This window comes from Pantoea sp. CCBC3-3-1 (assembly GCF_007981265.1).
Classification (GTDB): Bacteria; Pseudomonadota; Gammaproteobacteria; order Enterobacterales; family Enterobacteriaceae; genus Erwinia.
This window is the reverse complement of record NZ_CP034363.1, coordinates 4416540-4528465: the sequence shown is the minus strand read 5'-3', so window position 1 is coordinate 4528465 and position 111926 is coordinate 4416540. Positions and strand designations below refer to the sequence as shown.

General features: G+C 51.7%; 122 protein-coding genes, 2 tRNA genes and 3 rRNA genes (2 of these 127 cut by a window edge). 83 read left to right on the top strand and 44 right to left on the bottom strand.

From position 1 onward, the window contains the following. The 42 genes from EHV07_RS21275 to EHV07_RS21070 all read left to right on the top strand — a co-directional run. Positions 1-334, top strand: the final stretch of a protein-coding gene (locus EHV07_RS21275; protein WP_147200093.1) for a transcriptional regulator. It extends 389 nt beyond the left edge of the window; the window shows 334 of its 723 coding nt (coding positions 390-723); its start codon lies beyond the left edge, outside the window; the stop codon is at positions 332-334. Next, a complete protein-coding gene (gene tusD, locus EHV07_RS21270) occupies positions 334-708 on the top strand; it encodes a sulfurtransferase complex subunit TusD (RefSeq protein WP_147200092.1) in 375 nt (124 codons plus the stop codon). Before EHV07_RS21275 ends, tusD begins: the two co-directional genes overlap by 1 nt. Beyond that, positions 708-1067, top strand: a complete 360-nt coding sequence (tusC, locus tag EHV07_RS21265; protein WP_147200091.1) for a sulfurtransferase complex subunit TusC — start codon at positions 708-710, stop codon at positions 1065-1067. Before tusD ends, tusC begins: the two co-directional genes overlap by 1 nt. A 7-nt stretch (positions 1068-1074) precedes the next feature. Continuing rightward, positions 1075-1362, top strand: a complete 288-nt coding sequence (tusB, locus tag EHV07_RS21260) for a sulfurtransferase complex subunit TusB (protein WP_147200090.1) — start codon at positions 1075-1077, stop codon at positions 1360-1362. 124 nt (positions 1363-1486) lie between these two features. Continuing rightward, on the top strand, positions 1487-1861 hold the full coding sequence (rpsL, locus tag EHV07_RS21255) for a 30S ribosomal protein S12 (protein ID WP_075182598.1): 375 nt from the start codon (positions 1487-1489) through the stop codon (positions 1859-1861). Between the two features lie 96 nt (positions 1862-1957). Continuing rightward, positions 1958-2428: a 30S ribosomal protein S7 gene (gene rpsG / locus EHV07_RS21250; protein ID WP_125289829.1), complete on the top strand. Its 471-nt coding sequence runs from the start codon at positions 1958-1960 to the stop codon at positions 2426-2428. Between the two features lie 93 nt (positions 2429-2521). Continuing rightward, positions 2522-4636 carry an elongation factor G gene (gene fusA / locus EHV07_RS21245; protein ID WP_147200089.1) on the top strand — a complete coding sequence of 705 codons (2115 nt, stop codon included), beginning with the start codon at positions 2522-2524 and terminating at the stop codon, positions 4634-4636. Between the two features lie 70 nt (positions 4637-4706). Continuing rightward, a complete protein-coding gene (gene tuf / locus EHV07_RS21240; RefSeq protein WP_147200088.1) occupies positions 4707-5891 on the top strand; it encodes an elongation factor Tu in 1185 nt (394 codons plus the stop codon). Positions 5892-6053: 162 nt separating this feature from the next. Beyond that, positions 6054-6248 (top strand): bacterioferritin-associated ferredoxin, encoded by a 195-nt coding sequence (bfd, locus tag EHV07_RS21235; protein WP_147200087.1) that lies wholly within the window; start codon positions 6054-6056, stop codon positions 6246-6248. A gap of 84 nt (positions 6249-6332) precedes the next feature. Then, positions 6333-6815: a bacterioferritin gene (gene bfr, locus EHV07_RS21230; RefSeq protein ID WP_147200086.1), complete on the top strand. Its 483-nt coding sequence runs from the start codon at positions 6333-6335 to the stop codon at positions 6813-6815. A 326-nt stretch (positions 6816-7141) separates the two neighbouring features. Further along, the gene (gene rpsJ / locus EHV07_RS21225) at positions 7142-7453 is read left to right on the top strand and encodes a 30S ribosomal protein S10 (protein WP_001181005.1); all 312 of its coding nucleotides are present in this window, start codon (positions 7142-7144) and stop codon (positions 7451-7453) included. Between the two features lie 32 nt (positions 7454-7485). Then, positions 7486-8115, top strand: a complete 630-nt coding sequence (rplC, locus tag EHV07_RS21220) for a 50S ribosomal protein L3 (RefSeq protein WP_147200085.1) — start codon at positions 7486-7488, stop codon at positions 8113-8115. Positions 8116-8125: 10 nt separating this feature from the next. Then, complete coding sequence (gene rplD / locus EHV07_RS21215) at positions 8126-8731, top strand: 50S ribosomal protein L4 (RefSeq protein ID WP_023656564.1); 606 nt, start codon at positions 8126-8128, stop codon at positions 8729-8731. Continuing rightward, positions 8728-9030 carry a 50S ribosomal protein L23 gene (rplW, locus tag EHV07_RS21210; RefSeq protein ID WP_147200084.1) on the top strand — a complete coding sequence of 101 codons (303 nt, stop codon included), beginning with the start codon at positions 8728-8730 and terminating at the stop codon, positions 9028-9030. Before rplD ends, rplW begins: the two co-directional genes overlap by 4 nt. A gap of 17 nt (positions 9031-9047) precedes the next feature. Beyond that, complete coding sequence (rplB, locus tag EHV07_RS21205; protein WP_147200083.1) at positions 9048-9869, top strand: 50S ribosomal protein L2; 822 nt, start codon at positions 9048-9050, stop codon at positions 9867-9869. Positions 9870-9885: 16 nt separating this feature from the next. Continuing rightward, complete coding sequence (gene rpsS, locus EHV07_RS21200; RefSeq protein ID WP_013204132.1) at positions 9886-10164, top strand: 30S ribosomal protein S19; 279 nt, start codon at positions 9886-9888, stop codon at positions 10162-10164. A gap of 12 nt (positions 10165-10176) precedes the next feature. Further along, on the top strand, positions 10177-10509 hold the full coding sequence (gene rplV, locus EHV07_RS21195; RefSeq protein WP_000447532.1) for a 50S ribosomal protein L22: 333 nt from the start codon (positions 10177-10179) through the stop codon (positions 10507-10509). 17 nt (positions 10510-10526) lie between these two features. Continuing rightward, positions 10527-11225 (top strand): 30S ribosomal protein S3, encoded by a 699-nt coding sequence (rpsC, locus tag EHV07_RS21190; protein ID WP_002919766.1) that lies wholly within the window; start codon positions 10527-10529, stop codon positions 11223-11225. A 12-nt stretch (positions 11226-11237) separates the two neighbouring features. Beyond that, positions 11238-11648, top strand: coding sequence for a 50S ribosomal protein L16 (gene rplP, locus EHV07_RS21185; protein ID WP_002438716.1), 411 nt, complete (start codon positions 11238-11240; stop codon positions 11646-11648). Beyond that, positions 11648-11839, top strand: a complete 192-nt coding sequence (gene rpmC / locus EHV07_RS21180) for a 50S ribosomal protein L29 (RefSeq protein ID WP_024966580.1) — start codon at positions 11648-11650, stop codon at positions 11837-11839. Before rplP ends, rpmC begins: the two co-directional genes overlap by 1 nt. After that, on the top strand, positions 11839-12093 hold the full coding sequence (rpsQ, locus tag EHV07_RS21175; protein ID WP_147200082.1) for a 30S ribosomal protein S17: 255 nt from the start codon (positions 11839-11841) through the stop codon (positions 12091-12093). Before rpmC ends, rpsQ begins: the two co-directional genes overlap by 1 nt. 468 nt (positions 12094-12561) lie before the next feature. After that, positions 12562-13872 carry an 8-oxoguanine deaminase gene (locus EHV07_RS21170; protein ID WP_254446371.1) on the top strand — a complete coding sequence of 437 codons (1311 nt, stop codon included), beginning with the start codon at positions 12562-12564 and terminating at the stop codon, positions 13870-13872. A 302-nt stretch (positions 13873-14174) separates the two neighbouring features. After that, positions 14175-14546, top strand: a complete 372-nt coding sequence (gene rplN / locus EHV07_RS21165; RefSeq protein ID WP_004160583.1) for a 50S ribosomal protein L14 — start codon at positions 14175-14177, stop codon at positions 14544-14546. Between the two features lie 10 nt (positions 14547-14556). Further along, a complete protein-coding gene (rplX, locus tag EHV07_RS21160) occupies positions 14557-14871 on the top strand; it encodes a 50S ribosomal protein L24 (RefSeq protein WP_147200080.1) in 315 nt (104 codons plus the stop codon). A 14-nt stretch (positions 14872-14885) separates the two neighbouring features. After that, entirely contained in the window at positions 14886-15425 is a 540-nt protein-coding gene (gene rplE, locus EHV07_RS21155; protein ID WP_056232433.1) for a 50S ribosomal protein L5, read from the top strand. 14 nt (positions 15426-15439) lie between these two features. Continuing rightward, positions 15440-15745, top strand: coding sequence for a 30S ribosomal protein S14 (rpsN, locus tag EHV07_RS21150; RefSeq protein WP_062749332.1), 306 nt, complete (start codon positions 15440-15442; stop codon positions 15743-15745). A 30-nt stretch (positions 15746-15775) separates the two neighbouring features. After that, positions 15776-16168, top strand: a complete 393-nt coding sequence (rpsH, locus tag EHV07_RS21145) for a 30S ribosomal protein S8 (RefSeq protein ID WP_147200079.1) — start codon at positions 15776-15778, stop codon at positions 16166-16168. A gap of 10 nt (positions 16169-16178) precedes the next feature. Beyond that, on the top strand, positions 16179-16712 hold the full coding sequence (gene rplF / locus EHV07_RS21140; protein ID WP_147200078.1) for a 50S ribosomal protein L6: 534 nt from the start codon (positions 16179-16181) through the stop codon (positions 16710-16712). Positions 16713-16721: 9 nt separating this feature from the next. Then, on the top strand, positions 16722-17075 hold the full coding sequence (rplR, locus tag EHV07_RS21135; protein WP_004160572.1) for a 50S ribosomal protein L18: 354 nt from the start codon (positions 16722-16724) through the stop codon (positions 17073-17075). A gap of 14 nt (positions 17076-17089) precedes the next feature. Next, the gene (rpsE, locus tag EHV07_RS21130) at positions 17090-17590 is read left to right on the top strand and encodes a 30S ribosomal protein S5 (RefSeq protein WP_147200077.1); all 501 of its coding nucleotides are present in this window, start codon (positions 17090-17092) and stop codon (positions 17588-17590) included. A 5-nt stretch (positions 17591-17595) separates the two neighbouring features. Beyond that, positions 17596-17775, top strand: coding sequence for a 50S ribosomal protein L30 (gene rpmD / locus EHV07_RS21125; protein WP_004160569.1), 180 nt, complete (start codon positions 17596-17598; stop codon positions 17773-17775). A gap of 3 nt (positions 17776-17778) precedes the next feature. Then, positions 17779-18213 carry a 50S ribosomal protein L15 gene (rplO, locus tag EHV07_RS21120; RefSeq protein ID WP_147200076.1) on the top strand — a complete coding sequence of 145 codons (435 nt, stop codon included), beginning with the start codon at positions 17779-17781 and terminating at the stop codon, positions 18211-18213. Between the two features lie 7 nt (positions 18214-18220). Beyond that, positions 18221-19552, top strand: a complete 1332-nt coding sequence (secY, locus tag EHV07_RS21115) for a preprotein translocase subunit SecY (protein WP_124233601.1) — start codon at positions 18221-18223, stop codon at positions 19550-19552. 31 nt (positions 19553-19583) lie between these two features. Then, positions 19584-19700 carry a 50S ribosomal protein L36 gene (rpmJ, locus tag EHV07_RS21110; protein WP_020322760.1) on the top strand — a complete coding sequence of 39 codons (117 nt, stop codon included), beginning with the start codon at positions 19584-19586 and terminating at the stop codon, positions 19698-19700. Between the two features lie 136 nt (positions 19701-19836). After that, positions 19837-20193, top strand: coding sequence for a 30S ribosomal protein S13 (gene rpsM, locus EHV07_RS21105; protein ID WP_048917626.1), 357 nt, complete (start codon positions 19837-19839; stop codon positions 20191-20193). A gap of 16 nt (positions 20194-20209) precedes the next feature. Beyond that, entirely contained in the window at positions 20210-20599 is a 390-nt protein-coding gene (rpsK, locus tag EHV07_RS21100; RefSeq protein WP_034899652.1) for a 30S ribosomal protein S11, read from the top strand. A gap of 32 nt (positions 20600-20631) precedes the next feature. After that, the gene (gene rpsD, locus EHV07_RS21095) at positions 20632-21252 is read left to right on the top strand and encodes a 30S ribosomal protein S4 (protein WP_133847020.1); all 621 of its coding nucleotides are present in this window, start codon (positions 20632-20634) and stop codon (positions 21250-21252) included. Positions 21253-21277: 25 nt separating this feature from the next. Further along, a complete protein-coding gene (rpoA, locus tag EHV07_RS21090; RefSeq protein ID WP_002919219.1) occupies positions 21278-22267 on the top strand; it encodes a DNA-directed RNA polymerase subunit alpha in 990 nt (329 codons plus the stop codon). A 40-nt stretch (positions 22268-22307) separates the two neighbouring features. Beyond that, complete coding sequence (gene rplQ, locus EHV07_RS21085) at positions 22308-22691, top strand: 50S ribosomal protein L17 (RefSeq protein WP_120458461.1); 384 nt, start codon at positions 22308-22310, stop codon at positions 22689-22691. Positions 22692-22802: 111 nt separating this feature from the next. After that, on the top strand, positions 22803-23174 hold the full coding sequence (locus EHV07_RS21080; protein ID WP_147200075.1) for a DUF1992 domain-containing protein: 372 nt from the start codon (positions 22803-22805) through the stop codon (positions 23172-23174). Then, entirely contained in the window at positions 23174-23596 is a 423-nt protein-coding gene (gene zntR, locus EHV07_RS21075; protein ID WP_147200074.1) for a Zn(2+)-responsive transcriptional regulator, read from the top strand. Before EHV07_RS21080 ends, zntR begins: the two co-directional genes overlap by 1 nt. A 55-nt stretch (positions 23597-23651) precedes the next feature. Then, a complete protein-coding gene (locus EHV07_RS21070; protein ID WP_147200073.1) occupies positions 23652-23858 on the top strand; it encodes an alternative ribosome-rescue factor A in 207 nt (68 codons plus the stop codon). Between the two features lie 41 nt (positions 23859-23899). On the opposite strand, the gene mscL is transcribed toward EHV07_RS21070, so the two are convergent. The 5 genes from mscL to def all read right to left on the bottom strand — a co-directional run bounded on the left by mscL (position 23900) and on the right by def (position 28683). Further along, positions 23900-24310: a large-conductance mechanosensitive channel protein MscL gene (gene mscL, locus EHV07_RS21065; protein WP_147200072.1), complete on the bottom strand. Its 411-nt coding sequence runs from the start codon at positions 24308-24310 to the stop codon at positions 23900-23902. A 127-nt stretch (positions 24311-24437) separates the two neighbouring features. Further along, positions 24438-25814 carry a Trk system potassium transporter TrkA gene (trkA, locus tag EHV07_RS21060; protein WP_147200071.1) on the bottom strand — a complete coding sequence of 459 codons (1377 nt, stop codon included), beginning with the start codon at positions 25812-25814 and terminating at the stop codon, positions 24438-24440. A 57-nt stretch (positions 25815-25871) separates the two neighbouring features. After that, the gene (gene rsmB / locus EHV07_RS21055; RefSeq protein WP_147200070.1) at positions 25872-27161 is read right to left on the bottom strand and encodes a 16S rRNA (cytosine(967)-C(5))-methyltransferase RsmB; all 1290 of its coding nucleotides are present in this window, start codon (positions 27159-27161) and stop codon (positions 25872-25874) included. Positions 27162-27204: 43 nt separating this feature from the next. Then, positions 27205-28149 (bottom strand): methionyl-tRNA formyltransferase, encoded by a 945-nt coding sequence (fmt, locus tag EHV07_RS21050; RefSeq protein ID WP_147200069.1) that lies wholly within the window; start codon positions 28147-28149, stop codon positions 27205-27207. 24 nt (positions 28150-28173) lie between these two features. Next, the gene (gene def / locus EHV07_RS21045; RefSeq protein ID WP_147200068.1) at positions 28174-28683 is read right to left on the bottom strand and encodes a peptide deformylase; all 510 of its coding nucleotides are present in this window, start codon (positions 28681-28683) and stop codon (positions 28174-28176) included. 118 nt (positions 28684-28801) lie between these two features. Here def and dprA point away from each other — a divergent pair, with 118 nt between their 5' ends. The 6 genes from dprA to EHV07_RS21015 are packed head-to-tail and all read left to right on the top strand — an operon-like array spanning position 28802 to position 32590. After that, a complete protein-coding gene (gene dprA, locus EHV07_RS21040) occupies positions 28802-29926 on the top strand; it encodes a DNA-protecting protein DprA (RefSeq protein WP_147200691.1) in 1125 nt (374 codons plus the stop codon). Then, entirely contained in the window at positions 29898-30371 is a 474-nt protein-coding gene (gene smg / locus EHV07_RS21035) for a DUF494 family protein Smg (RefSeq protein WP_147200067.1), read from the top strand. The genes dprA and smg overlap by 29 nt, the downstream gene beginning before the upstream one ends. Positions 30372-30395: 24 nt before the next feature. Continuing rightward, positions 30396-30953, top strand: coding sequence for a type I DNA topoisomerase (locus EHV07_RS21030; protein ID WP_147200066.1), 558 nt, complete (start codon positions 30396-30398; stop codon positions 30951-30953). Next, entirely contained in the window at positions 30943-31515 is a 573-nt protein-coding gene (gene tsaC, locus EHV07_RS21025) for an L-threonylcarbamoyladenylate synthase type 1 TsaC (protein WP_147200065.1), read from the top strand. The genes EHV07_RS21030 and tsaC overlap by 11 nt, the downstream gene beginning before the upstream one ends. Before the next feature lie 11 nt (positions 31516-31526). Next, positions 31527-32342, top strand: a complete 816-nt coding sequence (gene aroE / locus EHV07_RS21020) for a shikimate dehydrogenase (protein WP_147200064.1) — start codon at positions 31527-31529, stop codon at positions 32340-32342. Then, on the top strand, positions 32339-32590 hold the full coding sequence (locus tag EHV07_RS21015) for a DUF1488 domain-containing protein (RefSeq protein ID WP_147200063.1): 252 nt from the start codon (positions 32339-32341) through the stop codon (positions 32588-32590). The genes aroE and EHV07_RS21015 overlap by 4 nt, the downstream gene beginning before the upstream one ends. On the opposite strand, the gene EHV07_RS21010 is transcribed toward EHV07_RS21015, so the two are convergent. Next, positions 32566-33120: a gamma carbonic anhydrase family protein gene (locus EHV07_RS21010; RefSeq protein WP_147200062.1), complete on the bottom strand. Its 555-nt coding sequence runs from the start codon at positions 33118-33120 to the stop codon at positions 32566-32568. The genes EHV07_RS21015 and EHV07_RS21010 overlap by 25 nt on opposite strands. 516 nt (positions 33121-33636) lie before the next feature. Between EHV07_RS21010 and EHV07_RS21005 the strand changes: the two genes are divergently transcribed. The 5 genes from EHV07_RS21005 to rrf all read left to right on the top strand — a co-directional run bounded on the left by EHV07_RS21005 (position 33637) and on the right by rrf (position 39006). Then, a 16S ribosomal RNA gene (locus EHV07_RS21005) occupies positions 33637-35179 on the top strand. Between the two features lie 74 nt (positions 35180-35253). Further along, a tRNA-Ile gene (locus tag EHV07_RS21000) sits at positions 35254-35330 on the top strand. A gap of 151 nt (positions 35331-35481) precedes the next feature. Next, positions 35482-35557, top strand: a tRNA-Ala gene (locus EHV07_RS20995). A 205-nt stretch (positions 35558-35762) separates the two neighbouring features. Next, a 23S ribosomal RNA gene (locus EHV07_RS20990) occupies positions 35763-38669 on the top strand. Positions 38670-38890: 221 nt separating this feature from the next. Further along, positions 38891-39006: ribosomal RNA gene (rrf, locus tag EHV07_RS20985) — 5S ribosomal RNA — on the top strand. The 16S, 23S and 5S rRNA genes sit together here with 2 tRNA genes alongside, the layout of an rRNA operon. A gap of 195 nt (positions 39007-39201) precedes the next feature. Here the strand turns inward: rrf and EHV07_RS20980 are convergent. From EHV07_RS20980 to EHV07_RS20905, 15 genes are all read right to left on the bottom strand, one after another. Then, positions 39202-39960 (bottom strand): amino acid ABC transporter ATP-binding protein, encoded by a 759-nt coding sequence (locus EHV07_RS20980; RefSeq protein ID WP_147200061.1) that lies wholly within the window; start codon positions 39958-39960, stop codon positions 39202-39204. Positions 39961-39968: 8 nt separating this feature from the next. Beyond that, entirely contained in the window at positions 39969-41069 is a 1101-nt protein-coding gene (locus EHV07_RS20975; protein WP_147200060.1) for an amino acid ABC transporter permease, read from the bottom strand. A 15-nt stretch (positions 41070-41084) separates the two neighbouring features. Then, complete coding sequence (locus EHV07_RS20970) at positions 41085-42263, bottom strand: amino acid ABC transporter permease (RefSeq protein ID WP_147200059.1); 1179 nt, start codon at positions 42261-42263, stop codon at positions 41085-41087. Positions 42264-42330: 67 nt separating this feature from the next. Further along, complete coding sequence (locus EHV07_RS20965; RefSeq protein ID WP_147200058.1) at positions 42331-43356, bottom strand: amino acid ABC transporter substrate-binding protein; 1026 nt, start codon at positions 43354-43356, stop codon at positions 42331-42333. 340 nt (positions 43357-43696) lie between these two features. Next, a complete protein-coding gene (lpxP, locus tag EHV07_RS20955) occupies positions 43697-44617 on the bottom strand; it encodes a kdo(2)-lipid IV(A) palmitoleoyltransferase (RefSeq protein WP_147200056.1) in 921 nt (306 codons plus the stop codon). A 200-nt stretch (positions 44618-44817) separates the two neighbouring features. Continuing rightward, a complete protein-coding gene (gene fis / locus EHV07_RS20950; protein ID WP_000462905.1) occupies positions 44818-45114 on the bottom strand; it encodes a DNA-binding transcriptional regulator Fis in 297 nt (98 codons plus the stop codon). Positions 45115-45138: 24 nt separating this feature from the next. Continuing rightward, a complete protein-coding gene (gene dusB, locus EHV07_RS20945) occupies positions 45139-46104 on the bottom strand; it encodes a tRNA dihydrouridine synthase DusB (RefSeq protein ID WP_147200055.1) in 966 nt (321 codons plus the stop codon). Positions 46105-46411: 307 nt separating this feature from the next. Continuing rightward, positions 46412-47149 (bottom strand): carbonic anhydrase, encoded by a 738-nt coding sequence (locus tag EHV07_RS20940; RefSeq protein WP_147200054.1) that lies wholly within the window; start codon positions 47147-47149, stop codon positions 46412-46414. A gap of 135 nt (positions 47150-47284) precedes the next feature. Then, complete coding sequence (gene prmA, locus EHV07_RS20935; RefSeq protein ID WP_147200053.1) at positions 47285-48166, bottom strand: 50S ribosomal protein L11 methyltransferase; 882 nt, start codon at positions 48164-48166, stop codon at positions 47285-47287. Positions 48167-48274: 108 nt separating this feature from the next. Further along, a complete protein-coding gene (gene accC, locus EHV07_RS20930) occupies positions 48275-49624 on the bottom strand; it encodes an acetyl-CoA carboxylase biotin carboxylase subunit (RefSeq protein ID WP_147200052.1) in 1350 nt (449 codons plus the stop codon). Between the two features lie 12 nt (positions 49625-49636). Further along, on the bottom strand, positions 49637-50110 hold the full coding sequence (accB, locus tag EHV07_RS20925) for an acetyl-CoA carboxylase biotin carboxyl carrier protein (RefSeq protein ID WP_147200051.1): 474 nt from the start codon (positions 50108-50110) through the stop codon (positions 49637-49639). A 21-nt stretch (positions 50111-50131) separates the two neighbouring features. Then, complete coding sequence (gene aroQ / locus EHV07_RS20920) at positions 50132-50584, bottom strand: type II 3-dehydroquinate dehydratase (RefSeq protein ID WP_147200050.1); 453 nt, start codon at positions 50582-50584, stop codon at positions 50132-50134. Between the two features lie 240 nt (positions 50585-50824). Continuing rightward, positions 50825-51424 (bottom strand): protein-methionine-sulfoxide reductase heme-binding subunit MsrQ, encoded by a 600-nt coding sequence (gene msrQ, locus EHV07_RS20915; RefSeq protein ID WP_168199656.1) that lies wholly within the window; start codon positions 51422-51424, stop codon positions 50825-50827. A 2-nt stretch (positions 51425-51426) separates the two neighbouring features. Continuing rightward, on the bottom strand, positions 51427-52428 hold the full coding sequence (gene msrP, locus EHV07_RS20910) for a protein-methionine-sulfoxide reductase catalytic subunit MsrP (RefSeq protein ID WP_147200048.1): 1002 nt from the start codon (positions 52426-52428) through the stop codon (positions 51427-51429). Between the two features lie 128 nt (positions 52429-52556). Continuing rightward, positions 52557-53534: an MDR family oxidoreductase gene (locus EHV07_RS20905; protein ID WP_147200047.1), complete on the bottom strand. Its 978-nt coding sequence runs from the start codon at positions 53532-53534 to the stop codon at positions 52557-52559. A 201-nt stretch (positions 53535-53735) separates the two neighbouring features. Between EHV07_RS20905 and csrD the strand changes: the two genes are divergently transcribed. The 8 genes from csrD (at position 53736) to tldD (ending at position 66152) form a co-directional block, all read left to right on the top strand. Next, on the top strand, positions 53736-55685 hold the full coding sequence (gene csrD, locus EHV07_RS20900; protein WP_147200046.1) for an RNase E specificity factor CsrD: 1950 nt from the start codon (positions 53736-53738) through the stop codon (positions 55683-55685). Positions 55686-56001: 316 nt separating this feature from the next. Further along, the gene (gene mreB, locus EHV07_RS20895) at positions 56002-57045 is read left to right on the top strand and encodes a rod shape-determining protein MreB (RefSeq protein ID WP_003855260.1); all 1044 of its coding nucleotides are present in this window, start codon (positions 56002-56004) and stop codon (positions 57043-57045) included. A 67-nt stretch (positions 57046-57112) separates the two neighbouring features. Next, positions 57113-58123 (top strand): rod shape-determining protein MreC, encoded by a 1011-nt coding sequence (gene mreC / locus EHV07_RS20890; RefSeq protein WP_147200045.1) that lies wholly within the window; start codon positions 57113-57115, stop codon positions 58121-58123. Continuing rightward, complete coding sequence (gene mreD, locus EHV07_RS20885) at positions 58120-58608, top strand: rod shape-determining protein MreD (protein ID WP_147200044.1); 489 nt, start codon at positions 58120-58122, stop codon at positions 58606-58608. Before mreC ends, mreD begins: the two co-directional genes overlap by 4 nt. 8 nt (positions 58609-58616) lie before the next feature. Further along, positions 58617-59210 carry a nucleoside triphosphate pyrophosphatase gene (locus tag EHV07_RS20880; RefSeq protein WP_147200043.1) on the top strand — a complete coding sequence of 198 codons (594 nt, stop codon included), beginning with the start codon at positions 58617-58619 and terminating at the stop codon, positions 59208-59210. After that, positions 59200-60669: a ribonuclease G gene (gene rng, locus EHV07_RS20875; RefSeq protein ID WP_147200042.1), complete on the top strand. Its 1470-nt coding sequence runs from the start codon at positions 59200-59202 to the stop codon at positions 60667-60669. The genes EHV07_RS20880 and rng overlap by 11 nt, the downstream gene beginning before the upstream one ends. A 145-nt stretch (positions 60670-60814) precedes the next feature. Beyond that, positions 60815-64624, top strand: coding sequence for an AsmA2 domain-containing protein YhdP (gene yhdP, locus EHV07_RS20870; RefSeq protein ID WP_147200041.1), 3810 nt, complete (start codon positions 60815-60817; stop codon positions 64622-64624). A gap of 82 nt (positions 64625-64706) precedes the next feature. Then, the gene (gene tldD / locus EHV07_RS20865) at positions 64707-66152 is read left to right on the top strand and encodes a metalloprotease TldD (protein WP_147200040.1); all 1446 of its coding nucleotides are present in this window, start codon (positions 64707-64709) and stop codon (positions 66150-66152) included. 82 nt (positions 66153-66234) lie between these two features. Here tldD and aaeR read toward each other — a convergent pair whose 3' ends face one another. After that, positions 66235-67152, bottom strand: a complete 918-nt coding sequence (aaeR, locus tag EHV07_RS20860; RefSeq protein WP_147200039.1) for an HTH-type transcriptional activator AaeR — start codon at positions 67150-67152, stop codon at positions 66235-66237. Positions 67153-67413: 261 nt separating this feature from the next. On the opposite strand from aaeR, the gene aaeX reads away from it, so the two are divergent. The 5 genes from aaeX (at position 67414) to EHV07_RS20835 (ending at position 72575) form a co-directional block, all read left to right on the top strand. Next, a complete protein-coding gene (gene aaeX / locus EHV07_RS20855; RefSeq protein ID WP_024966634.1) occupies positions 67414-67617 on the top strand; it encodes a p-hydroxybenzoic acid efflux pump operon protein AaeX in 204 nt (67 codons plus the stop codon). Positions 67618-67624: 7 nt separating this feature from the next. Further along, the gene (gene aaeA / locus EHV07_RS20850; protein ID WP_147200038.1) at positions 67625-68557 is read left to right on the top strand and encodes a p-hydroxybenzoic acid efflux pump subunit AaeA; all 933 of its coding nucleotides are present in this window, start codon (positions 67625-67627) and stop codon (positions 68555-68557) included. Between the two features lie 4 nt (positions 68558-68561). Continuing rightward, entirely contained in the window at positions 68562-70520 is a 1959-nt protein-coding gene (gene aaeB / locus EHV07_RS20845; protein ID WP_147200037.1) for a p-hydroxybenzoic acid efflux pump subunit AaeB, read from the top strand. A gap of 285 nt (positions 70521-70805) precedes the next feature. Then, positions 70806-72260, top strand: a complete 1455-nt coding sequence (locus EHV07_RS20840) for an NAD-dependent succinate-semialdehyde dehydrogenase (protein ID WP_174822369.1) — start codon at positions 70806-70808, stop codon at positions 72258-72260. Between the two features lie 51 nt (positions 72261-72311). Next, on the top strand, positions 72312-72575 hold the full coding sequence (locus tag EHV07_RS20835; protein WP_147200035.1) for a hypothetical protein: 264 nt from the start codon (positions 72312-72314) through the stop codon (positions 72573-72575). Between the two features lie 77 nt (positions 72576-72652). On the opposite strand, the gene yhcN (EHV07_RS20830) is transcribed toward EHV07_RS20835, so the two are convergent. The 4 genes from yhcN (EHV07_RS20830) to argR all read right to left on the bottom strand — a co-directional run bounded on the left by yhcN (EHV07_RS20830) (position 72653) and on the right by argR (position 74542). Continuing rightward, entirely contained in the window at positions 72653-72916 is a 264-nt protein-coding gene (yhcN, locus tag EHV07_RS20830) for a peroxide/acid stress response protein YhcN (RefSeq protein WP_147200034.1), read from the bottom strand. Positions 72917-73008: 92 nt separating this feature from the next. After that, a complete protein-coding gene (gene yhcN / locus EHV07_RS20825) occupies positions 73009-73275 on the bottom strand; it encodes a peroxide/acid stress response protein YhcN (RefSeq protein ID WP_147200033.1) in 267 nt (88 codons plus the stop codon). A 102-nt stretch (positions 73276-73377) separates the two neighbouring features. Then, on the bottom strand, positions 73378-73641 hold the full coding sequence (gene yhcN, locus EHV07_RS20820) for a peroxide/acid stress response protein YhcN (RefSeq protein WP_147200032.1): 264 nt from the start codon (positions 73639-73641) through the stop codon (positions 73378-73380). A 430-nt stretch (positions 73642-74071) separates the two neighbouring features. After that, complete coding sequence (argR, locus tag EHV07_RS20815) at positions 74072-74542, bottom strand: transcriptional regulator ArgR (protein ID WP_147200031.1); 471 nt, start codon at positions 74540-74542, stop codon at positions 74072-74074. 446 nt (positions 74543-74988) lie between these two features. On the opposite strand from argR, the gene mdh reads away from it, so the two are divergent. Beyond that, positions 74989-75924: a malate dehydrogenase gene (gene mdh / locus EHV07_RS20810; protein WP_147200030.1), complete on the top strand. Its 936-nt coding sequence runs from the start codon at positions 74989-74991 to the stop codon at positions 75922-75924. A gap of 27 nt (positions 75925-75951) precedes the next feature. Here mdh and degS read toward each other — a convergent pair whose 3' ends face one another. From degS to zapG, 3 genes are all read right to left on the bottom strand, one after another. Beyond that, the gene (gene degS / locus EHV07_RS20805) at positions 75952-77010 is read right to left on the bottom strand and encodes an outer membrane-stress sensor serine endopeptidase DegS (protein ID WP_147200029.1); all 1059 of its coding nucleotides are present in this window, start codon (positions 77008-77010) and stop codon (positions 75952-75954) included. A gap of 76 nt (positions 77011-77086) precedes the next feature. After that, complete coding sequence (gene degQ / locus EHV07_RS20800; protein WP_147200028.1) at positions 77087-78448, bottom strand: serine endoprotease DegQ; 1362 nt, start codon at positions 78446-78448, stop codon at positions 77087-77089. Positions 78449-78570: 122 nt separating this feature from the next. Continuing rightward, entirely contained in the window at positions 78571-78975 is a 405-nt protein-coding gene (gene zapG, locus EHV07_RS20795) for a Z-ring associated protein ZapG (protein WP_147200027.1), read from the bottom strand. Positions 78976-79160: 185 nt separating this feature from the next. On the opposite strand from zapG, the gene zapE reads away from it, so the two are divergent. From zapE to EHV07_RS25095, 7 genes are all read left to right on the top strand, one after another. After that, positions 79161-80288, top strand: a complete 1128-nt coding sequence (gene zapE, locus EHV07_RS20790; protein WP_147200026.1) for a cell division protein ZapE — start codon at positions 79161-79163, stop codon at positions 80286-80288. A 245-nt stretch (positions 80289-80533) separates the two neighbouring features. Then, entirely contained in the window at positions 80534-80962 is a 429-nt protein-coding gene (gene rplM, locus EHV07_RS20785; RefSeq protein ID WP_147200025.1) for a 50S ribosomal protein L13, read from the top strand. Positions 80963-80977: 15 nt separating this feature from the next. After that, a complete protein-coding gene (gene rpsI / locus EHV07_RS20780) occupies positions 80978-81370 on the top strand; it encodes a 30S ribosomal protein S9 (RefSeq protein ID WP_125287074.1) in 393 nt (130 codons plus the stop codon). A gap of 318 nt (positions 81371-81688) precedes the next feature. Continuing rightward, positions 81689-82330, top strand: coding sequence for a stringent starvation protein SspA (sspA, locus tag EHV07_RS20775; protein WP_147200024.1), 642 nt, complete (start codon positions 81689-81691; stop codon positions 82328-82330). Between the two features lie 5 nt (positions 82331-82335). Continuing rightward, the gene (gene sspB, locus EHV07_RS20770) at positions 82336-82830 is read left to right on the top strand and encodes a ClpXP protease specificity-enhancing factor (RefSeq protein ID WP_147200023.1); all 495 of its coding nucleotides are present in this window, start codon (positions 82336-82338) and stop codon (positions 82828-82830) included. 350 nt (positions 82831-83180) lie between these two features. Beyond that, on the top strand, positions 83181-84098 hold the full coding sequence (locus EHV07_RS20765; RefSeq protein WP_147200022.1) for a glycosyltransferase: 918 nt from the start codon (positions 83181-83183) through the stop codon (positions 84096-84098). After that, positions 84061-84684 carry a DapH/DapD/GlmU-related protein gene (locus EHV07_RS25095; RefSeq protein ID WP_305790943.1) on the top strand — a complete coding sequence of 208 codons (624 nt, stop codon included), beginning with the start codon at positions 84061-84063 and terminating at the stop codon, positions 84682-84684. The genes EHV07_RS20765 and EHV07_RS25095 overlap by 38 nt, the downstream gene beginning before the upstream one ends. Before the next feature lie 41 nt (positions 84685-84725). On the opposite strand, the gene EHV07_RS20755 is transcribed toward EHV07_RS25095, so the two are convergent. Next, positions 84726-86483 carry a sulfite reductase subunit alpha gene (locus EHV07_RS20755; protein WP_147200021.1) on the bottom strand — a complete coding sequence of 586 codons (1758 nt, stop codon included), beginning with the start codon at positions 86481-86483 and terminating at the stop codon, positions 84726-84728. A 57-nt stretch (positions 86484-86540) separates the two neighbouring features. Next, positions 86541-92072 (bottom strand): glutamate synthase-related protein, encoded by a 5532-nt coding sequence (locus tag EHV07_RS20750; protein ID WP_147200020.1) that lies wholly within the window; start codon positions 92070-92072, stop codon positions 86541-86543. A 1141-nt stretch (positions 92073-93213) separates the two neighbouring features. Between EHV07_RS20750 and arcB the strand changes: the two genes are divergently transcribed. Together arcB and mtgA are read left to right on the top strand one after the other, a co-directional pair. Continuing rightward, complete coding sequence (arcB, locus tag EHV07_RS20745; RefSeq protein WP_147200019.1) at positions 93214-95553, top strand: aerobic respiration two-component sensor histidine kinase ArcB; 2340 nt, start codon at positions 93214-93216, stop codon at positions 95551-95553. 983 nt (positions 95554-96536) lie between these two features. Continuing rightward, positions 96537-97148, top strand: a complete 612-nt coding sequence (mtgA, locus tag EHV07_RS20740; protein WP_371419705.1) for a monofunctional biosynthetic peptidoglycan transglycosylase — start codon at positions 96537-96539, stop codon at positions 97146-97148. A gap of 16 nt (positions 97149-97164) precedes the next feature. Here the strand turns inward: mtgA and npr are convergent, their stop codons facing one another. The 11 genes from npr to EHV07_RS20685 all read right to left on the bottom strand — a co-directional run bounded on the left by npr (position 97165) and on the right by EHV07_RS20685 (position 105263). Continuing rightward, positions 97165-97437 carry a PTS phosphocarrier protein NPr gene (npr, locus tag EHV07_RS20735; protein WP_147200017.1) on the bottom strand — a complete coding sequence of 91 codons (273 nt, stop codon included), beginning with the start codon at positions 97435-97437 and terminating at the stop codon, positions 97165-97167. Beyond that, positions 97434-98288, bottom strand: coding sequence for an RNase adapter RapZ (rapZ, locus tag EHV07_RS20730; RefSeq protein ID WP_147200016.1), 855 nt, complete (start codon positions 98286-98288; stop codon positions 97434-97436). The genes npr and rapZ overlap by 4 nt, the downstream gene beginning before the upstream one ends. Before the next feature lie 108 nt (positions 98289-98396). Next, the gene (ptsN, locus tag EHV07_RS20725) at positions 98397-98879 is read right to left on the bottom strand and encodes a PTS IIA-like nitrogen regulatory protein PtsN (RefSeq protein WP_174822395.1); all 483 of its coding nucleotides are present in this window, start codon (positions 98877-98879) and stop codon (positions 98397-98399) included. A gap of 212 nt (positions 98880-99091) precedes the next feature. After that, the gene (gene hpf / locus EHV07_RS20720; RefSeq protein ID WP_034936715.1) at positions 99092-99379 is read right to left on the bottom strand and encodes a ribosome hibernation promoting factor; all 288 of its coding nucleotides are present in this window, start codon (positions 99377-99379) and stop codon (positions 99092-99094) included. Between the two features lie 22 nt (positions 99380-99401). Beyond that, positions 99402-100835, bottom strand: coding sequence for an RNA polymerase factor sigma-54 (rpoN, locus tag EHV07_RS20715; RefSeq protein ID WP_147200014.1), 1434 nt, complete (start codon positions 100833-100835; stop codon positions 99402-99404). Positions 100836-100883: 48 nt separating this feature from the next. Further along, entirely contained in the window at positions 100884-101609 is a 726-nt protein-coding gene (lptB, locus tag EHV07_RS20710) for an LPS export ABC transporter ATP-binding protein (RefSeq protein ID WP_147200013.1), read from the bottom strand. 5 nt (positions 101610-101614) lie between these two features. Further along, positions 101615-102163 (bottom strand): lipopolysaccharide ABC transporter substrate-binding protein LptA, encoded by a 549-nt coding sequence (lptA, locus tag EHV07_RS20705; RefSeq protein ID WP_147200012.1) that lies wholly within the window; start codon positions 102161-102163, stop codon positions 101615-101617. Next, positions 102135-102707 (bottom strand): LPS export ABC transporter periplasmic protein LptC, encoded by a 573-nt coding sequence (lptC, locus tag EHV07_RS20700; RefSeq protein WP_147200011.1) that lies wholly within the window; start codon positions 102705-102707, stop codon positions 102135-102137. Before lptC ends, lptA begins: the two co-directional genes overlap by 29 nt. Next, positions 102704-103270: a 3-deoxy-manno-octulosonate-8-phosphatase KdsC gene (gene kdsC / locus EHV07_RS20695; RefSeq protein ID WP_147200010.1), complete on the bottom strand. Its 567-nt coding sequence runs from the start codon at positions 103268-103270 to the stop codon at positions 102704-102706. Before kdsC ends, lptC begins: the two co-directional genes overlap by 4 nt. 14 nt (positions 103271-103284) lie before the next feature. After that, positions 103285-104268: an arabinose-5-phosphate isomerase KdsD gene (gene kdsD / locus EHV07_RS20690; protein WP_147200009.1), complete on the bottom strand. Its 984-nt coding sequence runs from the start codon at positions 104266-104268 to the stop codon at positions 103285-103287. Between the two features lie 14 nt (positions 104269-104282). Beyond that, complete coding sequence (locus EHV07_RS20685) at positions 104283-105263, bottom strand: calcium/sodium antiporter (RefSeq protein WP_147200008.1); 981 nt, start codon at positions 105261-105263, stop codon at positions 104283-104285. Between the two features lie 224 nt (positions 105264-105487). Here EHV07_RS20685 and mlaF point away from each other — a divergent pair, with 224 nt between their 5' ends. The 7 genes from mlaF to murA all read left to right on the top strand — a co-directional run bounded on the left by mlaF (position 105488) and on the right by murA (position 110303). After that, complete coding sequence (gene mlaF, locus EHV07_RS20680) at positions 105488-106300, top strand: phospholipid ABC transporter ATP-binding protein MlaF (protein WP_147200007.1); 813 nt, start codon at positions 105488-105490, stop codon at positions 106298-106300. Positions 106301-106307: 7 nt separating this feature from the next. Continuing rightward, on the top strand, positions 106308-107090 hold the full coding sequence (mlaE, locus tag EHV07_RS20675; RefSeq protein WP_147200006.1) for a lipid asymmetry maintenance ABC transporter permease subunit MlaE: 783 nt from the start codon (positions 106308-106310) through the stop codon (positions 107088-107090). 4 nt (positions 107091-107094) lie between these two features. Then, complete coding sequence (mlaD, locus tag EHV07_RS20670; RefSeq protein WP_147200005.1) at positions 107095-107637, top strand: outer membrane lipid asymmetry maintenance protein MlaD; 543 nt, start codon at positions 107095-107097, stop codon at positions 107635-107637. A gap of 18 nt (positions 107638-107655) precedes the next feature. Then, a complete protein-coding gene (mlaC, locus tag EHV07_RS20665; protein WP_147200004.1) occupies positions 107656-108291 on the top strand; it encodes a phospholipid-binding protein MlaC in 636 nt (211 codons plus the stop codon). After that, positions 108291-108587 (top strand): lipid asymmetry maintenance protein MlaB, encoded by a 297-nt coding sequence (gene mlaB / locus EHV07_RS20660; protein WP_147200003.1) that lies wholly within the window; start codon positions 108291-108293, stop codon positions 108585-108587. Before mlaC ends, mlaB begins: the two co-directional genes overlap by 1 nt. Before the next feature lie 125 nt (positions 108588-108712). After that, positions 108713-108967, top strand: coding sequence for a BolA family iron metabolism protein IbaG (gene ibaG, locus EHV07_RS20655; RefSeq protein ID WP_147200002.1), 255 nt, complete (start codon positions 108713-108715; stop codon positions 108965-108967). A 73-nt stretch (positions 108968-109040) separates the two neighbouring features. Continuing rightward, positions 109041-110303 (top strand): UDP-N-acetylglucosamine 1-carboxyvinyltransferase, encoded by a 1263-nt coding sequence (gene murA, locus EHV07_RS20650; protein WP_147200001.1) that lies wholly within the window; start codon positions 109041-109043, stop codon positions 110301-110303. Positions 110304-110427: 124 nt separating this feature from the next. On the opposite strand, the gene EHV07_RS20645 is transcribed toward murA, so the two are convergent. Next, entirely contained in the window at positions 110428-110688 is a 261-nt protein-coding gene (locus EHV07_RS20645; protein WP_147200000.1) for a helix-turn-helix domain-containing protein, read from the bottom strand. A 319-nt stretch (positions 110689-111007) separates the two neighbouring features. Beyond that, positions 111008-111926 carry the 3' portion of an octaprenyl diphosphate synthase gene (gene ispB, locus EHV07_RS20640; RefSeq protein WP_147199999.1) on the bottom strand. It continues 53 nt past the right edge of the window, so only the last 919 of its 972 coding nucleotides appear in the window; its start codon lies off the right edge, out of view; the stop codon is at positions 111008-111010.

The following is a 111926-nucleotide window of genomic DNA, read 5'->3' as shown; positions in this document are numbered from 1 at the left end:
TAACATGAATCTCGACGTCCCTTTTTCACAAATTATGGCGACGTTTATGCCGCCTGAGACACAGGAAGTTGCCTCATCGGTAAACTTTGCTTCTTCGGTGGAAGATTTGGTCATGCAGACGCTGGAATTTACCATTGAAGAAGTCAGCGGCGATCGCAACGTCTCTAACAATGCTAAAAACCGCCAAATCGTCCTTAACCTTTATGAAAAGGGGATCTTTGATATCAAAGATGCGATTAACCAGGTGGCCGACCGCCTCAATATTTCTAAACATACGGTTTATCTCTACATTCGCCAGTTTAAAAGCGACGATATACAGGGGATTGAGCGTTAATGCGTTTTACTTTGCTGGTTACCGGGCCCGCTTATGGCACACAGCAGGCCAGCAGCGCCTGGCTTTTTGCCCAAGCTTTACTGGCTGAAGGGCACCAACTTGACAGCATTTTTTTCTATCGGGAAGGCGTAATGAACGCCAGCAGTTTGACTTCGCCCGCAAACGACGAGTTTGACTTAACGCGCGCCTGGCAAACGTTACAGCGTGAGCACGACGTGACGCTGAATATTTGCGTGGCGGCAGCACTGCGTCGGGGCATCGCGAGCGAGCAGGAAGCGGGTGCTGCGGCTAACCTGGCTGAGGGTTTTCAGTTAGCCGGACTGGGCGCGCTGGCGGAAGCGGCACTGAGCTGTGAACGGCTGGTGCAATTCTGATGAACCGCATCGCTTTTGTATTTACTCAGGCACCTCATGGTAGCAGCGCGGGCAGGGAAGGGCTGGACGCAGTGATGGCCGTTTCGGCGCTTAGCGAAGAGATCGCGCTTTTTTTTATCAGCGACGGTGTGTTGCAACTTTTGCCGGATCAGCAGCCTGACAAGGTGCTGGCGCGCGACTATATTCGCACTTTTGGCGTCCTTCCTCTGTACGATGTTGAACGTTTTTACGCCTGTTCTGCTTCGCTGCGCGAACGAGGCCTGGCCTTAGATGGACAAAAAGTGCTGCCGGTAGAGGTTTTAACCCCCGCAGCGCTGCGGGCCGAGTTGGAAAATTACGACCGTATCATCACTTTTTGAGGAATCTATGCTGCATACGCTGATTAACTCTCCCTTTAAATGCGATTTCAGCGCACTGCTGCGGATGCTAAACGAAGGTGACGATCTCCTGTTGCTCCAGGATGGCGTTTTGGCTGCGCTGGAAGGCAGCAGCGCGCTGGAGAGCCTGCGGAAGGCGTCTGTCAGCCTGTTTGTCTTAAAGGAGGATATTCAGGCGCGTGGTCTTTCTGCTCAAATTTCATCCACTACTGCTACTATCAGCTATAATGATTTCGTCGCGCTGACGGTAAAACACCCTCAACAAATGACCTGGTAAGTACGATATCCTGGTTATTTCTTGACACCTTTTCTGCTCAGCTCTAAAATTCTGCGTCCTCGTTATCTAACGAGGCGATTTATTACGTGTTTACGAAGCAAAAGCAAATTCCAGGAGCTATTTAATGGCAACAGTTAACCAGCTGGTTCGCAAACCACGCGCACGCAAAGTTGCAAAGAGCAACGTGCCTGCGCTGGAAGCCTGCCCGCAGAAACGTGGTGTATGTACTCGTGTGTATACCACTACCCCTAAAAAACCGAACTCCGCACTGCGTAAAGTATGTCGTGTTCGCTTAACCAACGGTTTTGAAGTTACCTCCTACATCGGTGGTGAAGGTCATAACCTGCAGGAACACTCCGTGATCCTGATCCGTGGCGGTCGTGTTAAAGACTTGCCAGGTGTGCGTTACCACACCGTTCGTGGCGCGCTGGACTGCTCAGGTGTTAAAGACCGTAAGCAGGCTCGCTCCAAGTACGGCGTGAAGAAGCCAAAGGCTTAATGGTTCTCCGTTAAGTAAGGCCAAACGTTTTATCTTAAATGTCATAATAAACTCGTAGAGTTTTGGACAATCCTGAATTAACAACGGAGTATTTCCATGCCACGTCGTCGCGTCATTGGTCAGCGTAAAATTCTGCCAGATCCTAAGTTCGGATCAGAACTGCTGGCCAAATTTGTAAACATCCTGATGGTAGATGGTAAAAAATCTACCGCCGAATCTATCGTCTATACCGCTCTTGAGACCCTGGCTCAGCGTGCTGGTAAAGGTGAACTGGAAGCATTCGAAGTAGCCCTGGACAACGTCCGCCCAACCGTGGAAGTTAAATCCCGTCGCGTTGGTGGTTCTACTTATCAGGTACCAGTTGAAGTCCGTCCGGTTCGTCGTAATGCTCTGGCAATGCGTTGGATCGTTGAAGCTGCTCGTAAACGCGGTGATAAATCAATGGCTTTGCGCCTGGCGAACGAACTTTCTGATGCTGCAGAGAACAAAGGTACTGCAGTGAAGAAACGTGAAGACGTTCACCGTATGGCCGAAGCCAACAAGGCGTTCGCTCACTACCGCTGGTAACAGCTTCGTAGTTGTTATTAACCCAGCGGACGTCTAAGTCGACCACCCGCTGGGTTTTACTAACTTAGAACGTCCGAGAATCAGAGGAATCAAATGGCTCGTACAACACCCATTACACGCTACCGTAACATTGGTATCAGTGCACACATCGACGCCGGTAAGACTACAACTACCGAACGTATTCTGTTCTACACCGGTGTAAACCATAAAATCGGTGAAGTTCATGATGGCGCAGCCACCATGGACTGGATGGCGCAGGAGCAGGAGCGTGGTATTACCATTACCTCCGCAGCGACTACCGCTTTCTGGTCAGGTATGGCTAAGCAGTTCGAGCCGCACCGCGTAAACATCATCGACACCCCGGGACACGTTGACTTCACCATCGAAGTAGAACGTTCCATGCGTGTTCTTGACGGCGCAGTAATGGTTTACTGTGCAGTTGGTGGTGTTCAGCCACAGTCTGAAACCGTATGGCGTCAGGCTAACAAATATAAAGTTCCACGCATCGCGTTCGTTAACAAAATGGACCGCATGGGTGCTAACTTCCTGAAAGTTGTTGGTCAGATTGAATCTCGTCTGGGTGCAACTCCGGTTCCTCTGCAGCTGGCTATCGGCGCAGAAGAGAAATTCACCGGTGTTGTTGACTTGATCAAAATGAAAGCCATCAACTGGAACGACGCTGACGCAGGCGTGACCTTCGTATACGAAGAGATCCCAGCTGATATGCAGGAACTGGCTGAAGAATGGCGCCAGAAACTGATTGAAGCCGCAGCTGAAGGCTCTGATGAGCTGATGGATAAATTCTTTGGCGGCGAAGAGCTGACTGAAGAAGAGATCAAAGCTTCTCTGCGTAAGCGCGTACTGAACAACGAAATCATCCTGGTTACCTGTGGTTCTGCATTTAAGAACAAAGGTGTTCAGGCGATGCTGGATGCGGTTATCGAATATCTGCCGTCTCCAACTGACGTTACTGCAATCAACGGTATGCTGGACGATGGTAAAGACACGCCAGCCGTTCGTCACTCAGACGACGACGAGCCGTTTGCTGCACTGGCGTTCAAAATCGCTACCGACCCGTTTGTAGGTAACCTGACGTTCTTCCGCGTGTACTCCGGTATCGTTAACTCCGGTGACACCGTGTACAACCCGGTTAAATCCGCACGTGAGCGTCTGGGCCGTATCGTACAGATGCATGCTAACAAGCGTGAAGAGATCAAAGAAGTTCGTGCAGGCGATATCGCTGCTGCTATCGGTCTGAAAGACGTAACCACTGGTGACACCCTGTGTGACCCGGACAACGTCATCATTCTGGAGCGTATGGAATTCCCTGAGCCGGTAATTTCTATCGCAGTAGAACCAAAAACCAAAGCTGACCAGGAAAAAATGGGTCTGGCTCTGGGTCGTCTGGCGAAAGAAGACCCGTCGTTCCGCGTATGGACTGACGAAGAAACTAACCAGACTATTATCGCTGGTATGGGTGAGCTGCACCTCGACATCATCGTTGACCGCATGAAGCGTGAATTCAACGTTGAAGCGAACGTCGGTAAACCTCAGGTTGCTTACCGTGAAGCGATTCGCGCGAAAGTTACCGATATCGAAGGTAAACACGCTAAGCAGTCTGGTGGTCGCGGTCAGTACGGTCATGTTGTTATCGACATGTACCCACTGGAGCCGGGCGTTAACCCGAAAGGTTACGAGTTCACCAACGACATCAAAGGTGGTGTAATTCCTGGTGAATACATCCCTGCGGTTGACAAAGGTATCCAGGAGCAGCTGAAAGCCGGCCCGCTGGCTGGTTATCCGGTTGTTGACCTGGGTGTGCGTCTGCACTTTGGTTCATACCATGACGTTGACTCCTCAGAGCTGGCGTTTAAACTGGCTGCTTCTATCGCGTTCAAAGACGGCTTTAAGAAAGCAAGCCCAGTTCTGCTTGAGCCGATCATGAAGGTTGAAGTAGAGACTCCGGAAGAGAACACCGGTGACGTTATCGGTGACCTTAGCCGTCGTCGTGGTATGCTCAAAGGACAAGAATCTAACGCTACTGGCGTTCAGATTCACGCTGAAGTTCCGCTGTCTGAAATGTTCGGATATGCAACTCAGCTGCGTTCTCTGACCAAAGGCCGTGCTTCATACTCCATGGAGTTCCTGAAGTATGATGATGCGCCGAACAACGTCGCTCAGGCCGTTATTGAAGCTCGTAGCAAATAAGCTACAGTTTTAAAATATTGATCATATGCTCTCACCTCGGAGTGAGAGCATTAAAGTAAGGAATATCGTCGTGGCTAAAGAAAAATTTGAACGTTCCAAACCGCACGTCAACGTGGGCACCATCGGCCACGTTGACCACGGTAAAACTACCCTGACTGCTGCTATCACCACCGTTCTGGCTAAAACCTACGGCGGTTCTGCTCGTGCATTCGACCAGATCGATAACGCGCCAGAAGAAAAAGCTCGTGGTATCACCATCAACACTTCTCACGTTGAATATGACACCCCAACTCGCCACTACGCGCACGTTGACTGCCCAGGCCACGCCGACTATGTGAAAAACATGATCACCGGTGCTGCTCAGATGGACGGCGCGATCCTGGTTGTTGCTGCGACTGATGGCCCAATGCCTCAGACCCGTGAGCACATCCTGCTGGGTCGTCAGGTTGGCGTTCCATTCATCATCGTGTTCCTGAACAAGTGTGACATGGTTGATGACGAAGAGCTGCTGGAACTGGTTGAGATGGAAGTACGTGACCTGCTGTCACAGTACGACTTCCCAGGCGACGACACGCCAATCGTTCACGGTTCTGCTCTGAAAGCGCTGGAAGGCGACGCTGAGTGGGAAGCTAAGATCATCGAGCTGGCTGGTCACCTGGATAACTACATCCCAGAACCAGAGCGCGCAATCGACAAGCCGTTCCTGCTGCCAATCGAAGACGTATTCTCTATCTCTGGCCGTGGTACCGTTGTTACCGGTCGTGTAGAGCGCGGTATCGTTAAAGTGGGTGAAGAAGTTGAAATCGTTGGTATCAAAGATACCGTGAAATCAACCTGTACCGGCGTTGAGATGTTCCGTAAGCTGCTGGACGAAGGCCGTGCGGGTGAAAACTGTGGTATCCTGCTGCGCGGTATCAAGCGCGAAGATATCCAGCGTGGCCAGGTTCTGGCTAAGCCAGGCACCATTAAGCCTCACACTCAGTTCGAGTCTGAAGTTTATATCCTGTCTAAAGACGAAGGCGGCCGTCATACTCCGTTCTTCAAAGGCTACCGTCCACAGTTCTACTTCCGTACAACTGACGTGACCGGTACCATCGAACTGCCAGAAGGCGTTGAGATGGTAATGCCAGGCGACAACATCAAAATGGTTGTTACCCTGATCCACCCAATCGCAATGGACGACGGTCTGCGTTTCGCAATCCGTGAAGGCGGCCGTACTGTTGGTGCGGGCGTTGTTGCTAAAGTTATCGCTTAATTGTCGATGATTTACTGGTAGGGTTTACTCTGCCAGCGCAAATAAAAAGAGCACCTCGGTGCTCTTTTTTTATGGCTGTTATTTAACGTTTATCGATGCCCTGATTGAAACAAAAACGATTCGCATTTACAATGCGATCATTATTTGTACTGGGGTAAGAAAATGTACGTCTGTTTGTGTAACGCGATCGGTGATAAAAAACTTCGCGAAGTTGTTCGCCGCTATCAGCCTAAATCAATCCAGCAACTTCGCCAGTTAATACCCGTGGGAAAACAATGCGGTAAGTGCATCCGTCTGGCCCGCGATATTATGAATGAAGAGCTGCAAAACGCGCCGCAGTACAAAGAAATCGCCTGATCATCTCCCTACATTTAGTCATGGTTTTTTGACTTCCTTCATTGTGCATCTACGCTCTTAATAACTGGAAGCGGAGGAAGCAAAATGAAGGGCGATGCAAAAATCATAAGCCATTTAAATAAACTACTTGGAAATGAGCTGGTTGCTATTAACCAGTATTTCCTGCATGCGCGTATGTTCAAAGATTGGGGGCTGATGCGCCTTAACGATATTGAGTATCACGAATCCATCGATGAAATGAAGCATGCTGACAAATACATCGAACGGATACTTTTTCTCGAAGGATTGCCCAATCTCCAGGACCTGGGACGACTTCGTATCGGGGAAGATGTAGAAGAGATGTTGAGGTCAGATTTGATTCTGGAGTTAGAAGGCGCAAAAGATTTGCGGGAAGCGATAGCCTGGGCCGACAAGGTGCACGATTATGTTAGCCGCGATATGATGATCGTCATTCTGGAAGATGAAGAGCACCATATCGATTTTCTCGAAACAGAACTGAGTCTGATTGAGAAAATTGGCATACAGAACTATTTGCAGTCGCAAATCAAAGTGGAAGAGAAGGGCTAGTGTAACAATGAGTTATCAATCTGAATGCCGCTGAAGCCTTTCCGCCAGCGGCATTTTTCTTTTTTACAGATGCCGCATCTCTGCTTTTTCTGCCGCTTAACGCCAGTCAATGTGATAAACAGGTTGCTTTACGTGCTCATGTACGTATAATGCGCGGGCCTGTCAGAAATGACGGCCCGGTTCAATCTGAACCGCAGGCGAGCAACTTGCTCCCTGACAATACTCCCAATCGGGGAGTTATGTGCAGACGATTACACTCCCCCATCAATCGTAATGGGTGTGAGTAGTAATTTTTTTCGTTTATAAATAATTGGAGCTCTGGTCTCATGCAGAACCAAAGAATCCGTATCCGTCTTAAAGCGTTTGATCATCGTCTGATCGATCAATCGACCGCAGAAATCGTTGAGACTGCAAAGCGCACTGGTGCGCAGGTTCGTGGTCCAATTCCTCTGCCGACCCGCAAAGAGCGCTTTACCGTTCTGATCTCCCCGCACGTCAACAAAGATGCGCGCGATCAGTATGAAATTCGCACTCACAAGCGTCTGGTTGACATCGTTGAGCCAACTGAAAAAACGGTTGATGCTCTGATGCGTCTGGATCTGGCTGCAGGTGTTGACGTGCAGATCAGCCTGGGTTAATCAGGTCATTGAGCGATTGAGAGGTTGAAACAATGATTGGTTTAGTCGGTAAAAAAGTGGGCATGACGCGTATCTTCACTGAAGATGGCGTTTCAATCCCAGTAACCGTGATCGAAATTGAAGCAAACCGCGTTACTCAGGTTAAGAGCCTGGAAAACGACGGCTACACTGCTATTCAGGTAACTGCCGGTGCTAAAAAAGCAAACCGTGTAACTAAGCCTGAAGCAGGCCATTTTGCTAAAGCTGGCGTTGAAGCTGGCCGTGGTCTGTGGGAATTCCGTACCGCTTCTGGCGACGAATTCACCGTAGGTCAGAGCATTAACGTTGATATTTTCGCTGACGTGAAAAAAGTTGACGTGACTGGCACATCTAAAGGTAAAGGTTTTGCCGGTACTGTTAAGCGCTGGAACTTCCGTACTCAGGATGCTACTCACGGTAACTCCTTGTCTCACCGCGTTCCGGGTTCTATCGGTCAGAACCAGACTCCGGGCAAAGTGTTCAAAGGCAAGAAAATGGCAGGCCAGCTGGGCAATGAGCGCGTAACTGTTCAGAGCCTGGACGTAGTACGTGTTGACGCTGAGCGCAACCTGCTGCTGGTTAAAGGTGCAGTTCCCGGTGCTACCGGTAGCGACCTGATTGTTAAACCAGCTGTGAAGGCGTAAGGGGATAGCAATGGAATTAGTATTGAAAGACGCGCAAAGCGCGCTGACTGTTTCCGAAACTACCTTCGGTCGTGATTTCAACGAAGCGCTGGTACATCAGGTTGTTGTTGCTTATGCAGCAGGTGCCCGTCAAGGTACCCGTGCTCAGAAGACCCGTGCTGAAGTAACTGGTTCCGGCAAAAAGCCGTGGCGCCAGAAAGGTACCGGCCGTGCGCGTGCAGGTTCTGTAAAGAGCCCAATCTGGCGTTCCGGTGGCGTGACCTTCGCTGCAAAGCCGCAGGACCACAGTCAAAAAGTTAACAAAAAGATGTACCGCGGCGCGCTGAAAAGCATCCTGTCCGAACTGGTACGTCAAGATCGTCTGATCGTTGTCGAGCAGTTCTCTCTGGAAGCACCTAAAACTAAGCTGCTGGTAGAGAAACTGAAAGACATGGCGCTGGAAGACGTGCTGATCATCACTGGCGAACTGGAAGAGAACCTGTTCCTGGCCGCTCGCAACCTGTACAAGGTTGACGTACGTGATGCAGCGGGTATCGACCCAGTTAGCCTGATCGCCTTCGACAAAGTCGTTATGACTGCTGACGCAGTTAAGCAAGTTGAGGAGATGCTGGCATGATCCGTGAAGAACGTCTGCTGAAAGTACTGCGCTCGCCGCACGTATCTGAAAAAGCATCTGCTGCGATGGAAAAAACTAACACCATCGTTCTCAAAGTTGCTAAAGACGCGACCAAAGCAGAAATCAAAGCCGCTGTGCAGAAACTTTTCGAAGTGGAAGTGAAGGACGTTAACACCTTGGTAATGAAAGGGAAAGTTAAGCGTTCCGGACAGCGTATTGGTCGTCGTAACGACTGGAAAAAAGCTTACGTCACCCTGAAAGAAGGCCAGAATCTGGACTTCGTCGGCGGCGCTGAGTAAGTCGGAGGAGAAGAACAATGGCAGTTGTTAAATGTAAACCGACATCTCCGGGTCGTCGCCACGTAGTTAAAGTGGTAAACGCGGAGCTGCACAAGGGCAAACCATTCGCCCCGCTGGTCGAGAAGAACAGCAAATCCGGTGGCCGTAACAACAATGGTCGCATCACTACCCGTCATATCGGTGGTGGTCACAAGCAGGCTTACCGTATTGTTGACTTTAAACGCAACAAAGATGGTATCCCGGCAACCGTTGAACGTCTTGAGTACGATCCGAACCGCTCTGCGAACATCGCACTGGTTCTGTACAAAGACGGCGAGCGCCGTTACATCCTGGCCCCTAAAGGCCTGAAAGCTGGCGACCAGATTCAGTCTGGCGTTGATGCGGCGATCAAAGCAGGTAACACCCTGCCAATGCGCAACATCCCAGTGGGTTCCACCGTACACAACGTAGAAATGAAACCAGGCAAAGGCGGTCAGATTGCTCGCTCTGCTGGTGCTTACGTGCAGATCGTTGCGCGTGATGGTTCCTACGTTACCCTGCGTCTGCGTTCTGGTGAAATGCGTAAAGTCGAATCTGACTGCCGCGCGACCCTGGGCGAAGTCGGTAACGCTGAGCACATGCTTCGCGTTCTGGGTAAAGCCGGTGCTGCTCGTTGGCGTGGTGTTCGTCCTACCGTTCGCGGTACTGCGATGAACCCAGTCGATCACCCACACGGTGGTGGTGAAGGTCGTAACTTTGGTAAGCACCCTGTGTCCCCATGGGGCCTGCAGACCAAAGGTAAGAAGACCCGTAGCAACAAGCGTACTGATAAGTTCATCGTACGTCGCCGTAGCAAATAATTTTAGAGGATAAGCCATGCCACGTTCTCTCAAGAAAGGTCCTTTTATTGACCTGCACTTGCTGAAGAAGGTAGAGAAAGCGGTGGAAAGCGGAGACAAGAAGCCTTTGCGCACCTGGTCCCGTCGTTCAACGATCTTCCCTAACATGATCGGTTTGACCATCGCTGTCCATAATGGTCGTCAGCACGTTCCTGTCTTTGTTTCCGACGAAATGGTCGGTCACAAACTGGGTGAATTTGCACCGACCCGTACTTATCGCGGCCACACGGCTGATAAGAAAGCCAAGAAACGCTAACAGGAGGAAGAGATGGAAACTATCGCTAAACATCGCCACGCTCGTTCTTCTGCTCAGAAGGTTCGCCTGGTAGCAGATCTTGTACGCGGTAAGAAAGTGTCGCAGGCTCTGGACATTTTGACCTACACCAATAAGAAAGCGGCTGTACTGGTCAAGAAAGTTCTGGAATCTGCCATTGCTAACGCCGAACACAACGATGGCGCTGACATTGATGATCTGAAAGTCACGAAGATCTTCGTAGACGAAGGCCCAAGCATGAAGCGCATTATGCCTCGTGCAAAAGGTCGTGCAGATCGCATCCTGAAGCGCACCAGCCACATTACTGTGGTTGTGTCCGATCGCTGAGACTCTGGAGACTAGCAATGGGTCAGAAAGTACATCCTAATGGTATTCGCCTGGGTATTGTTAAACCCTGGAACTCTACCTGGTTCGCAAATACCAAAGAATTCGCTGACAACCTGGACAGCGACTTTAAAGTACGTCAGTTCCTGACAAAAGAACTGGCTAAGGCGTCTGTTTCTCGTATCGTTATCGAGCGTCCGGCTAAGAGCATCCGTGTGACTATTCACACCGCTCGTCCTGGCATCGTGATCGGTAAGAAAGGCGAAGACGTAGAAAAACTGCGCAAGGTCGTAGCGGATATCGCTGGCGTTCCTGCACAGATCAATATCGCCGAAGTCCGTAAACCGGAACTGGACGCTAAATTGGTTGCTGACAGCATCACTTCACAGCTGGAGCGTCGTGTGATGTTCCGTCGTGCTATGAAGCGTGCTGTACAGAACGCAATGCGTCTGGGCGCTAAAGGTATCAAAGTTGAAGTTAGTGGCCGTCTGGGCGGTGCTGAAATCGCGCGTACTGAATGGTACCGTGAAGGCCGCGTGCCGTTGCACACCCTGCGTGCTGACATTGACTACAACACCTCTGAAGCGCACACCACTTATGGTGTAATCGGCGTTAAGGTATGGATCTTCAAAGGTGAGATCCTGGGTGGTATGGCTGCTGTTGAACAACCGGAACCGGCTGCTCAACCTAAAAAGCAGCAGCGTAAAGGCCGTAAGTAAGGAGAGTCGCTGATGTTACAACCAAAGCGTACAAAATTCCGTAAAGTGCACAAAGGCCGCAACCGTGGTCTGGCGCAGGGTACGGATGTTAGCTTCGGTACTTTCGGTCTGAAAGCTGTTGGCCGTGGTCGTCTGACTGCTCGTCAGATCGAAGCAGCACGTCGTGCTATGACCCGTGCAGTTAAGCGTCAAGGTAAAATTTGGATCCGTGTATTCCCGGACAAACCAATTACCGAGAAGCCGCTGGAAGTGCGTATGGGTAAAGGTAAAGGTAACGTGGAGTATTGGGTTGCCTTGATCCAGCCAGGTAAAGTCCTGTATGAAATGGACGGTGTTCCGGAAGAGCTGGCCCGTGAAGCATTCAAGCTGGCAGCAGCAAAACTGCCTATCAAAACCACCTTTGTAACTAAGACGGTGATGTAATGAAAGCAACAGAGCTGCGTGAAAAAAGCGTTGAAGAGCTTAACACTGAGCTGCTTAACCTGCTGCGTGAGCAGTTCAACCTGCGCATGCAGGCAGCATCCGGCCAGCTGCAACAGACTCATCTGTTGAAGAATGTGCGTCGTGATGTTGCACGCGTTAAGACTTTACTGACTGAGAAGGCGGGTGCGTAATGACCGATAAAATCCGTACTCTGCAAGGTCGAGTGACTAGCGACAAAATGGAGAAATCCATCGTTGTAGCTATCGAACGTTTCGTGAAACACCCAATCTACGGTAAGTTCATTAAGCGTACGACCAAACTGCACGTACATGACGAGAACAATGAGTGTGGGATCGGCGACAAGGTAGAAATCCGTGAGTGCCGTCCACTGTCCAAGACTAAGTCCTGGACCCTGGTTCGCGTTATCGAGAAAGCTGTTCTGTAAGAACGCTTCCTCTGTAAAAACCCCCGCTTGTCGGGGGTTTTTTCTTTTATACTCCCTGTAAATCCCTGCTGTTGATTACCCCTTTACGTCTCTCTGCGCTTCAAATGCCTTACCTCTTGCTTATCGATCTGCCGCTTATTCTGATTACTAAATCCCGCAAGAAGTGATATCAGTCACGTTAAAAATATGTGTGATCTTTAAGCTGCTTATGCATTTTAAATGCATGAAAGAGTAACCCCTGCTCGTATCAGCAGCAGGAGTTCTGATATTGGTCACAACAGGTAAACAGAAATGCAAAAGGATTCGCCTGATTACACCCGCAGGACACTGCTGGCATTGCCTTTACTGGCAGTTTCTTCACAGCTGCTGTCAGCGCAGCAAAACAGCGCCCTGTCTTTTAACGCCTCGCCAGCTACAGTGAGTTCCCAACGTACACTGTTGTTAAAAAACGCCGACGTCGTAGTGACGATGGATGCCAACAGAAGGGAAATCAAAAACGGCAGTATTTTGATTAAAGGCAATACGATCGTTGCCGTTGGAAAAGTGGACGAGCTGCCGCCAACTGCCGATGAAGTGATTGATTTGAAAGGTCATATCGCCATTCCAGGTCTGATCAATACGCATCATCATATGTATCAAAGCCTGACCCGGGTGATCCCGGAGGCACAGGATGGCGAACTTTTTAAATGGATAACTAACCTGTATCCGCTATGGCAAAAACTGACGCCAGACATGATCCGTATTTCGACCATGATGTCGATGGCAGAATTAATGCTTACCGGTTGTACCACTTCCAGCGATCATCTTTATGTCTTTCCGAACGGCTGCAAGCTTGATGACAGTATTGAGGCGGCTGCCAGGATGGGCATGCGCTTTCATGCCAGCCGCGGAAGCATGAGTGTAGGCCAAAGCCGGGGCGGATTGCCGCCAGACTCACTGGTAGAAAAGGAAAACGTTATCCTGGAGGATACTCAGCGTGTTATCGAACGCTATCACGATGCGGAACGAGGCTCGATGCTGAGAGTCGTCGTTGCACCCTGTTCTCCTTTTTCAGTCAGTCAGGATTTGATGAGAGAGTCGGCCAGGCTGGCCCGACACTATAGAGTATCGATGCATACGCATTTGGCCGAGAACGATAATGATGTTCGCTACAGTCGGGAAAAATTTAACCGTTCTCCGGCTCAGTATGTCGAAGACCTGGGCTGGGTAGGGCAGGATGTCTGGCATGCTCATTGCGTCAAGCTGGATGAGTACGGTATTCAGCTTTTTGCCCGAACCGGAACCGGTGTGGCACATTGTCCTTGCTCTAACATGCGGCTTGCCTCGGGAATTGCACCAGTGAGAAAAATGCTTGATGCAGGCATGAAGGTTGGTATGGGCGTAGATGGTTCGGCATCAAATGATACTTCAGACATAATAGCGGAGGTTCGTCAGGCTTTATTGCTTCAGCGCGTAGGATTTGGACCTGATGCTATGACAGCGCGGCAGGCACTGGAAATTGCTACCCTGGGCGGCGCTAAGGTTCTTAATCGGGATGACATTGGCGCATTAGCACCGGGAATGATGGCTGATGTGGCCGTATTCGATCTCAACCAGCCCGGTCTGGCAGGTGCGGGACACGATCCCGTGGCAGCATTGGTGTTTTGCAATCCTGGCAAGGTTGCCTGTAGCGTTATCAATGGTCAGGTAAAAGTACGCGGTGGGGTTATGGTGCATACAGATCTGCCGAACATCATCGAGCGTCATAACACGTTGGCGACCCAACTTTACGTGCCGTGATACCCTTTGAGCGACAGGTGAGGGGGTAGAGCGTCATTTTATTCATCCGCAGGCCCCCAAATTGTCCTGTATCGCTCATTAAGCTGAAGAAGTGTGCAGAATACGATTGCTACCGGCGAGACAATTCCTTAGAATGTCGCGTTCCTCATATTCGAGGTTCAAATATCGGCTCGATATGAGCCGTTTATTTTTTCTACCCATAAGCGAGAAGCGGTGTTATAATGCTGCGCCCTCAATTATGGGGCTTTTATACGACCTGAATCAGGTCCCGAAGTAGTAGTTGACATTAGCGGAGCACTAAAATGATCCAAGAACAGACTATGCTGAACGTCGCCGACAACTCCGGTGCACGTCGCGTAATGTGTATCAAGGTTCTGGGTGGCTCGCACCGTCGCTACGCAGGCGTAGGCGATATCATCAAAATTACCATCAAGGAAGCAATTCCTCGCGGTAAGGTTAAGAAAGGTGATGTGCTGAAAGCGGTAGTGGTGCGCACCAGGAAGGGTGTTCGTCGCCCGGACGGTTCTGTCATTCGCTTCGATGGTAATGCATGCGTTATTTTAAACAATAACAGCGAGCAGCCTATCGGAACGCGTATTTTTGGGCCGGTAACTCGTGAACTTCGTACTGAAAAGTTCATGAAAATTATCTCTCTGGCACCAGAAGTACTCTAAGGAGCGAAAAATGGCAGCTAAAATCCGTCGCGATGACGAAGTTATCGTGCTGACCGGCAAAGATAAAGGTAAGCGCGGTAAAGTAAAAAATGTCCTGTCTTCTGGCAAGGTCATTGTTGAAGGTATCAACCTGGTTAAAAAACATTCTAAGCCTGTCCCGGCTATGAATCAACCAGGTGGCATCGTTGAAAAAGAAGCTGCTATTCAGGTTTCTAACGTTGCGCTTTACAACAGTGCTACCGGCAAGGCTGACCGTGTAGGCTTTAGATTCGAAGACGGCAAAAAAGTCCGTTTCTTCAAGTCTAACAGCGAAACTATCAAGTAATTTGGAGTAGTACGATGGCGAAACTGCATGATTACTACAAAGACGAAGTAGTTAAAAAACTCATGACTGAGTTTAGCTACAATTCTGTCATGCAAGTCCCTCGGGTCGAGAAGATCACCCTGAATATGGGTGTTGGTGAAGCGATCGCTGACAAGAAACTGCTGGATAACGCAGCAGCCGATCTGGCAGCAATCTCCGGTCAAAAGCCGTTTATCACCAAAGCACGCAAATCTGTTGCAGGCTTCAAAATCCGTCAGGGCTATCCGATCGGCTGTAAAGTGACTCTGCGTGGCGAGCGCATGTGGGAGTTCTTTGAACGTCTGATCTCTATTGCTGTACCTCGTATCCGTGACTTCCGTGGCTTGTCCGCTAAGTCATTTGACGGTCGTGGTAACTACAGCATGGGCGTTCGTGAGCAGATCATCTTCCCAGAAATCGACTATGACAAAGTCGATCGCGTTCGTGGTTTGGATATTACCATTACCACTACTGCGAAATCTGACGATGAAGGCCGTGCTCTGCTGGCTGCCTTTGACTTCCCGTTCCGCAAGTAAGGTAGGGTTACTTCATGGCTAAGCAATCGATGAAGGCACGCGAAGTCGTTCGCGTAAAACTGGCTGATAAATACCGCGCTAAACGCGAGGAATTAAAAGCTATCATCTCTAGTGTGAACTCATCTGACGAAGAACGTTGGAATGCTGTTCTCAAGCTGCAAACTCTGCCGCGTGATTCAAGCCCGTCTCGTCAGCGTAACCGCTGCCGCCAAACTGGCCGTCCACATGGTTATGTGGGCAAATTCGGGTTGAGCCGTATCAAGTTGCGTGAAGCCGCTATGCGCGGTGAAGTACCTGGCTTGAAAAAGGCTAGCTGGTAATTACCAATTGAATCACGGGAGTAAATACAGATGAGCATGCAAGATCCGATCGCGGATATGCTGACCCGTATCCGTAACGGTCAAGCCGCAAACAAAGTTGCGGTGACCATGCCTTCCTCCAAGCTGAAATTGGCAATTGCCAAGCTGCTGAAGGAAGAAGGATATATCGAAGAATTTAAAATCGAAGGCGACACCAAGCCAGAACTGGAACTGACTCTTAAGTATTTCCAGGGCAAGGCTGTGGTAGAAAGCATTCAGCGTGTAAGCCGTCCAGGTCTGCGTATCTACAAGCGCAAAGACGAACTGCCAAAAGTAATGGCTGGACTGGGTATCGCTGTTGTTTCTACCTCTAAAGGTGTTATGACCGATCGTGCAGCGCGCCAGGCTGGTCTTGGTGGCGAAATTATCTGCTACGTAGCTTAACGGAGGATAAATGTCTCGTGTTGCTAAAGCACCTGTCGTCATTCCTGCCGGCGTAGAGGTAAAACTCGACGGTCAGGTTATTTCGATTAAAGGTAAAAACGGCGAGCTGACTCGTACCATCAACGCTGCTGTAGAAGTTACGCATGCTGACAACTCCCTGACTTTCGCTCCGCGCGAAGGTTTCTCGGATGCTTGGGCGCAGGCTGGTACTTCTCGCGCACTGCTGAACGGTATGGTTATCGGTGTTACCGAAGGCTTCACTAAGAAGCTGCAGCTGGTTGGTGTAGGTTATCGTGCGGCCGTGAAAGGCAACGCAGTGAGTTTAGCTCTTGGCTTCTCTCACCCAGTTGAACACGCGCTGCCAGCCGGAGTTACTGCTGAATGTCCAAGCCAGACTGAAATCGTGCTGAAAAGCGCTGATAAGCAGATGGTTGGTCAGGTTGCAGCTGATATCCGCGCCTACCGTCGTCCTGAGCCTTATAAAGGCAAGGGTGTTCGTTACGCCGACGAAGTCGTGCGTACCAAAGAGGCTAAGAAGAAGTAAGGTAACACTATGGATAAGAAATCTGCTCGTATCCGTCGTGCGACCCGCGCACGCCGCAAGCTCAAAGAGCTGGGTGCAACTCGCCTGGTGGTACATCGTACCCCGCGTCATATTTACGCACAGGTAATTGCTCCAAACGGTTCTGAAGTCCTGGTTGCTGCTTCTACAGTAGAAAAAGCAATCAGTGAGCAACTGAAGTACACTGGAAACAAAGACGCCGCCGCAGCTGTTGGTAAAGCAGTCGCTGAGCGCGCAATCGAAAAAGGCATCACTGGTGTTTCTTTCGACCGCTCTGGTTTCCAATATCATGGTCGTGTCCAGGCACTGGCAGATGCTGCCCGTGAAGCTGGCCTACAGTTCTAAGGTAGAGGTGTAAGATGGCACACATCGAAAAACAAGCTGGCGAACTGCAGGAAAAGCTGATCGCGGTAAATCGCGTATCGAAAACCGTTAAAGGTGGTCGTATTTTCTCCTTCACTGCTCTGACAGTGGTAGGTGACGGTAACGGTCGCATCGGTTTTGGTTACGGTAAAGCGCGTGAAGTTCCAGCAGCGATCCAGAAAGCGATGGAAAAAGCCCGTCGCAATATGATCAACGTCGCGCTGAACGACGGCACCCTGCAGCACCCTGTTAAAGGTGTGCACACAGGTTCTCGTGTGTTCATGCAGCCAGCTTCTCAAGGTACCGGTATCATTGCCGGCGGTGCAATGCGCGCCGTTCTGGAAGTCGCTGGGGTTCATAACGTTCTGGCTAAAGCCTACGGTTCCACTAACCCGATCAACGTGGTTCGTGCAACGCTGGATGGCCTGGCCAACATGAATTCCCCAGAAATGGTCGCTGCCAAGCGTGGCAAATCCGTTGAAGACATTCTGGGGTAATGACCATGGCGAAGACTATTAAGATTACTCAAACCCGTAGTTCGATCGGACGTTTGCCGAAACACAAGGCAACGCTGCTTGGCCTGGGTCTGCGTCGTATTAACCACACCGTAGAGCGTGAAGACACGCCAGCTGTACGCGGTATGGTTAACGCGATTTCCTACATGGTTAAAGTGGAGGAGTAACAGATGCGTTTAAATACTCTGTCTCCGGCCGAAGGGTCTAAACACGCTTCTAAGCGTTTGGGTCGTGGTATCGGTTCTGGCCTCGGCAAAACCGGTGGTCGTGGTCACAAAGGTCAGAACTCTCGTTCTGGCGGTGGCGTACGTCGCGGGTTCGAAGGTGGTCAGATGCCTCTGTACCGTCGTCTGCCGAAATTCGGTTTCACCTCTCGCAAAGCAGCAGTAACCGCAGAAGTGCGTCTGTCTGACCTGGCGAAAGTTGAAGGCGGGATCGTCGACCTGAACACGCTGAAAGCAGCTAACATTATCGGTATTCAGATTGAATTCGCTAAAATTATGCTGTCTGGCGAAGTCGCTGTACCGGTAACGGTTCGCGGTCTGCGTGTCACTAAAGGCGCTCGTGCTGCAATCGAAGCTGCTGGCGGTAAAATTGAGGAATAAGTAGCAGATGGCTAAGCAACCGGGATTAGATTTTCAAAGTGCCAAGGGTGGTTTTGGCGAACTAAAACGCAGACTTCTGTTTGTTATTGGTGCGCTGATTGTTTTCCGCATTGGCTCTTTTATTCCAATCCCTGGTATCGATGCCACTGTACTTGCCAAACTGCTTGAGCAACAGCGTGGCACCATCATTGAAATGTTCAACATGTTCTCTGGTGGTGCACTGAGTCGTGCTTCTATCTTTGCTCTGGGTATTATGCCGTATATCTCGGCCTCTATTATTATCCAGCTGCTGACGGTGGTTCATCCAGCGTTAGCAGAAATAAAGAAAGAAGGGGAGGCTGGCCGTCGTAAGATTAGCCAGTACACCCGCTACGGCACTCTGGTACTGGGTATATTTCAGTCAATCGGTATTGCTACCGGTTTACCGAATATGCCTGGAATGCAGGGCCTGGTGTTAAACCCAGGCTTTGCCTTCTACTTTACCGCTGTTGTCAGCCTGGTTACCGGAACAATGTTCCTGATGTGGCTGGGTGAACAGATTACTGAGCGAGGTATCGGTAACGGTATCTCTATCATAATCTTCGCTGGTATTGTTGCGGGTCTGCCGCCGGCCATTGGCCATACCATCGAGCAAGCGCGGCAAGGCGACCTGCACTTCCTCCTGTTGCTGTTGGTTGCAGTTCTCGTATTTGCAGTGACCTTCTTCGTTGTTTTCGTTGAGCGTGGTCAACGCCGCATTGTGGTGAACTATGCGAAACGTCAGCAAGGCCGTCGTGTCTATGCTGCGCAGAGCACACATTTACCGTTGAAAGTGAATATGGCAGGGGTTATCCCGGCAATCTTTGCTTCCAGCATTATTCTGTTCCCAGCGACCATCGCGTCGTGGTTCGGGGGCGGAACCGGATGGAACTGGCTGACAACTATTTCAATGTATTTGCAGCCCGGCCAGCCGCTTTATGTGCTACTCTATGCGACTGCAATCATCTTCTTCTGTTTCTTCTACACGGCGTTGGTTTTCAACCCGCGTGAAACAGCAGATAACCTGAAGAAGTCTGGTGCATTTGTACCAGGAATTCGTCCGGGAGAACAGACGGCGAAGTACATCGATAAAGTAATGACACGCCTGACATTAGTTGGTGCGCTCTACATTACTTTCATCTGCCTAATCCCGGAGTTCATGCGTGATGCGATGAAAGTTCCATTCTACTTTGGCGGTACATCACTGCTGATCGTAGTCGTTGTCATCATGGACTTTATGGCTCAAGTGCAAACTCTGATGATGTCAAGTCAGTACGAGTCTGCATTGAAGAAAGCAAACCTGAAAGGCTACGGCCGTTAATCAGGCGCTTGAGAAGTTACGGAGAGTAAAAATGAAAGTTCGTGCTTCCGTCAAGAAATTATGTCGTAACTGCAAAATCGTCCGTCGTGATGGTGTCGTACGTGTGATTTGCAGCGCCGAGCCTAAGCATAAACAGCGTCAGGGCTAATATTTTTCTTGCAAAGTTGGGTTGAGCTGGCTAGATTAGCCAGCCAATCTTTTGTATGTCTATGCGTTTCCATTTGAGTATCCTGAAAACGGGCTTTTCGGCATGGGACGCATACGTAATTAAATAGGAGTGCATAGTGGCCCGTATAGCAGGCATTAACATTCCTGATCATAAACATACCGTTATCGCATTAACCGCAATTTTCGGTATCGGCAAAACCCGCTCACAGGCTATCTGTGCGTCAACGGGTATCGCTGAAAATGTTAAGATCAGTGAGCTGTCTGAAGAACAAATCGACATTCTGCGTGACGCAGTTGCAAAGTTTGTTGTTGAAGGCGATCTGCGTCGTGAAGTCACCCTGAGCATCAAGCGTCTTATGGACCTTGGTTGCTATCGTGGTTTACGTCATCGTCGTGGTCTTCCAGTACGCGGTCAGCGTACCAAGACCAACGCACGTACCCGCAAGGGTCCGCGTAAACCGATCAAGAAATAATCGGGGTGATTGAATAATGGCAAAGGCACCAGTTCGTGCACGCAAGCGTGTAAGAAAGCAAGTCTCTGATGGCGTGGCTCATGTCCATGCATCTTTCAACAACACCATCGTTACTATTACCGATCGTCAGGGTAATGCGCTGGGTTGGGCAACAGCCGGTGGTTCCGGTTTCCGTGGTTCTCGTAAATCTACGCCGTTCGCTGCACAGGTTGCCGCTGAACGTTGCGCAGACGCCGTGAAAGAGTACGGTATTAAGAACCTGGAAGTTATGGTTAAGGGTCCAGGTCCAGGCCGCGAATCAACGATTCGTGCTCTGAACGCTGCTGGTTTCCGCATCACGAATATTACTGATGTGACTCCGATCCCTCACAACGGTTGTCGTCCGCCGAAAAAACGTCGCGTATAACGCCCGTTTTTTAGGATAGTTGGAGAAAGAAAATGGCAAGATATTTGGGTCCTAAGCTCAAGCTGAGCCGTCGCGAAGGTACAGACCTCTTCCTGAAGTCTGGCGTTCGCGCGATTGATACCAAGTGTAAGATTGAACAAGCCCCTGGCCAGCACGGTGCGCGTAAACCGCGTCTGTCTGACTATGGCGTACAGTTACGTGAAAAGCAAAAAGTTCGTCGTACCTACGGCGTGCTGGAGCGTCAGTTCCGTAACTATTATAAAGAAGCAGCACGTCTGAAAGGCAACACGGGTGAAAACCTGTTAGCTCTGCTGGAAGGTCGTCTGGACAACGTAGTTTATCGTATGGGCTTTGGCGCCACTCGTGCAGAAGCACGTCAGCTGGTTAGCCACAAATCCATCATGGTAAACGGCCGCGTTGTTAGCATCGCTTCTTATCAGGTAACTCCGAATGACGTTGTTAGCATCCGTGAGAAAGCCAAAAAGCAGTCTCGCGTGAAAGCCGCTCTGGAGCTGGCTGAACAGCGTGAAAAGCCAACCTGGCTGGAAGTTGATGCAACTAAGATGGAAGGTGTGTTCAAGCGTATTCCTGAACGTACCGATCTGTCTGCGGACATTAACGAACACCTGATCGTCGAGCTTTACTCCAAGTAAAGCTTAGTACCAAAGAGAGGACACAATGCAGGGTTCTGTGACAGAGTTTCTAAAACCGCGCCTGGTAGATATCGAGCAAGTGAGTTCGACGCACGCCAAGGTGACCCTTGAGCCTTTAGAGCGTGGCTTTGGCCATACTCTTGGTAACGCACTGCGCCGTATTCTGCTTTCATCAATGCCGGGTTGCGCGGTGACCGAGGTTGAAATTGATGGTGTACTACATGAGTACAGCACCAAAGAGGGCGTACAGGAAGATATCCTGGAAATCCTGCTCAACCTGAAAGGGCTGGCGGTAAGAGTTCAGGGGAAAGATGAAGTTATTCTCACTCTGAATAAATCTGGCATTGGCCCTGTGACTGCAGCCGATATCACCCATGATGGTGATGTCGAAATCGTCAAGCCGCAGCACGTGATCTGCCACCTGACTGATGAGAACGCGGCTATCAGCATGCGTATCAAAGTTCAGCGTGGTCGTGGTTATGTGCCGGCTTCTGCCCGAATTCATTCGGAAGAAGATGAGCGCCCGATCGGTCGTCTGTTGGTCGACGCCTGTTACAGCCCTGTAGAGCGTATCGCCTACAATGTTGAAGCAGCGCGTGTAGAACAGCGTACTGACCTGGACAAGCTGGTCATCGAAATGGAAACCAACGGCACTATTGATCCTGAAGAAGCGATCCGCCGTGCGGCAACCATCCTGGCAGAACAACTGGAAGCTTTCGTCGACTTACGTGATGTACGTCAGCCGGAAGTGAAAGAAGAGAAACCAGAATTCGATCCGATCCTGCTGCGCCCTGTTGACGATCTGGAATTGACTGTCCGCTCTGCTAACTGCCTTAAGGCAGAAGCTATCCACTACATCGGTGATCTGGTACAGCGTACCGAGGTTGAGCTGCTTAAAACGCCTAACCTTGGTAAAAAATCTCTTACTGAGATTAAAGATGTGCTGGCTTCTCGTGGTCTGTCTCTGGGCATGCGCCTGGAAAACTGGCCGCCAGCTAGCATTGCTGATGAATAACCCGATCACAGGTTAAGGTTTCACTGAGAAGGATAAGGTCATGCGCCATCGTAAGAGTGGTCGTCAACTGAACCGCAACAGCAGCCATCGTCAGGCTATGTTCCGCAACATGGCTGGCTCTTTGGTTCGTCATGAGATCATCAAGACGACCCTGCCAAAAGCGAAAGAGCTGCGTCGTGTAGTTGAGCCGCTGATTACTCTTGCCAAGACCGACAGCGTAGCTAATCGTCGTCTGGCATTCGCCCGTACTCGTGATAACGAGATCGTGGCAAAACTGTTTAACGAGCTGGGCCCGCGTTTCGCGAGCCGTGCCGGTGGATACACTCGTATTCTGAAGTGTGGCTTCCGCGCTGGTGACAACGCTCCGATGGCTTACATCGAGCTGGTTGATCGTCCAGAAGCTCAAGCAGAAGCAGCAGAGTAATCTGCCGCATCTTGGAAAAACCGGGCTTGCCCGGTTTTTTTATGTCCTGAATTTCCCCTCTTTCCTGCAACACGCTATCCTGTATTCTCTCCTTCAAATCGCGAGGTCATTATGTGGCTGATTGATCAATTGGTAGAGCAACACGTCTCTGAAGCACAAAAAAATGGCGATTTCGACAATCTGGCCGGCAGTGGTAAAAAGCTGATATTAGATGACGACAGCCACGTTCCTCCTGAGCTGCGCGCTGCTTACAGGCTAATGAAAAACTCTGGTTTTCTGCCACCCGAACTTGAGATGCGTCGCGAAGCTATTGAACTGCAAGAACTTCTGGCAGGAATTGATTCCTCAGATGATAACTATCAGGCACATTCAAAGCGTCTTGTTTTACTGGAAGCTAAATTACGTCAGGCGGGATTAAGTACTGATTTCTTGCGGGGTGACTATGGCGCACAGCTCAATCAGCGATTCGATGGAGAAGCGTAATGTACAAAATAGGCCAGCTGGCTAAGCTTGCGGATGTCACACCTGACACCATTCGCTACTACGAAAAACAGCAAATGATGGATCATATGATTCGTACTGAAGGCGGTTTCCGTCTTTATAGTGAAAATGATTTACAGCGTTTGCGATTTATACGCTATGGCCGGCAGCTTGGATTTAGTCTTGAAGCTATTCGCGAACTGCTTTCGATCCGAGTAGATCCAGAACATCATACCTGCCAGGAATCTAAAAACATTGTGCAAACCAGGCTGCTGGAAGTAGAAGGTATGATTGCGGAACTGCAAAATATGCAGCGTTCTCTTGAAAGGCTAAATGATGCCTGTTGTGGAACAGCGCACAGCAGCCTGTACTGTTCTATTTTGGAAGCCCTGGAAAAAGGATCGCTTGCGACAGCAGCCGATTGACCTTTTAGTCTTCCGCTTCTATATTCTTCAGCAGCAACCACATGAGGAAAATGTTGTGACTAAGTATCAGCATAAGAAAGGCATAATTCGTGACAATGCACTTGAAGCACTCCTGCACGATCCCCTGTTCAGAGTAAGAACTGAAGTTAATCTGAAGGGGAAAGGCAGTTACCGGCGTAAAGATAAACACGGCAAAAAAGGTTCCTGGGAGGCCAGTGGTAAAGACAGCTTTACCACTGGCTTTCTTCTTTTAGCCGCATAAAAAAACCGCCATAACAGGCGGTTTCTGAACTTATAGCGCTGTTAAGGCTGGCTGTTCTGCTGTTTCAACAAATCGCGGATTTCCGTAAGCAGCTTCTCTTCGGCAGTCACTTTAGGCGCAGGCTTTTCCACTTCTTTTTTCTTATGGAGTTTGTTCATCAGTTTAATCGCCATGAAGATGGCAAAAGCAACGATGACAAAATCAAAGATGGATTGCAGGAATACGCCATACTGCATAATAACTGCGGGCGCATCACCAGCGGCAGGTTTAAGAACCCAGCTAAACTGCTTAAAGTCGACACCACCAATCAATAATCCCAGTGGCGGCATAATGATATTTGCCACCAGAGAAGAAACGATCTTACCAAACGCAGCACCAATAATGACACCGACCGCCAGGTCAACAACGTTGCCGCGCATTGCAAAATCGCGAAACTCTTTCAGTAAACTCATTGTTATCTCCATTCGTGTGCCAATTGGTAAGTCTAACAAACGACTGAGCTTTTTCCATGGCGATTACTAAGATTATTCAATTATCACGCGGGTGAAATACCGGGCGGAATGAAGCGCCCGGAGATAATTAAAGGAAGAATGGACTTGGCTGGAACAAACGCTCGACATCCGGCACGAACTTTTTATCGGTCAGGAACATGATGACATGGTCGCCTTGTTCGATACGAAGATTGTCATTAGCAATCATTACGTCATCGCCACGTACGACAGCACCAATGATTGTACCGGGCGGAAGTTTTATCTGGTCGATCATTCTGCCGACAACGCGAGATGTTGTTTCATCACCATGAGCAATAGCCTCGATAGCCTCTGCAACGCCGCGACGAAGAGAGGAGACACCGACAATATCAGCCTTACGTACATGGCTAAGCAATGCCGAGATTGTGGCTTGCTGCGGTGAAATAGCAATATCGATTACGCTGCCCTGGACAAGATCCACATAAGCTTTCCGCTGGATCAGCACCATGACTTTTTTTGCCCCCATTTTTTTTGCCAGCATCGCTGACATAATGTTGGCTTCATCGTCATTAGTAATAGCGATAAAGAGATCGATCTGATCGATATGTTCTTCAGCGAGAAGTTCCTGATCGGAAGCATCACCATAAAAGACAATCGTATTCTGGAGAAGCTCTGCCAGCTCTGCGGCCCGCTGCTGATTACGTTCAATCAGTTTCACACTATAGTTTTTCTCAAGGCGTAGAGCGAGGCCACAGCCAATATTGCCGCCACCCACGATCATGATACGTTTATAAGGCTTCTCCAGGCGCTGATACTCGCTCATGACTGCCCGAATATGCTGGCTTGCGGCAATGAAGAACACTTCATCGCCAGCTTCAACAATTGTCGAGCCCTGAGGTCGAATTGGGCGATCCTGACGGAAAATGGCCGCCACACGCGTATCAATATGAGGCATATGATCGCGCATTATAGCCAGCGGATTACCCACGAGCGGACCGCCGTAATAGGCTTTAACCACCGCCAGGCTGACTTTCCCCTCAGCGAAATTAACAACCTGAAGCGCACCCGGGTATTCGATTAGCCGATAAATATTATCGATTACTAGCTGTTCCGGGGAGATCAGATGATCGATAGGAACCGCTTCAGGAATAAAGAGCTTATCGGCATCGCGTATATAATCGGGGGCACGAATACGTGCGATACGGTTTGGCGTATTGAAGAGCGAATAGGCAATCTGACAGGCCACCATATTCGTTTCATCAGAATTAGTTACAGCAACCAGCATATCGGCATCTTCGGCTCCCGCTTCCCGAAGAACGCGAGGGTGAGAACCGTGTCCCTGTACTACCCGAAGATCGTATTTATCCTGTAGCTGGCGCAAACGGATCGCATCAGTATCGACTACCGTAATATCGTTGTTTTCGCCAACCAGGTTTTCCGCGAGCGTGCCGCCCACCTGACCCGCGCCAAGAATGATTATTTTCATTGTGCTTGTCTGCTTGAAGGAGTTCGGATGCGGCCAGGGACTGGCTGGCCGCGACGTTTATTTTTTTAGCAGTTTGGCATAGAAGAACCCGTCGCCACCGAGCGGATCGGGAAATACCTGTAATCCTGGCTGTTGATCACTACCGGTTCCTTTCAACATGGCATCTTCATGACGCTCAAGGAAAGCTGCAACCTGCAAATGGTTCTCTTCAGGCAGGATTGAACAAGTAGCATAAAGCAGAGTGCCGCCAGGTTTCAAATGCGGCCAGATAGCCTCAAGGATTTGCTGCTGCAAAGCGGCGAGCTCTGCAATATCCCGATCGCGGCGAAGCCATTTGATATCCGGATGACGTCGTATGACGCCCGTAGCCGAACAGGGAGCATCCAGCAAAATACGATCGAATTGGGTATCACCACACCATTTTTTAGGCGTACATCCATCGCCCAGCTTTACATCGGCCGTCATATTAAGCCGCTGCAAGTTTTCAGTGACTCGGGCAAGACGCTGCGCATCAATATCGACGGCCATAACACGGGCTTCAGGCGCGGCTTCAAGAATATGCGTGGTTTTCCCGCCTGGCGCGGCACAAAGATCTAAAATCACTTCGCCGTTTTGAGGATCAAGCAGTGCCACACATCCCTGAGCAGAAGCATCTTGTACTGTTACCCATCCTGTTTCAAAACCGGGAAGTTGAGCAACGGAGCAGGGCGCTTCAAGTCGTAGCGCATCAGGATGTTCAGGATGCGGTTCCGCATTTTTACCGGACTCCTGCAACAGGGTAAGCCAGGCATCACGAGTATGATGCTGCCGGTTAACGCGCAGCCACATTGGTGGACGTTGATTATTGGCTTCAACGATTTTTTGCCATTGCTGCGGCCACGCCTGTTTAAGACGCGTCAATAACCATTTCGGATGCAAGTACTGTTGGTCGCCCCGGTTCATCTCCTGCGTTAATTCTTCCTGCTTACGCTGGAATTGACGCAGTACGCCGTTTATTAATCCCTTAAGCTGCGGACGCTTAAGCGCAACTGCGCCTTCCACCGTTTCCGCAAGGGCTGCATGAGGCGGGATACGAGTAAACATGAGCTGATACAGACCGACCATAATCAGGAAATGAAGCGCGCGCTGTTTTCCCGTCATGGGACGTTCCATCAGCTGGCTGATAATCCATTCCAGCTGCGGCAGAGTGCGTAGCACGCCATAGCAAATTTCTTGTAAAAGCGCGGCGTCTTTATCGGCAATTGTTTTCTGAGCCGCAGGCAGGACGTTGCTCAGCGACTGTCCCTGTTCAACCACTTTTTCAATAGTCTGGGCGGCCAGCGCGCGTAAATTGGTATTTTTTTTCATAAGAATCGCATTTAAGACGCCCGATATCGCACCGGGCGTAGTATCAGGCAAGAATATTACCTGGAGTGAACCAGTCACGGCGGGAATTCAGCAGGTCCTGAGCTGTCATCGCTTTTTTACCGGCAGGCTGTAGCTCCTCGATATTCAATACGCCTTCAGAAGTCGCGACCTGAATACCTTTCTTATCTGCCTGCACAATTTCGCCAGGCTGTTTAGCCACATGTGGTAGCACCGACGCTTTCCACACCTTGACGGGTTGTTCATCAATGGTGAAATAGCTCACCGGCCACGGATTAAAGGCGCGGATGCAACGTTCCAGCTGAACTGCCGAAAGCGTCCAGTCCAGTTTTGCCTCTTCTTTACTAAGCTTCTCTGCATAGCTAACCCGTGTTTCATCCTGCACTTCAGGTTTCGCTGTGCCATCAGCTAACTGGCTAAGCGTTGTCAACATGCCAGCAGGACCTAATTCAGCCAGTTTTTGATATAACGTAGTGCTGGTATCAGTCGGCTCAATTGGGCAGGCAAGTTTGTGCAGCATATCACCGGTATCAAGACCGACGTCCATTTGCATAATGGTGACGCCGGTTTCAGCGTCGCCCGCCCACAGGGAGCGCTGAATAGGCGCCGCGCCGCGCCATTTCGGCAGCAGCGAACCATGCACGTTGATACAGCCGAGACGCGGCATCGTCAGTACTGGCTTCGGTAAAATCAAACCATAAGCTACGACGACCATCACATCGGCGTTGAGGTCGGCAACCCTCTGCTGATTTTCTTCAGGCCGTAATGATTTGGGTTGGAACACCGGAATATTGTGTTGTTCAGCCAGCTGCTTTACCGGACTTGCCGTGAGCTTGTTGCCCCGGCCAGCAGGACGGTCGGGCTGAGTAAAAACGCCGACGACGTTATGGCTTGATGACAGCAGCGCGTCAAGATGACGCGCTGCAAAGTCAGGTGTACCGGCAAAGATAATATTTAATGAGTCGGACACGCAGTTCCCTTCTTCAGATGCTAATCAGTCCCGGGCATGCTGGCGATATAATTTTTCCAGCTTCTGACGGATGCGCTGACGCTTCATAGGCGAGAGGTAATCGATAAACAGCTTGCCGACGAGGTGATCCATTTCATGCTGGATACAAATCGCAAGCAGACCATCAGCCTCAAGCTCGTAGCTATTGCCATCACGATCCAACGCCCGAATTTTTACTTTTTCAGCGCGTGGAACCAGCGCTCGCTGTTCCGGGATAGAGAGGCAGCCTTCTTCAATACCCGTTTCGCCGCTTTCTTCCAGCAGTTCAGGATTGATCAGCACTAACCGCTCGTCACGATTTTCAGAAACATCGATAACGATAATGCGTTGATGGATATCAACCTGCGTTGCAGCCAGCCCAATGCCTTCTTCAGCGTACATGGTTTCAAACATATCATCGACGATACGCTGGATATCGGCATTCACTTCTTTAACGGGTTTCGCAACGATGCGCAGGCGATCGTCAGGAAAATGTAATACCTGCAAAACTGACATAACTTTCCAGATCTGTGTTCAAGGGATAAAAGATTTATTCCTCTTATTGTAGACATTCCGGGCCATGATTGACAGCATTGCCGCTACGTTAAGGAAAGGCCAGAGCAGGGAAGGCAACATGACGCCAACGGAGATTTGGTTACGTCTGTCAGGGGTAAAAGGCTTACGAAACCATCAGCAGGTAAAAGCCGCGGTGCAACTGCAGCGTTTCACTTCTGTTAAAGAGAAAGAGCTGTGTGAAGCCGGATTGCAATCCGAACAGCGTCAGGCCTTTTGGCATTTCGACCGGCAGCTTGTGGCGCAAACCGAGGCATGGCTGGAACATCCACATCATCATCTCATTACCTGTGATGATTCTCGTTATCCCGAACGGTTAAGAAACATCACTAACTTCCCGGCAATGCTCTATGTTGACGGCGATCCTAATATTTTGGCTACGCCGCAAATTGCTGTTGTCGGCAGTCGTGACTGCTCACCTTATGGCCGTAACTGGGCCACCCATTTTGCAGAGGCACTTGCGTTAAGTGGCATCACCATCACCAGCGGCCTGGCGCTGGGTATCGATGGTATTGCTCATCGCGCAGCGCTGGCGACGAACGGCAAAACGCTGGCCGTATTGGGAAACGGACTCCGGAGTATTTATCCTCAGCGGCATGCATCCCTTGCCAGAGACATTATCGCTGGTGGCGGTGCTGTAATTTCTGAATTTTCCTTGCCGGTCAGGCCGCATGCCTCTAACTTTCCGTATCGCAACAGAATCATTAGTGGATTGAGCCTTGGTGTACTGGTGATTGAAGCAGCTATAAAGAGCGGCTCTCTGCTTACGGCAAAGCTGGCGCTCGAGCAGAATCGTGAGGTTTATGCGGTACCCGGGGCTATCGGTAATCCAGGCAGTGAAGGGACCCACTGGCTTATTCAACAGGGTGCGTTGTTGGTCAGCCATCCCAATACCATCCTTGAACAACTGCAAAGTGACCTGAAATGGTTACCTGACCCACAAACTTCAATAATATATTCGGCAGAGGAGGGTAATCCTCCATTGCCATTTGCTGATGTGTTGGCTAACGTAGGAGATGAGGTTACACCTGTTGATGTCGTCGCTGAACGTGCCTGCCAGCCTGTGCCAGCCATCGTAGCTAAGCTGCTTGAGTTGGAATTAGCAGGCTGGATTACAGCTGTACCCGGCGGCTATGTCCGATTGAGGAGGGCAAGCCATGTTCGACGTACTGATGTATCTGTTTGAAACGTATATCCACAACGAAGCAGAAATGCAGGTTGATCAGGATAAGTTGACGGACGATTTAACCGATGCTGGTTTTCATCGTGGGGACATTAATAATGCGTTGAACTGGTTGGAAAAACTGGCCGATTATCAGGACGGTTTAGTCGCCCCGATTCTGCTGGCGAACGATCCACTTTCTGTCAGGATTTATACAGAGGAAGAAAGCCAGCGCCTGGACGCGAATTGCCGTGGCTTCATTTTGTTTCTGGAACAGATCCAGGTGCTTAATCTGGAAACCCGAGAGATGGTCATTGAGCGTATAATGGCGCTTGATACGCTGGATTTCGATCTTGAAGATCTGAAGTGGGTGGTGCTGATGGTATTGTTCAATATTCCCGGGTGTGAAAATGCCTACCAGCAAATGGAAGAACTTCTTTTCGATGCCAATGAAGGAACAGTGCACTGAAGATCCTCTTCGGGTAATAAAGCTATGAATAAAACAGCGCTTTTCGCTGTGCGAAAAAATGAACCTTGCCCACAATGCGGAGCGGAGTTAGTCATCCGCTCCGGTAAACACGGTGCTTTCCTTGGATGCTCTGCTTACCCTGAGTGTGACTATATTCGTCCACTGAAAAGTCAGGTTGAGGGACATGTAGTGAAAGTGTTGGAAGGGCAACATTGTTCTGTATGCCAGTCCACTCTGGTTTTGCGCCAGGGACGTTATGGCATGTTTATCGCCTGCAGCAATTATCCCGAATGTGAGCATACAGAGCTTATCGATAAACCCGATGAAACTACGCTCTCCTGTCCTCAATGTTCACAGGGCAAACTGGTCCAGCGCCGCTCACGTTATGGTAAAACTTTTCACGCCTGCGATCGCTATCCTGATTGTCAGTTCGCAGTGAATTTTAAGCCCGTGGCTGGCGAATGTGCTTTTTGCCATTTCCCTCTTCTTATAGAAAAAAAGACCGCGCGCGGTGCAAAACGTTTTTGTGCCAGTAAAGCTTGCGGTAAGCCAGTAACAGCAGGAAACAGTAGTGAAGAATGATCTTTTGGCAGGCTCTTTGAAGAGCTGCGTGACACAAGTAAGGCAGGGAGCCGTTATTGCTTATCCAACCGAGGCGGTATTCGGCCTGGGATGCGATCCAGATAGTGAATCGGCAGTTATGGCACTGTTAGCGTTAAAACAGCGCCCGGTAGAAAAAGGCTTAATCCTGATTGCCGCAGATTACCAGCAGCTGCAGCCTTATATTGATGAGCAACAGCTGACTCCGCAGCAAAAAGAGAAAATGTTTTCTTCATGGCCGGGGCCGGTTACCTGGGTTGTCCCGGCCAGTACAGCAATGCCAGTTTGGCTAACCGGACGGTTTACTTCTATTGCGGTGCGGGTCAGCAACCATCCTGATGTTCAGCAGCTTTGCCGTGCATTTAACAAACCGTTAGTTTCGACCAGTGCCAATCTAACTGGATTAGCGCCTTGTCGGACGGCGGCAGAAGTTCATCAACAGTTTGGTGACGAATTCCCCGTATTGCAGGGAGAAACCGGGGGGCGTAATAATCCATCAGAAATTCGCGATGCCTTAACTGGCGAGCTTATTCGTCAGGGATAACGGGGAATACAATGCAAAACTACGCCGTCTTTGGTAATCCGATTAGCCATAGCAAATCGCCACGCATTCATCAGATGTTTGCTCAGCAAACAGGGATCCCGCATCCTTATGAACGTATCTGCGCACCTGTTGATGGCTTTGCTCAATCAATAGCGGATTTTCTGGCCCGCGACGGCGTTGGTGCGAATGTTACGTTACCTTTCAAAGAACAAGCTTATGAGCTGGTGGATGAGCTGACTGAGCGGGCTTCTCTTGCCGGTGCGGTAAACACCATTAAGAAGTTAGAGGATGGGCGATTGCTTGGCGATAATACCGATGGTATTGGCCTGCTGAGGGATCTGGAAAGACAACAACTGATCAAGCCGGGCGATCGTATCTTACTGGTGGGCGCTGGTGGGGCGGCCAGAGGGGTTATCCTGCCTCTGCTTTCTTTTGGCTGTTCGTTGACTATTACTAACCGCACGCTAAATAAAGCAGAGATGCTGGCGACTATTTTTAAGCATGCGGGAGAGATTCGTGCCCAGGCAATGGACAGGCTTGAAGCAGAGTACGATTTGATTATCAATGCGACCTCCAGCGGCGTTACTGGAGGAATACCGGCCTTGCCCAGGACGTTGATCGGTAGCACGGTCCGTTGTTACGACATGTTTTATCAGGCTGGCCAGACACCCTTTTTACAATGGTGCCAGCAGCATGGTGCAACTCAGATCGCCGATGGCCTGGGCATGCTGGTAGGACAGGCGGCGTATTCTTTCTTTCTGTGGCATGAGGTAATACCTGATGTCGCACCAGTTATTGCCACGCTCAAAGCGGAATTAAAGGCGTGAATCAGGCAATTCAGTTCCCGGATCGCGAATGGTGGGACGAATCTGTCAGCGCGGTCTGCTTTGTTGCGCTGGTCAATGGCTTTCAGATCGTTTGCGCGATCGGCGGCGAATCATTGATCCGCCGCTACGGTAAAGAGCAGACAGCGCTGGAAATCTTTTGCCGCTACCGCTGGGATCTGGAAGATGAAGCTGAGGCTGCAATAAAGGCAGAACAGGAAAACGATCAGGGCTGGGTGTGGCTCTCCTGATCCAGGTACTCATTTTTCCAGCGAACATAGTTGTTGGAAGAATAGAGCAATCCGGCGATCTCGGATTCTGTCAGCGGACGGATTTGTTTCACCGGGCTACCTAAGTAGAGGTAGCCGCTTGCCAGATGTTTTCCCGGCGGCACCAAGCTTCCAGCGCCAATCATCACGTCATCTTCTACTATTACGCCATCCAGCAGAATCGACCCCATACCGACTAAGACCCGATTGCCGATGGTGCAACCGTGTAGCATCGCTTTATGCCCTACAGTGACATCTTCACCAATGATAAGTGGGTAACCTTCCGGATTGGTGGACGACCTGTGGGTAACATGCAGCACGCAGCCATCCTGAATATTACTGCGTTTACCGATCTTCACCTTATGAACATCACCGCGTATTGCAACAAGTGGCCAGATGCTCACATCGTCCTGTAACTCAACTTCGCCGATTACTACACTCGAAGCATCGACCATTACACGGTTACCTGATTGCGGAAATGTACCTTTATAAGATCGCAAATTTGTCGACATAACACTTTCCCTCAGCAATATGATCCCTGAAGCGTAGTGCGACACAGCAATAACGATCAATAACCCGGGTCAAATAAGCGGTATTTTTGCGCAGATCGTCTGACTATTCGTCAAAGAGGATGAAAAAAGAACGGTCGAAAGAAAAGATCGAAAAAAGGGTTGTGCTATCTGAACGGATCCCTATAATGCGCAACCACTGAGACGGCACAACGGCTTACAGCCCGCCGGTTCAGGAGGTTCAGGAAGCTGAATCGCCGGAGAAAAACTTCTCAAAAAGAAGTTGACTCTGAAGGAGGAAAGCGTAATATACGCCACCTCGCGACAGGAAGCTAAGGCACTGTTCGCAACGCTCTTTAACAATTTATCAGACAATCTGTGTGGGCACTCGCAGGATTGATATCAAGACACCTTCGGGTGTCAAAAAATATCAAGTCTTAAGAGTGAACACATAATGAAAATTCATTATGACGTTTTACACTTGAGCATCGCTGCACTTGTTGCAGCAAATCGAACTTTTAATTGAAGAGTTTGATCATGGCTCAGATTGAACGCTGGCGGCAGGCCTAACACATGCAAGTCGAACGGTAGCACAGAGGAGCTTGCTCCTTGGGTGACGAGTGGCGGACGGGTGAGTAATGTCTGGGGATCTGCCTGACAGAGGGGGATAACTACTGGAAACGGTAGCTAATACCGCATAACCTCGCAAGAGCAAAGAGGGGGACCTTCGGGCCTCTCGCTGTCAGATGAACCCAGATGGGATTAGCTAGTAGGTGGGGTAATGGCTCACCTAGGCGACGATCCCTAGCTGGTCTGAGAGGATGACCAGCCACACTGGAACTGAGACACGGTCCAGACTCCTACGGGAGGCAGCAGTGGGGAATATTGCACAATGGGCGCAAGCCTGATGCAGCCATGCCGCGTGTATGAAGAAGGCCTTCGGGTTGTAAAGTACTTTCAGCGGGGAGGAAGGTGTTGAGGTTAATAACCTCAGCAATTGACGTTACCCGCAGAAGAAGCACCGGCTAACTCCGTGCCAGCAGCCGCGGTAATACGGAGGGTGCAAGCGTTAATCGGAATTACTGGGCGTAAAGCGCACGCAGGCGGTCTGTCAAGTCAGATGTGAAATCCCCGGGCTTAACCTGGGAACTGCATTTGAAACTGGCAGGCTAGAGTCTTGTAGAGGGGGGTAGAATTCCAGGTGTAGCGGTGAAATGCGTAGAGATCTGGAGGAATACCGGTGGCGAAGGCGGCCCCCTGGACAAAGACTGACGCTCAGGTGCGAAAGCGTGGGGAGCAAACAGGATTAGATACCCTGGTAGTCCACGCCGTAAACGATGTCGACTTGGAGGTTGTTCCCTTGAGGAGTGGCTTCCGGAGCTAACGCGTTAAGTCGACCGCCTGGGGAGTACGGCCGCAAGGTTAAAACTCAAATGAATTGACGGGGGCCCGCACAAGCGGTGGAGCATGTGGTTTAATTCGATGCAACGCGAAGAACCTTACCTACTCTTGACATCCACGGAATTTGGCAGAGATGCCTTAGTGCCTTCGGGAACCGTGAGACAGGTGCTGCATGGCTGTCGTCAGCTCGTGTTGTGAAATGTTGGGTTAAGTCCCGCAACGAGCGCAACCCTTATCCTTTGTTGCCAGCACGTAATGGTGGGAACTCAAAGGAGACTGCCGGTGATAAACCGGAGGAAGGTGGGGATGACGTCAAGTCATCATGGCCCTTACGAGTAGGGCTACACACGTGCTACAATGGCGCATACAAAGAGAAGCGACCTCGCGAGAGCAAGCGGACCTCATAAAGTGCGTCGTAGTCCGGATCGGAGTCTGCAACTCGACTCCGTGAAGTCGGAATCGCTAGTAATCGTGGATCAGAATGCCACGGTGAATACGTTCCCGGGCCTTGTACACACCGCCCGTCACACCATGGGAGTGGGTTGCAAAAGAAGTAGGTAGCTTAACCTTCGGGAGGGCGCTTACCACTTTGTGATTCATGACTGGGGTGAAGTCGTAACAAGGTAACCGTAGGGGAACCTGCGGTTGGATCACCTCCTTACCTGAAGATACTTTCCCGCGTAGTGCTCACACAGATTGTCTGATAGAAAAGTAACGAGCAGAAAAAACCTCTACAGGCTTGTAGCTCAGGTGGTTAGAGCGCACCCCTGATAAGGGTGAGGTCGGTGGTTCAAGTCCACTCAGGCCTACCAAATTTCATCTCATGCTGCGTTATGTGTTCGGTCGTTTATAAGCATAAACTTCCCTCTCACATGCCTTGCCTGAGAAGAAATTAACATGTTCACGAAAGTGGAAATGTGACTCCTGGTGAGTGGTAGTAGATGGTCTCTGCAGTAACTGTATGGGGCTATAGCTCAGCTGGGAGAGCGCCTGCCTTGCACGCAGGAGGTCAGCGGTTCGATCCCGCTTAGCTCCACCATGCAGTTTACTGAACTATCTCAAAACTGATTTTACCGTAAGGTGAGTCACGTTTGAGATATTTGCTCTTTAACAATCCGGAACAAGCTGAAAATTGAAACGACACGTCGTGTTTATCCTCCGTAATAAGGATAAACAAAACGATGTGTTCGAGTCTCTCAAATGCTTACAACAGCAGTGTCTTTCGGGACGCTTGTGGGTTGTGAGGTTAAGTGACTAAGCGTACACGGTGGATGCCCTGGCAGTCAGAGGCGATGAAGGGCGTGCTAATCTGCGATAAGCGTCGGTAAGGTGATATGAACCGCAACAACCGACGATACCCGAATGGGGAAACCCGGTGCACTACGGTGCATCATCGCAACATGAATACATAGTGTTGCGAGGCGAACCTGGGGAACTGAAACATCTAAGTACCCAGAGGAAAAGAAATCAACCGAGATTCCCCCAGTAGCGGCGAGCGAACGGGGAACAGCCCAGAACCTGAATCAGTTTGTGCATTAGTGGAAGCGTCTGGAAAGTCGCAGGGTACAGGGTGATACTCCCGTACACAAAAATGCACTTACTGTGAGTTCGATGAGTAGGGCGGGACACGTGATATCCTGTCTGAATATGGGGGGACCATCCTCCAAGGCTAAATACTCCTGACTGACCGATAGTGAACCAGTACCGTGAGGGAAAGGCGAAAAGAACCCCGGCGAGGGGAGTGAAACAGAACCTGAAACCGTGTACGTACAAGCAGTGGGAGCCTACTTGTTGGGTGACTGCGTACCTTTTGTATAATGGGTCAGCGACTTATATTCTGTAGCAAGGTTAACCGTATAGGGGAGCCGCAGGGAAACCGAGTCTTAACTGGGCGTTAAGTTGCAGGGTATAGACCCGAAACCCGGTGATCTAGCCATGGGCAGGTTGAAGGTTGGGTAACACTAACTGGAGGACCGAACCGACTAATGTTGAAAAATTAGCGGATGACTTGTGGCTGGGGGTGAAAGGCCAATCAAACCGGGAGATAGCTGGTTCTCCCCGAAAGCTATTTAGGTAGCGCCTCGTGAACTCATCTTCGGGGGTAGAGCACTGTTTCGGCTAGGGGGCCATCCCGGCTTACCAACCCGATGCAAACTGCGAATACCGAAGAATGTTATCACGGGAGACACACGGCGGGTGCTAACGTCCGTCGTGAAGAGGGAAACAACCCAGACCGCCAGCTAAGGTCCCAAAGTCATGGTTAAGTGGGAAACGATGTGGGAAGGCACAGACAGCCAGGATGTTGGCTTAGAAGCAGCCATCATTTAAAGAAAGCGTAATAGCTCACTGGTCGAGTCGGCCTGCGCGGAAGATGTAACGGGGCTAAACCATGCACCGAAGCTGCGGCAGCGACGCTTATGCGTTGTTGGGTAGGGGAGCGTTCTGTAAGCCGTCGAAGGTGGACTGTGAGGTCTGCTGGAGGTATCAGAAGTGCGAATGCTGACATAAGTAACGATAAAGCGGGTGAAAAGCCCGCTCGCCGGAAGACCAAGGGTTCCTGTCCAACGTTAATCGGGGCAGGGTGAGTCGACCCCTAAGGCGAGGCCGAAAGGCGTAGTCGATGGGAAACAGGTTAATATTCCTGTACTCGGTGTTACTGCGAAGGGGGGACGGAGAAGGCTATGTTGGCCGGGCGACGGTTGTCCCGGTTTAAGCGTGTAGGCTTGAGTTCCAGGCAAATCCGGAACTCTTTAAGGCTGAGGCGTGATGACGAGGCACTACGGTGCTGAAGTAACAAATGCCCTGCTTCCAGGAAAAGCCTCTAAGCATCAGGTAACACAGAATCGTACCCCAAACCGACACAGGTGGTCAGGTAGAGAATACCAAGGCGCTTGAGAGAACTCGGGTGAAGGAACTAGGCAAAATGGTGCCGTAACTTCGGGAGAAGGCACGCTGGCGCGTAGGTGAAGGGACTTGCTCCCGGAGCTGAAGCCAGTCGAAGATACCAGCTGGCTGCAACTGTTTATTAAAAACACAGCACTGTGCAAACACGAAAGTGGACGTATACGGTGTGACGCCTGCCCGGTGCCGGAAGGTTAATTGATGGGGTTATCCGCAAGGAGAAGCTCTTGATCGAAGCCCCGGTAAACGGCGGCCGTAACTATAACGGTCCTAAGGTAGCGAAATTCCTTGTCGGGTAAGTTCCGACCTGCACGAATGGCGTAATGATGGCCAGGCTGTCTCCACCCGAGACTCAGTGAAATTGAACTCGCTGTGAAGATGCAGTGTACCCGCGGCAAGACGGAAAGACCCCGTGAACCTTTACTACAGCTTGACACTGAACATTGAGCCTTGATGTGTAGGATAGGTGGGAGGCTTTGAAGCGTGGACGCCAGTCTGCGTGGAGCCAACCTTGAAATACCACCCTTTAACGTTTGATGTTCTAACCTGGCGCCGTGATCCGGCGTGGGGACAGTGTCTGGTGGGTAGTTTGACTGGGGCGGTCTCCTCCCAAAGAGTAACGGAGGAGCACGAAGGTCAGCTAATCACGGTCGGACATCGTGAGGTTAGTGCAATGGCATAAGCTGGCTTGACTGCGAGAGTGACGGCTCGAGCAGGTGCGAAAGCAGGTCATAGTGATCCGGTGGTTCTGAATGGAAGGGCCATCGCTCAACGGATAAAAGGTACTCCGGGGATAACAGGCTGATACCGCCCAAGAGTTCATATCGACGGCGGTGTTTGGCACCTCGATGTCGGCTCATCACATCCTGGGGCTGAAGTAGGTCCCAAGGGTACGGCTGTTCGCCGTTTAAAGTGGTACGCGAGCTGGGTTTAGAACGTCGTGAGACAGTTCGGTCCCTATCTGCCGTGGGCGCTGGAGAATTGAGAGGGGTTGCTCCTAGTACGAGAGGACCGGAGTGAACGCACCACTGGTGTTCGGGTTGTCATGCCAATGGCACTGCCCGGTAGCTAAGTGCGGAAAAGATAAGCGCTGAAAGCATCTAAGCGCGAAACTTGCCTCGAGATGAGTTCTCCCTGTGGCTTTAAGCCACCTGAAGGGACGTTGAAGACTACGACGTTGATAGGCCGGGTGTGTAAGCGCAGCGATGCGTTGAGCTAACCGGTACTAATGACCCGTGAGGCTTAACCTTACAACGCCAGAAGCGTTCTGTAGCGTGGAGAGACGCAAAGATTTTCAGCTTGAACCGGATAAAGATTTATCTGTTCTGCGGACCCCGGTCCGTGGGATTTTGCTTTGTGGCAAGGCGGCAAGTGCCGTGAAGGAAGGAGCATACTGAAGTATGTGACTGACTTTACAAGCGCGGCCAACGCGGCCACGGAGCGAAAGACACAGGACAGAGCACAGAATTTGCCTGGCGGCTTTAGCGCGGTGGTCCCACCTGACCCCATGCCGAACTCAGAAGTGAAACGCCGTAGCGCCGATGGTAGTGTGGGGTCTCCCCATGCGAGAGTAGGGAACTGCCAGGCATCAAATTGCGATAACCCTGACCTCACGGTCAGGGTTTTTTGCGTTTGGGGCGCAAAAAGGCGCCTGAGGCTTAAAAAGTGGGTAACTCAACGGCTGCGTGGCGTGATTGAATTGTTTTTCAGCGCTTATAAGGGCCGGCAATCTGTACAAAATTTCCCGGTATGTATTACCGGGAAACTCGTTATCTAATTAACCTAGTGAATAACCTGAGAAAGGAAAGCGCGGGTACGCTCAGATTTTGGTGCAGAGAAAAAGTCTTGTGGCGGAGCCTGCTCAACGATTTCTCCGCGATCCATAAAGATCACTCGGTCTGCGACTGTCCGGGCAAAGCCCATCTCATGTGTTACACACAGCATAGTCATGCCATCTTCTGCCAGCCCAATCATAGTATCCAAAACCTCTTTTACCATTTCTGGATCTAAAGCAGAGGTGGGCTCATCAAACAGCATAATTTTAGGTTTCATGCAGAGGGAGCGGGCAATCGCCACACGCTGTTGCTGGCCGCCAGAGAGTTGACCAGGAAATTTATGTGCATGTTCTGCAATACGCACTCGTTCCAGATAGTGCATTGCCAGCTCTTCAGCTTCCTTCCTGGGAGTTTTACGTACCCATATTGGCGCAAGCGTACAGTTCTGCAAAACGCTGAGATGAGGGAAAAGATTAAAGTGTTGAAACACCATACCTACTTCTGTACGTACACGTTCAATATTGCGCAGGTCATCATTGAGATGAATACCATCAACGACGATTCTACCCTGCTGATGCTCTTCCAGATGATTAATACAGCGAATAGTGGTTGATTTACCGGAGCCTGAAGGGCCACAAAGAACAATACGTTCCCGGGCTTTTACCTGTAAATTGATGTCTTTTAATACATGGAATTGCCCATACCACTTATTCACATTTTCCAGCGTAATCATCGCGTTATCAGGTTGAATTAAAGATTTAGTCATATTAAGCCTCAATGCGGCGTACGCCCGGTGTGAAAACGCTTTTCCAGATATTGGCTATAGCGCGACATACTAAAACAAAAAATCCAGTAAACCAGAGCGGCAAAGACATATCCCTCCGTTGACATGCCCAGCCAGGCGGGATCAACCGTCGCCTGCTGCACGCTACTGAACAGATCAAACAGGCCAATAATGATCACCAGACTGGTATCTTTAAACAGGGCGATAATCGTGTTTACCAGGCCCGGAATGACCAACTTTAGCGCCTGGGGAAGGATCACTAATGCCTGTGTTTTCCAGTAACCGAGAGCCAGTGACTCTGCGGCTTCATACTGCCCCTTCGGCAGAGCCTGTAAGCCACCACGTACCACCTCCGCGACGTATGCTGACTGGAAAAGGATGACCCCGACCAACGCGCGAATCAATTTATCGATACTGCTCCCTTCCGACATGAACAGCGGCAACATAACCGAAGACATAAACAACACGGTAATCAGCGGGACGCCACGCCAGAACTCAATAAAGATTACCGCGAGCGAGCGTACGACTGGCATGGTTGAGCGTCGCGCAAGAGCCAGCAAAATGCCCAATGGAAACGCGCCGGCAATGCCGACTGAGGCGATAATCAATGTCAGCGTCAGTCCACCCCACTGACGGGTTTCAACCCGTTCAAGACCCGCAAACCCGCCATAGAGTAAGAACCAGACGATAACAGGATACGCGATGGCCCAGACCACAAGGTAAAGGCCGCGTCGCGGCATACTTTTAATGAACAAGGGCACTACTGAAACCAGACCAATAATTAGCGCCAGGTTAATGCGCCAGCGAAGTTCATGAGGATAAAGTCCATACATAAACTGGCCAAAGCGGGCATGAATAAAGACCCAGCAGGCCCCTTCCTTTGTACAATCGGCCCGTGTTGAACCAAACCAGTTCGCCTGAAACACAAGCCAGTTAAGGGCGGGTGGTATTACAGTCCAGATAACCCACAGACAAAACAGCGTCAGCAGGGAATTTGCCCAGTTTGAGAACAAGTTTTTCCTTGCCCAACTGACAGCGTTTAAAAATTTATGTCCGGTGGTCGGGGGTGTATCTTGAGTGGCTAAAGTCATAATGATCCCGTTCTCTTAGCGCTCAATCAGGCGAATTTTGCGGTTATAGATATTCATCAACAGCGAAATCAGCAGGCTGATAATCAGGTAAACGCCCATGGTGATCGCGATGGTTTCAATTGCCTGACCTGTCTGGTTCAGTACCGTACCGGCAAAGAGCGAAACCATATCGGGATAGCCAATCGCTGCGGCCAGCGAAGAGTTTTTCACGATATTCAGATACTGGCTGGTTAATGGCGGAATAATAACGCGCATCGCCTGTGGGATAATGACCTGACGCAGCGTCACCGGATTTGGCAGACCCAGTGAGCGAGCCGCTTCATGCTGGCCATAAGGAACAGACTGGATACCCGAGCGGATAACTTCGGCAATGAAGGAAGAAGTGTAGATGGACAGCGCCAGCGTTAGGGCTGCCAGCTCGGGGATCAAAACAAAGCCTCCACGAAAGTTAAAGCCGCGAAGCTGTGGAATATCCCAATGCATTGCTGCACCAAACATCAGATGCGCTATCAGCGGAAAGAGGATCAGCATAGCCAGCGCTGAGGGCCACACACGCCTGAACTGCCCGGTCTTTAATTGATAAGCCCGGTTATAGCGAAACAGAGCATAAGTCCCAGCCACAGCCAGCAGTAGCGCCACGATAAACGGCCATGTACCTGGAGCATATTCAGGCCATGGAATGTATAAACCCCGGTTGCTGACAAAGGTCAGATCGAAGGCGTTAAGCGCCTGACGTGGCCCAGGCAAGTTACGCAGTACGGCGAAGTACCAGAAGAAGATTTGCAGCAGCGGCGGAATATTACGGAAGATTTCGATATAGATATTTGAAATTTTACGTAACAGCCAGTTATCAGACAGGCGTGCCAGGCCAATAAAAAAGCCGAGGAAAGAAGCAAAAACGATACATAAAGCGGATACCAGCAGAGTGTTAGTCAGTCCGACCAGAAATACCCGCGCATAGGTATCTCCCTCTGTGTATTCGATCAGATGCTGCACGATACCAAAACCGGCGCTGCGCTCAAGGAAAGCGAAGCCTGACGTAATGCCACGATTTGCCAGATTAATAAGGGTGTTATGGGCCAGATAACCCGCAATTCCCAACACAGCGGCAACGGCTAAAATCTGGTACAGCCAGGCGCGCACCGCGGGATTGCCGAATGATAAATCCCATTTTACGGCTGGGCGTTGAGACATGTTGAAACCTCAGCTATGAGCACTCTGACGAAGGCGCCGCCCGGCGACGCCCTGTTAACGGAAGGAATTAGCGTACTGGCGGCGCGTACTGAATACCGCCTTTGTTCCAAAGCGCATTCTGACCACGAGCAATTTTCAACTGGCTGTCTTTACCGACGTTACGATCGAACACTTCCTGATAGTTACCCACCTGCTTAACAATGTTGTAAGCCCACTTATTGTCCAGCTTCAGGTCCTTACCGAAGTCGCCCTCCGACCCCAACAAATGGGCCATATCAGGCGTGGTTGGTTTCGCTGCCATCTGATCAACGTTTTTGGACGTAATACCCATCTCTTCAGCGTTCAGCATTGCGAACAACGACCATTTCACGATAGTGAACCAGTCGTCGTCACCACGACGAACCACCGGCCCTAAAGGCTCTTTAGAAATAACTTCCGGCAGCACGATAAACTCATCTGGCTTGCCGAGTTTAATACGCAGTGCATAAAGCTGGGACTGATCCGAAGCCAGCGTGTCGCAGCGACCGGTATCCAGCGCTTTTGCAGATTCATCAGAGCGGTCGAACGTCACCGGGGTGTACTGCATGTTGTTGGCCTTGAAGAAGTCAGCAACATTGAGCTCCGTGTCGGTTCCCGCCTGGATGCATACGGTTGCGCCATCCAGCTCTTTAGCGCTTTTGAGACCGGCTTTCTGATGGGTCAGGAAACCAATACCGTCATAGTAGTTTACGCCGGCAAAAATAAAGCCCATACCGCCGTCACGAGCCGAAGTCCAGGTCGTATTGCGTGAAAGAATATCGACTTCTCCTGACTGCAGCGCAGTGAAACGCTCTTTTGCGGTCAGCGGGGTATATTTAACTTTCGACGCATCACCAAACACTGCCGCAGCCGCTGCACGGCAGACATCCACATCAATACCACTGAATTTTCCACTGGCATCGGCAAAAGAAAAGCCGGGCAGCCCATCACTGATACCGCATTGCACAAAGCCTTTCTTTTTTATGGCATCCAGTGTGGTGCCTGCATGAGCCTGATTCGCAACTGCAAACAGCGCTGCGGTTGCAACCAACGTGGAGAGCATCATTTTTTTCATAAAGCATCCTGTGTGGCGAAATCGTGTTGTTATGTTCAGCGCACGTTACGGTGCATGTTGTCCTGCTTATGACGCGGGCTATCCACGACACTGCAAAGGTAATGCCAGATTTGCAGCAACCTGAATTTGTTAGAAAGGAATGCTAATAATTGGAAGCATATTGAAAGTTTACTTAATATCGCGCACCAGACAGGGGCAAAAACAGCGGGATTGGTCACAAATGGTGCAAATTGTTGCAGGGAGGTGGAAGGTAATTCTCAGAAGTGTAACTTTTGTTGCAGGGGGAGGGGGATGAACCAGCTCAGAAGCGACTGAGCTGGTGAAAACAGGATCTGGCAAATTAATAGAGCGAGTGAGCGCCATCCGGGCGGGTTTTAAAGCGACGATGTAGCCACATATACTGATAGGGCGCACGCATGATTTCGTGTTCAATCACTTTATTCATATAGGTAGCAGCCTGCTGCTCATCAGCAATAGGATAATCTTTCAGTTCTGGCTGAATAACCAGTTCATAGCCGCTGCCATCTTCATTACGGATTAGCACTACGGTGATCATTGCAGGTTTGGCCATACGCGCAATCATCCATGTGCCACTGGTTGTTGCCGCTTCTGGTACGGCGAAAAGCGGAGCAAAAACGCTCCCTTTCGGACCGTAGTCCTGATCCGGTGCAAACCAAACGGCCTCACCTTGTTTCAGCGCCTGAACCATGCCACGCAGATCGCGACGGTTAATCATCGCCTTATTAGAACGCATACGACCTTTGGTCTGTACCCATTCCATGAGTTTGTTGTTATGAGGCCGGTACATTGCCATCATCGGCTGGCATAAGCCCATTACCCGACCACCCAGCTCGAGTGACATAAAATGCACGCCGATAATCAGCGCGCCACGACCATCCTGCTGGGCCGCTTTTAGATTGTGCAGTCCGTTAACGGTAAACCAGCGCTTTACCCGACGGTCGGGCCAGAACCACGCCATACCCGTTTCCAGCAGGCCCATGCCCAACGATTCAAAATTGCGTACGATGGTCAGTTCGCGTTGTTCCGCGGGCATATCAGGAAAACAGAGTTCAAGATTACGGCGGGTAATACGAATGCGGCGTTTAAGAAAGCGCATTGATGTCCGACCCATCCAGGTGCCCAGCTTCTGCAACAAGGGAAAGGGAAGTTGAACGAGTAAAAACAGGAGTCCCAAACCGAGCCAGGTTATCCAGTAACGAGGGTGCATTAAGCTGCGGGTAAAACGAGGGGAAGCCTTCATAATTCCTCTTTATGCGTTCAGGGAAGATGTAGCGCATAAAGAACTTAATCCGTAGCGGTACAGAAAGTAAGACAACATTTTTAACAGGAAGTTGAGCTGTTCGCCTGTTATTTGCCCAATCCCGACAATTTTCTCTGAGCAACAGACATTAAAAAAGGCGCTAACAATATTGTAGCGCCTCCATCACAATGAACCGAAACTTAGTTCATGCCGTATTTTTTCAGTTTCTTACGCAGCGTACCGCGGTTGATACCCATCATCAGGGCTGCACGGGTCTGGTTGCCACGGGTATATTGCATAACCATGTCTAACAGAGGCTGTTCCACTTCAGCCAAAACCAGCTCATACAGGTCATTAACATCCTGACCATTCAGTTGAGCAAAATAGTTCTTCAGTGCCTGTTTGACCGAATCACGCAGGGGCTTTTGGGTCACCTGATCCTGGGAGTTAACGGTTGAAACGGTCAGTACGTCAGAATTTACGCGTTGTTCGAACATAGTTCTGTCAGCTCTTTATTTCTATTATGCAAGTTTTTCGAAGTATGCCTCCAACGCCTCCAGCTGTTCGCTGGCATCCTCAATGGCGTTGAATGTGCGCCGAAACTGGTCGTTTGGGGCATGCTCCTGGAGATACCAGGAGACGTGCTTCCGGGCAATACGGTATCCTTTGCGGTGACCATAAAAGTCGTGCAGTTCCCGTAGGTGCTCGATAAGCAAGCGCTTTACTTCAGCTAGTGGCATCGGTGCCAGCAGCTCCCCAGTGTCCAGATAGTGCTGGATTTCCCGGAAGATCCACGGTCTTCCCTGAGCCGCACGTCCTATCATCAGGGCATCTGCCCCCGTATAGTCAAGTACGGCTCTGGCTTTATGCGGGTCAGTAATGTCTCCGTTCGCGATAACGGGAATAGAGACATTCTGCTTAACTGTCCGAATGCTGTCATATTCAGCGTTGCCGTTGAACAAACACGCGCGAGTGCGTCCGTGAATGGTCAGGGCCTGAATGCCACAACGCTCAGCCAATTGGGCAATTTCAACACAATTGCGGTTGTCTGCGTCCCAGCCGGTGCGAATCTTCAGCGTAACGGGCACGTCTACTGCATTGACGACCGCAGAGAGGATAGACTTCACCAACTCCGGATGTTGCAGCAGGGCAGACCCCGCCATCTTACGATTCACTTTTTTAGCCGGACATCCCATATTGATATCGATCACCTGCGCACCGGATAGGGCATTTATGCGCGCGGCGGCAGCCATCTCTTCAGGGTCACAACCGGCAATCTGCACGGTACGAATACCGGGCTCGTCACTGTGTACCATACGCAAACGGGATTTGTCGCTGGCCCAGACTTCGGGATTTGACGACATCATCTCCGATACGGTCATACCAGCACCCATTGCATAGCAAAGTGTCCGGAAAGGCCTGTCGGTAATTCCGGCCATTGGTGCTGCAATCAGGCGATTGCGAAGCTGGTGGTTTCCTATGCGCATGAAAAAAAAGTGACCATAGTGTGTTCGCAAGGCGGCGTATATTACGCATTTTTTCAAAAAGATGAAAGGCCAAACTTTGAACAATTGGCGCTTTCAGCCCGCCGACAGCGCTTATTCCATCAGCGGCTGAATTAAATACCTTTAATTAACAATACGTTGTAATTTTAAGGCGAAATTATGTACAAATATTTTTCTTTTTTTGTGAGCCACTTAACAATATAAATCACGGTTCTTTGCGCCAAAAACGGGACAAGTTGCGTCAGAAAGCGGCATTGCGCTACACCTGAAGAGATTCTCTGTCCCCGTTCTAATCAACAACGACCCGGCCGTGGAGCGGCTGTAATGGACGATTATTAGCCTGTTTCAGCGCCTGCTGGAACGTCATCAACTGCTCCGCAGAAAGCGATACCGGCTGCTTCATTACCAGCCAGCGCACACCTTCAGTACAGGGAGGCGTAGTGAGCGAACCGCTGAAACGATAGTAATGCTTATCCTGTGGAAAAAGCCCGGCCAGATCCACACGCTGTTTCATCACCTCAACGCGATCCTGACGTTCAGGCACAGAATCGATTAACGGTCTCAGCGTGCTGTTTTCCGCTCCCTGTTGAAACATCACGGCGACCACAGCCAGCTCGCCAGCCGCATTCGCATGCACAAAGTGTGCTTCCAGCGGGAAAGCCTTACCGAAGAGATGATTTTCGCTGGGCGCGTGAAAATGAAACTGCTTAAGGACAAAGGCGTGACCATCTAACGTGAAGTCATCGCTGTCTTTTACCGTAATCTGGATGGTGTGGCCATTGTTGACGATGGTTTTGGTATCGGTATGAAAATTAAACTTGAGCTCGGGCAGTTTCCCGTCGATAACCTGGTTAATATCAATGGGAGACTGATACTGACCCGCTTTACAGGTTTTAAATTCATCCCCTAACTCTGCCCAGTGTTCCGGGCCGGCTTTGCCTTCATAGGACCAGTGAATGGCGGGCGTAGCCCAGGCGGGCATCGTTGCTATTGCTGCGATCAGCAGTACTGATTTTGTCTTGTTCATAATCCTTTATGATCCTGACTATCTGTTTTTTACCAGCATGCGGACGCATACCGGCACACGAATAAAAACCCGCACAGATAGTAATGCTATTTTGCTGTAAAAGCATCCGCTCCTTCCGTGGAGCCGAAGAAAAAATTAGCGACGAATGCCGGTAATTCTGCACCACTCTTCTTTTTCAGCGACAGGATCGAGGGCAAATTGCGCTTCATAAGCTTCGCACACGCTGCTTGCCTGACTCGCCAGCACGCCGGATAAGCCCAGATGACCACCAGCCACAGGCAATACGCTAATCAACGGCGCAAGCTCGCGCAGGGGGCCTGCGAGGATGTTTGCGACCACGACATCGGCACTCAGATTCTCGGGCTGCTCATGAGGCAGATACAGCGACAGACGCTCGGAGACGCCGTTACGTTGAGCGTTATCGCGGCTGGCCTGGATAGCCTGCGGATCGATATCAATACCGATCGCTTTTGCTGCGCCCAGCTTCAGCGCCGCAATGGCCAGGATGCCGGAACCACAGCCAAAATCGATAACGGTCTTACCCGCTAAATCCAGCCCATCCAGCCATGCCAGGCACAGTGCGGTAGTCGGATGCGTTCCCGTACCAAAAGCCAGGCCCGGATCGAGCATGACGTTAACTGCATCAGGATCCGGCACGTCGCGCCAGCTTGGACAGATCCACAACCGCTGACCAAAGCGCATGGGGTGGAAGTTATCCATCCATTCGCGCTCCCAGTCTTTGTCTTCGATCTGCTCGATCTTGTGTACAAATCCGGCGCCCAGTAAAGGATGAGATTCCAGGCCCGCAATCACAAACGCCATCTCTGTTTCAGCGTCGAACAGGCCAATCACATCCGTATCACCCCACAGGCGGGTTTCACCGGGCAGCGGTTCGAAAACCGGATTATCGTGCGTATCCTGGAACGTGACCGAGACAGCCCCGTTCTCGATCAGCGCATCGCCCAATTCTTCAGCTTGCGCGCCAGTGGTGTTAATTTTCATTTGTATCCAGGGCATGGCGATTCTCTTTATTCAGCAGGGGGGTCTTTACGGCTCGCGGGTCCCGACAGGGACCGCCAAAGAAAAAGGCCGGTCAGACCGGCCTTATTTTAGACGTCAGGCTAATCAGGTTTCCTGAAGGCCGAGTTTCTTCTCCAGGTAGTGGATGTTGGTTCCACCAATCTGGAAGTTCTCGTCATTCATGATCTTCATCTGTAGCTCAACGTTAACTTTGATGCCGTCGATGATCAGCTCCGCCAGCGCATTCTTCATGCGGGCGATAGCTACGTCACGCGTCTCACCATAGGTAATCAGCTTACCGATCATGGAGTCATAGTACGGCGGAACGGTGTAGCCCGCGTAGATATGAGATTCCCAACGAACGCCAAACCCGCCTGGTGCATGGAAGCGCGTGATTTTGCCAGGGCTTGGCAGGAACGTATTGGGATCTTCGGCATTGATACGGCATTCCACCGCATGGCCGCGGATCACAACGTCTTCCTGCTTGATCGACAGCGGCTGACCGGCAGCAATACGCAGCTGCTCTTTGATCAGATCCACGCCGGTGATCATTTCCGTTACCGGATGCTCAACCTGAATACGGGTGTTCATCTCGATAAAGTAGAATTCGCCATTCTCGAACAGGAATTCGAACGTACCCGCACCGCGATAGCCGATATCGATACAGGCTTTAGAACAACGCTCGCCGATAAAGCGACGCATCTCTTCAGTGATGCCCGGCGCAGGCGCTTCTTCCACAACTTTCTGGTGACGACGCTGCATTGAGCAGTCACGTTCTGCCAGATAGATGGCGTTGCCCTGGCCATCAGCCAGCACCTGAATCTCGATGTGGCGTGGATTCTCAAGGTATTTTTCCATGTAGACCATGTCGTTATTGAAAGCCGCTTTGGCTTCCGCTTTCGTCATGTTAATGGACTGCTCGAGATCCTTGTCGCCGCGCACAACACGCATGCCGCGACCGCCGCCGCCGCCGGACGCCTTAATGATTACCGGATAGCCGATACGCTTGGCAATGGCACGGTTTTTCTCCATGTCTTCGCCCAGCGAACCGTCAGAACCCGGTACGGTCGGTACGCCCGTTTTTTTCATTGCCGTGATAGCGGAGACTTTGTCTCCCATCAGGCGAATGGTATCGGCTTTCGGGCCGATAAAAATAAAGCCTGAACGCTCAACCTGCTCGGCAAAGTCCGCATTCTCGGACAGGAAGCCATAGCCTGGGTGAATCGCCACTGCGCCAGTGATTTCTGCCGCAGAGATCAGGGCAGGGATGTTCAGGTAGCTCTTGACTGACTGAGCAGGACCGATACAAACGGTTTCATCTGCCAGCAGTACGTGTTTCAAATCGCGATCCGCGCTTGAATGCACGGCCACAGTCTTGATGCCCAACTCTTTGCAGGCACGCAGGATGCGCAGCGCAATTTCGCCGCGGTTCGCTATAACAATTTTATCCAGCATGGTTCGCCTCGTTTATTCGATGACTACCAGCGGCTCGTCAAACTCAACAGGCTGACCGCTTTCGACCAGGATCGCTTTAACTACGCCGGATTTATCGGCTTCGATCTGGTTCATCATTTTCATCGCTTCAACGATGCACAGGGTATCGCCAGCGTTAACTTTCTGGCCCACTTCCACAAAGGCTTTTGCGTCAGGGCTTGGCGTGCGGTAGAAAGTACCGACCATTGGTGAACGTACGATGTGACCACTGATCTCAGCTGCAGCAGGCGCTTCCATTGCAGGGGTAGTGGCAGGCGCAACGGCAGTAGCCAGCGCGGGCTGTTGCTGCATCATTGGCGCAGCATAGGCCTGCTGCATCATCGGATAACCTGTGTTTGCAGGTGAACGACTGATGCGAACGGATTCTTCACCTTCAGAAATTTCCAGTTCAGCAATGCCTGATTCTTCAACCAGTTCGATCAGTTTTTTAATCTTACGAATATCCATGAGTGTGGTTCCGTACTCTGTTTAATTAGATTTTGACAGGCGTTTAACCGCCGTCTGTAAAGCCCAGGAATAACCGTCGACGCCAAGTCCACAGATTACGCCAGCAGCAATATCAGAAAGATAAGAATGATGGCGAAAGGGTTCGCGGGCATGCACATTTGACAGGTGAACTTCAATAAAAGGGATGCTGACTGCAAGCAGTGCATCGCGAAGCGCTACGCTGGTATGTGTGAAAGCCGCCGGGTTAATGACGATATAATCGACATTGCCTTTTGCCTCATGAATGCGGTCAATTAACGCATATTCTGCATTAGACTGCAGATGACTTAGCTTCACGTTGAGCGCGTCAGCCTGCGATGTCATATCGCTGACGATCTCTGCCAACGTCGTTTTCCCGTACTTTTCTGGCTCACGGGTGCCAAGAAGATTCAGGTTGGGACCGTTCAAAAGCAGTATGTGAAACTTATCAGCCATCTTGCGGCTATCTCCTGCGATAATTGAGGCATCGCACAAAATACAACGCGGAAAGGCATTTGTCACCTTTCATGATGCAATTTGCGCTCTCGTTTGACCTGTCAGCAGGTTTGAAGTCGGGCATTATAATGGTTTCAACGCAATTCGCAGCAAAATACTGGTCGTATCAGCGAAGATGTTTGCTCACTCTTCGGCGAAAATGCGTTATGAAAGACCCATAACTTCATGCGGCATTCATCCTCATGACCACCACAGGCGGAATTTTTTATAACGCCAGAGCAGCAAAACGGCGGCGATCAGCGCATAAATCCAGGGTTGAGGCGAAAAAGTTTTCACAGACCAGAGATAGTGAATGGGGGCGAGGATCAGTACGATATAAACGGCATTGTGCAGCGTTTGCCAGCGTTTTCCCAACTTCCGCTGCGCTTTTTGAAAGGAGGTCAGCGCCAGCATCAGTAAAATAATCCAGCTAACGATCCCCAGCGTCAGATAAGGTCGGGAAATCAGTTCCGATCCTAACAGGCCGAGGTTATCGATCCCCAACTCCAGCAGGGAATAACTCACCAGATGCAGCGTTGCCCAGGCAAAGCACCACAGGCCCAGCAGGCGGCGAACCCGGATCAGTAAAGGCTGTTTGCCATAGCGAGCCAGTGGCGTCACCAGCAGTGAACCCAGTAAAAATTTCAGCGCCATTCTTCCGGTAAAATGCTGGATATCCTTAGCCGGATCGGCGCTGAGCCAACCCTGATTAACGGCAAGAAACAGCCAAATTAGCGGTAAAAAACCGGCGAGATGCAGCAAAACTTTCAGGCCGGTAATCTGTTTGAGCTTGAGTCGCACCACTAAAAATTCTCCCGCAGATCAAGACCACGATAGAGGGACGCAACTTGACTGGCATAGCCGTTGAACAGCAGCGTGGGCTGGCGTTTAACGTCAAGAATGCCGCCCGAGCCGATAAACCGCTCCGTCGCCTGCGACCAGCGAGGATGATCGACATGCGGATTGACGTTGCCATAGAAGCCATATTCATTGGCGGCCAGCAGATTCCAGGTGGTTGGCGGTTGCGCTTTGACGAGGGTGATTTTCACAATGGATTTAATGCCTTTGAAGCCATATTTCCACGGAACGGTGAGGCGAATCGGTGCACCGTTCTGCGGCGGCAGCGCTTTACCGTAAACCCCGGTGGTTAGCATCGTCAGTGGATGCATTGCTTCATCCAGACGCAATCCTTCCACATAAGGATAATCAATGCCGCCGCCGACAAAGCGATCCCGCTGGCCCGGCATCTCCTCAGGCGCATAAATAGTCTGGAAGGCAACATACTTCGCGTTGCTGGTGGGTTCAGCCGCTTTGAGCAGTTTGCCCAGCTCAAAACCGACCCAGGGAACGACCATTGACCAGGCTTCTACGCAGCGCATACGGTAAATACGTTGTTCAAGCGGGAAGCGTTTGAAAATATCATCCATATCCAGCGTCATGGGTTTTGCCACTTCGCCGCCAATTTCGATTTTCCAGTCGGTGGTCTTCAGCGAACCGGCATTAGCGGCCGGATCGGCTTTATCCAGTCCGAACTCATAAAAATTATTGTATCCGCTAACTTTATCTTCCGGCGTCAGTGGCAAATCGGCCTGGTACTGGGCTGGCCTGCTAAAATCCAGCGGTTTGCCAGCCGCTGCCGTCGGGCGATTGTCGCCCTTAATCCACGAAAGGATATCGGCACGGGCGCCGGGCACGGTGAACGCGGCGGCGCTAACGCCTATCGCTTTCATTACCTGACGGCGCTGGCTGTTAAAGATAGATTCAGGCGTAACATCGTTTTCAGTCAGTTTATCGACGGGCTTCATCAAAATCCTCCAGAAGGTGAGCCGGTAGCTACATAAAGCGCCTGATTTCAGCGAACGGGCGACCGTGAGCCGCTGTTTCCTCTGAAGGCAATACCCTCCGGACAGTGCCGGAGAGCGAGAGATAAACCTTAGCCAATTTTCACCAGCGTGCGGCCTGTGATTGCATTATTTAATAGTTTAGCCGCGTTTTCGGCCGCCTCTGTCAGCGAAATTTCCCGTGTGGCCTGCTGATAAAAGCTTTCCGGCAGCGTTCGGGTTAATCTTTCCCACGCGATAATACGACGTTCGACAGGGGTATTCACCGAGTCGACACCTTGTAGCCGAACATTGCGCAGAATAAAAGGCATAACCGAGGTGGGCAGGTTAACACCGCCAGCCAGTCCGCAAGCGGCAACCACGCCACCGTAGTTCATCTGTGCGAGCACGCTTGCCAGCACTTTGTCGCCAACCGTATCAATCGCTCCGGCCCAACGCTGCTTTTCCAGCGGGCGGGCATCGGCGCTAAATGCGCTGCGAGGGAGGATTTCGCTGGCACCGAGCGCGCGCAGATAATCATGCGTTGACTCTCTTCCGCTTACCGCCGCCACCTTATAGCCCAGGGCATTGAGCAGGGAAACGGCCGTACTGCCTACGCCGCCGCTGGCACCGGTCACTAAAACTTCACCGCTTTCTGGCGTAATGCCCCCTTCTTCCAGTGCCATCACGCACAGCATGGCAGTCAGGCCGGCCGTTCCGATAATCATCGCTTTACGGGCATCCAATCCTTGCGGCATCGGCACCAGCCAGTCGCCTTTGACTCGGGCCTGTTCTGCCAGTCCGCCCCAGTGATTTTCTCCCACGCCCCAGCCGGTAAGCAAAACGGACTGGCCCGCGTGAAAGCGTGGGTCCTCGCTGTGATGCACTGTGCCCGCAAAATCAATGCCGGGCACCATCGGGAATTGACGAATGATTTTGCCTTTGCCGGTAATGGCCAGCGCATCTTTATAATTAAGCCCGGACCAGGCGATATCGATGGTCACCTCGCCCTGTGGCAGTGCATCAGCCTGGATCTGCCTGACGTTAGCCAGAGTTTTTCCTTCGGACTGCTCAAGAATCAAAGCCTGCATGAGAATCTCCTGAAAAGAACGCTTAAGCGTATATTAAAAAGCTGACCTCACTATACTCCCGGCAGGGAGCACAATTCTAAGACAGGTGCATAAAAGCAGCGCATTTGTGTTATTTTTCAACATCAGCAATTGCGGGCATCAACTTGACCTGCGGGGCAAAAGTTGATGGCGTTATTTCAACGGCAGACAAAGAGCACAGGGATGCGATTAACCACCAAACTTTCCGCAATGATGACGTTCTTAAGCGCACTGATCATGATCATGATGCTGGTGGGCGGCATTGCGAGCTTTTATTACCTCAGTGATATGCGTGCAGAGCAGCGCTTGCAAGACGTGGCCGTCGATATCGACCGGGCGCTGGATAAAGAGTCTCCCGAGCAAATTTCCCGCTGGTTGCCGCAGGTGATGGGACCTTTACAGGTGCTACGCATCACCTTTATACAGGATCGGCGGCCCGGACTGATGGTCAGTCGTCATCAGGATGCGATGTTGGATGACGAACCCAATCGCTATCGGCAATCCCGCATTGTCCTGAAAAATCATCCCGGCATTTCGCTGCATATTATCTGGATCGACACCGCAAAAACCTGGCTGAATTCGTTTTTTGGCGCATCAATATCCATCCTTATTTTGCTGGCTGTGAGCGTGTTAATGCTGGTGTTATTTATCTCGCATCGCTGGCTTTACCGACAGCTTCAGGGAATGGAACGGCTTGAGAGACGCGCGGAAAGAGTGATTAAAGGCGAAAGGAAAACGGTCGCACGGGGATCGGTCCACGAATGGCCGCCTAAAGCCAGTAGTGCACTGGATCTGCTGCTTTCTGACCTCCAGGAAGCGGGCGAGCAACGTAACCGGGTTGATACGCTTATTCGTGCGTTTGCCGCTCAGGATGCGATGACCGGCCTGAACAACCGCCTGTTTTTTGACAATCAGCTGGCGACCATGCTGGAGGACAACGAAATCACCGGCGCGCATGGCATGGTGATGATGATCCGTCTGCCGGATCTGGACACGCTGCGCGATAACTGGGGGCACAATGAAACCCGGGAATACCTGTTTGGGCTGGTTAATCTTCTTTCTACCTTTGTGATGCGTTATCCAGGTGCGCTACTGGCGCGCTATTTTCGTAGTGACTTTGCCGTCTTGCTTCCTCACCGCAGCCTGAAAGATGCCGACAGTATTGCTTCGCAGCTGATCAATGCGGTTGATGCGTTGCCGCCAACGCGCATGCTGGATCGCGAGGACATGATCCACATCGGCATCAGCGCCTGGCACAGCGGACAAACCACGCAGCAGGTAATGGAAAATGTAGAGCAGGCCACTCGTCAGGCGACGCTGCTTGGCGGGAATAGCTGGTCGGTTGGCGAAACGCCCGAGCAGGATCTCAGCCGGGGTAGCGTGAAGTGGCGGACACTGTTGGAAAACACCCTCAATCGTGGCGGGCCACGCCTTTATCAAAAACCGGCTGTGACCCGGGAAGGTCAGGTGCACCATCGCGAAATCATGCCGAGAATTTTCGATGGCGAAAAAGAGCTGTCAGCGGCGGAATTTTTACCGCTGGTACAGCAAATGGGCATGGCTGAAGGCTACGATCGCCTGTTGGTCAGCCGCACATTATCGCTGCTTTCCGTCTGGCCGTCCGAAACGCTGGCTATTCCCCTGACGGTTGATGCGCTGTTGCAGCGTCCCTTCCAAATTTGGCTACGCGATGTACTGTTGCAATGTCCAAAGATCCATAGAAATCACATTTTATTTGAACTTGCAGAAGCAGATGTGTGTCAACACATCAACCGCTTGGGTAACGCGTTTCGTTTGCTGAAGGGATTTGGCTGTCGGATTGCCATTTACCAGGCGGGCGTCACTGTTGTCAGCACGGGGTATATCCAGCAGCTGGAGGTCGAGTTGATCAAGCTGCATCCCGGGTTGGTGCGCAATATTGACCAACGTACAGAAAACCAGCTTTTTGTCCAAAGCCTGCTGGAAAGCTGTAAGCGAATGCCGACTCAGGTTTACGCTGCGGGGGTCAGAACGCGTAGCGAGTGGCAAACCCTCACAGAGTTGGGGGTTTGTGGTGGGCAGGGCGATTTTTTTGCACCCTCACAGCCGTTAAGCAGCGATGTGAAAAAATATTTGCAAAGATATAGAGTTTAGTCTGCCGTTAAGCAGGATTTCACGTAGAATAGCCGCGCGGCTGTGGTGCCGGCTACGGTTGACTGGGTAATCCAGAGACACCCGAATTTGTTAGATTTTATGTGCGTTATGTCCGTATAGCAGCCTTGAAATGATAGCGAAAACCCTGGTAGCAAGTCTTTTGTTCGCTACAGGCTTTTGGGGTTGTGACTCAGGCGAGAGATAGCGTGATTTTTCACCGAAGTAGAACGTTTTTGCGCCTTGTCGCTGCTTCGTGTGGTTGGTAAAGTAAGCGGATTTTATTTTCCGCCCCCAGCTAGCAGGATTATCCTTCAGTATGTTTAAAAAATTCCGTGGCATGTTTTCTAATGACTTGTCCATCGACCTGGGTACAGCCAATACCCTGATTTATGTGAAAGGGCAGGGCATCGTACTTAACGAGCCTTCCGTTGTTGCCATTCGTCAGGATCGCGCCGGGTCGCCAAAGAGCGTGGCTGCCGTGGGTCATGATGCGAAACAGATGCTGGGACGTACGCCTGGCAATATCGCGGCTATTCGTCCAATGAAAGATGGCGTCATCGCCGACTTCTTTGTGACTGAAAAAATGCTGCAACACTTTATCAAACAGGTTCACAGCAACAGCTTTATGCGCCCAAGCCCGCGCGTACTGGTGTGTGTACCGGTTGGTGCAACTCAGGTAGAACGTCGCGCAATCCGTGAATCTGCGCAGGGCGCAGGCGCACGCGAAGTGTTTCTGATTGAAGAACCGATGGCAGCGGCAATTGGCGCAGGCCTGCCGGTTTCTGAAGCGACCGGTTCAATGGTGGTGGATATCGGTGGCGGTACTACCGAAGTGGCCGTTATCTCCCTGAACGGCGTGGTGTATTCCTCTTCCGTACGTATTGGTGGTGACCGCTTTGATGAAGCCATCATTAATTATGTGCGTCGTAACTACGGTTCACTGATCGGTGAAGCGACCGCCGAACGCATTAAGCACGAAATCGGCTCCGCTTACCCGGGCGATGAAGTGCGTGAAATCGAAGTGCGTGGCCGTAACCTGGCTGAAGGTGTGCCGCGTGGATTTACGCTGAACTCCAACGAAATTCTGGAAGCTCTTCAGGAGCCGCTGACCGGTATTGTTAGCGCGGTGATGGTAGCGCTGGAACAATGTCCGCCAGAACTGGCTTCCGATATCTCTGAACGCGGTATGGTTCTGACCGGCGGTGGCGCGTTACTGCGCAACCTCGATCGTCTGCTGATGGAAGAGACCGGTATTCCGGTTGTGGTAGCCGAAGATCCGCTGACCTGTGTTGCTCGCGGTGGCGGTAAAGCGTTGGAAATGATCGACATGCACGGCGGCGATTTGTTCAGCGAAGAATAATTTGCCTTAAAGGAGTGCAGGAGCCCCTGCACTTCTTGTTAATGATGTCGAGGAATACGCCGAGTTTATGAAGCCGATCTTCAGCAGGGGACCTTCCCTGCAATTACGCTTATTTTTAGCGGTTGTTGTGGCGATAGGCGTGATTGTCGCCGACAGTCGTATGGGCGCTTTCAGCCAGATACGCACCTACATGGATACGGCGGTCAGCCCTTTCTATTTCCTGGCCAACGGGCCACGTCAGATTCTGGACAGTGTTTCTGAGACACTGGCCTCTCGCCAGCAGCTTCAGCTGGAAAACAAAGCCTTACAACGCGAACTGATGCTGAAAAACAGCGAGCTGCTGATGCTCGGCCAGTTTAAGCAGGAGAATGCCCGCCTGCGTGAACTGCTGGGATCGCCGCTGCGTCAGGACGAGCACAAAATGGTCACTCAGGTGATCTCTACCGGTACCGATCCCTATACCGACCAGGTGGTTATTGATAAAGGCAGCATGAATGGCGTGTACGAAGGCCAGCCGATTATCAGTGATAAAGGCGTGGTCGGGCAGGTGGTTGCCGTGGGTAAAATTACCAGCCGCGTCATGTTGATCTGTGATTCATCCCATGCCTTACCTATTCAGGTGCTGCGAAATGATATTCGCGTCATCGCTGCTGGTAATGGCTGTACGGAAGATTTGCAGCTTGAGCATCTGCCGGGCAATACGGATATCCGGGTCGGTGATGTGCTGGTTACCTCCGGCCTTGGCGGACGCTTCCCGGAAGGTTATCCGGTCGGCGTAGTCTCGTCGGTGAAACTGGACACGCAACGTGCCTATACCGTTATTCAGGCGCGCCCAACGGCTGGCCTGCAACGCCTGCGCTACCTGCTTTTACTGTGGGGCGCGGATCGTAACGGTACAATGCCGATGGCACCGGATGAAGTTCATCGCGTGGCTAACGAACGCCTGATGCAGATGATGCCACAGGTCTTGCCCGCGACGAATGAACTGATGGGACCGCCAGCGCCAAATCAAACTGAGGTGCCAGCGGCGTCTTCTGGCGCGGCTACCGCGCCAGCTTCGCGCGGAGGTCGCCCTTGAGCAGCTATCGCAGCCAGGGACGCTGGGTGGTCTGGCTCTCTTTCCTGGTCGCGCTGGTTCTGCAAATCATGCCCTGGCCTGAACAGATTTATATGTTCAGGCCTTCCTGGCTGCTGCTGGTGTTAATTTACTGGGTACTGGCTTTACCTCATCGCGTGAATGTCGGTACAGGCTTTGTGATGGGATCTATAATGGATCTTATTTCCGGCTCGACGCTGGGCGTGCGTGCTCTGGCTTTCAGTATCGTCGCTTATCTGGTGGCGTTTAAGTTTCAGCTGTTCCGTAATCTGGCGCTCTGGCAACAGGCGCTCATGGTAATGGTGCTTTCGCTGGCGATGGATGTCATTGTATTCTGGGCTGAATTCTTAGTCATTAACGTCTCGTTTCGACCAGAAATTTTCTGGAGTAGCGTCATAGACGGTATTTTGTGGCCCTGGCTGTTCTTGCTGATGAGAAAAATACGCCGCCAGTTTGCCGTTCAATAAGGAAGATTATGGTATCCCTTTATCTGGCCTCTGGTTCTCCCCGCCGCCGTGAATTGCTGACGCAGCTTGGCCTGCGTTTTGAACGTCTGCAAACGCAAGTTGAAGAAGAAAAACGATCGGATGAACAGGCTGAGGCCTATGTCCGGCGTCTGGCTATTGAGAAGGCGCTGGCCGGCGTAGCGGTAGCGGAAAAAGATTTGCCGGTGCTGGGTGCAGACACCATTGTCGTACTGAATAATGACGTGCTGGAAAAACCGGCCGATGAACAGGCGGCGGCGGAAATGTTAGCTAAACTCTCCGGTCAAACCCATCAGGTAATGACCGCAGTAGCGCTGGCCGATGCATTTCAGCAGTTGGATTGCCTGGTGGTTACTGAGGTGACATTCCGTAATCTGAGTGCTGAAGATATCGCAGCTTATATCGCCAGCGGCGAACCCATGGATAAAGCTGGCTCTTATGGCATTCAGGGACTGGGCGGCAACTTTGTCAGAAAAATTAATGGAAGCTACCACGCGGTAGTAGGCTTGCCTCTGGTTGAAACGGCCGAGCTGTTCAGCCAGTTCCAGTCGCTGCGTGAGGTGAGGGAACAACATGACGGCTGAACTGCTGGTAAACATCACGCCATCTGAAACGCGCGTTGCCTATATCGATGGCGGCATTTTGCAGGAAATCCACATCGAGCGCGAAGCGCGCAGAGGGATTGTAGGCAATATTTATAAAGGACGCGTCAGCCGCGTACTGCCAGGCATGCAGGCCGCTTTTGTTGATATCGGGCTGGAAAAAGCTGCCTTCCTGCATGCGTCCGACATCGTTCCCTACACCGAATGCGTTGCGGGTGATGAGCGCAAAAACTTTGCCGTACGTGATATTTCTGAACTGGTTCATCAGGGACAGGATTTGATGGTGCAGGTGGTGAAAGATCCGCTCGGCACCAAAGGCGCACGTCTGACTACCGATATCACTTTGCCATCACGTTATCTGGTCTTTATGCCTGGCGCTTCACACGTTGGCGTTTCCCAGCGTATTGAAAGCGAAGCAGAACGTGAACGACTGAAGGCTGTCGTCTCATCCTATTGTGACGAGCTGGGTGGCTACATCATTCGCACGGCGGCAGAAGGTGTGGGTGAGGTTGAGCTGGCCTCGGATGCCGCTTTCCTCAAGCGCCTGTGGACTAAAGTCATTGAACGTAAAAAGCGCAACAAGACGCGCTGCCGTCTCTACGGAGAAGTGGCCCTGTCGCAGCGTATTCTGCGCGACTTCGCCGGCGCGGCGCTGGATCGCATTCGTATCGATTCCCGGCTGAGCTGGGAGCATCTCGTTGAGTTCACTGGCGAATATATTCCTGAGATGACCGAAAAGCTGGAGCTGTATACCGGGAAACAGCCGATTTTCGACCTGTTTGATGTTGAAAACGAAATCCAGCGCTCGCTTGATCGTAAGGTCGAGCTGAAGTCCGGCGGCTATCTGATTATCGATCAAACCGAGGCGATGACCACTATCGATATCAATACCGGCGCGTTTGTCGGCCATCGCAACCTTGATGAAACCATCTTCAACACTAATATTGAAGCGACGCAGGCTATCGCCCGACAGCTGCGTTTACGTAACCTGGGCGGCATCATTATCATCGATTTTATCGATATGAGTAATGAAGACCATCGTCGTCGCGTGCTGCATTCGCTGGAACAGGCGCTGAGTAAAGATCGGGTAAAAACCGGCATTAATGGTTTCTCGCAGCTTGGGCTGGTGGAAATGACCCGTAAGCGCACGCGGGAAAGTATTGAACATGTGCTTTGTCAGGACTGCCCGGTTTGCAAAGGACGCGGCACGCTGAAAACGGTCGAAACCGTCTGCTATGAGATTATGCGTGAGATCGTGCGTGTGCATCATGCTTATGATTCAGATCGCTTCCTGGTCTATGTTTCGCCTGCTGTCGGCGAGGCATTAAAAACAGAAGAATCACACGCGCTGGCAGAGGTGGAAATTTTTGTCGGTAAACAGGTGAAAGTACAAATTGAGCCGCTCTATACTCAGGAGCAGTTCGACGTCGTTATGATGTAATAAAAGCGGGCGGGCGTGATTGCGTCCGCTGAACATTTCTGTACGTTTAGGTACACTACAGGTTCTGCACCTTGTCCGATCCCGCTGGCGGGTTGAGAAGTTTGCGTGCTTATTGTCCGTTCTCGCGGAAGACAAGGAGAGGTGTGTGAGGCAATTGCCGAGGATTCTGCTACTAACCGGCGCAATAATCGTGGTCGTTATTGCGCTACTGGTCAGCGGCCTGCGTCTGGTAATGCCGCATATGAACAGCTGGCGCGAACCGATTTTACAGCGCCTCTCTTCCGCCATTGATATGCCGGTAAATGCCCGCGAGCTGAACGGCCGCTGGGAAAATTTTGGCCCGGTGCTGGAGGTTAAATCCATCCAGGTTGGGCTGAAAGATGGCGGTAGCCTGAAGGTGGATCGCCTGACGCTGGCGCTCGACGTGTGGCAGTCTTTACTGCATCTGCGCTGGCAGTTCCGTAATCTCACTTTCTGGCAGCTGAATCTTCTTACCAATACGCCTTTAACAAGCGGCAGCGACAACAAAGTTCAGCTGAAACCAGGACAGTTCAGCGATCTGTTCCTGCGACAGTTTGATCATTTCGATCTTCGTCAGAGCCAAATCAGTTTCCTCACGCCTTCCGGGCAACGTGCCACGCTTGATGTTCCGCAGCTCACCTGGCTAAATGAAAAAACGCGTCACCGTGCCGAAGGGCTGGTCAGTCTTTCCAGCTTTACGGGGCAACACGGCGTGGTGCAGGTGCGCCTCGATTTAAGCGACACCAATGGCTACCTTGATACCGGTCGAGCCTGGATACAGGCAGACGACGTCGATGTTAAGCCCTGGCTGGGACAATGGATGCGCGATAACACCACGCTTAAGAGCGCGCGCTTCAGTCTTGCTGCCTGGATGAGTTTGAAAGAAGGTGAAGTCTATGATGGCGATATCCTGCTAAAACAGGGCGGCGCAAACTGGCAGGGCGACAGGCGGCCCCATCATCTGGGCGTCAATAACCTCTCGGCGCATATTGCACGACACGACAGCGGCTGGCGTATTGAAGTGCCGCAGACCAATTTTAACACCGACGGCCAGCAATGGCCGAAAGGGCGCTTTTCACTGCTGTGGCTCCCGGAGAAAGATCGGCTTCCTGGGCCCGATCGCGCTGAGGAAATTCGCGTTCGCGCAACCCGGCTGGATCTGGGGCGTCTGGACGCTTTCATTCCGCTGTTCTCCAAACTTACGCCAACCCTGCTGGAAAACTGGCGTGCATTACAGCCGCAGGGGCAGCTTAAGATGCTGGCTGCTGACATTCCCGTTAAGCAGCCCGAGCAAAGCCGTTTTCAGGCCAGCTGGCAGGATCTGAGCTGGCAGCATTGGGAAACGCTTCCCGGTATGGAACACTTCAGCGGTTCGGCTTCCGGTTCTGTGGCTAACGGGCAAATCACGCTTGGCGTAAATCAGGCTACGCTGCCTTACGGCACGACGTTCCGCGCGCCGCTCGAAATCGAGCGGGCCAGTGGTTCAATCGACTGGCAATATGACCAGAACCATTTGCAGCTGGCTGGTCATCAGCTGGACGTGAAAGCCCGTTCTCTGTGGGCGAAAGGCGATTTCAGCTATTCACAGGCCAAAGGCGAAGCGCCAAACTTAAGTATCCTTGCCGGTATCAACGTTACTGACGCAGGCGATGCCTGGCGCTACTTCCCGGAACCATTGATGGGGAAATCGCTGGTGAACTACCTGAGCGGGGCGATCAAAGGTGGCCAGGTTCACAATGCCTCACTGATTTTCGCGGGTAATCCCCATCTTTTCCCGTTCAAACACAATGACGGTATGTTTGAAGTTTGGGTGCCGCTGAAGCAGGCAACTTACCAATTCCAGCCCGGCTGGCCGGATTTGCAAAACCTCGACATCAATCTCGATTTCGTCAATGACGGCCTGTTTATGAAAGCTGATCAGACCTTACTGGGCAAGGTTGAAGGCAAAAATATCTCGGCTGTGATCCCGGATTATCTGAAAGAAAAGTTGATAATCGATGCGGATATCCACGGTGCAGGTACGGAGGTTGGCCGCTACTTTAACCAGACGCCACTGAAATCGACGCTGGGTAGCGCACTTGAACAGCTTCAGGTTGGTGGCGATGTAAGCGGTCGCTTACATCTTGATATTCCCCTGGACGGCAAGCTGGTCACGGCCAGCGGCGACGTCAATCTGAACAACAATTCGCTCTTTATTAAGCCGCTTAGCAGCACTATCAAACAGCTTTCGGGCCAATTCACTTATAACAATGGCAATTTGCAAAGTGGGCCACTGACCGGAAGCTGGTTCGGCCAGCCGATTGATGTCAGCTTTACGACTGAGGAAGGCAAAAAGGATTACCAGATTGGCGTTGACCTGAAAGGCAACTGGCAGCCCGGCAAAATGGATGTCGTGCCCGCGGCATTGCGTAATAAGCTTGAGGGCAGCGCCAGCTGGCAAAGTGATGTACAGATTAATCTGCCGCACAGCGGCGACGCAGATTATCGAATTACGCTGAACGGTGATTTGAAGAGTGTAAGCAGTCGCTTACCTTCGCCGCTAGATAAACATGCGGGTCAGGCCATGCCGGTTACGGTAAAAGCTCAGGGTAATCTTTCTGCATTCAGGCTGAGCGGCGTTGTTGGGGACGATCATCGCTTTAACAGTAACTGGTTACTGGGCAAGCAGCTTCGCGTTGACCGAGGCATTTGGGAAAACCATGCTCAGACGACGCCCGCGCTGCCAGAAAACGAAGGAATGGTACTGAACCTGCCGCCGCTGGATGGCGAAGCCTGGCTGGGACTGTTCTCAGCCGGTTCAGCCGGTTCAGGGAGCAGCCAGAGCGCCACTGGTCGGGCTTATATTCCTGGCGATATTACCCTGCGGACGCCAGCGCTAACGCTGGCAGGCCAGCAATGGCATGATGTCGATGCAACGCTAAGCCAGACGGTCTCTGGCGATACCCAAATTGAGGCTAAAGGCCGTGAGCTAAATGGCAAACTGATGATGACCCAGCATATGCCGTGGAACGCCCATCTTAGCTACCTCTATTACAATCCTCAGTGGCCTTCGCAGGATGGCAACTCACCGTTGCCGGGTGATGCGACCACAATTAATTTCAGCAGCTGGCCTGAGTTAAATATTGCCTGTGATGAATGCTGGCTGCGCGGGCAAAAATTTGGCCGCATGCAGGCCAGTTTACGGCACAGCAGCGATACCCTGACGCTACAGAACGGATTAATTGATACCGGCAGCTCGCGCCTGAAGGTTGAAGGCGAGTGGGTTAACCGTCCTGGCGCGCAGCGTACCGCGCTGAAAGGGACGCTGAGCGGTAAAAGCATCAATGATGCGACCAACTGGTTTGGCGTCAACTCGCCGCTGCGAGACGCACCTTTCGATATCCATTACGATTTGCACTGGCAGTCGGCACCCTGGCAGCCATCCGCAGCAACGCTGAGCGGCCTTCTCAAGTCGCATCTGGGCGCGGGACAAATTGCCGATGTGAATACGGGACGCGCCGGGCAGCTGCTCCGCCTGGTCAGTTTTGACGCGCTGCTGCGCAAACTGCGCCTCGACTTTACCGACACCTTCAGTCAGGGGTTCTACTTCGACTCTATTAACGGCACGGCGTGGATTGATAAAGGCGTTATGCATACCGATAACCTGCTGGTTGATGGTCTGGAAGCGGATATCGCTATGAAAGGCAAAATCAATCTGGTGCAGCGGCAGATCGATATGGAAGCGGTCGTTGCGCCAGAAATCTCCGCCACCGTGGGCGTTGCGGCCGCCTTTGCGGTCAATCCCGTCATCGGCGCTGCCGTTTTTGCTGCCAGTAAGGCGCTGGCTCCGTTATGGAATAAAATTTCGGTGCTGCGCTATCACATTTCCGGGCCGCTCGACAAACCGCAAATTGATGAAGTTCTGCGGAAACCGCGGGAAAAGAGCGCGAAGTGAATTTGACGTGACCGGGGAATTGCCTCAGGCTATAGAGATGCAACGCCAGCGGTGACTGGCTCCTCCAACAGAGCGAGAATTCATGAGTCTGAATCTGGTCAGTGAACAGTTACTAACTGCTAATAATATCAATCAACAAGATCTCTTTTCCCTTCTTGGGCAGCTCTCTGAGCGCAAGCTGGACTACGCAGACCTTTACTTCCAGTCCAGCTACCACGAATCCTGGGTGCTGGAAGATCGCATCATTAAAGACGGCTCCTGGAACATCGATCAGGGCGTGGGCGTGCGTGCGGTCAGCGGCGAAAAAACCGGTTTTGCTTATGCAGACCAGATTACGCTGAATGCACTGACGCAGAGCGCAACGGCAGCCCGCAGCATTGTGCGTGAGCAGGGCAACGGCAAATCGCATACGCTGGGTGCCGTTATGCACCGCCAGCTTTATCCGACGGTTGATCCACTGCAAAGCCTGAGCCGCGAAGATAAAATCGCGCTGCTGCATCGCGTGGATACGGCTGCACGCGCGGCCGATAAGCGCGTGCAGGAAGTCAGCGCCAGCCTGAGCGGCGTTTATGAAATGGTGCTGGTCGCCGCCACTGATGGCACGCTGGCTACCGATGTGCGTCCGCTGGTTCGCCTCTCCGTCAGCGTTCAGGTAGAAGAGAACGGCAAGCGCGAGCGCGGTTCAAGCGGCGGCGGCGGTCGTTTCGGCTATGAATTCTTCCTCGCGGACGAGTCTGGTGAAATCCGTGCCGAAGCCTGGGCTCGCGAGGCGGTGCGCATGGCGCTGGTTAATCTTAGCGCCGTTGCAGCCCCGGCAGGCACCATCCCGGTTGTCCTCGGCGCGGGCTGGCCTGGCGTTCTGCTGCATGAAGCAGTAGGACATGGCCTCGAAGGTGACTTCAACCGCCGTGGCACCTCCGTCTTCAGCGGGCAAATGGGCCAGCTGGTGGCTTCTGAGCTGTGTACAGTGGTTGATGATGGCACCATTGAAGGACTGCGCGGATCGTTAGCGGTAGATGACGAAGGTGTCCCGGGTCAGTACAACGTACTGATTGAGAACGGTATCCTGAAAGGATACATGCAGGATAAACTCAATGCGCGCCTGATGGGCGTTAAGCCTACCGGCAACGGTCGTCGTGAATCCTATGCGCATCTGCCGATGCCGCGTATGACCAACACCTACATGCTGGCAGGAAAATCCACCCCGGAAGATATCATCGCCAGCGTAGAATATGGCCTCTATGCGCCGAACTTTGGCGGCGGCCAGGTAGATATCACCTCCGGCAAGTTTGTCTTCTCAACTTCAGAAGCCTATCTGATTGAGAACGGCAAGGTGACCAAACCGGTGAAAGGCGCAACGCTGATCGGTTCCGGCATTGAAGCGATGCAGCAGATTTCCATGGTCGGTAACGACCTGGCGCTGGATAAAGGCGTGGGCGTCTGCGGTAAAGAAGGGCAGAGCCTGCCGGTTGGTGTCGGTCAGCCAACGCTGAAGCTGGACAAGCTGACGGTGGGAGGTACGGCCTGATAATCAGCCTACCCTAAGCTGTTCATGGTCAGGGAATGTGCTAAAAAGCATTCCCTGACGCACCGCCGCTATGCTAAATCCCTCACTCCTGCCGGTACTCCTGATACACATCCGCCACCTTATCGAAATAGTCTGACAGATAGTTGATGCAGACCTGAACCTTGAGCGGCAGCTTATCTTTCTGCGTATAAACCGCGTAAACCGGACGCGGATCGGACTGATAATGTGCAAACAGAATTTCGATCTTGCCCGCGTTAATCTCTTCTATTACCCACATCAGCGGCACGTAGGCAATCCCCGTTCCGGCCACCAGCCAGCGGATCAGCGTTTGTGAATCGTTGGTAGCGAAGCGGCCCTGAGGTGAAAGCCGAATGGCGAGGCCTTCTGGCGAAGTCAGTTCGAAGTCGTTATCCGGCCTGACGCTATATTCCAGCCAGGAAAAATTACTGATGTCCGAGGGTTTGTCCGGCGTTCCGTGCTGCGCCAGATAGCTTTTTGCCGCACAGACCACCATCGGCATGGAACCCAGGCGGCGTGAAAACAGGCTGGAATCGCGCAGGGCGCCTACCCGGATCACCAGGTCCAGTCCGTCGGCAATCAAATCCGGCGCAGGGATACCGGTGACCAGGTTTACCGTCAGGCCAGGATGCTCTTTGAGCATTTCTGACGTCATGTTTGCCAGCACATTCTGCGCCATAGTGGATGAGCTGCCGATACGCAGCGTGCCGATGGGCGTGTTATTAAACGCGTAAAGCTGTTCATGTACCTGCTGCGCTTCAGACATCATCCGACGGCAGCCCTGAAAGTAGATTTTACCGGCTTCGGTCAGCCCGAGGCTGCGTGTGCTGCGGTTCAGCAGTTTTACCTGCAACTCATCCTCCAGCCGGGCAACAATCTGACTCACGGCGGAGACGCTCATTTGCAGCTGATTGGCCGCTGCGGTAAACGAACCCAACTCGACAACCCGTGCGAAGACGGACATACCTTTCATTCTTTCCATTATTAACTCTGGCTTAAAAGTGATTTAGATCACATTTGGTAGAAAACAGATAGTCAGCCGCGTTACTATAGCATTGCCGGGTTACCATTCCGTAACTCAACTCGCCATTATGCTGGCTCCTGAATACGCTATTATTCATAGAGCGCCGGTGATGATAATCAATCTGACATTATCAACCTGTAAAGCAGAAGCCGCCCTGCAAGGGAGGTGGTTTGTTGCGTTTGACGAGCGGAGCGCCTGGTAAACTGACAAGGATAAGAGATGAGTGTGCTTCCGGTTATTGTGATCTTTGGGCTTTCCTTCCCGCCCATATTCTTTGAAATCATTGTGTCATTGATGCTGTTCTGGCTGGTGCGACGTCTGATCACGCCTACCGGAATCTATGACCTGGTCTGGCATCCTGCATTGTTTAATACAGCTCTCTACTGCTGCCTGTTCTACCTGGTTTCCCGATTGTTTGTCTGAGGTCATAGTGAAAGCGTTAACAAGAAAAATTTCCCGGTTCGCCATTACCATCATTCTGGTCATTATTGCGGTTCTTCTTATCTTCCGTGCCTGGGTGTTCTACACCGAATCCCCCTGGACGCGAGACGCTAAATTTAATGCTGACGTAGTGGCCATTGCGCCAGACGTAAGCGGCCTGATTACCGATGTTCGCGTACGTGACAACCAGCTGGTGAAGAAAGGCCAGGTCCTGTTTGTGGTCGATCAGCCGCGTTATCAGCAGGCGTTGAACCAGGCCGAAGCGGACGTGGCTTATTATCAGGCGCTGGTCAGTGAAAAGCGTCGTGAAGCCACACGCCGTAACCAACTGGGCGTTTCAGCGATGTCCCGTGAGGCTATCGAGCAGGCAAATAATGATTATCAAACCACCGAGCATCAGCTGGCGAAAGCTGTCGCCACGCGTGACACGGCCAAACTGGATCTTGAAAGGACCGTGGTGAAAGCGCCGTCAGACGGCTGGGTGACTAACCTTAACGTTTACGGCGGCGAGTTTATTACCCGCGGATCGACAGCCGTCGCGCTGGTTCAGCAGCATACCTTCTACGTGCTGGCCTATATGGAAGAAACCAAGCTGGACGGCGTGCGTCCGGGCTACCGTGTTGAAATTACCCCGCTGGGCAGCAACCGCGTGCTGCATGGTACCGTCGACAGTATCGCTGCGGGTGTCACCAACAGCAGCAGCACCGTTGACAGCAAAGGTATGGCGACCATCGACTCCAACCTTGAATGGGTGCGTTTGGCACAGCGTGTGCCGGTGCGTATTCATCTGGATCAGCAGCCGGGCAATCTGTATCCATCCGGCACCACGGCGACGGTAATCATCACCGGCGAGAAAGATCGCCAGTCGGGCGAGATGTCACCGATGATGAAGCTGATACATCGTCTGCGCGAGTTCGGCTAAGCCTATGTTGTGGTATCGTCTGCGATTTCCGATCAAGCTCACTTTTGCCATTCTGCTGGCGCTGCTGATCGGTTTTCACTTCAATCTGGAAACGCCTCGCTGGGCGGTAATGACCGCCTGTATCGTCGCAGGCGGTACGGCTTTCGCAGCGGGTGGCGATCCTTTTTCTGGCGCGCTGCGTCATCGCGGCCTGCTGCGTATTGTCGGCACTTTTCTTGGCTGTATTGCCGCGCTGACGATTATGATCGCCACCATTCGCGCGCCCGTCGTGATGCTGCTGCTTTGCTGTCTGTGGGCCGGTTTTTGCGTCTGGCTCTCCTCGCTTATCAAAGTCGAAAACTCCTATGCATTGGGACTTGCAGGCTATACCGCGCTGATTATCGTGGTCAGCGTGGATGCCAACGGTTCTTTGCTGCTGGCACCGCAGTTTGCCGTAGAACGCTGTAGCGAAATTATCATCGGCATCGTTTGCGCCATTCTGGCCGACATGCTGTTTTCACCTCGCTCAATCAAGCAGGATATCGATCGCGCTATCGATGGCCTGCTGGTGGATCACTATAAGCTGATGCAGCTTTGCGTGGCGCATGCCGACAAAGAAGAGGTGGATAAAGCCTGGACCGGTCTGGTACGTCGCACTGCCGCACTGAACGGCATGCGCACCCATCTGATGATGGAATCCGCACGCTGGCAGAACGTTAACCGGCGTTTACAGGCGCTGAACACGCTTTCTCTGACGCTGATTACCCAGGCTTGCGAAACGTTTCTCATCCAGAACACCCGCCAGGAATATGTCCCGCCGCAGTTTCATCTCTTCTTCGAAAAACCGGTCGACAATATTGGTGATATCCACAAGCGGATGAAGATCATGCGGCGGGTCATTACCGCCAGCGGCAGTAAAAATACGCCGGTGACGATCCGTAATTGGGTGGGGGCCGCGTCACGCTATCTGCTGCTGATGAAAGGGATCCACACCAACAGCAGGATCAGCGGGATGGAAGAGGGCGTGCTGGCGGGTGAGCCGGTGGTAAAAATGCGCTCGGCAGAAACGCGTCACGCCTTGATCAACGGGATCCGGACGTTTGTGGCTACCTCCATCGGTTCACTGTTCTGGCTCTGGAGCGGCTGGACTTCAGGCAGTGGCGCAATGGTCATGCTGGCGGTGATTACCGCGCTGGCAATGCGCATGCCGAATCCGTTAATGATGGCGAAAGATTTTCTGTACGGCATGGTGGTCGCTATTCCGCTGGGATCGCTCTATTACATGGTGCTGATGCCCGCGACGCAACAAAGTATGCTGTTGCTCTGTATCATACTGGGCGTGATGGCGTTTATCGGTGGCTTACTGATTCAACGTCGGCAGATTGGCACGCTGGGCGCGCTGGTGGGAACCATCAACATCCTGACGCTGGATAACCCGATGACCTTTAACGTCAGCGCATTTCTGGATAACGCGTTAGGGCAGGCCATTGGTTGTTTTCTGGCCTTGTTGGTCATCCTGTTAATCCGTGACACGTCGAAAGCACGTATCGGTCGCACGTTGCTTAATCGCTTTATGTATTCTGCGGTGGCGGCGATGACTACCAATCAGGCAAGGCGGCGTGAAAATCATTTGCCCGCGCTTTATCAGCAACTGTTTATGCTGTTGAATATCTTTCCTGGCGATGTGGATAAATTCCGCGTGGCGCTGACGCTGATTGTGGGGCATCAACGTTTACGTGATGCTGAGATCCCGGTTAACAGCGATCTTTCTGCATTCCATAAGCAGCTTCGTCACACTGCCGACCATGTGATTGCGGCAAGAAGCGATGCAAAACGCCGCCACTATTTTGAGCGCTTGCTGACCGAACTGGATATCTATCAGGACAAGCTGCAACGCTACGAAGCGCCACTCGGCGTCACCGAACCGGTACAGCGCCTCGCCCACGTGCTGAAAAAATACCAAAACACGCTGATTCAAATCTGAGTGCCGGGAGTTCAGCCAGTCGTCACAGATTTTTGGCACACTCAAAGCGCGAGGAACAGGGGCCCGGAACAAAGCGGCCTGGGCCATGGACGGCCCAGGCCGAGCTGGCAGGGACGCCGCTTTCTGCGTCTTTGTGGCAGGCTCCTGTTCCTCACGCCAGCACTGTGTCAATAAGCTCACGGCCATCACCAGAGTATCTGCCGCTTTCCTGCGTTTCTCCCGGTCCGTCATCCTGTCGCCATCTATACTTACCCCATCAGGATGGCAAACCGACAGGAGAAAACGATGAACTTATCCTTCCTTCAGGACAACGACTTATTTCAAACCGGCTACTTTATTAACGGCAATTGGCAGCGCTGCGCCTCTACGTTTGACGTATTAAATCCCGCCACTGGCGAGACGATTGCTCAGGTTGCCCGTGCAGGCAAACAGGAAACCGAGCAGGCTATTGCGGCGGCTTCAGCCGCGTTTCCCGCCTGGCGAGCGAAAACGGCGAAAGAGCGTAGTGAGATCCTTTATCGCTGGTATCAGCTGATGATTGAGAACAAAGCCTGGCTGGGCAAGCTAATGACCGCTGAACAGGGAAAACCGGTTAAAGAAGCCGAAGGCGAAGTCGAATATGCCGCCAGCTTTATCCAGTGGTTTGCCGAGCAGGCTAAGCGTGCCAACGGTGAAATCATCCCGCCCGCCAAAGCAGGATCGCGCATTCTGGCAACGCGTGAGCCAATTGGCGTCGTTGCCGCTATTACGCCATGGAATTTCCCGATGGCGATGCTGACTCGTAAGCTTGGACCTGCGCTCGCTGCGGGTTGTACCGGCATTATCAAACCTGCCAATAACACCCCGCTTTCCGCTTTCGCTCTGTTAGCCCTGGCGAAAAAGGCAGGGGTGCCGGATGGCGTTCTTAACGCCGTTGCGGGCGATACCAGCGCGATCAGCGATGCGATCATGGCCAGTAAAGCCGTCAGGAAAATTTCCTTCACCGGCTCCACGCAGGTGGGAAAATTGCTGATGCGCAATGCCGCAGAAACGATGAAAAAAGTATCGATGGAGCTTGGCGGCAACGCGCCTTATATCGTTTTTGACGATGCAGATATTGATGCTGCCGTAAAAGGCGCTATCGCTAATAAATTCCGTAATGCGGGTCAGGTCTGCGTTAGCGTGAACCGTTTTTATATCCACGACAGCATTTACGAACGCTTTGTCAGCCAGCTGGCGGAAGAGGTGAGTAAGCTGAAGGTAGGCAACGGCATGGATGACGGTGTCGTGGTTGGGCCGCTGATTGAAGCTTCTGCGGTGGAAAAAGTGGAAGAGCACGTGAAAGATGCGCTGGCTCTTGGTGGCAGGATTGTTACTGGCGGTGCACGCCACGCACTTGGCGGCAACTTCTGGCAACCGACAGTGATCGCCGATGCCAGTGAGAAGATGAAACTGGCAAAAGAAGAAACTTTTGGCCCGGTTGCCGCCTGCTTCCGCTTTGAAGAGGAAGAGGACGTTATCCGACGGGCTAACGATACCGAATTTGGCCTGGCCGCTTACTTTTATACGCAAAACCTGCAACGCGTTTTCCGTGTATCAGCTGCGCTGGAAAGCGGTATGGTTGGCGTCAATGAATGCGCTGTTTCAACCGAGTTAGCACCGTTTGGCGGCGTCAAGGAATCGGGATTAGGTCGTGAAGGATCGGTACTGGGTCTTGAGGAATATTTAGAAGTGAAAGCCCTGCATATCGGGGGACTGTAACTCACCGGGCGGCCATTGTGTCGTCCACCGTTTGCCCTGTGGAGCGGCCCTATGAGAACAGAGATTTTCGATTTTAATGAAATTGTTGATCAGTCACATTTCTTTCGCCAGTTCAGCGAGCGTTTTGCGCTGGCGGATCGGCTAATAACGGATTTGGATACTTTATGGGATGTGGTGAATGCGTTGCCGCTACCGTTAGAGATCGCGTTTATTCATTTGGGCACGGGGCAAAGACGCCGCTATGGCGCGCTCATTTTGTTATTTGATGAAGCTGAAGAGGAGCTGGAGGGGCAGCTCCGCTTCAACATTCGGTAATGCAGCGGTAAAAAGGGCCCCGGCGAGCGGGGCCAAAGGGTTCGTCAGTGACCGTTTTCGACACGGTCGACGAGGAATTACTTATAAAGCTCTGCGGTAACATGCCAGTTGTTGTCACGACGGGCTTCGACAACCCGATAAGCGCTGGCACCTTGCTCATCTGCTTTTTGCGACAGTTGCTGACGGATATCCATCGGCGCACCGGTCACACCGCTCAGGCTTACCGTTCCCACAGATTGCAGATTCTCTGACTGCTGTGCATCAACTAATTTTGCCGCAGAAGCGCCAAAAGCGATCACAGACAGCAGGCTTAATGCAGCGACAGTTGTTTTGATTTTCATGATGTTATCCTCATTATGCTCAACAACCCGCGGGTTCTACCTGATCAGGTCGTCAATCTTACGTGCAGGCCTTCGCCCGCTCGTCACCGGATTTATTTATACAGTTCTGCAGTCGCGTGGTAGTTGCCGTTAGTGTAGGCCTCAATCACCCGATAGGATGTTGCACCCTGCGCATCGGCTTTTTCAGACAGCTGCTGGCGAATCGTGGTCGGTGCAGCATCGATACCGCTGACGCTGATGGTACCCATGGATTGCAGATTTTGACTGGCAACCTGCTGATCGGTTACCAGGTTAGCGGCGCTGGCGCCGAAGGAAACAGCGGCGGCCAGGCTCAGTACAGCAAGAGATAATGTTTTCATGATAAAACGCTCCAATAGGGGTGGGCGATAACCGAAAGGGCTAAAAAGCATTTATTATTCTTGGGGTTATCGTCTGACAGTCTTACAAAGGTAAAAGGTCGGTTATTTGTACAGTTCTGCGGTCGCATGGTAGTTGCCGTTGTTATAAGCCTCTACGACACGATAGGCCGTTGCGCCCTGAGCTTCCGCTTTCTGGTTCAGTTTGGCGTTGATATCCATCGGTGAACCACTCACGCCGCTCACGCTGATAGTGCCGATGTTTTGCATATTCTGCGCCCGATCGGCGTTGATAGAATCTGCTGCAAAGGCGCCAAATGACAGTGTTGAAAGCAGGCTTACTGCCGCGATGGTAGTTTTAATGTTCATGATATTTTTCCTCGTCGTTTTTTTTATCTAATTTTTGTGTGACTCACATCACGAAAATAAGTATAGATCTAATAACGTAAAAAATTAATAGCATGCTAATAATTTTTTGTTGGGAAACTTAAGCAATAAGCCACCTTTTAATAACCTTAAGTTATAAAAAATGCTTATATCTTGCTCATCTTCTGTTAAATATGTGGAATAACATGCAGATATGTGAATTTAACCATTTGTGCGCTAATTTATGGTTGATCACACTATGAGACGGGAGTGTCTGGTTTGAAACGCCGCTTTTAGGCCGTAAGACTAGTGTATCATGCTGTCCTGGCATCGACAGGGCAATAATAATGTAAAGCTGGCATGCGCCAGCTCTAAGACAGGGTTATGTTTGCAGGGATTTCGTCAGGACGAGCCGTGGCAGGCAGAGGCTGGCTTATAACTCTTGTTCAAACAGCATCAGCACCGAATCACGCAGCTGGCGAATAGTTACGTGACGTGCTGGAGTAATAAAAATAGTGTCATCACCGGCAATGGTCCCGAGAATGCCTTCCGGTTTACCCAGTGAATCCAGCATTCTGGCGATAAGCTGCGCCGCGCCTGGGCTGGTATGAATCACAATCATTGCATCATTGTGATCGATATCTAAAACCAGATTCTTTAGCGGACTGGAGGTGGTCGGCACGCCAAGTTCGGCAGGCAGGCAATAGACCATCTCCATTTTGGCGTTACGGGTACGAACAGCGCCAAACTTGGTCAGCATGCGGGAAATCTTGGATTGATTGATATTGTCAAAGCCCTGTTCTTGCAGTGCAGCGACGATTTCGCCCTGAGAACTGAATTTTTCTTCTTTTAATAAGGCCTTAAACGCCTTAATCAGATCTTCTTGTTTTGATGGATTACGCATAAGGTTTTCGCTAAAAGTCAGGAAACTGGGAAGGCCCGTGATGGGTTATTACATTATTATGCAATTAAGTGAATTTTTATGCAAACAGGAACTTGCTGTTTAAAGCGTGTATTCCCCCGGGCGGCGGCAGTCTAACAAAATTCATCTGCGAAAAAAAATTTTCCGGCGTCTTGATTTGACGCACAAAAAGTGAACGAATTGTTATTAAGTTGATGTAGTTGTGCTAAGTATTAAAGGGGTAATCTGGAATCGGAACGCATCGCCTGTCGGTTAACCATCGCTTCCAGTTATTTATTGATGTTACGCGGTCAAATTTTTCTGCTTCATCGTATACTCTGCGCCTTAGCGCAATTCCGGTGAGTATTATCGCTCAGACCTTCAGGTCATTTTGTGTGTAACCAGATGGATTTCCGGCAATTTATCTGCAAAATAATTAGGAGTTTAGGATGAAAGTTTCAGTTCTCGGCGCAGCTGGCGGTATTGGCCAGGCCCTCGCTCTTCTGCTTAAGACCCAGCTTCCCGCAGGTTCAGAACTCTCTCTGTATGATATTGCTCCTGTTACGCCTGGTGTGGCCGTCGATTTAAGCCACATCCCTACAGCGGTAAAAATTAAAGGCTTTAGTGGTGAAGATGCCACGCCAGCTTTGCAAGGTGCCGACGTCGTGCTGATTTCAGCTGGCGTGGCGCGTAAACCTGGTATGGATCGCTCCGATCTGTTTAACGTCAACGCGGGTATCGTCCGCAACCTGATTGAACAGGTGGCCAGTACATGTCCAAAAGCGCTGATCGGCATTATTACTAACCCGGTAAATACCACGGTAGCCATTGCTGCTGACGTGCTCAAAAAAGCCGGCGTTTATGATAAAAACAAGCTGTTTGGCGTTACCACGCTGGATATTATCCGCTCCAACACCTTTGTTGCGGAACTGAAAGGTAAAAATCCGGCAGAAATTAATGTCCCGGTGATCGGTGGCCATTCCGGCGTGACCATTCTGCCCCTGCTTTCCCAGATCCCTGGCGTGAGTTTTACAGAGCAGGAAGTCGCCGATCTGACCAAGCGTATTCAGAATGCGGGTACGGAAGTGGTAGAGGCAAAAGCCGGTGGCGGATCGGCAACGCTGTCGATGGGCCAGGCGGCGGCCAAATTCGGTCTGTCACTGGTACGGGCGCTGAACGGTGAAAGCAACGTGGTTGAATGTACCTATGTGGAAGGTGACGGCGCGTATGCACGCTTCTTTGCGCAACCGGTGGTGCTGGGTAAAAACGGCGTTGTAGAACGTAAAGCGATCGGCACACTGAGCGCTTTTGAACAGCAGGCGCTGGACAGCATGCTGGATACGCTGAAAAAAGATATTACTCAGGGCGAAGAGTTCGTTAAGTAATCGTGATGGGGCCAGCTGGCCCCATCCTTAATTCCCCGGATATTCCAAAACCGTCACGGGCAGCGTCATTTTGCGATCGCTGCGGATGATCTCGACTTCAATCACCGTACCTGGCCGAATTTCCGCTACCTGATCCATGGTTTCCAGCGCAGAGACCGCCGGTTTATGGTTCACGCTGGTGATCACATCATTGACCTGTAGGCCAGCCTTCGCGGCAGGTCCACCCTGCGCCACATTGGTTACGACAATCCCCTGAACGTGATCGATACCCGGATTCTGTCCATGAACCTGCGGGATTTCACGGCCGCTGATGCCAATAAAGCCACGAATGACCCGGCCGTCGCGAATCAGCTTATCCATAATTTTTGCCGCCAGCGCGGTAGGAATAGCAAAGCCGATGCCTTCAGGCGTTTCACCGTCGTTACTTTTATCAAAAGAAAGCGTGTTAATACCCATCAGTTCGCCCAGAGAATTAATCAGCGCGCCACCGGAGTTGCCTTTGTTGATTGAAGCATCGGTTTGCAGGAAGTTTTGATAACGGGAAGGACTTAACCCAACGCGGCCGGTTGCGCTGATAATTCCCTGCGTAACGGTTTGCCCAATATTGTAAGGATTACCAATCGCCATCACCAAATCGCCGATATGGGCGATCCGTCTGGTATTGATCGGGATAACAGGCAGGCCGGAGGCGGTAATTTTCAGCACGGCCAGGTCGGTCAGGCTATCGGAGCCGACCAGCATGGCTTCAAAAATGCGGCCATCCTGAAGCGCGACAATAATCTGATCGGCATCGTTGATAACGTGCTTGTTGGTCAGAATATAACCGCGACCGTCCATGATGACACCGGAACCGAGGGTGCGAATTTCCAGGTTATCGGCCGACGCGTTAGCGCTGCGATTGTACACATTCACCACCGCAGGCGCGGCACGGCGCACGGCCGGATTGTAGCTAACAGGTGCCTGGTCGGCACTGTCATCTTTGGCCATGATAAAATTGCTGCCGATGCGTAACGCAGGGACAGCAGCCAGCAGTAAGCCCGCCACAACAAGGCCAAGAAGCACTGAACGCAAGAGTTTAGGAAACATGGCTTTATACGCTGAATGAATAAACGTTGGGCAGGATAGCATGAGTTAAGCGGACACGCAGGTGTCCGCATCAGTTTTAGCGTAAAAGCAGGTAGATACTCTCATTATTGCGGATGATGTTCAGCGCCAGCAACGTCGGTTTTGCCGCCAGCAGTTTGCGCAGTTCAGCCAGGTTCTCCACGCGGCTACGGTTCAGCCCAACAATGACGTCGCCTTTTTGCAGGCCAAACTGTTCGGCCGGCGTTGATTTCTCCACGCTGTCCACGTTGACGCCTTTAGTGCCGTCTTTCGCTGCGCCATCGCTCAGGGTGGCACCTTGCAGAGCAGGCGTCAGCAATTCAGCGCTGGCGGTCGTCTGGCTGCTGGTATCCAGCTTGACGGCGAGCGTCTGTGGCTTGCCTTCACGCAGCAATCCAACCTTCACCTCTTTGCCTGGGGCAGTGGTGCCGATTTTGACTCTCAGCGCCGCAAAGCTATCAATCGGTTTACCATCCAGCATGGTAATGATGTCGCCCGCTTTAATACCGGCTTTCGCTGCGGCTGAGCCTGGTAAAACCTCGTTAACGAAGGCGCCGCGCTGAGCCTCAACGTTAAAAGCTTTCGCCATTTCAGAGGTCATTTCTGTCCCTCTGATCCCCAACTGGCCGCGCTTCACTTCGCCAAAGTCGATGAGCTGCTGCGCAAGATTCATTGCCATGTTCGCCGGGATGGCGAAGCCAATACCGATATTGCCGCCCGCTGAGGAAAGAATGGCGGTGTTGATGCCAATTAATTCCCCGTTCAGGTTCACCAGCGCGCCGCCGGAGTTACCGCGGTTAATCGCCGCATCGGTCTGGATAAAGTTTTCCAGACCTTCAAGATTCAAACCGCTACGGCCCAGCGCTGAGATAATCCCGGATGTCGCCGTCTGCCCAAGCCCGAACGGATTACCGATCGCAACGGCAAAATCGCCCACCTTCAGCTGGTCAGAGTCGGCAACGTTGACCTGGGTAAGGCCTTTCGCGCCGGGGATCTGAATAAGCGCAATATCGGTCTGTTCGTCGTGTCCAATCAGTTTGGCGTCAAATTCGCGGCCGTCGCTCAGCTGCACGCTAATTTTGTTCGCGCCGTTAACGACGTGATTATTCGTCAGTACATAGCCTTTTTCAGCGTTAATCACCACGCCGGAAGCCAAACCTTCAAACGGCTGCGGCTGTTCGTTGCCTTGATCCTGCTGACCAAAAAAGCGTTTCAGCGGCTCAGGGATTTCCTGCGCCTGCGTCTGGGTACCTTCAACATGCACGCTCACAACCGCAGGCAGGACTTTTTCCAGCATAGGGGCAAGGCTGGGGACGGCCTGTCCCTGAATTTGTGCCGGAAGCGTAGCTAACGCCTGCGGGGCAAGACTCATACCAATACTCAAGGCTAATGCACTTAACAGTAAGGATTTTTTCTTCATCGCAAACGTTCTCGCTACCAGGAAAGGAAAGGTTACTCAGTGGTTAGTACTGCTACGCAGTCATTTTAACAAATCGTCAGAATTCAGGCAGCAAAAAGGGCGCATAGCGCCCTTAAGTCTGATTATTTTTCGTGAGTCGCACGGTCGCTGCGAAGCAGGCCGGTCGCTGAATCAGGATAATCACGCGGCATCTGTACCGGTGACTGGTCGTTGTCAGCTTCAGATTCGGTCAGCTGATAAGCGAAAGGATTTTTTTCGCCCGGCAGATTAGGCAGCAGGTCATTAGAGCCTTTTGCCATATGTTGATAAAGCTGGCGATAGTCGCGCGCCATGTTATCCAGCAGCTCAGCGCTTTGCGCGAAGTGACTGGTCAGCTCTTCACGATAATCGGCCAGTTCAGCCTTTGTTTTTTCCAGTTCATACTGCTGGCTACGCTGTTCCCGCAGTTTTTTATTACCAAAACGCATGGCCAGAGCGCCGATAATTAACCCAACTACCAACCCAATAAGCGCGTATTCCCAGGTCATAATAACTCCCGTGTTGTCTTCTGTTGTTCCGTAGTAACGTCCGGCTGTTGCCGATTCATTACCCGTCACTATAACCGCTAATCTTACGGAAGTGGAATCCTGAGGCTGCATCGCTTAGTGTAGAACGAGCTTTTTTTCGACAATCAACAGCCTGACGCACCAAATATTTCAGGGAATGTGAATCTATGCAAACGAAGTCACCTGTGCAGCGCTATCAGCAGGCACTGGAAAATGGGTCGTTCCGGCCGGATGATATTCAACGTGAAGCAATAACCCGTCTGGACGGGATTTATCAGGCGCTAACCCGCGCCAGCCCGGAGGCGGAACCGCCTGCAAAAGGGCTGTTTGGCAAGCTGAATAAGCTGATGGGAAAGAGTAAAAACGCGTCGTTAACACCGGTTCGCGGGCTCTATATGTGGGGCGGCGTAGGGCGAGGAAAAACCTGGCTGATGGATATGTTTTTTCAGGCAATTCCTGGCGAGCGTAAGCAGCGATTGCACTTCCATCGTTTTATGCTGCGCGTGCATCAGGAACTCACGGGCCTGCAAGGACAAAGCGATCCGCTACAAATTGTCGCCGATCGTTTCAAAAGCGAAACTGACCTGTTGTGCTTTGATGAATTCTTTGTCTCTGATATTACCGATGCGATGCTGCTGGGTACCTTGATGGAAGCATTGTTTGCCCGTGGAATTACTCTGGTCGCCACTTCCAATATTCCACCGGACGAGCTTTATCGCAACGGCCTCCAGCGCGCACGCTTCCTGCCGGCCATTGAAATGATTAAACAGCACTGCGACATCATGAATGTTGATGCCGGAATTGACTATCGTTTGCGTACGTTGACCTCTGCCCACCTGTGGAAAGTGCCGCTAAACGACGAGACGACGCAGGAGATGGATCGTCTGTTTATTGCGCTTTCAGGTGAAAGCCGCACAGAAAAACCGGTTCTCGACATTAATCATCGTAAAATGCCGACGCTGGGCGTGGCGGATGGGGTAGTCGCCATGGATTTCCTGACGCTGTGCGGCGAAGGACGCAGCCAGCACGATTACATTGAACTGTCGCGCCGCTTCCACAGCGTGCTGCTGTTTAACGTGCCGGTGATGATTTATAAAACGGAAGATCAGGCCCGGCGTTTTCTGGCGCTGGTCGATGAGTTTTACGAGCGGCACGTTAAGCTGGTAGTCTCTGCGGAGGCCTCGCTGTTTGAGATCTACCAGGGCGCGCGACTGAAGTTTGAATATCAGCGCTGCGTCTCGCGTCTCCAGGAGATGCAAAGCGAGGAGTACCTGAAGCTGTCGCATCTGCCCTGAGACAAGAAAATTCAGGGCAGCAGGGCGCATTTAATTGTAAAAAGGGGTCGCGCTTTGCGGGCGACTTCTCTATAATCTTGCGACCCCACGTTACAGCAAAGGTTTTTTTCCCAAAACTCTTTGTGTTCCAGTAACTCTATCCGAAGGGGTGGGCTTGCTGGTCGAGATGGTCGTGTGAGCCTCAACCGTTTATTCAAGCGTTTGGGATTTCACCAACGTGTAACTTAATTTGGGTAAGCTTTTAGATGAAAACTTTTACAGCTAAGCCAGAGTCCGTCCAACGTGACTGGTATGTTGTTGACGCGACAGGCAAAACTTTAGGTCGTTTAGCGACCGAATTGGCCCGTCGTCTGCGCGGTAAGCACAAAGCGGAATACACTCCGCACGTTGATACCGGTGATTACATTATCGTTCTGAACGCTGAGAAAGTTGCCGTAACCGGTAACAAGCGTACTGATAAGATTTACTATCATCACACTGGCCACATCGGTGGTATCAAGCAAGCGACCTTCGAAGAGATGATTGCTCGCCGTCCTGAGCGTGTGATTGAAATCGCGGTTAAAGGCATGCTGCCAAAGGGCCCGCTGGGTCGTGCTATGTACCGTAAACTGAAAGTTTACGCGGGCAACGAGCACAACCATGCGGCACAGCAACCGCAAGTTCTTGACATTTAATCGGGATTACAGGCAATGGCTGAGAATCAAAACTACGGCACTGGTCGCCGCAAAAGCTCTACCGCTCGCGTATTTATCAAGCCGGGCAGTGGTAACATCGTAATCAACCAGCGTTCTCTGGAACAGTACTTCGGTCGCGAAACTGCCCGCATGGTAGTTCGCCAGCCGCTGGAACTGCTGGATCTGGTTGGTAAATTCGATCTGTACGTCACCGTTAAAGGTGGTGGTATTTCTGGTCAGGCTGGTGCGATCCGTCACGGTATCACCCGCGCTCTGATGGAATACGACGAGTCACTGCGTGGCGAACTGCGTAAAGCTGGCTTCGTTACTCGTGATGCGCGTCAGGTTGAACGTAAGAAAGTCGGTCTGCGTAAAGCACGTCGCCGTCCACAGTTCTCCAAACGTTAATTTACTCTGCTTCGGCAGCGTCAATTATCGAAAAACCCGGTGCTTGCACCGGGTTTTTTTCTTGCCTTTTTTCTTACCACAGCAACAAAACGCGACGGGCTTTCGCATTTTCCCGTCAAATCCTTATTCCTGCCCCCACAAGCTGTCTGAAATCTGATAAACTGTGTGTCACTTTGTGCCCATTAGCAGGGCGGTGATGCAGGTGTACCTGACCAGGTTTGCTTTGGCTTTGTCGCTGCTACTGGCTTTTTATTAAGCAGGTTGTTCGCCGCGTGGCGGGCTTGCGCAGTAATTTTCTGGATAAACTTGGAGGTTTACATGGCTGTCGCTGCCAACAAACGTTCGGTAATGACGCTGTTTTCTGGTCCGTCTGATATTTTTAGCCATCAGGTACGTATCGTGCTGGCGGAAAAAGGTGTCAGCGTAGAGATCGAGCAGGTAGAAATGGATAGCCTGCCCCAGGATCTGATTGACCTCAATCCGTACCGTACTGTCCCGACGCTGGTCGATCGCGAACTGACACTGTACGAATCTCGTATCATCATGGAATACCTTGATGAGCGCTTCCCGCATCCGCCATTAATGCCTGTTTACCCGGTTGCTCGCGGTGAAAGCCGTCTGATGATGCACCGTGTTGAGCAGGACTGGTACAGCCTGATGCGTAAAGTTGAGAACGGTACGGCGCAGGAAGCAGAAGCTGCACGCAAGCAACTGCGTGAAGAGCTGCTGGCAATCGCTCCGCTGTTTTCCCGTACGCCGTTCTTCATGAGCGAAGAGTTCAGCCTGGTAGATTGCTACCTGGCACCGCTGCTGTGGCGTCTGCCGCAGATGGGCATTGAACTGATTGGCGCAGGTTCTAAAGAGCTGAAAGGCTATATGACGCGCGTCTTTGAGCGTGATTCCTTCCTCGCTTCCCTGACGGAAGCGGAACGTGAAATGCGCCTGCATACGCGGGGCTGATTACCATGGAAATGTCGCAATTAACCGCTCGTCGTCCTTATCTGTTACGGGCATTTTATGACTGGCTGTTAGATAACCAATTGACGCCACACCTGGTGGTCGATATCAATCTGCCGGGTGTGATGGTGCCGCTTGAGTACGCACGCGATGGGCAGATCGTTCTGAATATCGCGCCACGTGCCGTCGGCAACCTGGAACTCGGTAACGATGAGGTGACGTTTAACGCCCGCTTTGGTGGTGTACCTCGTCAGGTTACCGTTCCGCTTGCAGCGGTAATGGCTATCTACGCGCGTGAAAACGGTGCGGGCACTATGTTTGAGCCTGAACCAGTCTATGAAGCTGCCGGGGAATACAATCCCGCAGACCAGGATGAATCACCCGAAACGGTGATGTCAGTGATTGATGGCGATCGCCCTGATGACAGCGAGCAGAGCGATGATGATAATCCTGACGACCCGCCGCCACGCGGTGGACGTCCGGCATTACGCGTCGTGAAATAGTGCTAAAAACCAGTCCAGCCAACGGGCTGGTTTTTTTTTGCCTGCGATAAATCTTCCGGCGCTAAAATTAGCGGGGAGGCTGTCCGGTAACGCTATTTAATCAGGAAATATCTTTATTATATATTGGCCGTTTTTGGTTACTTTAAGGTTTTTGAATAATTATAGCGTCCGAAATTGTCAGTAAAATTATCTGTATTGATTTTGATCAATCTTTAATAATAAACACGCGGTCGGTAACGTAAATTTGTTGAACTAATTATTAAAAATTACTAATGTTTCTGCGCTTCTCTTTTATCGTCAATAATCTTTTTTTGAAGGAACTCCTTCAAAGGACATAAGGTATTGCCATAATGGAAATAAAAATAAGCGTCATTATTCCTACCTATAATCGAAAGGATTTACTTAAAAAGAGTCTTGAGGCACTGGTCAATCAGTCGCTCAATAAAAATGCGTTCGAAGTTATTGTCGTTGATGATGGCGGCAGTGATAATACTGAGATACTCTGCGCCGACTACAAAGAACGGTTAAATATTCGCTATTACTGGCAGCCTGATAAGGGTTTTCGAGCCGGGAAAGCAAGAAATATTGGCATTACAGCCGCAGAAGGAAAATATATCGTCTTTACGGATGCTGGCGTATTACTTCATCAGGATGCGTTATCTCTGCATTTGAAGCTGCATCATGACAGTCTCGTGCCGGCCGTTTGCATTGGCTACGTTTATGGCTTTGAAGTGGAAGAAGCCATGATGGCTGACATCTCCTCGCTGGTGTCATCTGATAATGTCAGTGGCGCGGTAGACATGCTGGAAAAAATGAATGCCCTGGACATCAGGCAAAATCAATATAACGAGTTTGGTTATAATGTTTCCAGCTGGCCCGCGCCTTTTGATATTTTCTGGACGTGCCATGTCTCGGCAGAAAAAAAAGCGTTGATGAATGCCGGGCTTTTTGATGAGGCTTTTAACTGTTGGGGCGGTGAAGATGTTGATTTAGGCGTCAGGCTTTTTATGCAAAATAACCGGTTCATTGTGAACAGGCGTCTCTGCTCGATACATTTTCCTCATGATAAACTCGTTCAGGATCATAAAAATGATTCCGAAACGGCCGGAAAGAAAATTCATCAAAAATATCAGCTATGGCAAACCTCTTTTTACGGGTGCGATTTAGGTGAGAGTAAGTTTTCGCTTAATAAAGTTATTCGTCAGTATGCCGATCAAAACCAGGAAGGTAATGATGCCTTTATACGAAAATATTTATATCAGTCCTGACTCTACAGCTTATAAATTTTGCACGGATTTGCCGACGGATGTTACTATTTCTGGCGTGCCTGATATTACGTTAACCTGGGTCAAAGATGACATTTACCGAAAGGAAGTTATTGACCTCGGTGACTTTGAAAAAAAGATTGTAACAGGCCATGGCGTTTATATGGAGTCAGTCGACAGGTTGGCATTTCATTGTGGCAAGCTTAAGTTCACCATCGTGAAGCTGAACGAGCGGGAAGCAGGCAATATTGTGGTTGGAAACAATGTTGTGTTGCAAGGTACGGCAATCGTGGCTTATCAACGTGTCACGATTGAGGACAATGTGATTTTCGGCCCTAACGTCACGCTGATGGACAGTGATGGCCATCCCTGTACAGGACGTGGACTCAAGGATGAAGCCTCGCGCATCATTGTAAGGCCGGTGCACATTAAAGAGCATGCATGGATAGGAATGGGGGCCATTATTCTTAAAGGCGTCACCGTCGGCAGGCATGCCGTTATCGGCGCAGGCAGCGTGGTCAGAACTGATGTGCCGGATTACGCTGTCGCAATGGGTAATCCGGCAAAAGTGGTCAGATATCTTGAGTAAAGCGGCTAATGACTGACAGCCGCAGCTGCCAGTCACCGGGCTTAGTAAACGTCACGCAGGTAGCGTTTCTCTTTCTTCAACTGGTCGACGTAGTCGGCAGCACGTTCAGCAGAAAGTCCGCCGAACTGTGTGATCACCTGATATAAAGCTTTATCCACATCTTTTGCCATTCGCGATGCATCGCCGCAAACGTAGAAGTATGCACCTTCCTGCAACCAGGCATACAGCTCAGCACCCTGTTCCAGCATGCGATTTTGCACGTAAATCTTTTTAGCCTGATCGCGGGAGAATGCCAGATCCAGTCGGGTCAGAAGACCGTTGTTCTGCCAGCCTTGCAGCTCATCCTGATAGATAAAATCGTGCTCAAGACGCTGATCGCCAAAGAACAGCCAGTTCTTGCCTTTAGCGCCCGTTGCCTGGCGTTCCTGCAAGAAGGCACGGAAAGGCGCGATACCCGTGCCTGGCCCGATCATAATTAGCGGCGCATCGTTGTTGGCAGGAACGCGGAAAGCTTTATTCGGCGAAATAAAGATAGCCGGTTTTTCACCCCGCCCCACACGCTCGGCCAGATAAGTTGAACAGACACCGTTACGGGCACGCCCACCGCTGTGATAACGCACGGAAGCGATGGTCAGATGCACCTGATTAGGATGCGCTTTAGAGCTGGAAGAAATTGAATAAGCACGGTGCTGTAAAGGACGCAATAATGCGACAAATTCAGGAATGCTCAGCGTACGCGCCAGTTCCAACTGCAGCAGATCCAGTGAATCTTTACCCCACAGCCAAACGCCCATCGCATCTTTATCATCATGCTGTAGTACGTGGCGCAGCTCCTGATTCGTGGTGTTCTGGCCGACCCACTCAATCAGCTTGCGGGAAGGTTCTGAGATCTCAAACTGGTAAGTCAGTAAATCGCCCAGGCTTCGATCAAAGCCAGAGACCGGCGTGTCATAGTCTGCATTCAGCTGTGACAGGAGTAAGTTGACCAGTGTCGGATCGTTAACCGGGATCACGCCCAGCGCATCGCCCGCTTCATAGGTCAATCCGCTGTCGGTTAAATCAAACTCAAAGTGACGGATATCTTTGTCCGACTCCGCACCGGAGAGCCGCTTGTTGGTGATTAACGCTGCGGCGTAAGGATTCTGTTTATTGCTGCCTGGAATGACCGGCGCTTCAGGACGGTTTTCCAGTGCTTTGCCGCTGCTGCCTGCGCTGGCGGCAAACTGCGGCATGGAACCCACCAGCCACTGGTGCGAAGGCTCTTCATAATCGATATCACAATCGATACGATCGGCCAGACGCTTAGCACCCAATTGCTCCAGACGCATATCGATAAACTTACCGGCCTGACAAAATCCGTCGTAACCCGTATCGCCAATCGCCAGCACGGCAAAGTTCATCTGCTCCAGACGCGGCGCGGTACTGGCGGAGATCGCCTGCCAGAACAGCTGAGCATTATCAGGCATTTCGCCTTCGCCATAGGTTGAGGTGATAACCAGCACGTGACGCATCGTGGCAAACACGTCGATATCGACTTCGCCCAGCGCCTGTACCACAGGGACCAGCCCCTGATCGCGCGCAGATTTGGCCGCCGTTTGGGCCAGCGCTTCGGCATTTCCGGTTTGCGAGCCAAACAGGATATGCAGCTGTGTTGTGGTTGCTGCGCCAGTAGCACCAGCGACCTGTGGGCGATCTTCCAACACCAGCAGGCGTGAATGCAGTCCGGCAAGGAAACCTGCCAGCCAGTATTTCTGATCGCCATTAAATGGCGCGTCTTCAGGAATATAAGGAATTTTCATGGGTTATCCGTACTCAGTCCCGTTTCGTTATGTTCTTTAGAAAGTCGTTTCATTTACTCAGGATAATTTGCCAACGGCAGCGGCAATCTCTGGCAGCGCGGCACGGGCAAACAGTTCCTCAAAATCAGGCAGTCCGCCTAACACTTCGCGGTTACGCGCATCCTGATAAATGATCCAGCCATAAGTCGCCAGGCTATCCATGGAGCGGATATTACGCTGCGTCAGTGCCGCCTTGTAATCCGCCATACGTTTTGCCGCAATCAGGCAGGCCAGTTCGTCATCGCTGTAGTTTTCAATCGCTGAACGAGCATGACGCTGTAGCTTGCTGATTAACGCAAAATCTTCCGTCATCAACAGGTTACGCACCGCTTTCTCTACCGCTGCGTTCTCAACAGAAGTGCCTTTCGGCAGGCGAGAGAGCGCCAGCTGCTGGGCAAAGCTCAGCACGGTGTAGTTATTGAGCAGTACGAACATTTCCTGCGTATCGGTTGCTCCATAAGCCGGTACCGCACCATTGGCGATGGTGGTCTTGTTGCGCCAGGCCGCTTTAAATTTTGCAACCTGATGTGCTGCCAGCGCTGTAGACAGCTCTTCCAGCAGATCTTTACGCGCTTTTGCCTTGAGGATCTCGGCGCTGTCCTGATACAACAGCAGCGAGCGTGGCATCACGTAAACGAAATGCTGAGACTCGGTTTCCCAGTGTGCCAGCAGCCAGGCAGCACGCGGCGAGTGGGTCGCTTCCAGATGCCAGTGCAGCATGGTCAGCACAGCCTGCTTATGGGCTTTTGCCATTTCGTTGTCGTCGGTGATCGAGCCGAACAGCACCGAATCTCCCGCTGCGGATTTTGCCAGCGATCCATAGGGATCGTACTGGTAAGCGAAACCGCCGCTCATGCCGTTACCGAAGCCGGTGCCGTAAGTGCCCAGATTCAGCACCGCGCCGTTAGTCATATATTCACAGCAGAAATCGCCGACGCCTTCAACAACAGCCGTGGCACCTGAGTTACGCACCGCAAAACGGTCGCCGGCCTGACCCTGAACAAACAGACGCCCGCCGGTGGCACCGAACAGCGCAAAGTTACCAATCAGCACGTTGCCTTCCGCATCCTGCGAGCCGCCGCCTGGCGACATCACCACGATTTCGCCACCGCACTGGCCTTTACCTACGCCATCGTTACAGGTGCCGTAATGTTGCAGCTGCATGCCGTCGTTGCAGAACACGCCGTAAGACTGGCCTGCTGAGCCGGCGGTCGCAATCCTGACCGTGGCGGGTGCCAGATAGTGGCGACCGCGATCGTCACTCAGGACGGCAGGCATGGCCTTCAGCTGACGCGCGTCGAGCTTGTGGTTCAGCATGCGTTCGATATCAATCGCCAGCTGTCCGCCAACGCTTTTGTTGCGGTTGTTCAGCGTTGCGCCGTTACCCAGCTCAAGCCTCTCGCTGCCCTGATCGACCAGCGCGTTGGTCAACTGAGTTAGCCAGCTGTCGTCCAGTTCGAAATCTTTTTCCAGATAAACCGGATGAGCAATTTTCAGCTCTGGGACCACGGTGAGCATGGCGCGCAAATCCAGTCTGCCCACTTCCAGTGGGTGATCCATCAGGTGCAGCAGATCCGAGCGGCCACGCGCTTCGCGCAGAGAACGCAAACCGAGGCGAGCAAGGATCTCACGCACTTCGTGAGCCACGTTGATGAAATACTGTGCCAGCTGACGCGGATCGCCATCAAAAGCTTCGGCGTTGGTCGTCAGGCCGGCCGGGCATTTCACGTTACAGTTTTTCGCCATCACACATTTCAGCATCATCAATGCAGTGGTGCCGAATTCGAAGCTGTCGCCGCCCAGCAGCGCTGATTTCACCACGTCGCTGCCGGTTTGCTGCGCGCCTGAACAGCGTAGCTGCACTTTTTCACGCAGGCCGTTAGCGCACAGTGCCTGGTGAACTTCCGCGATGCCGATTTCCGCCACGCGGCCGGTATATTTCAGGCTGGTAACGGACGCCGCACCTGTACCGCCGGTATTGCCCGCGACGTTGATCACATCCGCGCCTGCTTTTGCCACGCCGACAGCAATGGTGCCAATGCCTTCGGAAGAAACCAGTTTCACAATGACGCGCACGCGAGCGGCTTTGCAGTCATGGATCAGCTGCGCCAGATCTTCAATGGAATAGGTGTCGTGGTGCGGCGGCGGTGAAACCAGCTCAACGCCAGGCGTACCGCCACGAGCCGCGGCGATTTCCACCGTTACTTTTGGCGCAGGCAGCTGGCCGCCTTCACCCGGTTTTGCACCCTGACCGATCTTAATTTCTAACTCTTCCAGCATCGGATCGGCGAGGTATGCCGCCCAGACGCCAAAGCGGCCGGAAGCCAGCTGCTTAATGCGTGAGGCGCGGATCGTTCCATGACGCGAATAGTGTTCGCCCCCTTCGCCGCAGTTGCTCATGCCGCCAACCATGTTGGTACCGTGCGCTACCGCTTCGTGAGCCGGCGCAACCAGTGCGCCATGACTCATCGCACCGGAAGCGAAGGTACGGGTAATTTCGCTGGCGGGCTGGATTTCACTTAGCGGCAGTGAAGGCGCAGCGGTAAAGATCCGCGACAAATAGTCTGCCGCTTTGCCCAGCGCGGTAATTTGCAGGCCGTCTGGCGTAATTTCACCGCTGGCAATTTCCTCACCGAAGCGGCTTTTCAACGCGGCGGAAAGAGCGGCAAGGCGTTCATTCTCAGCTTTCAGCCCCTGAATGGAATCGGACAGGCGCAGCGTAAAATGACCGGCGCTGGCGTCGGTTGCTTCACAAATCAGCCCGCGTACGGCAAAGCCATTATTAATCAAAGAATAGCGGCCCAGTTTGCGGGCAAATTCCGCTTCACTGTCCACGTGGGTCAGATCGGCAGGGAAGGTCAGGATATCGCGCAGCGCGGCCGGACGACGTTTACGTTCTTCATGCATCTGGCTGGAGAATTCGCGATAGTCAGGCGTAATGGTAAAGCTGTCGATCACCGCGTTCGGGATACGTTCAAAGCTGCTGTCAGCAAACGACTCCGGTTTGATGCTGAAGGCGTTATCAAGCTTGGCCAGCGTCATCAGGCGGATAAACCGATCTTCTTCACGTGGTTTTTCGGCGAAGCGTACCGGCTGCTCGGTCATATCAATGAAGGTACGTACTGCGATAGTGCCGTATGAGTGGCCCGCACCCTCCGCACGTTCTTTAAACAGACCCAACAATGGCACTTCGGACTCACCCTGAATTCTCAGCGCGCTTTGATGCCAGTCGACGGCCATCTGGGCAATAGTGGCGAAGCCTGCTCCACCCACCGGCGTCTTGATATTCGGGAAATATTTCTTCAATACCGGATCGTCGGTATTCAGGAAGTTAGGCTCAAAGAATTCGCCGCAGCTGTAGCTTTCCACCGTACAGAGGCCCACTTTACCCATGGTTTTCATCAGTGCTTTTTCAGCCGCTTTGGCGTAGCGCTTGAAGGCCTTGTTGCCTTCTTCGCCTTCACCAAATTTCTCTTCTGCACGCATCTGTACGCCCAGCGGATAAATTGCCGAAGCACCGAAGCCGAGTGCCGCAGCAATATGGTGCGAAGAGATGCTCTGACCGCTTTCCACAACCAGAGAGACGTCCAGGCGCAAACCTTCCTGTACCAAACGCTGATTGATGGCAGAAACCATCAGCAGCATCGGGATCCCGGCATGCGTGGAAGAGATATGGCGGTCGGTCAAAACCGCAATGCCGCCTTGCTCACGGGCAAAGTCCACAACTTGCTGAGCAAGGTCATCAATGGCTTTTTCCAGCGCGTCTGCGTTGGCGGCACGGCTTTGTGCATCGGTGCCGACAACAGGGACATAAAGCATTTCAAAGCGTGCGTAAGGCGCCACTTTTTGCTCACGCAGTTGCAGCATATCCAGATGGGTCAGGATCGGCGTAGGCACAACGATCTGACGGCCTTTGCTGCGGCCCAGATGCGGTTTAGCGCCTAACGCTACGCGCAGCGTCATGCCATCGATTTCGCGAATCGAGTCTAACGGTGGGTTAGTCACCTGAGCAAAGCGCTGCGAGAAATAGTGCGCCATGCCGCCTTCGTGATCGGACAGGCCGTTGATGGCGTTGCCGTAACCCATTGCCGAGATCTTCTCCGCGCCGGTGTTCAGCATCGGGTCCATCATGAACTTGAAGCTTTCCTGGTTATAGTAGTAAGCCACAAAGCGCTGATAGGTTTTCAGGTCGCCACGGTAGCGCAGCGGCGAGCCCTGCTTTTCTGCGGGCACGATGGGCAGCTCCTGCAACGTGACGCGTGCCTGTTCCAGCAGAGACGGATAATCTTTCTCTTTCGCCAGCTTCTCCAGCGCTTCGAGCGTGGTATAGCTGCGTTTTTCGCTGTGATCGTAATAGAGCATCCCGCCCGCTTCGATACGGCCACGACGCAGAACGCTTTCTGGTGGGAAGGCAATCTGGCCTGCTTCAGACATCGCGCCGATATAGTCTGCTGTCTCAACAGAACGCAGTGGACGCAGGCCCAGACGGTCAAGACGAGCGCCGATGATTTCACCGTTGCCGAAGATCAGCGCGGCAGGGCCATCATTTTTCTCTTCATATAAAGAGAAGTATTCCAGCATCGCACGGACGTCTTCCGACAGCGTATCGTCGTTTTCCCACGCGGGTGGCATCATGGATACCACGGCGTTGATCAAATCAAGGTTATCTTCCATCAGACGGCTGTGGATACTCTGATCCAGACGGGAGCTGTCTGACTGGCCTTTTGGCCGCACGATTTTTTTACCGCGTGCCAGCGCCAGCGCCGATTCCGCGATGCGGTTTTTACGGTCGGTATTTAGCTCGCCGTTATGTGCCATCAGGCGGAACGGCTGAGCCATCGTCGTATGCGGATCGGTATTGGTAGAGAAGCGAGTATGGAAGAACAGCCCGCGTATCTGATGATCCGGATCGGTCAGATCTTTGAAGTAAGGAATCACTTCATTTGAGTTCAGGCGCGCCTTGAAGACCTGGGTACGAGAAGAAAGGGAAAGCGGATAAAGTCCGCCAAAATCGCTCTCGGTAAAGGCGCGCGCTTCAATATCCAGCAACGCACGGTAGATGCGTTTCTCGAAATCATTTTGATCGACAACATCTTGAGGCGCGCTGAAAATCCACTGCACGATGGGCAGCTGAAACTGAATGGCGGCCGGACGCAGTACGCTGACATCCAGCGGCATTTCGCGTTTTAAAATGACGCCAAGGCCGTAAGTAGCCAGCGTTTCTTCTACCAGGCGTTCACCGTTGGCGCGCAGCTCGCTGTCTTTGGAAACAAAGAAGTTACCCACGCCGAAACGGCCGGTAATCAGTGGCTGGCCGGTAATCTTGCGAAAGAAGTGCAGGGAGATATCCACGTTAACCCCAGCACCATCACCCACGCCTTCCGCCGACATACCGCCGCGGTGAGGGACCGTGCAAAGCGCGCTGTGCGCCATCTGAAGGATCTCATGAGTCTGCTCGCCGTCCTTACGTGTAATAAAGCCCACGCCGCAGCTATCGCTGTCTTTAGAGGGATCGTACAGGCCATAGGGATAAGGTTTTGGATTGGACATTGCGGGCCTCCTTAAACTTCTTTTGACATTACCTACGTTATTTCAAGCACAGAATGCAGCTGGGTCGCCCAGGCTCTGTATCGTTTTTCCTGACCGCCTGTTGGCGGCTGCCGTTTTGCCGGGCATGACCCCGCCTTTTAATGGCGTCCTGTGTGGGACTGCTCTGATTTCCGGCTCTCTTACCTGGAGGTAACTTGCTTCTTGAGGGAGTCTTCTTGCTGCATAGATATGCCGAGACACTGGCCCGTCAGGAACGCATCCAGCGGATTTCCAACTTATCGGGAAAGCGAACTCAGGTCAAATAGCGTCCTTACGGAGCCTTTTAGGCCATCTCATTGGTTTATCTTTTTGAATAATAAGTATTTGTTACTGTTTTTAATGTCGAGAGTTTCGCCACCCGACAGGCGGGAAGTGTGAGCTGTCTCACTGTAGTGCAGGCGGCAAATCTCTGCACCATGCTGGTGCTGGGGTTATTGGTAGCAGAAAATGCTAAGAAAATGGGGTTACTTACTGAAAAGAACTGTTTTTAAGGATGTGGCTTATTTGAATTAAACCACGCTTCATCATTAGTAAAATTAATCAGGCATGGTGTGATTAAATTTTCGGTTAATGTGAATTTTTATGCGATGAATAAGCGAGGTGTAATGGCCATAAACAGGGCATCGCTATGAAATGCATTAGGTAGAAATGCAATTTGTTATGAAAACTACGGCACAGATTATGCAATTAATGGAATGAGTTAACGGGGGGCTTTTTACAACGTAGCCACGAAATGTTTTAAGCGTCAAAAGCAGTGAATGAGATAGCAACTTTTGCTTTGCAAGGCCAGCTGGAATGCCGCTTTTCCTGTGTTGTATTCGTACTATATCAAGCTTTGCCTCTGATCAATGCCGTTCTGTTTATGCCCTGCCGGAAACGCTTAGCCTTAGCCTTAAAAAGGCGAATTGTCTCGGGGAATGTGTATTCCGTTTGTGCTGAAAGTCGGTTTTTGCTGGCCTCTGATATTGCGTCGGCTGAGTGCGTAATCAGTCAATGTCATTCGGTGCTGCACCGAACCGGTGCAGCCAGTCCCGATGCCAGCAAAGTTGGCCTTTTAGGCTTTTACGGTATGATTGGCGATACCGGTCTGAAGGAATCTTTTATGAAACAAATTCGTCTGTTAGCCCAGTATTACGTCGACCTGATGGTAAAACTCGGTCTGGTACGCTTCTCCCTGCTGCTGGCCTCGGCGCTGGTGGTGCTGGCGATGATCGTCCAGATGGCTGTCACCATGGTGTTACGCGGGCATGTCGAAAGCATCGACATGGTGCGCTCGGTCTTTTTCGGCCTGCTGATCACGCCCTGGGCGGTTTATTTCCTCTCGGTGGTGGTCGAACAGCTTGAGGAGTCCCGACAGCGCCTTTCAAGGCTGGTGGACAAGCTGGAAGAGATGCGCCATCGCGATCTGGAACTTAACCAGCAGATGAAAGAGAACATCACCCAACTGAACCAGGAGATCGCTGACCGTATCAAAGCGGAAAAAGCGCGTTTACAGGTGATGGATAAGCTCACCGAGGAGATGGCCAGGCGCGAACAGGCGCAGATAGAGCTGGAGCAGCAATCTTCTTTCCTGCGTTCGTTCCTTGATGCGTCGCCAGACCTGGTTTTCTATCGCAATATTGACCAACAGTTTTCCGGCTGCAATCGCGCGATGGAGCTGCTGATTGGTAAAAGCGAGCGTCAGTTGATTGGCCTGACCCCGCACGATGTCTACGATAAAGATGCCGCTACTAAGGTGCTGGAAACTGACGAAAAAGTCTTCCGCCACAACGTCTCTCTCACCTATGAGCAATGGCTGCAATATCCTGACGGACGTAAAGCCTGCTTTGAGATCCGTAAAGTGCCGTATTACGACCGTGTTGGCAAACGCAGTGGGCTGATGGGCTTCGGGCGCGATATAACCGAGCGTAAGCGCTATCAGGACGCTTTAGAGAACGCCAGCAGGGAGAAGACCACTTTTATCTCTACGATCAGTCACGAGCTTCGTACGCCGCTTAATGGCATCGTCGGTTTGAGCCGCATATTGCTGGACACCGAACTCAATCAGGAACAGCAAAAATACCTGAAAACTATTCATGTCTCCGCCATCACGCTCGGCAATATTTTTAATGACGTGATTGAGATGGATAAAATCGAACGCCGCAAAGTGCAGTTAGATAATCAACCGATTGATTTCACGGGCTTCCTGGCCGATCTGGAGAACCTTTCCGGCCTGCTGGTACAGCCTAAAGGACTCAGATTTGTCCTCGAACCGCAGCTGCCACTGCCGCATAAAATCATCACTGACGGCACTCGCCTGCGGCAAATCCTGTGGAACCTGATTGGCAACGCGGTGAAATTTACTCAGCAGGGCAACATTATCGTGCGGGTCAATTATCAGAGCGAAGACTGCCTGCGGTTTGAGGTGGAAGACTCAGGGATGGGCATTCCCCAGGACGAGCAGGATAAAATCTTTGCCATGTATTATCAGGTGAAAGACCAGCACGGCGGCAAACCCGCGACCGGAACAGGCATTGGGCTGGCCGTCTCTCGTCGTCTGGCGCAAAGTATGGGCGGTGATATCAGCGTACGCAGCTCGCCGGGTAAGGGGTCCTGCTTCACTTTGACAATCAACGCGCCACGCGTCGGGGAATTGCAGGAAGACGAACAACCGGCAGACGATATGCCGCTGCCTGCACTGCACGTGATGCTGGTGGAAGATATCGAGCTCAACGTGGTGGTCGCACGTTCCGTTCTGGAGAAGCTCGGCAACAGCGTTGAGGTTGCCATGACGGGTGAAGAGGCGCTGGCGCTGTTTGACCCTGACGAATTCGATCTGGTTTTACTGGATATTCAGTTACCCGATATGACCGGGCTGGACGTTGCCCGTGAAATTCACCGTCGCTATGCGAATCGTTCTTTACCGCCGCTGGTCGCACTCACGGCGAACGTGCTCAAGGACAAGAAAGAGTATCTGGATGCGGGCATGGACGACGTCTTAAGTAAGCCCCTGTCCGTACCGGCACTGACAGCGACCATTAAAAAATATTGGGATTTTCAACAGCAGGATGCGCAACACCCTCAGGAGGGAAAAGTGGACGAGAAGAAATTAGGTTTACTGGATGTCGCCATGCTGGAGCAATACATTGAACTGGTGGGTCCGCAGCTGATTGTGCAGAGTCTGGAAATGTTTGAACAAATGATGCCAGGTTACCTGGAAGTATTGGATCTCAATATGACCGCGCGCGATCAGAAAGGGATTGCGGAAGAAGGCCATAAAATCAAAGGTGCAGCGGGATCGGTTGGGCTGGTTCATTTACAGCAGCTGGCAAAACAGATTCAAAGTCCGGAACTGCCGGCATGGTGGGACAACGTGCAGGAATGGATCGATGAGCTAAAGCAGGAGTGGCGAAACGATGTTGCTGTACTGCGGGAATGGGTTGCGGTAGCGGGAAAAAAATGACCCCGACCGAAGCCGGGGTGCGCGAATACTGCGCCAACACCAGGGAAAGTGGTTACCTGTGCTGTTCTTAGATTAAGAGTTTAAAAGCACAGGCGCGGTATTGGGTAAAACGCTCAGGAACTACCTTAGCAAATCCTACTTCACATGTTACAAGATTCATTAAAATGTGTGAAGTAGAGCGGCGTTTCCAAACAGAAAACATTAATTTGGTGATACAGTCAAGCACGGAATGAATTTATCGGTGTTATTGCTCAAAATATGTACTATTGTGCCACTTTTTGTCTGGTTTAGATTGACGTCTCACCGTAACCGGTTCCATTAAGCGCTAGCAGTAATGCTAAAAGAATTTCTCATGAAATTGCTAATTATTAACTCTCTGTAAAACATATTATTTTTGTGAGATGGGGGTCTCCCGGTCGAAACGGCACAAAGTGGTCCGATAAGCGAAACAAATGAAAGGATTGAGCAATTAATTTAAGGTATTGCTAAGCCTCTCGCTATTAATTCAGGGCGCATTCCGGAGCTATTTGGAAAGCTCTATTTTGATAACTTTACGCGTTAAAGCCGTCTTTGAGATCGAATTAATAAAAGCTAACTTACGGTATTTATAAGTGTTGTGAATCTATTTATAAGGGCCAGTCGTGCCTGGGGTATAGACTAACCGGTTACATTTTAAGGTTCGTTTTGGTAATGGAACCGATTCCTGAAGCGCGGAAGTGATTGAAGCAAATGAAGCATTTGTAAGCCCGGGTTCTTAATGATGCAATGCAAACGTTTCCAAAGCGAAGGGCTGGAACGCGTTTATCTCCGCGCCTGGAAGAGTAAACGTCAATCACGGTCTGCGGAATTGATAAGATAGTCATGGATAAATTTTTATGAGTCAGCGTAAGAGAACGCGGTTACAACAAATCAGGATCGGCCTCGTTGCCGGTTTATCAGGCCTTATCGGACTTTGGATCGCAGGGATCGTTCTTTTCTCTTTTATGCCTGTTCCATTCTCTGCGGTAATGATTGAGCGCCAGTTCGGTGCTTGGTTTAGCGGTGATTTTGATTATGTCGCTCACTCTGACTGGGTAGGAATGGATGACATTTCTTCCTGGATGCCGCTGGCGGTCATCGCTTCTGAAGATCAGAAGTTCCCCACGCACTGGGGATTCGACGTTCAGGCAATTCAGTCTGTACTGGATAATGAGGATGGCCACTTGCGTGGGGCATCAACGTTGTCGCAACAGACGGCCAAGAATGTATTTTTATGGGACGGACGAAGCTGGGTGCGTAAAGGGCTGGAAGCGGGGCTAACGGTAGGTATTGAAACCGTCTGGACAAAGCGGCGTATCCTGACGGTGTATCTGAACGTCGCGGAGTTCGGCCACGGCGTTTTTGGCGTAGAGGAAGCTTCCCGGCGTTATTTTCATAAGCCAGCCAGCCGTCTGACAATGTCGGAAGCGGCCTTGCTGGCCGCAGTGCTGCCAAATCCCATTCGCTTTCGCGCCGATGCGCCTTCTGCCTACGTTCGTCAGCGGCAACAGTGGATTTTACGGCAGATGCGGCAGTTAGGCGGCGAGAGCTTTTTACAGCGCAATAAGCTGCGCTGAAACCCTGAATTAGCCGCTATTCTTCGTCGAAACCGGCGTTAAACAGCTCGATCACCGCTGCCAGCGCTTCTTTTTCCTGCGGGCCAGTGGCCTCGATTTCTATGTGACCGCCCTTGGCTGAGTCCAGCATCAACAGCGCGATAACGCTGCTGGCCTCAGCCTCGGTGCCGACTTCATTACGCAGGAGGACTTCTGCGTCAAAACTCTGAACCAACTCAAAAAGTTTCATGGCCGGGCGGGCGTGCATGCCCAGCTTGTTCTTGATTTCAACGTTTTGCCTGACTGTCATGATTTGCGCTTTTCCAGAGTACGGTGACGGGACTGGACGTTTTTCCCACGTGAGCGGAAATAGTCGGCGAGCTGCTCGGCTATATAAACTGAGCGGTGCTTACCGCCTGTACAGCCAATCGCGACGGTAAGATAGCTGCGGTTATTGGTTTCCAGCATCGGCAGCCAAAGCTCAAGATAGCTGCGCGTCTGGTAGATAAAATTATGCACTTCAGTATGACGATCGAGAAAGGCCGCAACCGGGCGGTCAAGACCCGTCATCGGGCGCAGTTTCGGATCCCAGTGCGGGTTCGGCAGGAAGCGAACATCAAAAACGTAGTCAGCATCAATCGGGATACCGTGCTTAAAACCGAACGATTCGAACACCATGGTCAGTTCACGCTCACGCTTACCCAGCAGGCGTGTGCGCAGCATTTCGGCCAGCTCATGTACCGACATCTCCGAGGTATCCACGATCAAATCAGCCCGGGAGCGCAACGGTTCCAGCAAATCGCTTTCTTCGTCGATAGCGCTCTCCAGCGAAAGGTTCTTGCTGGAAAGAGGATGTAAGCGGCGCGTATCGCTGTAACGACGGATCAGCGTATTACGATCGGCATCAAGGAATAGCAGCTGCGGTGAAAAGCTTTCGGGCAGGCTGGTCAGCGCTTTTTCAAAAACTTCTGGTGACTCAGGCATATTGCGCACGTCAATGCTTACCGCTGCCGACATATTACGGTCAGCCAGCGAGTTAGCCAGTTCCGGCAGCAAGACTACGGGCAGGTTATCCACGCAGTAAAAGCCCATGTCTTCCAGCGCCCGCAGGGCTACGGACTTACCGGAACCGGAACGACCGCTGACGATCATCAGCACCATGACTCATTCTCCTGATTTTGCCTGATCAAATGGGACTTCGTCGACGAGAGGGAGGGCGTCCCTGTCAAACTTCACTCTTTTTCCCTGCAATCCAGGGCTGTGGGAAAATCAGTGATTTCCCTCAGAGGCTTCCGCCATGATCTCAAAGAGTTCTTCATCGCTCTGAGCCGCACGCAGACGGCGACAAACGGTTTTATCGGCAAGACGCTTTGCGACCAGAGAAAGAGTATGCAGATGCGTTTTACACTGATCGGCAGGGACCAACAGCGCAAACAGTAAGTCTACGGGCTGATTATCGATCGCATCGAAAGCAATCGGCTGCTCAAGGCGAATAAATACGCCCACGGCGCGCAGCGTGTCTTCCACCAGCTTACCGTGCGGAATAGCAATGCCGTTGCCAATACCGGTGCTGCCCATCCGCTCGCGCGTCAGGATCGCTTCAAAGATAGTCTGGTGCGGAAGGTTAAGCTGTTTGGCTGCCAGCTCGCTAATAATTTCCAGCGCCCGCTTTTTACTCTGGCAGTGTACGCCGCTGCGGGTGCAGGAGACGCTCAGTACCGAGCTCAGTTCCAGTGTGTGATCATTGTTCATCATAGTTTCACTTACGTATTCACTTCGCCTGGCAAAACGGCCTGACGCATCTGACGCCGCAAAGCGTACAGATATGTCAGGCCATCGGTCAAATGCAACATGCCTTATTGATTAACGGCCCGGACTCCAGAACAGAGTACGAGCCGGTACATCTTACGTCACGTTCTTATCAGATAAGGGTGGCGAAAAAATAATCAATGCTTGGGTGAAATTTAGTGTTGCTTCAACTTGTCTTTATGTTTATTAAGTTGGCGCGTTAGCTTGTCAATCAAGCCATCAATCGCCGCGTACATATCTTTCTCTTCCGAGGTGGCATGCAACTCACCGCCGTTTACATGTAACGTTGCATCGGCTATCTGCGTGACCTTCTCAACCTTAAGAACAATATAAACCTGATTTATCCGGTCGAAATACTGTTCCAGTTTGGCAAATTTCGCCGTGACAAACTCACGTAACGGCTCAGTGATTTCAACGTTCTGTCCAGTGATATTGAGTTGCATACGCTCTTCCTTATCTGTTCGTTCAGACCAGCTGTTTACGCTGATTTGAGGGCGGGATGGATAAAGACTCTCGGTACTTCGCTACAGTGCGGCGGGCTACCATAATTCCCTGATCGGAAAGAAGGGTAGTCAGCTTGCTGTCACTAAGAGGCTTGGCGGGATTCTCCGCCGAGATTAATTTTTTCACCAGTGCCCGAATTGCTGTGGAGGAAGCTTCGCCGCCGCCTTCAGTATTAACATGACTGGAGAAAAAATACTTCAGTTCAAAAATGCCGCGCGGGCTGTGCAGATACTTTTGCGTGGTAACGCGCGAGATCGTTGACTCATGCATATCCACAGCGGCGGCAATATCGGCCAGCACCATGGGACGCATAAATTCTTCGCCCTGTTCAAAAAAAGCCTCCTGCTGTTCAACGATACAACGCGTTACTTTCAACAGGGTATCGTTACGGCTTTCGAGGCTTTTAATCAGCCATCTGGCTTCCTGCAGATTGCTGCGAATAAACTGATTATCGCTGTCGTTACGTGTCGAACCGCCCAGCGAAGCATAGTGCTGATTGATTTTCAGACGCGGCACGCTGTCCGCGTTCAGGTCTACCGTCCAGCGAGTGCCGATTTTTCGTACCAGCACATCAGGAATAACATATTCAGGCTCGCTGGTATTAATGGACTGGCCGGGTCTGGGATCGAGCGACTGAATCAGCTGCATCGCGTTTTTCAGCACGTCTTCCTTCAGGCGAGTGACCCGCATCAGGCTGCGAAAGTCGTGATTTGCCAGCAAATCTAAATGCTCGCTAACGATTAAACGTGCTTCTTTGATGAAAGGGGTTTCAGGAATGAATTGCGACAGCTGTACCAGCAGGCAATCCCGCAGATCGCGAGCGCAAACGCCAACCGGATCGAAACGCTGCACGCGCTTTAATACCGCTTCAACTTCGTCAGCCGCAAGTTCATCGTTGCCGATACTGTCCTGGATTTCCTCAAGCGAGACGGTCAGATAGCCTGTGGGATCCACCGCATCGACAATCGCTGTAGCAATCGCCCTGTCGGTATCGGTAAACGGCGTCAGCTCCACCTGCCACATCAGATAGTCTTGTAATGTCTGCGTTGTTTCACCCTGGTAAACAGGCAGTTCATCATCGTGATAGTCGGTACCCGTGCCGGATGGCGTGCCGGCGGTGTAGATTTCATCCCAGGTCGCATCTAGCGGTAGCTCTTCCGGCATGTCCTTCTGTTCTAAGGCTTCGCGGGTATCAAGCGCTTCTTTTTCCTGATATTCGCGGCTGTCCACTTCCTCATGAATGTCGGTTTGCTCAAGCAAGGGATTGCTTTCCAGCGCCAGCTGAATTTCCTGCTGGAGTTCAAGCGTAGAGAGTTGCAGCAGACGAATCGCCTGCTGCAGTTGTGGCGTCATGGCAAGCTGTTGGCTAAGCCTGAGCTGCAAACCTTGCTTCATATTCAGGATACTAATTCCTCAAAAATCTAACCCGGTCCGACCACCTTATCAGAGTCTGAACTCTTCGCCCAAATAGACTCGCTTAACTTGTTCATCCGCCAGGACTTCTTCCGGCGAGCCGTGGGCGATTAAATGGCCCTGGCTGACAATATAAGCCCGCTCGCAGACAGCCAGCGTCTCGCGAACGTTATGGTCGGTAATTAGCACGCCCAGGCCGCTATCGCGCAGGTGTTCGATAATTTTTTTGATATCAATAACGGAAATCGGGTCGACACCGGCGAAGGGTTCATCCAGCAGGATGAATTTAGGATTAGCGGCCAGCGCACGGGCAATCTCAACACGGCGTCGTTCGCCGCCGGAAAGCGCCTGGCCCATGCTGTCACGCAAATGCGTAATATGGAATTCATCCATCAGCTCTTTGGCTCGATCGTCGCGCTGTTCTGCCGACAAATCCTCACGAATTTGCAGCACCGCCATCAGGTTATCGTAAACGCTCAGGCGACGGAAAATTGACGCTTCCTGGGGTAAATAGCCAATACCGCGGCGTGCGCGGGCGTGGAGCGGCAGAATGCTGATGTCCTCATCGTCAATAACGATACGGCCCGCATCACGCGGTACAATCCCAACCACCATATAAAACGTGGTGGTTTTACCTGCACCGTTAGGGCCAAGCAGACCCACAATCTCGCCGGATTTAACTTCCAGACTCACATCTTCGACAACGCGTCGGCCTTTGTAGGCCTTCGCCAGGTTTTGCGCAATTAAAGTCGCCATAGCGTTTAGTTACTCTTTTTCTGTCCGGTGGACTGGGTGCCTTTATCCTGCAACTGCGAAGGCACCAATACGGTCGTCACACGTTTGCCGGTATTGCCGTAGGCCTGCATTTTCTGTTCTTTGACCAGATAGGTAATGCGATCGCCTTTTACATTGCTGTCCAGCTGTTCCAGATAGGCGTTACCGGTCAGCTCAACGAAATCTTTCGCCAGCTCATAGTGCATTTTTTGGGCATGGCCCTGCACGGGTTTACCGCTGTCCTGCATCTGATAAAAGGTAGCGGGTTTGCCCCAGGCATCCACAATGGTTTTATTGCTGTCGCCGCCAGGGCGAGTGACCACCACTTTATCGGCGGTAATTTTGATCGTGCCCTGAGTTACAATCACGTTGCCGGTGAAAGTGGCTACGTTACCCTGCATGTCCAGCGCCTGATTTTCCGAATCGACATTGACCGGTTTATCCGAGTCGCCGGTAAGCGCAAAAGCGGGCAGGCTGGCAGCCAGCAGCAGGCCGAGCGTCAAAAACTTAAGGTTGTTTCGCATTCTGAATTTCATAGGAGGTTTTGACCTTTTCAATCAACTCGGCAGTTTTGTTGCGTAAATTGCCACGCATTTTCATACCGGTAGAGTTAAAACTGCTACCGTAAAGCGTCACCTGATCTTCGGAGGTGACATCCTGCGTGATGAGATTAACCACGGCGTTATCCGTTTTGATCCGCTGAAGCTGCGCATCCTGCGTCAGGCTATTAACTTCAACGTGACCATACAGATACAGCATACGGTCGTTCGTGAGTTTGGCTTTATCCGCCCGCACCGACCAGGTAGGGGTTTTACTCTCATCATAAGTGGTCATTATCGGGTTATCGAACCAGCTGACCGCATCGGTTGAGAAGTAGGTCACCTTGTCGGAGACCAGCTTGTAGCTCAGGCCACCCTGCGGGTTATATACCACCGTGTTTGACGTCTGGCTGGTATAAGTGGGTTCCTGATCGTTCCCGGCAACGGGAGCCGTCTCATCGGTGTCGGCAAGATTCCAGCCAATTAGCACGATAGCCACCAGCGCCAGTAACAGTGTGATCCAACGCCTTGCTTTACTCATACAGACTGCCCTTTGGCCTCATCAAACTTATCCTGTGCAATCAAAATCAGGTCACAAATTTCACGAACCGCGCCACGCCCACCTGCAATACGGGTAACGTAGTCAGCGCGAGGAATTAAAACCGGGTGCGCATCCGCGACGGTCACGCTCAGGCCAACTTCAGCCATCACCGGCCAGTCGATCAGGTCATCGCCAATATAGGCAACCTCATCTGCTCGAAGCGACAGTTTATCCAGAAGTTCGCGGAAGGCCAAAATCTTATCGGACTGTCCCTGGTAAAGATGCGTAATTCCCAGCGTGGTACAGCGATCTTCAAGCAATTTAGCTTTGCGACCGGTGATGATAGCGACTTCCACGCCGGAGGTCAGCAGGCAACGAATGCCGTAGCCGTCCCGTACGTTAAATGCTTTCAGCTCTTCGCCGTTGTTGCCCTGATAAATCACGCCGTCTGACATGACGCCATCAACATCACAAATCAGCAGTTTGACTTCGCGCGCGCGCGCCATCACATCCTGGCTCACTTCGCCATAACAGGTATTTACCCAGCCTGCGGCAGTGCTCATTCTCTTATTCCTTGTTAAACCACACCGGCGCGCAGCATGTCGTGCATGTGCACCACGCCGAGCAGATGATCGCCATCGGCGACCATGACAACGGTAATGTTACGGCTTTGCATCAAATTAAGGGCATCGACCGCCAGCGTATTTGGGCGGACCCGAATGCCACCGGTCGTCATAACGCTGGCGATACTGGCGTGCTGAATATCAATGCCCATATCAAACACGCGGCGCAGGTCACCATCGGTGAAAATCCCTTCGATCTTCATCAGATCGTTACAAATTACCGTCATGCCCATATTTTTACGCGTGATTTCTAGCAGCGCGTCGCGCAATGACGCATCACGGCTAACGTGAGGGATTTCATCACCGCTGTGCATAATATCATTGACCGTCAGCAGAAGTTTACGACCCAGCGTGCCGCCAGGATGCGAAAGCGCGAAATCCTCAGCCGTGAAGCCGCGCGCTTTTAATAAGGCGACCGCCAGCGCATCCCCCATCACCAGCGTTGCCGTCGTGCTGGAGGTTGGCGCAAGACCCAGCGGACACGCTTCCTGCGGTACTTTAACACACAGATGAATATCAGCCGCACGACCCATTGCGCTTTCAGGTCGGCTGGTCATGCAAATTAAAAAGACGTGCAGGCGTTTTAGCACGGGGATAAGCGCCAGAATTTCTGAGGATTCGCCGGAGTTGGAGATAGCAATCACAATATCGCCTGCGCTGACCATGCCGAGATCGCCGTGGCTGGCTTCGGCTGGATGCACAAAGAAAGCTGGCGTACCGGTGCTGGCAAACGTGGCGGCCATTTTTTTGCCGACATGACCCGATTTGCCAATGCCCATCACCACCACTTTACCCAGGCAGCCGTAAATGCGCTTGCAGGCTTCGCTGAAGTCTTCGTTGATGTACTGATCCAGCTGTTCCAGGCCCTGGCGTTCAATATTCAGGACGTCTCTGCCCGCCTGCTGAAAGTCGAAATCGGGGTTGAGAAAAGGTGCCATAAGTTCTAATCCTTTTACCAGAGGGTAGCCGAAGGGAGCCAGTACAGCACGGCCACCCAGGCAACAAAGCCGCTCAGCAGCAGGGCGCCCGCCGCTCTTCCAATACAGCGGCTGCGCTGTAGACAAATTAGGGTAAACAGAGCGCTAACGCTCAACATCACCCAGTAGTCCCGGGCGAAAGCATGCAGATCAATACTGCCCGGATGAACCAGCGCAGGCACGCCAAGCACGATGGCAATATTGTAGATGTTAGAGCCGATCAAATTGCCGATAGCGATATCGTCTTCGCCTTTTAGCGCACCGGCAATCAGCGTCGCCAGCTCCGGCAGGCTGGTGCCTACAGAGATTACCGTCAGTCCTATCACCAGTTCGCTAATGCCAAAGTAGTCGGCAATCACTGTCGCATTATCGATGACCATACTTGTAGACATCGGCAGGATGATCAGGGCAACCGCCAGCCATAAAAAGGCGACCGTGTTGCCCGCATCGTCGCGAGGCAGTTCGGCCAGCTGTTCGCGCGTTAGCGAATCATTATTGTCTCGCTCAGCTTTGCGGGCAATTTTGATAATGAAAATTAAATAGGCTGCCGCAAGTGCTATCAGCACCAGGCCATCATTGCGGCTCAGGATATTATCAAAAAGCACGACCCCGCATAATAAACTCACGAGTAACATCAGTGGCAGTTCACGTCGGATCAGGCGGGAATGGACGGTCAGCGGGTGTAGCAGCGCGGCGCCGCCGAGAATCAACAAAATATTGGTAATGTTCGAGCCAAGCGCGGTACCCACGGCGATATCCATCTGACCATGCGTTGCGGCAGAAAAAGAGACGATGAGTTCGGGTAACGAAGTGCCAATACCGACGACGGTCATGCCAATAATCAGCGGTGGAATCCCTAAAGCGCGGCAAAGAATCGCCGCGCTGAACACCAGACGATCTGCACCATATACCAGCAGGACCAGGCCGATAATAAAGAGTGCGGTAGCTACGAGCATGAAGTGTCCTTTGATCGGGTATAATCGTCGGCTTGCCCTGCACGACGGAGAGTCAGGGGCTAAAGTTAATGCGTTGATTTTGACGGTCTGGAAGCAAAAAGTAAAACTTATGCCAACTTTAGCTACGTTCCGGAAGTAAGTTTCTGTAAAAGTGTCCAGTCCAGGCGGTAATACGATACCATCGGGGGAGATTATATGCCTGAAAATGAGGATAAGAGGTAGCTATGAGCCAGACGGAGACGAATTTGGTAGATGTCCGTGGCGTCAGTTTCGCCCGTGGGGATCGACCGGTTTTCGATAACATCTCGCTTACGGTGCCCAAAGGGAAGGTCACCGCCATTATGGGCCCTTCAGGCATCGGGAAAACCACATTGCTGCGCCTGATTGGCGGCCAGCTTCGACCTGATGCGGGTGAAATCTGGTTTAACGGCGAAAATATTCCCGCGCTTTCGCGCTCCCGACTGTACGAAACGCGTAAAAAAATGAGCATGCTGTTTCAGTCCGGCGCATTGTTTACGGATCTGACGGTCTTTGACAACGTCGCGTGGCCCCTGCGGGAACATACTCATTTGCCACCGCAACTGCTACACAGCACGGTCATGATGAAGCTGGAAGCCGTAGGATTGCGGGGAGCGGCACAGCTGAAGCCTTCGGAGTTGTCTGGCGGTATGGCACGACGTGCTGCGCTGGCAAGAGCGATAGCATTAGAACCCGATTTGATTATGTTCGACGAACCTTTCGTCGGGCAGGATCCTATTACTATGGGCGTCCTGGTTAAGCTGATCGACGAGCTGAATCACTCGCTGGGCATGACCTGCATCGTGGTCTCACACGACGTGCCGGAAGTGCTGAGTATTGCCGATTACGCCTATATTATTGCGGGGCAGAAAGTCATCGCTCAGGGAACGGCAACCGCACTCCGCGAAAACGAAGATGCGCGTGTACGTCAGTTTATTGATGGCATCGCCGACGGTCCGGTACCGTTTCGTTTTCCGGCAGGGGATTATCTGCAGGACTTAACTGGCTCAGGGAGTTAACCAACTGATGTTTTTACGTGCACTGGCGTCCGTCGGGCGTCAGGGAATTAATACCTGTGCCTCATTTGGCCGTGCCGGGCTGATGCTCTTTCACGCGCTGATTGGCATACCTCGTTTTCGCAAACACGCGCCGTTGGTGATTAAACAGCTCTACAGTATCGGCGTACTGTCATTGCTGATTATTGTCGTCTCCGGTTTGTTTATTGGAATGGTGCTGGGGCTGCAAGGCTATCTGGTACTGAATACTTACGGCGCAGACAGCAGTCTCGGTATGCTGGTGGCCCTATCGCTACTGCGCGAGCTGGGGCCTGTGGTAACCGCGCTGCTGTTTGCGGGACGCGCTGGCTCGGCACTCACTGCCGAAATTGGCCTGATGAAAGCTACCGAGCAGCTTTCCAGCATGGAGATGATGGCTGTCGATCCGCTGCGGCGGATTATTTCGCCACGCTTTTGGGCGGGTTTTATCAGCATGCCATTACTGACGCTGATATTCGTCGCCGTTGGCATTATGGGCGGCGCGATTGTCGGTGTGAGCTGGAAAGGCATCGACAGCGGATTTTTCTGGTCAGCAATGCAGAATGCCGTTGACGTGCGCACCGATATTGTTAACTGCGTAATTAAAAGCGCTGTTTTTGCCTTCACCGTGACGTGGATTGCGCTGTTCAACGGTTATGACGCTATTCCCACTTCTGAAGGGATTAGCCGGGCAACAACGCGCACTGTGGTACATGCTTCTCTGGCGGTACTCGGTTTAGATTTTGTGCTGACAGCACTGATGTTTGGGAACTGATTCAATGCAAACGAAAAAAAGCGAAATTTGGGTAGGCGCATTTTTACTGTTGGCCCTCGCAGCGGCCCTGTTTTTGTGCCTGCGGGTCGCCGATCTTAAGTCGCTCGGTAGCGAGCCGACCTGGCGGTTGTATGCCACCTTCGACAATATCGGCGGTCTGAAAACGGGTTCGCCAGTGAAAATTGGCGGCGTGGTGATTGGCCGCGTCACGGATATTGAACTTGATGACAAAAGCTATTCGCCGCGCGTATCGATGGACATTGAAGATAAATATTCGCAGTTGCCGGATACCAGCTCGCTGGCGGTAAGAACGTCAGGCTTATTGGGTGAACAATACCTGGCGCTGAACGTCGGATTTGACGATCCCGATATGGGAACAGCTATGCTTAAAGACGGCAGCAGCATTCAGGACACCAAATCGGCAATGGTGCTGGAAGACCTGATTGGCCAGTTCTTGTATAAGAGCGGCAATGGCAGTGACAATAAAAACGCGTCGTCGGCGGCACCGGAAGCAAACGGGCAACCCGCGCCGGCAGCTCAAGAATAATTCAGAAGAGGACAGCTCATGTTTAAACGTTTCCTGATGGTGGCAATGCTGATTATTGCCCCGGTAGCCGCCAACGCAGCAGCAGATCAAACGAACCCTTATAAGCTAATGAATGAAGCTGCAGGTAAAACCTTTACCCGCCTCAAAAGCGAGCAGCCTAAAATTAAGCAGGATCCCAACTATCTGCGCCAAATCGTGCGTGAGGAGTTACTGCCTTATGTGCAAATCAAATACGCTGGCGCTTTAGTGCTGGGACGCTACTACAAAGAGGCAACGCCTGCCCAGCGTGAAGCTTACTTCAAAGCTTTTGGCGACTACCTGGCTCAGGCCTATGGTCAGGCGCTGGCGCTCTACAACGGGCAAACCTATCAAATTGCGCCAGAACAGCCTTATGCTGATGCCAGCATTATCGCTATCCGCGTTTCGATTATCGATCCGAATGGCCGTCCACCGGTACGCCTGGATTTCCAGTGGCGTAAAAACAGCCGCACCGGCGACTGGCAGGCGTATGACATGATTGCCGAAGGCGTGAGCATGATCAGCACCAAGCAAAATGAATGGGCTGGCCTTCTGCGTCAAAAGGGTATTGATGGCTTGACCGAACGACTGCAAAGTGCGGCAAATCAGCCAATCACGCTGGACAAGCAACAGTAATGAACGAACAACTGACCTGGCGCATAGAGGCGAACCAACTGCGTCTTGCCGGAGAGCTGGAGCGGGAAACGCTTCTGCCGCTCTGGCAGCAGCGCGAAACGGTCGTGAAACAGATTGATACCATTGATGTCTCCGCGCTGGAGCGTGTTGATTCCGCCGGTCTGGCATTGCTGGTTCATCTACGACAAATCGTGCTGGCACAGGGTAAAGCGCCGCAGTTTACCGGCATCACCGATAAGCTGCGCTCGCTTATCGCACTTTATAATCTGCAACAGATCATCGTCTCCGGCAGCTGATCGATCTGCCCACGGACGATCTAAAAAAAGCCTCTGCTCCGTCAGGGGCTTTTTGCTTGTTTAAGATAGCGTCACTTTCCACTAATATGTGTGCCTGTTAATCCTCAACGAATATTAGAAGCATCATGGAAACTAGTGAAATTCAATCCGTGCTGATGAGCGCGTTACCTCTGCAGGAAGTTCATGTGACCGGTGACGGCAGCCACTTTCAGGTGATTGCTGTCGGCGAAATGTTTGGTGAGCTGAGCCGCGTGAAAAAACAGCAGACGGTCTATGCACCGCTGATGGCTTATATCGCCGATAACCGTATCCACGCGGTATCTATCAAAACGTATACCCCGGAAGAATGGGCGCGCGACCGTAAGCTAAACGGTTTTTAATGCCTTGCAAACTCATCGCGCCGTGCGTGATGAAAAGGCAGTAATGTATGTCTGATTAATGAGAACTGGTGCTATGGATAAATTTCGTGTGCAGGGCCCAACCCGTTTAAGCGGGGAAGTAACCATTTCCGGCGCTAAAAACGCTGCGCTGCCAATCCTGTTTGCTGCTCTGCTGGCATCCGATCCGGTCGAGATCCAGAATGTCCCGAAACTAAAGGACATCGATACCACCATGAAGCTGCTCAGCCAGCTTGGTGTAAAAGCAGAGCGTAACGGTTCCGTCCATTTGGATGCCAGCGACGTCAATATTTACTGTGCGCCATACGATTTGGTGAAAACCATGCGCGCTTCTATCTGGGCGCTGGGTCCACTGGTGGCGCGTTTCGGCCAGGGGCAGGTTTCTCTGCCCGGCGGCTGTGCGATTGGCGCTCGTCCGGTTGATTTACACATTACCGGCCTTGAGCAGCTGGGTGCGGAAATCAAACTGGAAGAGGGCTATGTCAAAGCTTCTGTTAACGGCCGACTGAAAGGCGCACATATTGTGATGGACAAGGTTAGCGTAGGCGCGACCGTCACTATCATGAGTGCTGCCACGCTGGCGACCGGCAAAACCGTTATCGAAAATGCCGCGCGCGAGCCGGAAATTGTTGATACGGCTAACTTCCTGAATACGCTCGGCGCTAAAATCACCGGCGCAGGTAGCGATCGCATCACCATCGAGGGTGTTGAGCGTTTAGGCGGGGGTGTTTATCGCGTGCTGCCTGACCGTATTGAGACCGGTACCTTCCTGATTGCAGCGGCCATTTCCGGCGGCAAAGTGATCTGCCGTGACACGCAGCCGGATACGCTGGATGCGGTGCTGGCAAAGCTGCGTGAAGCGGGGGCGGATATTGAGTTGGGTGACGACTGGATTAGCCTTGATATGCAGGGTAAGCGTCCAAAAGCGGTTAACTTCCGCACCGCGCCACATCCAGGTTTCCCGACCGATATGCAGGCACAGTTTAGCCTGTTGAACCTGGTTGCAGAGGGAACCGGTGTCATTACCGAGACTATCTTTGAAAACCGCTTTATGCACGTGCCGGAGCTGATCCGTATGGGCGCTCATGCCGAGATTGAGAGCAATACGGCCATTTGTCATGGCGTAGAAAAACTTTCCGGTGCTCAGGTAATGGCGACCGATCTGCGTGCATCCGCGAGCCTGGTGCTGGCGGGTTGTATTGCGGAAGGGACGACGATCGTTGACCGCATTTACCATATCGATCGTGGTTACGAACACATTGAAGATAAGCTCATCGCGCTTGGTGCGCGCATTGAGCGTATCAGCGGCAGCGAATAAAGCCGCATAGTGCTTATAACAGGGACGGTTACGTGCCGCCCTGGTAAAGCATTTCTCTGCCCCGTCAGCGCTAAGCCGGCGGGGCATTTTTCTATCCCAAAAGGCAGGGATACCCGGAAAGGGCTTATGATCGCATCAGTTTTTTACGATCGATCAGCTTGTTGGTCACGGGATCGTAATAGCGGCTGGGCCAGATTTCTGATGGATGAGTCATTAATGCATCAGCAATCAGCCACTCGCCTTTCGGCCAGGATCTGAACAGCGCGTTTGCCAGCGTCGAGGAGCTTAGTCCCGCCTCGCGTGATAATCCGGCAAGCGTTGTACCTCTTTTTCGTAAGCCTGCAATAATATCCGCGTTATGCCAGTCTTTTTTCTTATCTACCATGTGTGTCTTCTCCATGTACACATAACAATTTCCAGAATTTTCTGGAAGTCATCTCAGGGTTTATCGGTGGAGCCTTGACCCGTTTCTCAAAAAAATAACGAGTTAGCCACTATTCCCCTCGGTAAAATATACCAATAAAATTCCAGAATTTTCCAATTCTTTCTTAATGGGATTTATAAGTTGTGCGGTAATTCGCAAAAGTTACGCAATGCTGTGATGCGTTACATTTGAAAAAAGGCAGAAAAAAGCGAAATAAAAAGCGCGGAGAAGGAGAAACACAGGGAGAGATAAAGCGCGGAAATCCGCGCTTCAGGTTGGATTAGAATTCCCGCTGAACGGACATATGCGCCAGCGCTTCAAGCGCGCTGCGCCAGGGCGATTCAGGCAGTACTGCAAGGCTGGCAATCGCTTTGTCAGCTTCGCGTTCTGCTGATTCACGTGTCCATTCGAGCGAGCCGCATTGGCGCATGGTTTCCAGAACTGGATCAAGTAAATGGCGACCATTGCCTTGCTCAATAGCCTCACGAATCATCGCGGCTTGTTCAGCTGTTCCGTTACGCATGGCGTGCAGCAAGGGCAGCGTCGGCTTACCTTCGCTCAGGTCATCACCCACGTTTTTGCCCAGCGTTTTGCCATCGGCGCTGTAATCCAAAAGATCGTCGATAAGCTGGAAAGCTGTGCCGATATAGCGGCCATAATCCTGTAACGCCCGTTCCTGTTCTGGCGACGCATCGGCCAGAATTGCGGAAGACTGAGCGGCAGCTTCAAACAGGCGAGCTGTTTTACTGTAAATCACCCGCATGTAGCTTTCTTCTGTAATATCCGGGTCATTACAGTTCATCAGCTGTAGGACTTCGCCTTCTGCAATGACGTTTACGGCCTCCGACATCAGTGCCAGAACGCGCAGCGAGCCAAGGCTGGTCATCATCTGAAACGCACGCGTATAGATAAAATCGCCGACCAGCACGCTGGCAGCGTTACCAAAGGCGGCATTGGCGGTGGCTTTACCGCGGCGCATATCAGATTCATCAACCACATCATCGTGCAGCAGGGTCGCAGTGTGAATAAATTCTATCAGCGCTGCGACAGTAACGTGTTGTTTTCCTGAATAATTCACCGCGCGCGCTGCCAGAACGGCGATCATGGGGCGGATCCGTTTGCCACCACCGCTAATGATGTAATATCCCAGCTGATTGATAAGGGAAACCTCGGAATTCAGCTGTTCGAGTATTGTTGCA

Excerpts from the sequence above, each read along its gene's own strand:
- tusD (WP_147200092.1), top strand. The coding sequence starts at position 334 with ATGCGTTTTACTTTGCTGGTTACCGGGCCCGCTTATGGCACACAGCAG.
- tusC (WP_147200091.1), top strand. The coding sequence starts at position 708 with ATGAACCGCATCGCTTTTGTATTTACTCAGGCACCTCATGGTAGCAGC.
- tusB (WP_147200090.1), top strand. The coding sequence starts at position 1,075 with ATGCTGCATACGCTGATTAACTCTCCCTTTAAATGCGATTTCAGCGCA.
- rpsL (WP_075182598.1), top strand. The coding sequence starts at position 1,487 with ATGGCAACAGTTAACCAGCTGGTTCGCAAACCACGCGCACGCAAAGTT.
- rpsG (WP_125289829.1), top strand. The coding sequence starts at position 1,958 with ATGCCACGTCGTCGCGTCATTGGTCAGCGTAAAATTCTGCCAGATCCT.
- fusA (WP_147200089.1), top strand. The coding sequence starts at position 2,522 with ATGGCTCGTACAACACCCATTACACGCTACCGTAACATTGGTATCAGT.
- bfd (WP_147200087.1), top strand. The coding sequence starts at position 6,054 with ATGTACGTCTGTTTGTGTAACGCGATCGGTGATAAAAAACTTCGCGAA.
- bfr (WP_147200086.1), top strand. The coding sequence starts at position 6,333 with ATGAAGGGCGATGCAAAAATCATAAGCCATTTAAATAAACTACTTGGA.
- rpsJ (WP_001181005.1), top strand. The coding sequence starts at position 7,142 with ATGCAGAACCAAAGAATCCGTATCCGTCTTAAAGCGTTTGATCATCGT.
- rplC (WP_147200085.1), top strand. The coding sequence starts at position 7,486 with ATGATTGGTTTAGTCGGTAAAAAAGTGGGCATGACGCGTATCTTCACT.
- rplD (WP_023656564.1), top strand. The coding sequence starts at position 8,126 with ATGGAATTAGTATTGAAAGACGCGCAAAGCGCGCTGACTGTTTCCGAA.
- rplW (WP_147200084.1), top strand. The coding sequence starts at position 8,728 with ATGATCCGTGAAGAACGTCTGCTGAAAGTACTGCGCTCGCCGCACGTA.
- rplB (WP_147200083.1), top strand. The coding sequence starts at position 9,048 with ATGGCAGTTGTTAAATGTAAACCGACATCTCCGGGTCGTCGCCACGTA.
- rpsS (WP_013204132.1), top strand. The coding sequence starts at position 9,886 with ATGCCACGTTCTCTCAAGAAAGGTCCTTTTATTGACCTGCACTTGCTG.
- rplV (WP_000447532.1), top strand. The coding sequence starts at position 10,177 with ATGGAAACTATCGCTAAACATCGCCACGCTCGTTCTTCTGCTCAGAAG.
- rpsC (WP_002919766.1), top strand. The coding sequence starts at position 10,527 with ATGGGTCAGAAAGTACATCCTAATGGTATTCGCCTGGGTATTGTTAAA.
- rplP (WP_002438716.1), top strand. The coding sequence starts at position 11,238 with ATGTTACAACCAAAGCGTACAAAATTCCGTAAAGTGCACAAAGGCCGC.
- rpmC (WP_024966580.1), top strand. The coding sequence starts at position 11,648 with ATGAAAGCAACAGAGCTGCGTGAAAAAAGCGTTGAAGAGCTTAACACT.
- rpsQ (WP_147200082.1), top strand. The coding sequence starts at position 11,839 with ATGACCGATAAAATCCGTACTCTGCAAGGTCGAGTGACTAGCGACAAA.
- EHV07_RS21170 (WP_254446371.1), top strand. The coding sequence starts at position 12,562 with ATGGATGCCAACAGAAGGGAAATCAAAAACGGCAGTATTTTGATTAAA.
- rplN (WP_004160583.1), top strand. The coding sequence starts at position 14,175 with ATGATCCAAGAACAGACTATGCTGAACGTCGCCGACAACTCCGGTGCA.
- rplX (WP_147200080.1), top strand. The coding sequence starts at position 14,557 with ATGGCAGCTAAAATCCGTCGCGATGACGAAGTTATCGTGCTGACCGGC.
- rplE (WP_056232433.1), top strand. The coding sequence starts at position 14,886 with ATGGCGAAACTGCATGATTACTACAAAGACGAAGTAGTTAAAAAACTC.
- rpsN (WP_062749332.1), top strand. The coding sequence starts at position 15,440 with ATGGCTAAGCAATCGATGAAGGCACGCGAAGTCGTTCGCGTAAAACTG.
- rpsH (WP_147200079.1), top strand. The coding sequence starts at position 15,776 with ATGAGCATGCAAGATCCGATCGCGGATATGCTGACCCGTATCCGTAAC.
- rplF (WP_147200078.1), top strand. The coding sequence starts at position 16,179 with ATGTCTCGTGTTGCTAAAGCACCTGTCGTCATTCCTGCCGGCGTAGAG.
- rplR (WP_004160572.1), top strand. The coding sequence starts at position 16,722 with ATGGATAAGAAATCTGCTCGTATCCGTCGTGCGACCCGCGCACGCCGC.
- rpsE (WP_147200077.1), top strand. The coding sequence starts at position 17,090 with ATGGCACACATCGAAAAACAAGCTGGCGAACTGCAGGAAAAGCTGATC.
- rpmD (WP_004160569.1), top strand. The coding sequence starts at position 17,596 with ATGGCGAAGACTATTAAGATTACTCAAACCCGTAGTTCGATCGGACGT.
- rplO (WP_147200076.1), top strand. The coding sequence starts at position 17,779 with ATGCGTTTAAATACTCTGTCTCCGGCCGAAGGGTCTAAACACGCTTCT.
- secY (WP_124233601.1), top strand. The coding sequence starts at position 18,221 with ATGGCTAAGCAACCGGGATTAGATTTTCAAAGTGCCAAGGGTGGTTTT.
- rpmJ (WP_020322760.1), top strand. The coding sequence starts at position 19,584 with ATGAAAGTTCGTGCTTCCGTCAAGAAATTATGTCGTAACTGCAAAATC.
- rpsK (WP_034899652.1), top strand. The coding sequence starts at position 20,210 with ATGGCAAAGGCACCAGTTCGTGCACGCAAGCGTGTAAGAAAGCAAGTC.
- rpsD (WP_133847020.1), top strand. The coding sequence starts at position 20,632 with ATGGCAAGATATTTGGGTCCTAAGCTCAAGCTGAGCCGTCGCGAAGGT.
- rpoA (WP_002919219.1), top strand. The coding sequence starts at position 21,278 with ATGCAGGGTTCTGTGACAGAGTTTCTAAAACCGCGCCTGGTAGATATC.
- rplQ (WP_120458461.1), top strand. The coding sequence starts at position 22,308 with ATGCGCCATCGTAAGAGTGGTCGTCAACTGAACCGCAACAGCAGCCAT.
- EHV07_RS21080 (WP_147200075.1), top strand. The coding sequence starts at position 22,803 with ATGTGGCTGATTGATCAATTGGTAGAGCAACACGTCTCTGAAGCACAA.
- zntR (WP_147200074.1), top strand. The coding sequence starts at position 23,174 with ATGTACAAAATAGGCCAGCTGGCTAAGCTTGCGGATGTCACACCTGAC.
- mscL (WP_147200072.1), bottom strand. The coding sequence starts at position 24,310 with ATGAGTTTACTGAAAGAGTTTCGCGATTTTGCAATGCGCGGCAACGTT.
- trkA (WP_147200071.1), bottom strand. The coding sequence starts at position 25,814 with ATGAAAATAATCATTCTTGGCGCGGGTCAGGTGGGCGGCACGCTCGCG.
- rsmB (WP_147200070.1), bottom strand. The coding sequence starts at position 27,161 with ATGAAAAAAAATACCAATTTACGCGCGCTGGCCGCCCAGACTATTGAA.
- def (WP_147200068.1), bottom strand. The coding sequence starts at position 28,683 with ATGTCAGTTTTGCAGGTATTACATTTTCCTGACGATCGCCTGCGCATC.
- dprA (WP_147200691.1), top strand. The coding sequence starts at position 28,802 with ATGACGCCAACGGAGATTTGGTTACGTCTGTCAGGGGTAAAAGGCTTA.
- smg (WP_147200067.1), top strand. The coding sequence starts at position 29,898 with ATGTTCGACGTACTGATGTATCTGTTTGAAACGTATATCCACAACGAA.
- EHV07_RS21030 (WP_147200066.1), top strand. The coding sequence starts at position 30,396 with ATGAATAAAACAGCGCTTTTCGCTGTGCGAAAAAATGAACCTTGCCCA.
- aroE (WP_147200064.1), top strand. The coding sequence starts at position 31,527 with ATGCAAAACTACGCCGTCTTTGGTAATCCGATTAGCCATAGCAAATCG.
- EHV07_RS21010 (WP_147200062.1), bottom strand. The coding sequence starts at position 33,120 with ATGTCGACAAATTTGCGATCTTATAAAGGTACATTTCCGCAATCAGGT.
- EHV07_RS20980 (WP_147200061.1), bottom strand. The coding sequence starts at position 39,960 with ATGACTAAATCTTTAATTCAACCTGATAACGCGATGATTACGCTGGAA.
- EHV07_RS20975 (WP_147200060.1), bottom strand. The coding sequence starts at position 41,069 with ATGACTTTAGCCACTCAAGATACACCCCCGACCACCGGACATAAATTT.
- EHV07_RS20970 (WP_147200059.1), bottom strand. The coding sequence starts at position 42,263 with ATGTCTCAACGCCCAGCCGTAAAATGGGATTTATCATTCGGCAATCCC.
- EHV07_RS20965 (WP_147200058.1), bottom strand. The coding sequence starts at position 43,356 with ATGAAAAAAATGATGCTCTCCACGTTGGTTGCAACCGCAGCGCTGTTT.
- lpxP (WP_147200056.1), bottom strand. The coding sequence starts at position 44,617 with ATGAAGGCTTCCCCTCGTTTTACCCGCAGCTTAATGCACCCTCGTTAC.
- fis (WP_000462905.1), bottom strand. The coding sequence starts at position 45,114 with ATGTTCGAACAACGCGTAAATTCTGACGTACTGACCGTTTCAACCGTT.
- dusB (WP_147200055.1), bottom strand. The coding sequence starts at position 46,104 with ATGCGCATAGGAAACCACCAGCTTCGCAATCGCCTGATTGCAGCACCA.
- EHV07_RS20940 (WP_147200054.1), bottom strand. The coding sequence starts at position 47,149 with ATGAACAAGACAAAATCAGTACTGCTGATCGCAGCAATAGCAACGATG.
- prmA (WP_147200053.1), bottom strand. The coding sequence starts at position 48,166 with ATGCCCTGGATACAAATGAAAATTAACACCACTGGCGCGCAAGCTGAA.
- accC (WP_147200052.1), bottom strand. The coding sequence starts at position 49,624 with ATGCTGGATAAAATTGTTATAGCGAACCGCGGCGAAATTGCGCTGCGC.
- accB (WP_147200051.1), bottom strand. The coding sequence starts at position 50,110 with ATGGATATTCGTAAGATTAAAAAACTGATCGAACTGGTTGAAGAATCA.
- aroQ (WP_147200050.1), bottom strand. The coding sequence starts at position 50,584 with ATGGCTGATAAGTTTCACATACTGCTTTTGAACGGTCCCAACCTGAAT.
- msrP (WP_147200048.1), bottom strand. The coding sequence starts at position 52,428 with ATGAAGCCCGTCGATAAACTGACTGAAAACGATGTTACGCCTGAATCT.
- EHV07_RS20905 (WP_147200047.1), bottom strand. The coding sequence starts at position 53,534 with ATGCAGGCTTTGATTCTTGAGCAGTCCGAAGGAAAAACTCTGGCTAAC.
- csrD (WP_147200046.1), top strand. The coding sequence starts at position 53,736 with ATGCGATTAACCACCAAACTTTCCGCAATGATGACGTTCTTAAGCGCA.
- mreB (WP_003855260.1), top strand. The coding sequence starts at position 56,002 with ATGTTTAAAAAATTCCGTGGCATGTTTTCTAATGACTTGTCCATCGAC.
- mreC (WP_147200045.1), top strand. The coding sequence starts at position 57,113 with ATGAAGCCGATCTTCAGCAGGGGACCTTCCCTGCAATTACGCTTATTT.
- EHV07_RS20880 (WP_147200043.1), top strand. The coding sequence starts at position 58,617 with ATGGTATCCCTTTATCTGGCCTCTGGTTCTCCCCGCCGCCGTGAATTG.
- rng (WP_147200042.1), top strand. The coding sequence starts at position 59,200 with ATGACGGCTGAACTGCTGGTAAACATCACGCCATCTGAAACGCGCGTT.
- tldD (WP_147200040.1), top strand. The coding sequence starts at position 64,707 with ATGAGTCTGAATCTGGTCAGTGAACAGTTACTAACTGCTAATAATATC.
- aaeR (WP_147200039.1), bottom strand. The coding sequence starts at position 67,152 with ATGGAAAGAATGAAAGGTATGTCCGTCTTCGCACGGGTTGTCGAGTTG.
- aaeX (WP_024966634.1), top strand. The coding sequence starts at position 67,414 with ATGAGTGTGCTTCCGGTTATTGTGATCTTTGGGCTTTCCTTCCCGCCC.
- aaeB (WP_147200037.1), top strand. The coding sequence starts at position 68,562 with ATGTTGTGGTATCGTCTGCGATTTCCGATCAAGCTCACTTTTGCCATT.
- EHV07_RS20840 (WP_174822369.1), top strand. The coding sequence starts at position 70,806 with ATGAACTTATCCTTCCTTCAGGACAACGACTTATTTCAAACCGGCTAC.
- EHV07_RS20835 (WP_147200035.1), top strand. The coding sequence starts at position 72,312 with ATGAGAACAGAGATTTTCGATTTTAATGAAATTGTTGATCAGTCACAT.
- yhcN (WP_147200034.1), bottom strand. The coding sequence starts at position 72,916 with ATGAAAATCAAAACAACTGTCGCTGCATTAAGCCTGCTGTCTGTGATC.
- yhcN (WP_147200033.1), bottom strand. The coding sequence starts at position 73,275 with ATGAAAACATTATCTCTTGCTGTACTGAGCCTGGCCGCCGCTGTTTCC.
- yhcN (WP_147200032.1), bottom strand. The coding sequence starts at position 73,641 with ATGAACATTAAAACTACCATCGCGGCAGTAAGCCTGCTTTCAACACTG.
- argR (WP_147200031.1), bottom strand. The coding sequence starts at position 74,542 with ATGCGTAATCCATCAAAACAAGAAGATCTGATTAAGGCGTTTAAGGCC.
- mdh (WP_147200030.1), top strand. The coding sequence starts at position 74,989 with ATGAAAGTTTCAGTTCTCGGCGCAGCTGGCGGTATTGGCCAGGCCCTC.
- degS (WP_147200029.1), bottom strand. The coding sequence starts at position 77,010 with ATGTTTCCTAAACTCTTGCGTTCAGTGCTTCTTGGCCTTGTTGTGGCG.
- degQ (WP_147200028.1), bottom strand. The coding sequence starts at position 78,448 with ATGAAGAAAAAATCCTTACTGTTAAGTGCATTAGCCTTGAGTATTGGT.
- zapG (WP_147200027.1), bottom strand. The coding sequence starts at position 78,975 with ATGACCTGGGAATACGCGCTTATTGGGTTGGTAGTTGGGTTAATTATC.
- zapE (WP_147200026.1), top strand. The coding sequence starts at position 79,161 with ATGCAAACGAAGTCACCTGTGCAGCGCTATCAGCAGGCACTGGAAAAT.
- rplM (WP_147200025.1), top strand. The coding sequence starts at position 80,534 with ATGAAAACTTTTACAGCTAAGCCAGAGTCCGTCCAACGTGACTGGTAT.
- rpsI (WP_125287074.1), top strand. The coding sequence starts at position 80,978 with ATGGCTGAGAATCAAAACTACGGCACTGGTCGCCGCAAAAGCTCTACC.
- sspA (WP_147200024.1), top strand. The coding sequence starts at position 81,689 with ATGGCTGTCGCTGCCAACAAACGTTCGGTAATGACGCTGTTTTCTGGT.
- sspB (WP_147200023.1), top strand. The coding sequence starts at position 82,336 with ATGGAAATGTCGCAATTAACCGCTCGTCGTCCTTATCTGTTACGGGCA.
- EHV07_RS20765 (WP_147200022.1), top strand. The coding sequence starts at position 83,181 with ATGGAAATAAAAATAAGCGTCATTATTCCTACCTATAATCGAAAGGAT.
- EHV07_RS25095 (WP_305790943.1), top strand. The coding sequence starts at position 84,061 with ATGATGCCTTTATACGAAAATATTTATATCAGTCCTGACTCTACAGCT.
- EHV07_RS20755 (WP_147200021.1), bottom strand. The coding sequence starts at position 86,483 with ATGAAAATTCCTTATATTCCTGAAGACGCGCCATTTAATGGCGATCAG.
- EHV07_RS20750 (WP_147200020.1), bottom strand. The coding sequence starts at position 92,072 with ATGTCCAATCCAAAACCTTATCCCTATGGCCTGTACGATCCCTCTAAA.
- arcB (WP_147200019.1), top strand. The coding sequence starts at position 93,214 with ATGAAACAAATTCGTCTGTTAGCCCAGTATTACGTCGACCTGATGGTA.
- mtgA (WP_371419705.1), top strand. The coding sequence starts at position 96,537 with ATGCCTGTTCCATTCTCTGCGGTAATGATTGAGCGCCAGTTCGGTGCT.
- npr (WP_147200017.1), bottom strand. The coding sequence starts at position 97,437 with ATGACAGTCAGGCAAAACGTTGAAATCAAGAACAAGCTGGGCATGCAC.
- rapZ (WP_147200016.1), bottom strand. The coding sequence starts at position 98,288 with ATGGTGCTGATGATCGTCAGCGGTCGTTCCGGTTCCGGTAAGTCCGTA.
- ptsN (WP_174822395.1), bottom strand. The coding sequence starts at position 98,879 with ATGAACAATGATCACACACTGGAACTGAGCTCGGTACTGAGCGTCTCC.
- hpf (WP_034936715.1), bottom strand. The coding sequence starts at position 99,379 with ATGCAACTCAATATCACTGGACAGAACGTTGAAATCACTGAGCCGTTA.
- rpoN (WP_147200014.1), bottom strand. The coding sequence starts at position 100,835 with ATGAAGCAAGGTTTGCAGCTCAGGCTTAGCCAACAGCTTGCCATGACG.
- lptB (WP_147200013.1), bottom strand. The coding sequence starts at position 101,609 with ATGGCGACTTTAATTGCGCAAAACCTGGCGAAGGCCTACAAAGGCCGA.
- lptA (WP_147200012.1), bottom strand. The coding sequence starts at position 102,163 with ATGAAATTCAGAATGCGAAACAACCTTAAGTTTTTGACGCTCGGCCTG.
- lptC (WP_147200011.1), bottom strand. The coding sequence starts at position 102,707 with ATGAGTAAAGCAAGGCGTTGGATCACACTGTTACTGGCGCTGGTGGCT.
- kdsC (WP_147200010.1), bottom strand. The coding sequence starts at position 103,270 with ATGAGCACTGCCGCAGGCTGGGTAAATACCTGTTATGGCGAAGTGAGC.
- kdsD (WP_147200009.1), bottom strand. The coding sequence starts at position 104,268 with ATGGCACCTTTTCTCAACCCCGATTTCGACTTTCAGCAGGCGGGCAGA.
- EHV07_RS20685 (WP_147200008.1), bottom strand. The coding sequence starts at position 105,263 with ATGCTCGTAGCTACCGCACTCTTTATTATCGGCCTGGTCCTGCTGGTA.
- mlaF (WP_147200007.1), top strand. The coding sequence starts at position 105,488 with ATGAGCCAGACGGAGACGAATTTGGTAGATGTCCGTGGCGTCAGTTTC.
- mlaE (WP_147200006.1), top strand. The coding sequence starts at position 106,308 with ATGTTTTTACGTGCACTGGCGTCCGTCGGGCGTCAGGGAATTAATACC.
- mlaD (WP_147200005.1), top strand. The coding sequence starts at position 107,095 with ATGCAAACGAAAAAAAGCGAAATTTGGGTAGGCGCATTTTTACTGTTG.
- mlaC (WP_147200004.1), top strand. The coding sequence starts at position 107,656 with ATGTTTAAACGTTTCCTGATGGTGGCAATGCTGATTATTGCCCCGGTA.
- mlaB (WP_147200003.1), top strand. The coding sequence starts at position 108,291 with ATGAACGAACAACTGACCTGGCGCATAGAGGCGAACCAACTGCGTCTT.
- ibaG (WP_147200002.1), top strand. The coding sequence starts at position 108,713 with ATGGAAACTAGTGAAATTCAATCCGTGCTGATGAGCGCGTTACCTCTG.
- murA (WP_147200001.1), top strand. The coding sequence starts at position 109,041 with ATGGATAAATTTCGTGTGCAGGGCCCAACCCGTTTAAGCGGGGAAGTA.
- EHV07_RS20645 (WP_147200000.1), bottom strand. The coding sequence starts at position 110,688 with ATGGTAGATAAGAAAAAAGACTGGCATAACGCGGATATTATTGCAGGC.